Annotated in this window: 109 protein-coding genes, 1 pseudogene and 1 riboswitch; of the genes and pseudogenes, 44 read left to right on the forward strand and 66 right to left on the reverse strand. The window is 73.2% G+C overall.

Annotated elements, in window-relative coordinates:
* Positions 1-57: 57 nt before the first annotated feature.
* The 3 genes from ABT092_RS16070 to ABT092_RS16080 all read right to left on the reverse strand — a co-directional run bounded on the left by ABT092_RS16070 (position 58) and on the right by ABT092_RS16080 (position 2548).
* Positions 58-996 carry an SPFH domain-containing protein gene (locus tag ABT092_RS16070; protein ID WP_351244164.1) on the reverse strand — a complete coding sequence of 313 codons (939 nt, stop codon included), beginning with the start codon at positions 994-996 and terminating at the stop codon, positions 58-60.
* Positions 997-1174: 178 nt separating this feature from the next.
* Positions 1175-1603: an NfeD family protein gene (locus ABT092_RS16075; protein ID WP_351244166.1), complete on the reverse strand. Its 429-nt coding sequence runs from the start codon at positions 1601-1603 to the stop codon at positions 1175-1177.
* A 153-nt stretch (positions 1604-1756) separates the two neighbouring features.
* The gene (locus ABT092_RS16080; RefSeq protein WP_351244168.1) at positions 1757-2548 is read right to left on the reverse strand and encodes an ABC transporter ATP-binding protein; all 792 of its coding nucleotides are present in this window, start codon (positions 2546-2548) and stop codon (positions 1757-1759) included.
* A gap of 118 nt (positions 2549-2666) precedes the next feature.
* Between ABT092_RS16080 and ABT092_RS16085 the strand changes: the two genes are divergently transcribed.
* Positions 2667-3470: an Rv1486c family protein gene (locus ABT092_RS16085; protein WP_351244170.1), complete on the forward strand. Its 804-nt coding sequence runs from the start codon at positions 2667-2669 to the stop codon at positions 3468-3470.
* A 58-nt stretch (positions 3471-3528) separates the two neighbouring features.
* Here the strand turns inward: ABT092_RS16085 and ABT092_RS16090 are convergent, their stop codons facing one another.
* The 4 genes from ABT092_RS16090 to ABT092_RS16105 all read right to left on the reverse strand — a co-directional run bounded on the left by ABT092_RS16090 (position 3529) and on the right by ABT092_RS16105 (position 6249).
* Positions 3529-3768, reverse strand: coding sequence for a chaplin family protein (locus tag ABT092_RS16090; RefSeq protein ID WP_351244172.1), 240 nt, complete (start codon positions 3766-3768; stop codon positions 3529-3531).
* Positions 3769-3996: 228 nt separating this feature from the next.
* Positions 3997-4239, reverse strand: coding sequence for a chaplin family protein (locus ABT092_RS16095; protein WP_351244174.1), 243 nt, complete (start codon positions 4237-4239; stop codon positions 3997-3999).
* Between the two features lie 227 nt (positions 4240-4466).
* Positions 4467-5111, reverse strand: a complete 645-nt coding sequence (locus ABT092_RS16100; RefSeq protein WP_351244176.1) for a response regulator — start codon at positions 5109-5111, stop codon at positions 4467-4469.
* Positions 5104-6249, reverse strand: coding sequence for a GAF domain-containing sensor histidine kinase (locus tag ABT092_RS16105; RefSeq protein ID WP_351244178.1), 1146 nt, complete (start codon positions 6247-6249; stop codon positions 5104-5106). The genes ABT092_RS16100 and ABT092_RS16105 overlap by 8 nt, the downstream gene beginning before the upstream one ends.
* A gap of 259 nt (positions 6250-6508) precedes the next feature.
* On the opposite strand from ABT092_RS16105, the gene ABT092_RS16110 reads away from it, so the two are divergent.
* Together ABT092_RS16110 and ABT092_RS16115 are read left to right on the forward strand one after the other, a co-directional pair.
* On the forward strand, positions 6509-7213 hold the full coding sequence (locus ABT092_RS16110; protein WP_351244180.1) for an SDR family NAD(P)-dependent oxidoreductase: 705 nt from the start codon (positions 6509-6511) through the stop codon (positions 7211-7213).
* A 489-nt stretch (positions 7214-7702) separates the two neighbouring features.
* Positions 7703-8473 (forward strand): transglycosylase SLT domain-containing protein, encoded by a 771-nt coding sequence (locus ABT092_RS16115; protein ID WP_351244182.1) that lies wholly within the window; start codon positions 7703-7705, stop codon positions 8471-8473.
* Positions 8474-8576: 103 nt separating this feature from the next.
* On the opposite strand, the gene ABT092_RS16120 is transcribed toward ABT092_RS16115, so the two are convergent.
* Positions 8577-11039: an ABC transporter ATP-binding protein/permease gene (locus tag ABT092_RS16120; RefSeq protein ID WP_351244184.1), complete on the reverse strand. Its 2463-nt coding sequence runs from the start codon at positions 11037-11039 to the stop codon at positions 8577-8579.
* Between the two features lie 347 nt (positions 11040-11386).
* Between ABT092_RS16120 and serB the strand changes: the two genes are divergently transcribed.
* Positions 11387-12595, forward strand: a complete 1209-nt coding sequence (gene serB, locus ABT092_RS16125) for a phosphoserine phosphatase SerB (RefSeq protein ID WP_351244186.1) — start codon at positions 11387-11389, stop codon at positions 12593-12595.
* Between the two features lie 55 nt (positions 12596-12650).
* On the opposite strand, the gene ABT092_RS16130 is transcribed toward serB, so the two are convergent.
* The 4 genes from ABT092_RS16130 to ABT092_RS16145 form a co-directional block, all read right to left on the reverse strand.
* Entirely contained in the window at positions 12651-13175 is a 525-nt protein-coding gene (locus tag ABT092_RS16130; protein WP_351244188.1) for a SixA phosphatase family protein, read from the reverse strand.
* A gap of 93 nt (positions 13176-13268) precedes the next feature.
* A complete protein-coding gene (locus ABT092_RS16135) occupies positions 13269-13487 on the reverse strand; it encodes a hypothetical protein (protein ID WP_351244190.1) in 219 nt (72 codons plus the stop codon).
* A gap of 154 nt (positions 13488-13641) precedes the next feature.
* Entirely contained in the window at positions 13642-13758 is a 117-nt protein-coding gene (locus tag ABT092_RS16140; RefSeq protein WP_351244192.1) for an SGM_5486 family transporter-associated protein, read from the reverse strand.
* 43 nt (positions 13759-13801) lie between these two features.
* Positions 13802-15109: a CynX/NimT family MFS transporter gene (locus tag ABT092_RS16145; protein ID WP_351244194.1), complete on the reverse strand. Its 1308-nt coding sequence runs from the start codon at positions 15107-15109 to the stop codon at positions 13802-13804.
* 141 nt (positions 15110-15250) lie between these two features.
* On the opposite strand from ABT092_RS16145, the gene ABT092_RS16150 reads away from it, so the two are divergent.
* Positions 15251-15967, forward strand: a complete 717-nt coding sequence (locus tag ABT092_RS16150) for a FadR/GntR family transcriptional regulator (protein WP_351244196.1) — start codon at positions 15251-15253, stop codon at positions 15965-15967.
* Positions 15968-15977: 10 nt separating this feature from the next.
* On the opposite strand, the gene ABT092_RS16155 is transcribed toward ABT092_RS16150, so the two are convergent.
* From ABT092_RS16155 to fabG, 3 genes are all read right to left on the reverse strand, one after another.
* Entirely contained in the window at positions 15978-16346 is a 369-nt protein-coding gene (locus tag ABT092_RS16155; protein ID WP_351244198.1) for a hypothetical protein, read from the reverse strand.
* Between the two features lie 184 nt (positions 16347-16530).
* The gene (gene fabI / locus ABT092_RS16160) at positions 16531-17298 is read right to left on the reverse strand and encodes an enoyl-ACP reductase FabI (protein WP_351244200.1); all 768 of its coding nucleotides are present in this window, start codon (positions 17296-17298) and stop codon (positions 16531-16533) included.
* Between the two features lie 5 nt (positions 17299-17303).
* The gene (gene fabG, locus ABT092_RS16165) at positions 17304-18020 is read right to left on the reverse strand and encodes a 3-oxoacyl-[acyl-carrier-protein] reductase (protein WP_351244202.1); all 717 of its coding nucleotides are present in this window, start codon (positions 18018-18020) and stop codon (positions 17304-17306) included.
* A 342-nt stretch (positions 18021-18362) separates the two neighbouring features.
* Between fabG and ABT092_RS16170 the strand changes: the two genes are divergently transcribed.
* The 3 genes from ABT092_RS16170 to tyrS all read left to right on the forward strand — a co-directional run bounded on the left by ABT092_RS16170 (position 18363) and on the right by tyrS (position 22673).
* A complete protein-coding gene (locus ABT092_RS16170) occupies positions 18363-19886 on the forward strand; it encodes a TldD/PmbA family protein (RefSeq protein WP_351244204.1) in 1524 nt (507 codons plus the stop codon).
* Positions 19883-21277, forward strand: coding sequence for a metallopeptidase TldD-related protein (locus ABT092_RS16175; protein WP_351244206.1), 1395 nt, complete (start codon positions 19883-19885; stop codon positions 21275-21277). Before ABT092_RS16170 ends, ABT092_RS16175 begins: the two co-directional genes overlap by 4 nt.
* A 106-nt stretch (positions 21278-21383) precedes the next feature.
* Complete coding sequence (gene tyrS, locus ABT092_RS16180; protein WP_351244208.1) at positions 21384-22673, forward strand: tyrosine--tRNA ligase; 1290 nt, start codon at positions 21384-21386, stop codon at positions 22671-22673.
* A gap of 81 nt (positions 22674-22754) precedes the next feature.
* On the opposite strand, the gene ABT092_RS16185 is transcribed toward tyrS, so the two are convergent.
* Positions 22755-23036, reverse strand: a complete 282-nt coding sequence (locus ABT092_RS16185) for a GlsB/YeaQ/YmgE family stress response membrane protein (protein ID WP_351244210.1) — start codon at positions 23034-23036, stop codon at positions 22755-22757.
* A 219-nt stretch (positions 23037-23255) separates the two neighbouring features.
* Between ABT092_RS16185 and ABT092_RS16190 the strand changes: the two genes are divergently transcribed.
* Positions 23256-23642: a DUF3099 domain-containing protein gene (locus ABT092_RS16190; RefSeq protein WP_351244212.1), complete on the forward strand. Its 387-nt coding sequence runs from the start codon at positions 23256-23258 to the stop codon at positions 23640-23642.
* 312 nt (positions 23643-23954) lie between these two features.
* Positions 23955-24197, forward strand: a complete 243-nt coding sequence (locus ABT092_RS16195) for a hypothetical protein (protein ID WP_351244368.1) — start codon at positions 23955-23957, stop codon at positions 24195-24197.
* Between the two features lie 22 nt (positions 24198-24219).
* On the opposite strand, the gene moaA is transcribed toward ABT092_RS16195, so the two are convergent.
* The 3 genes from moaA to ABT092_RS16210 all read right to left on the reverse strand — a co-directional run bounded on the left by moaA (position 24220) and on the right by ABT092_RS16210 (position 27425).
* The gene (gene moaA, locus ABT092_RS16200; protein ID WP_351244214.1) at positions 24220-25221 is read right to left on the reverse strand and encodes a GTP 3',8-cyclase MoaA; all 1002 of its coding nucleotides are present in this window, start codon (positions 25219-25221) and stop codon (positions 24220-24222) included.
* 192 nt (positions 25222-25413) lie between these two features.
* Complete coding sequence (locus tag ABT092_RS16205; RefSeq protein ID WP_351244216.1) at positions 25414-27054, reverse strand: monocarboxylic acid transporter; 1641 nt, start codon at positions 27052-27054, stop codon at positions 25414-25416.
* Positions 27051-27425, reverse strand: a complete 375-nt coding sequence (locus ABT092_RS16210; protein ID WP_351244217.1) for a DUF485 domain-containing protein — start codon at positions 27423-27425, stop codon at positions 27051-27053. Before ABT092_RS16210 ends, ABT092_RS16205 begins: the two co-directional genes overlap by 4 nt.
* A 576-nt stretch (positions 27426-28001) precedes the next feature.
* Here ABT092_RS16210 and ABT092_RS16215 point away from each other — a divergent pair.
* The 3 genes from ABT092_RS16215 (at position 28002) to ABT092_RS16225 (ending at position 32544) form a co-directional block, all read left to right on the forward strand.
* Positions 28002-29567: a S8 family serine peptidase gene (locus ABT092_RS16215; protein ID WP_351244219.1), complete on the forward strand. Its 1566-nt coding sequence runs from the start codon at positions 28002-28004 to the stop codon at positions 29565-29567.
* A gap of 185 nt (positions 29568-29752) precedes the next feature.
* Positions 29753-31291 (forward strand): S8 family serine peptidase, encoded by a 1539-nt coding sequence (locus ABT092_RS16220; protein ID WP_351244221.1) that lies wholly within the window; start codon positions 29753-29755, stop codon positions 31289-31291.
* Positions 31292-31494: 203 nt separating this feature from the next.
* Entirely contained in the window at positions 31495-32544 is a 1050-nt protein-coding gene (locus tag ABT092_RS16225; protein WP_351244370.1) for a CopD family protein, read from the forward strand.
* On the opposite strand, the gene ABT092_RS16230 is transcribed toward ABT092_RS16225, so the two are convergent.
* The 3 genes from ABT092_RS16230 to ABT092_RS16240 all read right to left on the reverse strand — a co-directional run bounded on the left by ABT092_RS16230 (position 32498) and on the right by ABT092_RS16240 (position 34559).
* Entirely contained in the window at positions 32498-33238 is a 741-nt protein-coding gene (locus ABT092_RS16230; protein ID WP_351244223.1) for a lysoplasmalogenase, read from the reverse strand. The two genes, ABT092_RS16225 and ABT092_RS16230, sit on opposite strands and share 47 nt — an antisense overlap.
* Before the next feature lie 180 nt (positions 33239-33418).
* On the reverse strand, positions 33419-34150 hold the full coding sequence (locus ABT092_RS16235; protein ID WP_351244225.1) for a VIT1/CCC1 transporter family protein: 732 nt from the start codon (positions 34148-34150) through the stop codon (positions 33419-33421).
* An 82-nt stretch (positions 34151-34232) separates the two neighbouring features.
* Complete coding sequence (locus ABT092_RS16240) at positions 34233-34559, reverse strand: antibiotic biosynthesis monooxygenase family protein (RefSeq protein WP_351244227.1); 327 nt, start codon at positions 34557-34559, stop codon at positions 34233-34235.
* 129 nt (positions 34560-34688) lie between these two features.
* On the opposite strand from ABT092_RS16240, the pseudogene ABT092_RS16245 reads away from it, so the two are divergent.
* The 7 genes and pseudogenes from ABT092_RS16245 to ABT092_RS16275 all read left to right on the forward strand — a co-directional run.
* Positions 34689-35171 (forward strand): annotated as a pseudogene (locus tag ABT092_RS16245) (XRE family transcriptional regulator); the annotation flags it as partial.
* Between the two features lie 85 nt (positions 35172-35256).
* On the forward strand, positions 35257-36066 hold the full coding sequence (locus ABT092_RS16250) for a helix-turn-helix domain-containing protein (protein WP_351244229.1): 810 nt from the start codon (positions 35257-35259) through the stop codon (positions 36064-36066).
* Positions 36063-36251 (forward strand): DUF397 domain-containing protein, encoded by a 189-nt coding sequence (locus tag ABT092_RS16255; protein ID WP_351244231.1) that lies wholly within the window; start codon positions 36063-36065, stop codon positions 36249-36251. Before ABT092_RS16250 ends, ABT092_RS16255 begins: the two co-directional genes overlap by 4 nt.
* A 145-nt stretch (positions 36252-36396) precedes the next feature.
* On the forward strand, positions 36397-36585 hold the full coding sequence (locus ABT092_RS16260; protein ID WP_351244233.1) for a DUF397 domain-containing protein: 189 nt from the start codon (positions 36397-36399) through the stop codon (positions 36583-36585).
* 179 nt (positions 36586-36764) lie between these two features.
* Complete coding sequence (locus ABT092_RS16265; RefSeq protein ID WP_351244235.1) at positions 36765-37772, forward strand: DEDDh family exonuclease; 1008 nt, start codon at positions 36765-36767, stop codon at positions 37770-37772.
* Positions 37773-37931: 159 nt separating this feature from the next.
* Positions 37932-38732, forward strand: coding sequence for an SURF1 family cytochrome oxidase biogenesis protein (locus ABT092_RS16270; protein ID WP_351244237.1), 801 nt, complete (start codon positions 37932-37934; stop codon positions 38730-38732).
* A 49-nt stretch (positions 38733-38781) separates the two neighbouring features.
* A complete protein-coding gene (locus ABT092_RS16275; RefSeq protein WP_351244239.1) occupies positions 38782-39537 on the forward strand; it encodes an SDR family oxidoreductase in 756 nt (251 codons plus the stop codon).
* Between the two features lie 35 nt (positions 39538-39572).
* Here ABT092_RS16275 and amaP read toward each other — a convergent pair whose 3' ends face one another.
* The 8 genes from amaP to abc-f all read right to left on the reverse strand — a co-directional run bounded on the left by amaP (position 39573) and on the right by abc-f (position 45213).
* Positions 39573-40151, reverse strand: a complete 579-nt coding sequence (gene amaP, locus ABT092_RS16280) for an alkaline shock response membrane anchor protein AmaP (protein WP_351244241.1) — start codon at positions 40149-40151, stop codon at positions 39573-39575.
* 5 nt (positions 40152-40156) lie between these two features.
* The gene (locus tag ABT092_RS16285) at positions 40157-40780 is read right to left on the reverse strand and encodes a DUF6286 domain-containing protein (RefSeq protein WP_351244243.1); all 624 of its coding nucleotides are present in this window, start codon (positions 40778-40780) and stop codon (positions 40157-40159) included.
* Positions 40777-41172, reverse strand: coding sequence for a hypothetical protein (locus tag ABT092_RS16290; protein WP_351244245.1), 396 nt, complete (start codon positions 41170-41172; stop codon positions 40777-40779). The genes ABT092_RS16285 and ABT092_RS16290 overlap by 4 nt, the downstream gene beginning before the upstream one ends.
* Positions 41173-41175: 3 nt before the next feature.
* Positions 41176-41361, reverse strand: coding sequence for a hypothetical protein (locus ABT092_RS16295; RefSeq protein WP_351244247.1), 186 nt, complete (start codon positions 41359-41361; stop codon positions 41176-41178).
* 82 nt (positions 41362-41443) lie between these two features.
* Complete coding sequence (locus ABT092_RS16300; RefSeq protein WP_351244249.1) at positions 41444-41896, reverse strand: Asp23/Gls24 family envelope stress response protein; 453 nt, start codon at positions 41894-41896, stop codon at positions 41444-41446.
* Positions 41897-42016: 120 nt separating this feature from the next.
* Positions 42017-42796, reverse strand: coding sequence for an enoyl-CoA hydratase/isomerase family protein (locus ABT092_RS16305; RefSeq protein WP_351244251.1), 780 nt, complete (start codon positions 42794-42796; stop codon positions 42017-42019).
* A gap of 180 nt (positions 42797-42976) precedes the next feature.
* Entirely contained in the window at positions 42977-43201 is a 225-nt protein-coding gene (locus ABT092_RS16310) for a helix-turn-helix domain-containing protein (protein WP_351244253.1), read from the reverse strand.
* Positions 43202-43614: 413 nt separating this feature from the next.
* Complete coding sequence (abc-f, locus tag ABT092_RS16315) at positions 43615-45213, reverse strand: ribosomal protection-like ABC-F family protein (protein WP_351244255.1); 1599 nt, start codon at positions 45211-45213, stop codon at positions 43615-43617.
* A 254-nt stretch (positions 45214-45467) separates the two neighbouring features.
* Here abc-f and ABT092_RS16320 point away from each other — a divergent pair, with 254 nt between their 5' ends.
* Positions 45468-45881, forward strand: a complete 414-nt coding sequence (locus ABT092_RS16320) for a VOC family protein (RefSeq protein WP_351244257.1) — start codon at positions 45468-45470, stop codon at positions 45879-45881.
* Between the two features lie 3 nt (positions 45882-45884).
* On the opposite strand, the gene ABT092_RS16325 is transcribed toward ABT092_RS16320, so the two are convergent.
* Together ABT092_RS16325 and ABT092_RS16330 are read right to left on the reverse strand one after the other, a co-directional pair.
* Positions 45885-47318, reverse strand: a complete 1434-nt coding sequence (locus ABT092_RS16325) for a hypothetical protein (protein WP_351244259.1) — start codon at positions 47316-47318, stop codon at positions 45885-45887.
* 194 nt (positions 47319-47512) lie between these two features.
* Positions 47513-48649 (reverse strand): alpha/beta hydrolase family protein, encoded by a 1137-nt coding sequence (locus ABT092_RS16330; protein ID WP_351244261.1) that lies wholly within the window; start codon positions 48647-48649, stop codon positions 47513-47515.
* 411 nt (positions 48650-49060) lie between these two features.
* Here ABT092_RS16330 and ABT092_RS16335 point away from each other — a divergent pair, with 411 nt between their 5' ends.
* The 7 genes from ABT092_RS16335 to ABT092_RS16365 all read left to right on the forward strand — a co-directional run bounded on the left by ABT092_RS16335 (position 49061) and on the right by ABT092_RS16365 (position 57718).
* On the forward strand, positions 49061-50317 hold the full coding sequence (locus ABT092_RS16335) for an inorganic phosphate transporter (RefSeq protein ID WP_351244263.1): 1257 nt from the start codon (positions 49061-49063) through the stop codon (positions 50315-50317).
* A gap of 10 nt (positions 50318-50327) precedes the next feature.
* A complete protein-coding gene (locus tag ABT092_RS16340) occupies positions 50328-50564 on the forward strand; it encodes a hypothetical protein (protein WP_351244265.1) in 237 nt (78 codons plus the stop codon).
* A 170-nt stretch (positions 50565-50734) separates the two neighbouring features.
* Positions 50735-50860, forward strand: a riboswitch (cobalamin riboswitch).
* A 144-nt stretch (positions 50861-51004) separates the two neighbouring features.
* Positions 51005-51964, forward strand: a complete 960-nt coding sequence (locus ABT092_RS16345; RefSeq protein ID WP_351244267.1) for a cobalamin biosynthesis protein — start codon at positions 51005-51007, stop codon at positions 51962-51964.
* Positions 51965-51969: 5 nt separating this feature from the next.
* The gene (locus tag ABT092_RS16350) at positions 51970-53511 is read left to right on the forward strand and encodes a cobyric acid synthase (RefSeq protein WP_351244372.1); all 1542 of its coding nucleotides are present in this window, start codon (positions 51970-51972) and stop codon (positions 53509-53511) included.
* Positions 53512-53599: 88 nt separating this feature from the next.
* Complete coding sequence (locus ABT092_RS16355; RefSeq protein WP_351244269.1) at positions 53600-55681, forward strand: putative cobaltochelatase; 2082 nt, start codon at positions 53600-53602, stop codon at positions 55679-55681.
* Positions 55681-56316 carry a cob(I)yrinic acid a,c-diamide adenosyltransferase gene (gene cobO / locus ABT092_RS16360; RefSeq protein ID WP_351244271.1) on the forward strand — a complete coding sequence of 212 codons (636 nt, stop codon included), beginning with the start codon at positions 55681-55683 and terminating at the stop codon, positions 56314-56316. Before ABT092_RS16355 ends, cobO begins: the two co-directional genes overlap by 1 nt.
* A 7-nt stretch (positions 56317-56323) precedes the next feature.
* A complete protein-coding gene (locus tag ABT092_RS16365; RefSeq protein ID WP_351244273.1) occupies positions 56324-57718 on the forward strand; it encodes a cobyrinic acid a,c-diamide synthase CobB in 1395 nt (464 codons plus the stop codon).
* 23 nt (positions 57719-57741) lie between these two features.
* On the opposite strand, the gene ABT092_RS16370 is transcribed toward ABT092_RS16365, so the two are convergent.
* Positions 57742-58470, reverse strand: a complete 729-nt coding sequence (locus tag ABT092_RS16370) for a ZIP family metal transporter (RefSeq protein ID WP_351244275.1) — start codon at positions 58468-58470, stop codon at positions 57742-57744.
* 88 nt (positions 58471-58558) lie between these two features.
* Between ABT092_RS16370 and cobC the strand changes: the two genes are divergently transcribed.
* Positions 58559-60076, forward strand: coding sequence for an Rv2231c family histidinol phosphate aminotransferase CobC (gene cobC, locus ABT092_RS16375; RefSeq protein ID WP_351244277.1), 1518 nt, complete (start codon positions 58559-58561; stop codon positions 60074-60076).
* 60 nt (positions 60077-60136) lie between these two features.
* Here cobC and ABT092_RS16380 read toward each other — a convergent pair whose 3' ends face one another.
* Together ABT092_RS16380 and ABT092_RS16385 are read right to left on the reverse strand one after the other, a co-directional pair.
* Positions 60137-61096, reverse strand: a complete 960-nt coding sequence (locus ABT092_RS16380) for an SCO1860 family LAETG-anchored protein (RefSeq protein WP_351244279.1) — start codon at positions 61094-61096, stop codon at positions 60137-60139.
* A 329-nt stretch (positions 61097-61425) separates the two neighbouring features.
* Positions 61426-62517: an amidohydrolase family protein gene (locus ABT092_RS16385; protein ID WP_351244281.1), complete on the reverse strand. Its 1092-nt coding sequence runs from the start codon at positions 62515-62517 to the stop codon at positions 61426-61428.
* 102 nt (positions 62518-62619) lie between these two features.
* On the opposite strand from ABT092_RS16385, the gene ABT092_RS16390 reads away from it, so the two are divergent.
* The 5 genes from ABT092_RS16390 (at position 62620) to thpD (ending at position 67326) form a co-directional block, all read left to right on the forward strand.
* Positions 62620-63666: a pyridoxal-phosphate-dependent aminotransferase family protein gene (locus tag ABT092_RS16390; RefSeq protein WP_351244283.1), complete on the forward strand. Its 1047-nt coding sequence runs from the start codon at positions 62620-62622 to the stop codon at positions 63664-63666.
* A 429-nt stretch (positions 63667-64095) separates the two neighbouring features.
* Positions 64096-64650 carry a diaminobutyrate acetyltransferase gene (gene ectA, locus ABT092_RS16395; protein ID WP_351244285.1) on the forward strand — a complete coding sequence of 185 codons (555 nt, stop codon included), beginning with the start codon at positions 64096-64098 and terminating at the stop codon, positions 64648-64650.
* A gap of 50 nt (positions 64651-64700) precedes the next feature.
* Entirely contained in the window at positions 64701-65972 is a 1272-nt protein-coding gene (ectB, locus tag ABT092_RS16400; protein WP_351244287.1) for a diaminobutyrate--2-oxoglutarate transaminase, read from the forward strand.
* 53 nt (positions 65973-66025) lie between these two features.
* Positions 66026-66424, forward strand: coding sequence for an ectoine synthase (locus ABT092_RS16405; protein WP_351244289.1), 399 nt, complete (start codon positions 66026-66028; stop codon positions 66422-66424).
* 2 nt (positions 66425-66426) lie between these two features.
* The gene (gene thpD, locus ABT092_RS16410) at positions 66427-67326 is read left to right on the forward strand and encodes an ectoine hydroxylase (protein WP_351244291.1); all 900 of its coding nucleotides are present in this window, start codon (positions 66427-66429) and stop codon (positions 67324-67326) included.
* Between the two features lie 52 nt (positions 67327-67378).
* Here thpD and ABT092_RS16415 read toward each other — a convergent pair whose 3' ends face one another.
* Together ABT092_RS16415 and ABT092_RS16420 are read right to left on the reverse strand one after the other, a co-directional pair.
* Positions 67379-68425, reverse strand: a complete 1047-nt coding sequence (locus ABT092_RS16415) for an aminotransferase class V-fold PLP-dependent enzyme (protein ID WP_351244293.1) — start codon at positions 68423-68425, stop codon at positions 67379-67381.
* Positions 68426-68476: 51 nt separating this feature from the next.
* The gene (locus ABT092_RS16420; RefSeq protein ID WP_351244295.1) at positions 68477-69013 is read right to left on the reverse strand and encodes a GNAT family N-acetyltransferase; all 537 of its coding nucleotides are present in this window, start codon (positions 69011-69013) and stop codon (positions 68477-68479) included.
* Positions 69014-69186: 173 nt separating this feature from the next.
* Here ABT092_RS16420 and ABT092_RS16425 point away from each other — a divergent pair, with 173 nt between their 5' ends.
* Positions 69187-70386, forward strand: coding sequence for a TerD family protein (locus ABT092_RS16425; RefSeq protein WP_351244374.1), 1200 nt, complete (start codon positions 69187-69189; stop codon positions 70384-70386).
* 51 nt (positions 70387-70437) lie between these two features.
* Here the strand turns inward: ABT092_RS16425 and ABT092_RS16430 are convergent, their stop codons facing one another.
* The gene (locus ABT092_RS16430; protein WP_351244297.1) at positions 70438-71964 is read right to left on the reverse strand and encodes a hypothetical protein; all 1527 of its coding nucleotides are present in this window, start codon (positions 71962-71964) and stop codon (positions 70438-70440) included.
* A gap of 277 nt (positions 71965-72241) precedes the next feature.
* Between ABT092_RS16430 and ABT092_RS16435 the strand changes: the two genes are divergently transcribed.
* Positions 72242-74089 carry a DUF8508 domain-containing protein gene (locus tag ABT092_RS16435; protein WP_502968449.1) on the forward strand — a complete coding sequence of 616 codons (1848 nt, stop codon included), beginning with the start codon at positions 72242-72244 and terminating at the stop codon, positions 74087-74089.
* Between the two features lie 30 nt (positions 74090-74119).
* Here ABT092_RS16435 and ABT092_RS16440 read toward each other — a convergent pair whose 3' ends face one another.
* From ABT092_RS16440 to ABT092_RS16500, 13 genes are all read right to left on the reverse strand, one after another.
* On the reverse strand, positions 74120-75298 hold the full coding sequence (locus ABT092_RS16440) for a hypothetical protein (protein ID WP_351244299.1): 1179 nt from the start codon (positions 75296-75298) through the stop codon (positions 74120-74122).
* The gene (locus ABT092_RS16445) at positions 75295-75915 is read right to left on the reverse strand and encodes a SigE family RNA polymerase sigma factor (protein WP_351244301.1); all 621 of its coding nucleotides are present in this window, start codon (positions 75913-75915) and stop codon (positions 75295-75297) included. The genes ABT092_RS16440 and ABT092_RS16445 overlap by 4 nt, the downstream gene beginning before the upstream one ends.
* A gap of 181 nt (positions 75916-76096) precedes the next feature.
* Positions 76097-77086 (reverse strand): 2,3,4,5-tetrahydropyridine-2,6-dicarboxylate N-succinyltransferase, encoded by a 990-nt coding sequence (dapD, locus tag ABT092_RS16450; protein WP_351244303.1) that lies wholly within the window; start codon positions 77084-77086, stop codon positions 76097-76099.
* A 77-nt stretch (positions 77087-77163) separates the two neighbouring features.
* On the reverse strand, positions 77164-77703 hold the full coding sequence (locus ABT092_RS16455) for a TetR/AcrR family transcriptional regulator (protein WP_351244305.1): 540 nt from the start codon (positions 77701-77703) through the stop codon (positions 77164-77166).
* Positions 77703-78023, reverse strand: coding sequence for a DMT family transporter (locus ABT092_RS16460; protein ID WP_351244307.1), 321 nt, complete (start codon positions 78021-78023; stop codon positions 77703-77705). The genes ABT092_RS16455 and ABT092_RS16460 overlap by 1 nt, the downstream gene beginning before the upstream one ends.
* A gap of 128 nt (positions 78024-78151) precedes the next feature.
* On the reverse strand, positions 78152-78487 hold the full coding sequence (locus ABT092_RS16465) for a metal-sulfur cluster assembly factor (protein ID WP_351244309.1): 336 nt from the start codon (positions 78485-78487) through the stop codon (positions 78152-78154).
* On the reverse strand, positions 78484-78942 hold the full coding sequence (sufU, locus tag ABT092_RS16470; RefSeq protein WP_351244311.1) for a Fe-S cluster assembly sulfur transfer protein SufU: 459 nt from the start codon (positions 78940-78942) through the stop codon (positions 78484-78486). Before sufU ends, ABT092_RS16465 begins: the two co-directional genes overlap by 4 nt.
* 10 nt (positions 78943-78952) lie before the next feature.
* Complete coding sequence (locus ABT092_RS16475; protein ID WP_351244313.1) at positions 78953-80221, reverse strand: cysteine desulfurase; 1269 nt, start codon at positions 80219-80221, stop codon at positions 78953-78955.
* Positions 80218-80982, reverse strand: a complete 765-nt coding sequence (gene sufC, locus ABT092_RS16480; RefSeq protein ID WP_351244315.1) for a Fe-S cluster assembly ATPase SufC — start codon at positions 80980-80982, stop codon at positions 80218-80220. The genes ABT092_RS16475 and sufC overlap by 4 nt, the downstream gene beginning before the upstream one ends.
* A gap of 7 nt (positions 80983-80989) precedes the next feature.
* Entirely contained in the window at positions 80990-81307 is a 318-nt protein-coding gene (locus ABT092_RS16485) for a non-heme iron oxygenase ferredoxin subunit (RefSeq protein ID WP_351244317.1), read from the reverse strand.
* Positions 81304-82488 carry a Fe-S cluster assembly protein SufD gene (sufD, locus tag ABT092_RS16490; protein ID WP_351244319.1) on the reverse strand — a complete coding sequence of 395 codons (1185 nt, stop codon included), beginning with the start codon at positions 82486-82488 and terminating at the stop codon, positions 81304-81306. The genes ABT092_RS16485 and sufD overlap by 4 nt, the downstream gene beginning before the upstream one ends.
* A gap of 80 nt (positions 82489-82568) precedes the next feature.
* Positions 82569-83990 (reverse strand): Fe-S cluster assembly protein SufB, encoded by a 1422-nt coding sequence (gene sufB / locus ABT092_RS16495; RefSeq protein WP_351244321.1) that lies wholly within the window; start codon positions 83988-83990, stop codon positions 82569-82571.
* Complete coding sequence (locus ABT092_RS16500; protein WP_351244323.1) at positions 83987-84832, reverse strand: helix-turn-helix transcriptional regulator; 846 nt, start codon at positions 84830-84832, stop codon at positions 83987-83989. The genes sufB and ABT092_RS16500 overlap by 4 nt, the downstream gene beginning before the upstream one ends.
* A gap of 193 nt (positions 84833-85025) precedes the next feature.
* On the opposite strand from ABT092_RS16500, the gene ABT092_RS16505 reads away from it, so the two are divergent.
* The 3 genes from ABT092_RS16505 (at position 85026) to ABT092_RS16515 (ending at position 87825) form a co-directional block, all read left to right on the forward strand.
* Positions 85026-85958 (forward strand): ABC transporter ATP-binding protein, encoded by a 933-nt coding sequence (locus ABT092_RS16505; RefSeq protein WP_351244325.1) that lies wholly within the window; start codon positions 85026-85028, stop codon positions 85956-85958.
* Positions 85955-86761: an ABC transporter permease gene (locus ABT092_RS16510; RefSeq protein WP_351244327.1), complete on the forward strand. Its 807-nt coding sequence runs from the start codon at positions 85955-85957 to the stop codon at positions 86759-86761. The genes ABT092_RS16505 and ABT092_RS16510 overlap by 4 nt, the downstream gene beginning before the upstream one ends.
* Before the next feature lie 65 nt (positions 86762-86826).
* A complete protein-coding gene (locus ABT092_RS16515; protein ID WP_351244329.1) occupies positions 86827-87825 on the forward strand; it encodes a COX15/CtaA family protein in 999 nt (332 codons plus the stop codon).
* Between the two features lie 78 nt (positions 87826-87903).
* On the opposite strand, the gene ABT092_RS16520 is transcribed toward ABT092_RS16515, so the two are convergent.
* The 4 genes from ABT092_RS16520 to ABT092_RS16535 all read right to left on the reverse strand — a co-directional run bounded on the left by ABT092_RS16520 (position 87904) and on the right by ABT092_RS16535 (position 91914).
* Complete coding sequence (locus ABT092_RS16520) at positions 87904-89007, reverse strand: amidohydrolase family protein (protein ID WP_351244331.1); 1104 nt, start codon at positions 89005-89007, stop codon at positions 87904-87906.
* The gene (locus ABT092_RS16525; protein ID WP_351244333.1) at positions 89007-90344 is read right to left on the reverse strand and encodes a type I glutamate--ammonia ligase; all 1338 of its coding nucleotides are present in this window, start codon (positions 90342-90344) and stop codon (positions 89007-89009) included. Before ABT092_RS16525 ends, ABT092_RS16520 begins: the two co-directional genes overlap by 1 nt.
* 145 nt (positions 90345-90489) lie before the next feature.
* Positions 90490-90846: a hypothetical protein gene (locus tag ABT092_RS16530; protein WP_351244335.1), complete on the reverse strand. Its 357-nt coding sequence runs from the start codon at positions 90844-90846 to the stop codon at positions 90490-90492.
* Positions 90847-90951: 105 nt separating this feature from the next.
* Positions 90952-91914 carry a heme o synthase gene (locus ABT092_RS16535; RefSeq protein ID WP_351244337.1) on the reverse strand — a complete coding sequence of 321 codons (963 nt, stop codon included), beginning with the start codon at positions 91912-91914 and terminating at the stop codon, positions 90952-90954.
* Positions 91915-92457: 543 nt separating this feature from the next.
* Here ABT092_RS16535 and tkt point away from each other — a divergent pair.
* From tkt to pgl, 5 genes are read left to right on the forward strand one after another with little or no spacing between them, the layout of a single operon-like run.
* Positions 92458-94545, forward strand: a complete 2088-nt coding sequence (gene tkt, locus ABT092_RS16540) for a transketolase (RefSeq protein WP_351244339.1) — start codon at positions 92458-92460, stop codon at positions 94543-94545.
* Positions 94546-94585: 40 nt separating this feature from the next.
* Positions 94586-95704 carry a transaldolase gene (gene tal, locus ABT092_RS16545; protein ID WP_351244341.1) on the forward strand — a complete coding sequence of 373 codons (1119 nt, stop codon included), beginning with the start codon at positions 94586-94588 and terminating at the stop codon, positions 95702-95704.
* Positions 95705-95709: 5 nt separating this feature from the next.
* Complete coding sequence (gene zwf / locus ABT092_RS16550; protein ID WP_351244343.1) at positions 95710-97242, forward strand: glucose-6-phosphate dehydrogenase; 1533 nt, start codon at positions 95710-95712, stop codon at positions 97240-97242.
* Complete coding sequence (opcA, locus tag ABT092_RS16555) at positions 97239-98300, forward strand: glucose-6-phosphate dehydrogenase assembly protein OpcA (RefSeq protein ID WP_351244345.1); 1062 nt, start codon at positions 97239-97241, stop codon at positions 98298-98300. Before zwf ends, opcA begins: the two co-directional genes overlap by 4 nt.
* Positions 98297-99097 (forward strand): 6-phosphogluconolactonase, encoded by an 801-nt coding sequence (pgl, locus tag ABT092_RS16560; RefSeq protein ID WP_351244347.1) that lies wholly within the window; start codon positions 98297-98299, stop codon positions 99095-99097. Before opcA ends, pgl begins: the two co-directional genes overlap by 4 nt.
* 73 nt (positions 99098-99170) lie before the next feature.
* Here pgl and pgi read toward each other — a convergent pair whose 3' ends face one another.
* The 11 genes from pgi to uvrC all read right to left on the reverse strand — a co-directional run bounded on the left by pgi (position 99171) and on the right by uvrC (position 112083).
* Positions 99171-100823, reverse strand: a complete 1653-nt coding sequence (gene pgi, locus ABT092_RS16565) for a glucose-6-phosphate isomerase (protein WP_351244349.1) — start codon at positions 100821-100823, stop codon at positions 99171-99173.
* 72 nt (positions 100824-100895) lie between these two features.
* Complete coding sequence (locus ABT092_RS16570; protein ID WP_351244351.1) at positions 100896-102152, reverse strand: MFS transporter; 1257 nt, start codon at positions 102150-102152, stop codon at positions 100896-100898.
* A gap of 138 nt (positions 102153-102290) precedes the next feature.
* Positions 102291-102626, reverse strand: coding sequence for an RNA polymerase-binding protein RbpA (locus ABT092_RS16575; RefSeq protein ID WP_173263245.1), 336 nt, complete (start codon positions 102624-102626; stop codon positions 102291-102293).
* Positions 102627-102830: 204 nt separating this feature from the next.
* Positions 102831-103067, reverse strand: a complete 237-nt coding sequence (secG, locus tag ABT092_RS16580) for a preprotein translocase subunit SecG (protein WP_351244354.1) — start codon at positions 103065-103067, stop codon at positions 102831-102833.
* 181 nt (positions 103068-103248) lie between these two features.
* Positions 103249-104031, reverse strand: a complete 783-nt coding sequence (gene tpiA, locus ABT092_RS16585) for a triose-phosphate isomerase (protein ID WP_351244356.1) — start codon at positions 104029-104031, stop codon at positions 103249-103251.
* A gap of 6 nt (positions 104032-104037) precedes the next feature.
* Positions 104038-105249 (reverse strand): phosphoglycerate kinase, encoded by a 1212-nt coding sequence (locus tag ABT092_RS16590; protein WP_351244358.1) that lies wholly within the window; start codon positions 105247-105249, stop codon positions 104038-104040.
* Between the two features lie 169 nt (positions 105250-105418).
* A complete protein-coding gene (gap, locus tag ABT092_RS16595; RefSeq protein WP_351244360.1) occupies positions 105419-106429 on the reverse strand; it encodes a type I glyceraldehyde-3-phosphate dehydrogenase in 1011 nt (336 codons plus the stop codon).
* 446 nt (positions 106430-106875) lie between these two features.
* Positions 106876-107865, reverse strand: coding sequence for a DNA-binding protein WhiA (gene whiA / locus ABT092_RS16600; RefSeq protein WP_351244362.1), 990 nt, complete (start codon positions 107863-107865; stop codon positions 106876-106878).
* Positions 107856-108908, reverse strand: coding sequence for a gluconeogenesis factor YvcK family protein (locus ABT092_RS16605; protein ID WP_351244364.1), 1053 nt, complete (start codon positions 108906-108908; stop codon positions 107856-107858). The genes whiA and ABT092_RS16605 overlap by 10 nt, the downstream gene beginning before the upstream one ends.
* Complete coding sequence (gene rapZ, locus ABT092_RS16610; RefSeq protein ID WP_351244378.1) at positions 108905-109798, reverse strand: RNase adapter RapZ; 894 nt, start codon at positions 109796-109798, stop codon at positions 108905-108907. The genes ABT092_RS16605 and rapZ overlap by 4 nt, the downstream gene beginning before the upstream one ends.
* A gap of 140 nt (positions 109799-109938) precedes the next feature.
* Positions 109939-112083: an excinuclease ABC subunit UvrC gene (uvrC, locus tag ABT092_RS16615; protein ID WP_351244366.1), complete on the reverse strand. Its 2145-nt coding sequence runs from the start codon at positions 112081-112083 to the stop codon at positions 109939-109941.
* Positions 112084-112229 lie beyond the last annotated feature (146 nt).

Raw genomic sequence — 112229 nt, forward strand, 5'->3', positions numbered from 1 at the left:
GGCCCGGCACCCCCAGGGTGCCGGGCCACACACACGTCCGGGTGCGCTTGCCGCCGGTCAGTCGAGGGGCGGGTTCTCGCGCCGTTCGGGAGAGGGGATCTTGGGCATGGCGGGGGCGGGGGCTCCGCCCAGGTTGCCGAAGGCCCCGGAGAGACCCTTCAACGCGTCGCCGATCTCGCTGGGCACGATCCAGAGCTTGTTGGCGTCGCCCTCGGCGATCTTCGGGAGCATCTGGAGGTACTGGTAGGAGAGGAGCTTCTGGTCCGGGTCGCCCGCGTGGATGGACTCGAAGACGGTGCGGATCGCCTGGGCCTCGCCCTCCGCGCGCAGGGCCGCGGCCTTGGCTTCGCCCTCCGCGCGCAGGATCGCGGACTGCTTCTCGCCCTCCGCGGTCAGGATCTGCGACTGGCGGATGCCCTCGGCGGTGAGGATGGCGGCGCGCTTGTCGCGGTCGGCGCGCATCTGCTTCTCCATCGAGTCCTGGATGGAGGTGGGCGGCTCGATGGCCTTGAGCTCGACGCGGTTGACGCGGATGCCCCACTTGCCGGTGGCCTCGTCGAGGACGCCGCGCAGTGCGGTGTTGATGTCCTCGCGGGAGGTGAGGGTGCGCTCCAGGTCCATGCCGCCGATGATGTTGCGCAGCGTGGTGACGGTGAGCTGCTCGATGGCCTGGATGTAGCTGGCGACCTCGTAGGTGGCGGCCCGGGCGTCGGTGACCTGGTAGTAGATCACGGTGTCGATGTTGACGACGAGGTTGTCCTGGGTGATCACCGGCTGCGGCGGGAACGGCACGACCTGTTCGCGCAGGTCGACGCGGTTGCGGATGGAGTCGATGAACGGGACGACGATGTTGAGGCCCGCGTTGAGGGTGCGGGTGTAACGGCCGAAGCGCTCGACGATGGCCGCGCTGGCCTGTGGAATGACCTGGACGGTCTTGATCAGGGCGATGAAGACCAGCACCACCAGAATGATCAGGACGATGACGATCGGTCCCATCGTGGTTCCCCGTACCCTTCTTGCCTCGGTGTCCGGACGATCGGCGGATCGTCGGCCTACGTGAAGATCTTGAGTCTGTCAGAACGTCGGCTGGTCCGGGGGGTGTTCCGGCCACCCGTGAGCGGTGCCCGGCCCGGCGGCGTACCGGGCTCGGGGTCGGCGCGCGGGCATCGGGCGCTCAGATCACCACGGCGGTGGCGCCGTCGATCTCCACCACGTCGACCTGTTCGCCCGCCTCGTAGGAGCGGCCCGGGTCGAGCGCGCGGGCGGACCAGACCTCCCCGGCGAGCTTGATGCGGCCCCCCTCTCCGTCGACCCGCTCGGTCACGGTCGCCTGACGGCCCTTCAGCGCGTCGACGCCCGTGGCCGTCGAGGGGAGCTGCGCGCGGTGCCGGGCCGCGATGGGCCGCACCACGGCGAGGAGGGCCACCGACACCACGACGAAGACGAGGACCTGGAGGACGACGCCTCCGCCGAGCGCCGCCGTCACCGCACCCGCGAGCGCACCGACGGCGAACATGCCGAACTCCGGCATCGCCGTCATCACGAGCGGAATCCCCAGCGCCACCGCGCCGATCAGCCACCACACCCATGCATCGATGTCCACACCGTCATGGTAGGACCGCGACGGGTGTTGCGGCAGGTCCCCTAACCGGGCAGATCGGGCAATTGCCGGTGACGGTGCGGGAGTTCGACGGGCCGGGCGCCCCGACCGGGTGGCGGAAGGGGCGGGGGTGACGGACGGGGCCGGTGGGACTGGTCAGCTCAGCGGAAGGCCGTGGGCGGTCCAGCGGTCTCCCCGCTGCTCGACGACGAGGGGGAGGCCGAAGCAGTGCGACAGGTTGCGGGAGGAGAGCTCCAGCTCGATCGGGCCGGCGGCCATCACCCGGCCCTGGCGGATCATCAGCACGTGGGTGAAGCCGGGGGCGATCTCCTCGACGTGGTGGGTGACCATGATCATCGACGGGGCGATGGGGTCGCGGGCCAGTCGGCCGAGCCGGCGCACCAGGTCTTCCCGGCCGCCGAGGTCGAGACCGGCCGCGGGCTCGTCCAGCAGGAGGAGTTCGGGGTCGGTCATCAGGGCGCGGGCGATCATGGTCCGCTTGCGCTCGCCCTCGGAGAGGGTGCCGAACCGGCGGTCGAGGTAGTCGCTCATGCCGAGCCGGTCGAGGAAGGCGCGGGCACGCTGCTCGTCGACGTCCTCGTAGTCCTCGTGCCAGCCGGCGGTCATGCCGTAGGCGGCGGTGAGCACGGTCTGGAGGACCGTCTGACGCTTGGGGAGCTTCTCCGCCATGGCGATGCCGGCGACGCCGATGCGGGGGCGGAGGTCGAAGACGTCGACCTTGCCGAGCCGGTCGCCGAGGATGGTGGCGGTGCCCTTGCTCGGGAAGAGGTAGCTCGAGGCGACGTTCAGGAGGGTGGTCTTGCCGGCGCCGTTGGGGCCCAGGATGACCCAGCGCTCCCCTTCCTTGACGGACCAGGAGACCTGGTCAACCAGTGCCCGGCCCTCGCGGACCACGGATACGTCCACCAGTTCCAGTACATCGCTCATGACCGCGTTGTCTCCCGTGTAGTTCGGCTGTCGCTTGCGTCGGTGAACGCAGCCCCGGATAAAACCTACGCCACCCGTCGGGCACGCCGTGCTCGTGGTCGGTCCTTATCGTGGTCGCATGCTTGCGGAACCACGCTCTGGACGGTTGGCAGCCTGGGGAAACGCCCTTTTGGCTGGTTTTGTCGCACCTGATGATGCGGTGCAGGCGGTGGTCGGGGAGGACTCCGTGCACCGGGTGGAGGGGATTCCCGGGGAGCCCGGGCCGATCGGGCTGACCCTGGCGCTCGGCCGGCTGCGGGCGCTCGGGGTGACCGGACTGCGGGTGGCCCTGCCGGTGCCGGGACACCCGTTGGGGCTCAGCGGGCCGGCGGAGTTCAACACCGCCGCGTTGGCGGCCGGCGAGGCGGTGCTCTGCCGGGGGGCCGCGCTGGGTCTCGTGCCGGAGGTCGTCGAGGCGGGGCCGCGCGGAGACGTGCACGTGGAGGTGGTGTGGCGGTGCGCGCCGGTCCGGGAGGCGCCGCCCGCGGACGTGCCCTCGCTGTCGGAGGCCGAGCGGGAGTTGGCGGAGGCCCTGCGGGAGGCGACGGCCCTGCTCTCCCGGCTGGACCTGGCGGGCTCGGGGCCCGTGGCGCAGGCGGCGGCGGATGCCTACCGGGTGCGGGCGGAGGGGGGCCGCGAGCTGTTGGCCCCCGGCTACCCCCCGCGCGCGGTGCGGGTGTTGGAGCTGGCGCAGCGGGTGGGGCTGCTGGTGTCGGTGGCGGACGAGTACGCGTCCGAGCACCGGACCGGGGGCGCGGTCAGCGCCGCGGAGTTGGCCGCACGGTCCGGGGCGTTGCGGCCGGTGGAGCGAACGGCGCGGCGGGCGCAGGTGGCGGCGTACAACGCGTACGTGGAGGCCGGGGAGGGGAACGGGAACCGCTGAGGGCGGGCACGGCGGTGCCCCGGACCGGGGGTCCGGGGCACCGCCGTGCGGACGTCGGTCAGCCGTTGACGCCGGTGTTGCCGAACGCCGGGTTCAGCAGCCCGATGACGTTGATGGTGTTGCCGACCACGTTCACCGGAACGTGGACCGGGACCTGGACGACGTTGCCGGACAGCACGCCCGGGGAGCCGATGGCGGCACCCTCGGCGCCCGCGCTGGCGACGGCGGCACCGGCCGAGGCGCCGGCGGCGACACCGGCGGCGGCGACGACGAGGGCGGCCTTCTTCGCGATCTTCATGGGATGTTCCTCCTGGGTGAGCGTGGCGACCCGGCCGCGGGTCGCACGCTGAGAACGTGCGCCCCCGAGGGACGACACGGGAGCGGCTCCCGATCGGCCCGATCGGAGCAATGGGCACATGGTCGGATCGTCGGACCGCTGCGGGCCCAACGTGCTGCGACCGCTCGGCGGGGGCGTGGAACCGCCGCGCCCCCGCCGGTCGGGGGACGGCGTGGCCCCCGCGGGTGCTCAGTGGTTGATGCCGGTGTTGCCGAAGGCCGGGTTCAGCAGCCCGATGACGTTCACGGTGTTGCCGACCACGTTCACCGGAACGTCCACCGGGACCTGGACGACGTTGCCGGAGGCGACGCCCGGGGAGAACGCCGCCGCGCCCTCGGCGTGCGCGCCGGTGGCGGAGGCCAGGCCGCCGCCGGCGACCACCAGTCCGCCGGCCGCCATCGTCACGGCCGCGACGCGCTTCAGGTTCATCACGTTTCGTTCCTCCTCGATCCGCCGCGGCCGTGCGCCGCGGCGGTATCCGGGTGAACCGGCGCGGAGACCCCGGGGATACGCCGTTCGAGTGACGTCCACCCGACCGTATGAATCTCATCCCGGAGGGGAACCGGCATCGAGCGCCTTGACGGGCGCGCGCCGGAGCACGCCCCCCGGACGAGTGAGGAGGAGGGGAGCTGGTCAGCGGGGCCGCACGGGCGGCCCGGTCAGCCGGTCGCCTCGTGGCGCACGGCCCACAGGGCGGCTTGGGTGCGGTCGGCGAGGTCGAGCTTCATGAGGATGTTCGAGACGTGGGTCTTGACCGTCTTCTCGGAGAGGACGAGGGCCCGGGCGATCTCCCGGTTGGACCGACCGTCCGCGATCAGGGCGAGCACCTCCCGCTCCCGTTCGGTCAGGGAGCCCGCGCGGCCCTGGCCCTGACCGCCGCCGTCCTGGCTGAGCAGCGCGTCGGCGACCTCGGGCTGGAGGAGGACGTGTCCGGCGTGGACCGAGCGGATGGCCCCGGCGAGGGCTTCCGGGTCGACGTCCTTGTACACGTAGCCGGCGGCCCCTGCCTTGAGGGCGGGGACCACCGTGCGCTGTTCGGTGAAGCTGGTGACGATCAGCACCCGGGCCGGATTGCCCAGTTCGCGCAGCCGGCGCAGGGCCGCCACCCCGTCCATGCCCGGCATCTTGACGTCCATCAGGACGACGTCGGGGCCCAGTTCCTCGGCCCGGGCGACCCCTTCGGCGCCGTCGGCCGCCTCCCCGACGACCTCGATGTCCCCCTGGACCTCCAGGAAGGTGCGCAGCCCGCGGCGGACCACCTGGTGGTCGTCCACGAGGAGCACGCGGATGTTCTTGTCAGCCACCGGGGACCTCCATCTGGATCGTGGTGCCCTGGCCGGGCTCCGATGTCACGGTCAGCGTGCCGCCGACGCCGTCCGCGCGGTCCCGCATGGACACCAGCCCCAGGTGGCGCCCGGCGTGCCGGACCGCCTCGGGGTCGAAGCCCGCGCCATGGTCGGTGACGCGCAGGACGGCGCCCCGGCCGTGGGGTTCGAGGAGGACGTCCACCCGCTCGGCCCCCGAGTGGCGCAGGGCGTTGTGCAGGGCCTCCTGGGCGACCCGGAGCACGGCCTCCTCCTGGGTGGCGGGCAGTGCGCAGGCGAGGTAGCCCCGGTAGGTGACGCGGGCGGAGTGCACCCGGTCCAGGACCTGGACGTGGGTGCGCAGGGTGGCCACCAGGCCGTCCTCGTCGAGGGCGGCGGGGCGCAGCTCGACCACGGCGGCGCGCAGTTCGTCGGCGGCCTCCGCCGCGAGTGCGGCCACCTGGTTCAGCGCGTCCTTGGCCCGGGCCGTGTCGCGGTCGACCAGGGCGGTGGCGGCCTGGGCGGTCAGGCGCAGCGAGAACAGCTTCTGGCTGACGGCGTCGTGCAGCTCGTGGGCGAGCCGGGAACGTTCCTCGGCGATGGTCAGCTCCCGGCTGCGTTCGTAGAGGCGGGCGTTGGTCAGGGCGATCGCCGCGTGCTGGGCGAGGATCGCGAGGAGGTCCTCGTCCTCCTCGGTGAAGCCGCAGCCGCCGTCCGGGGCCGGGTGGTTCTTGTTGGCGAGGAAGAGCGCGCCGATGATCTCGTCGCCGTCCCGGATCGGCATGCCGAGGAAGTCGGACATCTCGGGGTGGGCGGCGGGCCAGCCCTCGAAGCGGGGGTCCATCCGGACGTCGGCGAGGCGCTCGGTGCCGGCGTCCTTGAGCATGGCCGCGAGGATGCCGTGCTGGCGGGGCAGGGGGCCGATGGCGCGCCACTGCTCGTCGCTGATGCCGTCGACCACGAACTGGGCGAACCCTCCGTGGTCGTCGGGCACGCCGAGGGCCGCGTACTGGGCGTCGAGCAGTTCCCGGGCGGAGACCACGATCGTCTTGAGGACGTCGCGCACCTCCAGGTGCCTGCTCATGGCCAGCAGCGCGGAACTGACCGCGGAGAGGCCGGAGCCTGGGCCTTGACTCATGTGTTCACCGTACCGGCGGGGGTGGCGGCTCGGATCGGACGGCGGACGTCGTGGGGGTAGGGCGCGGGGCCTAGGTCCAAGGGGGCGCGGGAATCCGGGCCGACGTCCGAGGCGGGGGGCGGGGGCGGGCTCCTACCGTGGAACCGCGGACCGGCGCCCCGGTGACCAGGTGCCCGGGCGTCGGGCCGCGCGGGCGGGGCGGAAGAGACGGCAGGGCGCGGCGGGACAACGCGGCGCCGGAACGAGGGGAGCCGGACGCATGCCGGTGGCGATCGTCACGGGGGCTTCTAAGGGGTTGGGGCGGGCCCTGGCACTGGCGCTGGCGCGCCGGGGCTGGGACCTGGTGCTGGACGCCCGGACGGCCGGGGTGCTGGAGCGGACCGCTCAGGACGTGCGCACCCACGGCACCCGGGTGGTGGCGCTGCCCGGCGACGTGACGGACCCGGCGCACCGCGGGGAGCTGGTGGCGGCGGCCCGCGGGCTCGGCGGCTTGGACCTGTTGGTGAGCAATGCGAGCGTGCTCGGGGCGGAGCCGCTGGTGCGGTTGGAGGCGCAGCCCTTGGCGGGGCTGCGGCACGCGCTGGAGGTGAACGTGGTGGCGGCCCTGGGCCTGGTGCAGGAGGCGCTGCCGCTGTTGCGGCTGGCCCCGGCGGGTTCGGTGATCGTGCTGAGTTCCGAGGCGGCGGCCGAGGCGTACGAGACGTGGGGCGGGTACGGGGCGTCCAAGGCGGCGCTGGACCAGGTGGCGGCGGTGCTGGCGGTGGAGGAGCCGGGGCTGCGGGTGTGGGCGGTGGACCCGGGCGACATGCGGACGGACCTGTACCGGGCGGCGGAGCCGACGGCGGACGAGTCGGGGCGTCCGTTGCCGGAGCGGGTGGTGCCGGCGTTCCTGCGGTTGCTGGACCGGCGGGCGCCCAGCGGGCGCTACGACGCCCCGTCCTTGGTGGACCCCCTGACCCGTTGAGGGTGCCGCTTCGCCGGGCACCGGGCCGGCCCCGGGTTGCGGGATCGTGCCGGCCGGTGCACCGCGCGCGCGTCGGTGTATACGAGGGGCCGGGCCGGTGCGGGTGCCGGGTGGGAGCGCTTGAGGCGACCGCAGGGCGCACCACGGGACCCCTTTGACTCACCGTGAGCGTTGCTTCAGCAACATTCGGTGAGATTCGCGGGTGGGCGGTGTGAGCCCCGGCATAGGACGCACATCACGTACGACGCTCCTTAGTGGGCTCTTCGTCCGCTTACGGGCGGGGTGGATGACGGATTCGAGCGATTCGCCCACCCCCCTGATCCACTAGCCGGCTTCGTAGGTCACATGATTGCCAGCGAATTTTGCGAGAGCTAAGAATGGCTGCCGTCGCTCAGCGCCGCGGGAGTTTGCCCGCGGCGTTCGTGTCGGAAACACCAGTCCCTGCCGGGCCATGGGCGACTCCCGCTACACGGAGAGGTCCCCACAGCCATGTCGAAGAACAGCTCTGCCTCCGGAAGCCGTCGTACGACGTTGACCCGGGCCCACAAGTTCTCCATCGCCGGTGTCGCGACCCTCGGTGCGGCGGCGCTCGCGCTGTCGCTGGTTCCCGCGGACGCCTCCGACTCCCCCGTGACCGAGGCCGCCCCCGCGGCCTTCCAGAGCAAGAAGATCGAGGACGTCCGGGCGGACGTCACCGACCAGAAGGCCGCGGCCGACCAGAAGGCCCGGGCCGCCGCCGAGCGCATCGAGGCCCAGCGGGCCGCCGAGGCGAAGCAGGCAGCCGGCGCCAAGGAGAGCGCCGAGCGGGCGCAGCGCGCCGCCGAGGCCAAGAAGGCGGTGGAGGCCGCGAAGGCGAAGCAGGCCGCCGAGTCCGCCGCCGAGCGCTCCCGCCAGCAGCCGAGCTCCGCCAGCCGTGCGTCCGCCCGGACCGTGGTGTACGCCAACAACCTGGACGGGTGGATCCGCGAGTCGCTCGACGTCATGAAGGAGAACGGCATTCCGGGCAGCTACAACGGTCTGTACCGCAACATCATGCGGGAATCGAGCGGCAACCCCCGGGCGATCAACCTGTGGGACATCAACGCCCGCAACGGCATCCCCTCCAAGGGCCTGCTCCAGGTGATCCCGCCGACCTTCAGCGCGTACCACGTCACGGGCACGCCGTTCGACATCTACCACCCGGTCTCGAACATCACGGCCGCCGCCAACTACGCGGCCGACCGGTACGGCTCGATCGACAACGTCTTCGGCGCCTACTGACCCCCGATGCTCCGCGGGCCGTCGTGCCCGGGCGACGACGAGGGCGGCACCCGCACTGGTGCCGCCCTCGTCGTCGTTGCGTGCCCCGGTGCGGGGCTCCGGTTCACTTGCTGCGCATGACCTCGGGTTCGTGGCGCCGCAGGAAGCGGGAGACCAGGAACCCGCACAGGGCGCCGAGCGCGAGCAGGGCGCCCATGTCGAGCAGCCAGGTGCCCGCGTCGTGGTCCCACAGCGGGTCGGCGTTGCCGGGGTCGTCGGTGCTGGGGTTGACCCGGTTGAAGTCGAGGGTCGCGCCGGCCGCGGCGACCGCCCAGCGCGAGGGCATCAGGTAGGACAGCTCGTTGACGCCGACGCTGCCGTTCAGGGTGAACAGACAGCCGGTGAAGACGACCTGGATGATCGCGAACATCACCAGCAGCGGCATGGTCTTCTCGGCGGTCTTGACCAGCGCGGAGATGATCAGGCCGAACATCATCGAGGTGAAGCCGAGCGCCATGATCGGCAGGCAGAGCTCCAGCAGGGTCAGCCCGCCGAGGACGACGCCCTCCTCGGGGACGTCCCGCATGGTGAAGCCGATGCCGCCGACGATCGCGCCCTGGAGGACGGTGATCATGCCCAGCACGATGACCTTGGACATCAGGTACGCGGAGCGGGAGAGGCCGGTGGCGCGTTCCCGTTCGTAGATGACCCGTTCCTTGATCAGCTCGCGCACGGAGTTGGCGGCGCCCGCGAAGCAGGCGCCCACGGCGAGGATCAGCAGGACCGTGGCCGCGGTGCCGTTGGGCACCGGGCGGCCGTCCGGTGCCGGCGGATTGGGCAACAGCCCCTGGTCGGAGTTGATCAGCAGGCTGACGACGCCGAGGACCGCCGGGAGCACCAGCATCAGGGCCATGAAGCCCTTGTCGGAGGCGATCACCGACAGGTAGCGGCGGACCAGGGTCAGCAGCTGGGAGCCCCAGCTCTGCGGCTTGGGCTGGCGCACCGACTGCGGGGACGGCACCTGCACCGACTGCGGGGCGACCGCATCGATGTCGGCCGCGTACATCTGGTAGTGCTGCGAGCCCTTCCAGCGGCCGGCCCAGTCGTAGTCGCGGTAGTTCTCGAAGGCGGAGAAGACGTCGGCCCAGGTCTCGTAGCCGAAGAAGTTCAGGGCCTCCTCGGGCGGCCCGAAGTAGGCGACGGCCCCGCCGGGGGCCATCACCAGCAGCTTGTCGCAGAGCGCCAGCTCGGCCACCGAGTGGGTGACCACCAGGACCGTGCGACCGTCGTCGGCGAGGCCGCGCAGCAACTGCATGACGTCGCGGTCCATGCCCGGGTCGAGGCCCGAGGTGGGCTCGTCCAGGAAGATCAGCGAGGGCTTGGTCAACAGCTCCAGGGCGACCGAGACCCGCTTGCGCTGGCCGCCGGAGAGGGAGGTGACCTTCTTGTCCTTGTGGATGTCGAGCTTCAGCTCGCGCAGCACCTCGCCGATGCGCTGCTCGCGCTCCTGCTCGCTGGTGTCGGCGGGGAAGCGCAGCTTGGCCGCGTAGCGCAGCGCCTTCCGGACGGTCAGCTCCTTGTGCAGGATGTCGTCCTGCGGGACCAGGCCGATGCGCTGGCGCAGCTCGGCGAACTGCTTGTAGAGGTTCCGGTTGTCGTACAGCACGTCGCCGCGGTCGGCGGGGCGGTAGCCGGTGAGGGCCTTGAGCAGGGTCGACTTGCCGGAGCCGGAGGGGCCGATCACCGCGACCAGGGACTTCTCGGGGACGCCGAAGGAGACGTCCTTGAGGATCTGCTTGCCGCCGTCGACGGTGACGGTCAGATGGCGGGCCGAGAAGGACACCTCACCGGTGTCGACGAACTCCTCCAGCCGGTCGCCGACCAGCCGGAACGTCGAGTGACCGACACCGATGATGTCCGTGGGGCCGAGGAGGGCGCTGCCGCCCTTGGCTATCGGCATGCCGTTGACGTAGGTGCCGTTGTGGGAGCCGAGGTCCCGGATCTCGAACCGGCCGTCGGGCGTGGCGTGGAACTCCGCGTGGTGGCGGGAGACCTGGAGGTCGGAGACGACCAGTTCGTTCTCCAGCGCACGGCCGATGCGCATGACCCGGCCCAGGGCGAACTGGTGGAACGTGGTGGGGCTGCGGTCCCCGTACGCCTGGGGCGACTCGGCGCGGCCCGGCCCCGACTGCTGCGGCCCGCCCGCCGCGGGCTGCTGCCAGCCCTGCTCCGGGTGGGCCTGGGGCTGCGGGGCCGCCTGCTGGCCGGCCCAGCCCTGGTGCGGGGAGGCCGCGGCGGCGTCCCGCAGGTCGACCCGGGGGCCGTCCGTCGCGTTGCCGAGGTGCACGGTCGAGCCGGGTCCGAGCTCCATCTGGTGGACGCGGTGCCCCTGCACGAAGGTGCCGTTGGTGCTGCCGTGGTCCTCGACCACCCAGGTCCGCCCGCTCCAGCTGATCGTGGCGTGGCGCCAGGAGACCCTGGCGTCGTCGAGCACGATGTCCCCCTGCGGATCGCGTCCGAGGGTCCACGGTCTGGACGGATCGAGCGTCCAGGTCCGTCCGTTCACTTCCAGTACGAGTTCCGGCACTCCATGCCCCACTGCTGTGTCCCCCGATGGTTCCCCCGGCTTGGGGAGTCTAGGGATGTCGAACAATGTGGGGAACTATTCCAGGCCGGGCCCCGGAATCGAAAGTCGGGCCGCGCGAAGGGCTCCGACAGGCCCTCCGGACAAGGCCGTTGACCGACCGGAACCGGACGGTTCGGGTGTCTCGTCCTCGCTTCTGCCGGATGCTCCCCCGGCCTCGGGCGGCGGGGGTCGACGAGGATGGCGGCGGGGAGGTGCCGACGGGGCGCGCAGACGGGCGCACACCGGATTTGTCCGCCACCCGGACCGCTCGCGCGCCCGTCCTGTGCGCCGGATACCGTGGAAGGACCATGAGCGCTTCGCAGACCTCAGACGATCCCACTCTTCTGGTCAAGATCTTCGGCAAGGACCGCCCCGGTCTCACCGCCGGACTGTTCGACACCCTCGCCGCCTACTCCGTCGACGTGGTCGACATCGAGCAGGTCGTCACCCGTGGCCGCATCACCCTGTGCGCGCTGGTCACCGAACCCTCGCACGGGCGCGGGGGCGACCTGCGGGCCACCGTCCACGGTTGGGCGGAGTCCATGAAGATGCAGGCCGAGATCATCTCCGGTCGCGGCGACAACCGGCCGCGCGGCCTGGGCCGCTCCCACGTGACCGTTCTCGGGCATCCGCTCTCCGCCCGGTCCACCGCCGGGATAGCGGCCCGGATCACCGCCACCGGCGGCAACATCGACCGCATCTTCCGACTCGCCAAGTATCCCGTGACGGCCGTGGAGTTCGCGGTGTCCGGGGTCGCGACGGAGGTGCTGCGCACCGAGTTGGCGACGGCGTCCGCGGCGCTCGACATCGACATCGCCGTGGTGGCGGCGGGCCTGCACCGGCGGGCGCAGCGCCTCGTGGTGATGGACGTCGACTCGACGCTCATCCAGGACGAGGTCATCGAACTGTTCGCCGCGCACGCCGGCTGCGAGGACCGGGTCGCCGAGGTGACCGCCGCCGCGATGCGCGGGGAACTGGACTTCGAGCAGTCGCTGCACGCCCGGGTGGCGCTGCTCGCCGGGCTGGACGCGTCGGTGGTGGAGAAGGTCCGGACCGAGGTGCGGCTGACGCCCGGTGCCCGGACCCTGATCCGCACCTTGAAGCGGCTGGGCTACCAGGTGGGGGTGGTCTCGGGCGGGTTCACCCAGGTCACCGACGATCTGAAGGAACGGCTCGGGCTGGACTTCGCGCAGGCCAACACCCTGGAGATCGTGGACGGCAAGCTGACCGGCCGGGTCACCGGGGAGATCGTGGACCGCGCGGGCAAGGCCCGGCTGCTGCGCCGGTTCGCGGCGGAGGCGGGGGTGCCGCTGTCCCAGACGGTGGCGATCGGCGACGGCGCGAACGACCTGGACATGTTGAACGCGGCGGGGCTCGGGGTGGCCTTCAACGCGAAGCCCGTGGTGCGGGAGGCCGCGCACACGGCGGTCAACGTGCCCTTCCTCGACACCGTCCTCTACCTCCTGGGGATCTCCCGCGAGGAAGTGGAGGCCGCGGACGAGGGGACCGGCTCCTGAGCCCTCCGGTCACGTGTTCCGCCGGGTCCGCGCGGACCCGGCGGAACGGATGCGGTCAGGGGCTCTCGCCGGGCGCCCAGTAGTCGGTCAGGGTGGCCGCACCGGGTTCCAGGGCCTTCCAGGAGCCGGTGAAGGCGAGGACGGCGAAGGCCGCGGTCACGAAGCCCCGGCGGGCCAGGCGCTCGGCGGCGTCGCCCTCGGCGGCACCGGCCAGGACCTCGGTCACCCCTTGGGCGCCCGGGTTGTGGCCGATCACGATGACGTCGCGCGCCTCGTCCGGTAGCTCGTTGAAGACGGCGATCAGCTCGCCGGGGGTCGCCTCGTAGACGCGCTCCTCGTACACCGTCTTCGGGCGGTGCGGAAGCTCCTGGACGGCGAGCTTCCAGGTCTCCCGGGTGCGGGTCGCGGTGGAGCAGAGGGCCAGGTCCAGTTCGATGCCCGAGTCGGCGAGCCTGCGGCCGGCGACGGGGGCGTCCTTGCGGCCGCGCTCCGCCAGCGGGCGTTCGTGGTCGTTGAGGTCGGGCCAGTCGGCCTTGGCGTGCCGGAATACGACGATCCTGCGGGGTTCTGCGACGCTCATGCCGTCAAGCTTCGCATGAAACCCGGTACGTGGCGCAGGGAGTTGACGGCCGCTGTGCGCTGTTCGCGCGAGGGGGCGGGCGGGCCCGTGCGCTCAACGCGTCAGGAGGTGGCGGGCCCGCTCCAGGAGGGGGCCGAGCGAGGGCTCGGCGGTGGCCGCGTGGGCCTCGGCCGGGTTCAGCAGCAACGTCAGCAGCAGCGCGAAGGCCAGCACCGGCAGGGCCACGGCCCACCAGGGCAACCGGAGTCCGGTGCGGCCGGCGCCTTCGGAGGACGCCGTACGGGACTGCCGGGGGTGCGGGCGGGCCGACATGACGCCTCCACGAGCTTCGGTACCGGTGGCCGCAGGGTGTCGCGGCACGGTTCGACGCTACGGGGAGCGGAGTCGCCAACCCATCGGGAAGGCCACCCACTTGACCCTGAAGCGGACCCCCTAGGGGACGGGGGGCCAGCCCCACCCTCCGGGTTCAGGGGGAGGCGATGGTGGCGATCACGCCGATGACGACGGTGATGCCGAGCATCGCGCCGAAGACGAGGAGCAGCTTGCGCTGACCGTTGGGGGGGTTGGGTTCCAGGACGGGCATGGGGCCAGTCTCGCACTGCTGCCCGCCGGCGCGCGCGGTGGGGTCACCCGCGCGCCGCCCACTCGGCTTCCACGGTGCGGTTGCGGCCGGCGAGGACGCCCGCCGCCACCTGCGGGACGAGCAGTGCGGCCATCAGGGCGATGGGCAGGCCCCAGCCGCCGCTGTGCTGGTAGAGCACGCCGACCAGGATCGGGCCCGGTATGGACAGCAGGTATCCAGTGCTCTGGGCGAAGGCGGACAGCTTGACCACCCCGGCGGCGGTGCCGGCGCGCATGCCGACCATGGTGAGGGCCAGCGGGAACGCGCAGTTGGCGACGCCCAGCAGCAGCGCCCAGGCCCAGGCGCCGGCGGCCGGGGCGAGGTAGAGGCCGGCGTACCCGGCCAGTCCGCTCAGCCCCAGGACCAGCACGATCGGGCCCTGCCGGGGCAGCCGGGTGGCGACCCGCGGGATGACGAAGGCGAGCGGCACTCCCATGACCATGGTGACGGCGAGCAGCAGTCCTGCGGTGTCGGCGGGGACCCCGGCGTCCCGGAAGATCTGCGGCATCCACCCCATGGTGATGTAGGCGGCGGTGGACTGGAGCCCGAAGAAGGCGGCGAGCGCCCAGGCGGTGCGGCTGCGGGTGATGCGCAGCGCCTCGCCCGTCGCGGCGTCCCGGGCCGCGGGGGGAGCGGTCGGGGCGGAGGACGCGGTGCGGCTGCGGGCGACGACGAGCAGCCACGGCACCACGGCGAGGGCCGCGAGCGCCGCCCACACCGCGAGCCCGCTGCGCCAGTTCCCGCCGAGGGCGTCGGTCAGCGGGACGGTGACGGCCGCCGCGGTGGACGTGCCGACGGCGAGGGCCATGGAGTACAGCCCGGTCATGGTGCCGACCCGGTCGGGGAACCAGCGCTTGACGATCACCGGCATCAGGACGTTGCTGACGGCGATGCCCATCAGGGCGAGGGCGCTGCCCACCAGGAGGCCGACCGTGCCGCCGACGAAGGGGCGGACCGCCAGCCCGACGGCGACCGCGGCCATGCCGGCGCAGACCACGGCGGCGGGGCCGTGGCGGCGGGCCAGGCGGGGCGCCGTGATGCCGAAGACGGCGAAGCAGAGGGTGGGCACGGAGGTGAGGAGTCCGGCGACGGTGCCGCTCATGCCGAGCCCGGTGCGGACCTCTTCGAGGAGGGCGCCGAGGCTGGTGATCGCCGGGCGGAGGTTGACGGCGGTGAGGACGAGGGCGACACCGACGAGTACCAGCCCCGCGGAGCGCGTCCGGGGGGCGGGCGGAACCTCGACGGCCAATGGACCGTCCTCGTGGGTGCCCCGGCCGACGGGGGTGACGGTGGGCATGTCCTCGCTACGCATGCCCCCCATCATAGAATCATGGGATGATTGATCGGGACCTGGTGCCCCGCTCACCCGCTCCACCACCGCGGTGGACCGCCCGCCGCGGCTCTTCCCCGTCCGTGCGCCTCCCCCGTCCCCCACCCGAAAGGGCCCCAGCCCATGCCGCTCGCCCACCCCCGACGATCGGCCCTGTCCGAGCAGGTGATCGCGGCGCTCCGGGCCCAGATCACCTCCGGCGAATGGCCGGTCGGCTCCCGCATCCCCACCGAACCCAAGCTGGTCGAGCACCTGGGGGTGGCCCGCAACACGGTGCGCGAGGCGGTCCGCGCCCTCGCCCACAACGGACTGCTGGACATCCGCCAGGGGTCGGGCACCTACGTGCTGGCCACCAGCGAACTGGCCGGGGTGATGCAGCGCAGGTTCGCCGCGGCCGATCCCGGGCACGTCGCCGAGGTGCGGGCCACCCTGGAGTCCAGCGCGGCCCGGATGGCCGCCGAACGGCACACCACACGCGACCTCCAGCAGCTCGACGCCCTGTTGCTGCGCCGCGAGACGGCCTGGGCCTCGGGCGATGCGGAGGCGTTCGTCACCGCCGACGCGAGCTTCCACCTCGCGGTGGTGTCCGCGTCCCACAACGACGTCCTCACCGCGATGTACGCGGATCTCGGCCAGGTGCTGCGGGACTGGCTGCGCTGGGACGTGGGCGGGACCCTGGTGCCGGAGCAGTACATGGACCACGGCCGGCTGGTCGAGGCGATCCGGGCGGGGGACCCCGAGACGGCCGCCTCGGAGGCGGCCGCCTACGCCTCGCTGTGCCGCCGGGAGCGCCTGCGGGAGGCCGCCGACGCGGGGGCGGGCGGGCGCGCCGCGCCGTGACCGCGCCGGATCAGACCCGGTGCTGGGTGACCCAGACCGCGTCGATCCCGCTCCAGCAGCGCGCCGCGAGCCGTACCGTCCCGGCCGGGCGCACCTCCACCGCCGCACCGTCGACGTCGAGGTCCCACCAGTGGGCGCACTCCACGTGCAGGGCGACCCGGTAGAGCGCCGGGTAGGGGTTGTGGCAGTGGGCGACGGCCTGCGGGCCGTCGACCGCGGTGCGGCACTCGGGGCCGTCGCGGCCGAAGTCGCCCTCCGCGCGGACGGGCCGCTCGGCGTCCGGACCGGACCGGGCGTCCTCGGGGCCGGCGACGGCGGGCAGCGAGGTCAGGAAGACCAACAGCGCGAGCAACGGGACGAAACCGTGGGACCACCGCACCAGGCAACCTCCTCGGCCGTACCGTGACGGACCGAGGGGCCCGTCACGGCTGCACCACAAGGGGGAACTCCTGGTCCAGCGTCCCCCGTTCGGCCGGGGCGGCGCCCGATCTGTTGACCCGAACGGGCGATGCCCCGCCTCCCGGGAGGGGGAGGCGGGGCATCGGCCGGCGGCGGGGCGGGGCTCAGGCCCCGATGGCGTGCAGTCCGCCGTCGACGTGGACGATCTCGCCGGTGGTCTTCGGGAACCAGTCGGACAGCAGGGCCACCACGCCCTTGCCCGCCGGCTCCGGGTCCTTGACGTCCCAGCTCAGCGGCGAACGGCTGTCCCAGACCGTGGCCAGCTCCTCGAAGCCGGGGATGGACTTGGCGGCCATGGAGCCGATCGGTCCGGCGGAGATCAGGTTGCAGCGGATGTTCCGCTCGCCCAGGTCACGGGCCAGGTAGCGGTTGACGGACTCCAGCGCCGCCTTGGCGGGGCCCATCCAGTCGTACTGCGGCCAGGCGTACTGGGCGTCGAAGGTGAGGCCGACGACCGAGCCGCCGTTCTGCATCTGCGGCAGGCAGGCCGTGGTCAGCGACTTCAGCGAGAACGCCGACACGTGCATGGCGGTGGCGACCGACTCGAACGGGGTGTTGAGGAAGTTGCCGCCCAGGGCGTCCTGCGGGGCGAAGCCGATGGAGTGGACGATCCCGTCGAGGCCGCCGAGTTCCGCTGCGACCACGTCGGCGAGGCGTCCGAGGTGCTCGTCGTTGCTGACGTCCAGTTCCACCACCTTGGTGGGCTTGGGCAGTTTCTTGGCGACCCGCTCGGTGAGCGTCGGGCGCGGGAAGGCGGTGAGGATGATCTCCGCGCCCTGCTCCTGGGCGAGCTTCGCGGTGTGGAACGCGATGGAGGACTCCAGCAGCACCCCGGTGATCAGGACGCGCTTGCCGTCGAGGATTCCGCTCATGGTGATCAGTGACCCATTCCCAGTCCGCCGTCAACCGGGATGACGGCTCCAGTGATGTACGAGGCGTCGTCGGAGGCGAGGAAGCGCACCACCGCGGCGACCTCCCCCGGGTCCGCGTAACGGCCGAGCGGCACCTGCGCGACGATGCCGGCGCGCTGCTCCTCGCTGAGGGCCGCCGTCATGTCGGTGTCGACGAAGCCGGGGGCGACGACGTTGAAGGTGATGTTGCGGGAGCCGAGCTCCCGGGCGAGGGACCGCGCGAAGCCCACCAGGCCGGCCTTGGAGGCGGCGTAGTTGGCCTGGCCGGCGGAGCCGAGGAGGCCGACGACGGAGGAGATCAGGACGACCCGGCCCTTGCGGGCGCGCAGCATCCCCCGGTTGGCGCGCTTGACCACCCGGAAGGTGCCGGTGAGGTTGGTGTCGACGACCGAGGTGAAGTCCTCCTCGGTCATCCGCATCAGGAGCTGGTCCTTGGTGATCCCGGCGTTGGCGACGAGGACCTCGACCGTGCCGTGCGCGGCCTCGATCTCCTTGTACGCCTGCTCCACCTGCTCGGCGTCGTTGATGTCGCACCGGACGGGCAGCAGGCCGTGGGCCCGCAGCGCCTCGGCGTCACCCGAGCGGTACGTGATCGCGACCTTGTCGCCCGCGTCGGCGAACGCGCGGGCGATGGCGAGGCCGATGCCCCGGTTGCCTCCGGTGACGAGAACCGAGCGGCTCAACGGATCACCCTTTCGTTAGCGGTCTGTTGACGCGGCGGCGTCCGCCGCGCACCGCGCGGGCGTTCGGTGCCGCCCTGCCCCGAACCTATCGGTACCGTCCGGCACGGGGGGAATCGGCCACCGACAGTGACTCCGGGGCCGCTCTGTCGATTCCCTACAGAACGCCGCGCCCGGGGAACCCGTCAGGATGTGGCCATCGGGACCCGGGTCGGACATGATCGGTACGGGTCGGGCGGCACGACGCCCGTGCGACCGCCGCTCCCGCGCCGGCCCCGGCGGTCGTCGACCGCGCCGGCCGACCGCGCCCGTCCACCGCTCGCCACGCCCGCAGGGAGACCCTCCGTGCCACATTCGATCGACGAAGCCTTCACGGCGTTGCCCTTGCGGGCGCTCGCCGATGCGGCGCTCGCCCGGGCCCGCGCGCTGGGCGCCGAGCACGCGGACTTCCGGCTGGAACGGGTGCGCAGCGCGTCCTGGCGACTGCGGGACGCCAAGCCGGCGGGCACCTCGGACACCACCGACCTGGGGTACGCGGTGCGGGTGGTGCACGGCGGCACCTGGGGCTTCGCCTCCGGCGTGGACCTGACCATGGACGCGGCGGCCCGGGTGGCGTCCCAGGCGGTGGCGATGGCGAAGCTGTCGGCGCAGGTCATCCGGGCCGCCGGGTCCGACGAGCGGGTGGAGCTGGCGGACGAGCCGGTGCACGCCGACCGGACCTGGGTGTCCTCCTACGAGGTCGACCCCTTCGCCGTGGCGGACGGGGAGAAGGCGGGGCTGCTCGCCGAGTGGAGCGCGGCGCTGCTGGGCGCCAAGGGCGTGACCCACGTGGACGCGGCGCTGACCACCGTCCACGAGAACAAGTTCTACGCGGACACCGCGGGCACCGTGACCACCCAGCAGCGGGTCCGGCTGCACCCGGAGTTCACGGCGGTAGCGGTGGACGAGTCCACCGGCGAGTTCGACTCGATGCGCACCCTGGCCCCGCCGGTCGGCCGGGGCTGGGAGTACCTGACGGGGAACCACTGGGACTGGGCCGGCGAACTGGCCGAGCTGCCCGAACTGCTCGCCGAGAAGATGCTGGCGCCGAGCGTGGAGGCGGGGCTGTACGACCTGGTGGTCGACCCGTCGAACCTGTGGCTGACCATCCACGAGTCGATCGGGCACGCCACCGAACTGGACCGGGCGCTGGGCTACGAGGCCGCCTACGCGGGCACCTCCTTCGCCACCTTCGACCGGCTCGGCAAGCTGCGCTACGGCTCGGAGGTCATGAACGTCACCGGGGACCGCACCGCGGAGCACGGCCTGGCCACCGTGGGGTACGACGACGAGGGCGTGGCCGCGCAGTCCTGGGACCTGGTCAAGGACGGCACCCTGGTCGGCTACCAGCTGGACCGGCGGATCGCCCGGCTGACCGGGTTCAAGCGCTCCAACGGCTGCGCCTACGCCGACTCCCCCGGGCACGTGCCGGTGCAGCGGATGGCGAACGTGTCGCTGCGCCCGGACCCGGCGGGCATGTCGACCGAGGACCTGATCGGCGGGGTGGAGCGGGGCATCTACGTGGTCGGTGACCGGTCCTGGTCCATCGACATGCAGCGCTACAACTTCCAGTTCACCGGGCAGCGCTTCTTCCGGATCGAGAACGGCCGGATCACCGGTCAGCTGCGGGACGTGGCCTACCAGGCGACCACCACCGACTTCTGGGGCTCGATGACGGCGGTCGGCGGCCCCCAGACGTACGTCCTGGGTGGCGCCTTCAACTGCGGCAAGGCCCAGCCGGGCCAGGTCGCGGCGGTCTCCCACGGCTGCCCCAGCGCCCTGTTCCGGGGCGTCAACATCCTCAACACCACGCAGGAGGCCGGGCGATGAGTCCACGGGTGAGCACGCCGCACGAGCTGGTCGAGCGGGCGCTGGAGCTGTCGCGGGCGGACGACTGCGTCGTCATCGCGGACGAGCACTCGACGGCCAACCTGCGGTGGGCCGGCAACGCGCTGACCACCAACGGGGTCACCCGGGGGCGCACCCTCACCGTGGTGGCCACGGTGGACGGCGCCCGGGGGACCGCGTCCGGGATGGTCTCGCGCTCCGCGGTCACCGCCGGGGACCTGGAGCCCCTGGTGCGGGCCGCCGAGGAGGCGGCCCGGGCGGCCGGCCCGGCGGAGGACGCCCAGCCGCTGGTGACCGGGGTACCCCACTCCCCCGACTTCACCGACGCCCCGGCCGAGACCTCCTCGGCGGTGTTCGCGCAGTTCGCGCCGGCGCTCGGCGAGGCGTTCGCCCGGGCCCGGGCCGGCGGCCGGGAGCTGTACGGTTTCGCCAACCACGAGCTGGTGTCCAGCTATCTGGGCACCTCGGGCGGGCTGCGGCTGCGCCACGACCAGCCCAAGGGCACGCTGGAGCTGAACGCCAAGTCGCCCGACCGCACCCGGTCCGCCTGGGCGGGCCGGGCGACCCGGGACTTCACCGACGTGGACCCGGGCGAGCTGGACGCCGAGCTGGCGCGCCGGCTGGGCTGGGCGCGGCGCCGGATCGCGCTGCCGGCGGGCCGGTACGAGACGCTGTTGCCGCCGACCGCGGTCGCGGACCTGTTGATCTACCAGTACTGGTCGGCGGCGGGTCGGGACGCGGCGGAGGGGCGCACGGTGTTCTCGACGCCGGGCGGGGGCACCCGGGTCGGCGAGAAGCTGGCCGGGCTGCCGCTGACGCTGCGCAGCGATCCGCACGAGCCGGGGCTGGAGACCGCCCCGTTCGTGCTGGCGCACGCCTCGGGCGGGGAGTCCTCGGTGTTCGACAACGGGCTGCCGCTGACGGCCACCGAGTGGATCGCCGAGGGGGCGCTGTCCCGGCTGGTCACCACCCGGCACAGCGCCGAGCTGACCGGGTTGCCGGTGTCGCCGGCGATCGGGAACCTGATCCTGGACGGCGGCGAGGACCGCTCGCTGGACGAGATGGTCGCGGCGACGGAGCGCGGGCTGCTGCTGACCTGCCTGTGGTACATCCGCGAGGTGGACCCGGCGACGCTGCTGCTGACCGGGCTGACCCGGGACGGGGTGTACCTGGTGGAGGGCGGCGAGGTGGTCGGGGAGGTGAACAACTTCCGGTTCAACGAGTCGCCGGTGGACCTGCTGGGCCGGGCCGTGGAGGCGGGGCGGACGGAAAAGACCTTGCCCCGCGAGTGGAGCGATTGGTTCACTCGTGCCGCGATGCCCGCATTGCGCGTTCCCGACTTCAACATGAGTTCGGTGAGCCAGGGGGTCTGACGGGGAGGACCTAGACTTGGCCGGGAACCGCGCCGTGTGGGCGCACCCCGGGCACCGGCCCCCTCGACGGATTCCGGTGCCGGCGAGACTGAGGAGACACGGAACCGTGACGGACATCGTCGACGAACTGAAGTGGCGCGGGCTGCTGGCCCTGTCCACTGACGAGGACGCCTTGCGCAAAGCGTTCGCGGACGGTCCCGTCACGTTCTATTGCGGTTTCGACCCGACCGCGCCCAGTCTGCACCTGGGCAACCTCGTGCAGATCCTGACCATGCGCCGCATCCAGCAGGCGGGCAACCGTCCGCTGGGCCTGGTCGGCGGGGCCACCGGGCTGATCGGCGACCCGAAGCCCAACTCGGAGCGCACCCTGAACGCGCCGGAGGTCGTCGCCGCCTGGGTGGAACGGCTGCGCGGGCAGATCCAGCCGCTGCTGGACTTCGAGGGCCCGAACGCCGCCGTCATGGTCAACAACCTGGACTGGACCCAGGGCATGTCGGCCATCGAGTTCCTGCGCGACGTGGGCAAGCACTTCCGGGTCAACAAGATGATCGCGAAGGAGGCCGTCTCCCGGCGGCTCAACTCCGACGCGGGCATCAGCTACACCGAGTTCAGCTACCAGATCCTCCAGGGCATGGACTACCTGGAGCTGTACCGGCGCTACGGCTGCACCCTCCAGACCGGTGGCAGCGACCAGTGGGGCAACCTGACCTCCGGCACCGACCTGATCCACCGGGTCGAGCCGGGCGCCGAGGTGCACGCGCTGGGCACCCCGCTGATCACCAAGGCGGACGGCACCAAGTTCGGCAAGACCGAGTCCGGCACGGTGTGGCTGGACCCGGAGATGACCACGCCGTACGCCTTCTACCAGTTCTGGTTGAACGCGGACGACCGGGACGTGTCGAAGTTCCTCCGGATCTTCAGCTTCCGGTCCCGTGAGGAGATCGAGGAGCTGGAGCGGGCCACGGAGGAGCGTCCGCAGGCCCGGGCCGCGCAGCGGGCGCTGGCCGAGGAGCTGACGACGCTGGTGCACGGTGCGGACCAGTGCGCCGCGGTGACGGCCGCCTCCCGGGCGCTGTTCGGGCAGGGCGAGCTGGCGGACCTGGACCCGGCCACGCTGGCGGCGGCGCTCTCCGAGGTGCCGCACGCCCGGGTCGAGGCCCTGGGTCCGGTGGTCGACCTGTTCGCCGCGGTGGGCCTGGTGGCCAGCAAGTCGGCCGCGCGGCGCACCGTGAAGGAGGGCGGCGCCTACGTGAACAACGTCAAGGTGACCGGCGAGGACGCGGTGGCCGAGGCCGCCGAACTGCTGCACGGCCGCTGGCTGGTGCTGCGGCGCGGCAAGCGGAACCTGGCGGCGATCGAGCTGGCCGCTCCCGGCGACGGGACCGCCACCGGCTGAGCTCGCTGCGAGCGCGGGAACGGGTTCGGGGAGGGGCCGGTGCCGAGGCACCGGCCCCTCCCCGTTCTCCCGCGCGGGGCTTCAGGCGCGTTGCTTCTTCTTGTTGCCCCACAGCGCCAGGTACGCCATGTCGCCGAGTCCGACGACGACGATCGCCGCGATGAGCTGGAGGGTGTGCCTCCCCCAGTCGAAGCCCTTGGTCTCCGCGATGCCGAACGCCGCGGCCAGGGAGTTGCCGATGATCGCTCCGATCATGCCGAAGATCGTCGTCAGCCACAGCGGGCTGTGCTGCTTGCCCGGGAGGATCGCCTTGGCGATGAGTCCCAACACGAAACCGACGATGATCGCCCACAACCAGCTCATGGGTGCCTCCTGATTCGGCTCGACGCGTGGTTCGTCGTGCGTGCCCCCAGTGTCCGGCCGATGGCCCTACGGCGCACGTCGGACGGGCCGGTCGGCATCCGGCCGACCCGACCGGGGGCACCGCCCCTCCCCGGTCTCGTCCGCAACGGGACCGGGGCGTACGGTGAAAGCGGTTCGGGCCGGCGTGGGCCCGACGGACTGGGGCGGTGGTGGAATCCGATGCGGAAGCAGGGCGACGGCGAGGTCTTCCGGATCACGGGGGCCCGGCAGGGGCTCACCGAGGACGTCCAGCGCAGACAGCGGCGGTACGTGATCTCGATGTCCGTCCGCACGGTGTCGTTCGTCCTCGGCGCGGCCCTGTGGGACGTGCAGCGATATGTGGCCATCGTGGCGCTCGTCCTCGGCATGGTGCTGCCGTACATCGCCGTGGTGATCGCCAACGCGGGCCGGGAGAACGCTCCTTCCCTCCCGTCGATCTTCGTCGCGCCGCCCGTGCGGCCGGTCCTGTCGGGACCTGCGGCGGAACCCGGTGCACAATCCCCGGGGCGGACCTCCGGGGAGGGCGGCGGGGGCGGCGCGGGCCCCACCGGGGGCGGTTCGGGCTGAGCGGAGCCATTGCGCCAAGCTCAAGAAGTGCTCAAATCAATCATGCGAATCCTGTGCCGGCTCCCGGGTGACGCGTGACATACTGCGTACGCGCTCCGCATCCCCCGTCGGAGCGACTGACCGACGCCGGGCAGCTCCCCCCGTGGCTGCCCGGCGTCGTGGTGTCCGGGCCCGTGCGGCCCGGCCGCGCCACGAGGGGCTCGCGGCGCTTAGTGTGGTGGGGTGAACGCGCTTTCCCCGCACCCCGATGCGCCCTTGCCCGCCGAGCCCCCGAACCCGCCCGGCTCCGAGGGCCGCTTGGGCCTCCCGGGGTTGTTCGGCACCGCTCCCGAGGCGGTGCCCGGCCCTCCGGTCTGCTCGGCCAAGGGCTGCCGGGCCGCCGCCGTGTGGGTGCTCGCCTGGAACAACCCCAAGCTCCACACGCCCGAGCGGCGCAAGACCTGGCTCGCCTGCGAGGAGCACCGGGAGCACCTCTCCCAGTTCCTGGGGGTCCGCGGCTTCCTCAAGGACGTGGTGCCGCTCGCCGACTGGAGCGAGCCGTCCGCGGAGGGCTGAGCCCGGTCCCTTCCGGGGCGCGTCAGCCGCCGATGGCGGACATGGGGCGGTCGGGCTGGCGGAACGACGGGGCGTCGAGACCGGAGCCCGGCGCCTTGCCCCGCATGGCGCGGCGCCAGAGCCGGACGATCTCCTCCTCCGTGCGCTGCGGGCCGTGACCGGCCCGCAGGGCGGCCCTCAGGTCCGTCTCCTCGCGGGCGAACAGACAGGTGCGGACCTGCCCGTCGGCGGTCAGCCGGGTGCGGTCGCAGGCCGCGCAGAACGGGCGGGTGACCGAGCCGATCACACCGACCCGCTGCGGGCCGCCGTTCACCAGCCAGCGCTCGGCCGGTGCCGAGCCCCGGTCCCCGTCCCCCGCCGGTTCCAGGGTGAAGCGGGTGCGCAGGGAGGCCAGGACGTCGCTCGCGGTGATCATCCCGTCCCGGCGCCAGCCGTGCTGCGCGTCGAGGGGCATCTGCTCGATGAACCGCAGCTCGTAGTCGTGGTCGAGGGCCCAGGCCAGCAGGTCGGGGGCCTCGTCGTCGTTGAGGCCGGGCATCAGGACGGCGTTGACCTTGACGGGGGTCAGTCCGGCGGTGCGGGCCGCAGCGAGGCCGGCGAGGACGTCGGGGAGCCGGTTGCGGCGGGTGAGCGCCTTGAAGACCTCGGGGCGCAGGGTGTCCAGGGAGACGTTGACCCGGTCGAGGCCGGCGGCGCGCAGCGCGGGTGCGGTGCGGGCCAGGCCGATGCCGTTGGCGGTGAGCGAGATCCGGGGCCGGGGCGCCAGTTGCGCGACCCGCGCCACGATCCCGACCAGGCCGGGCCGCAGCAGGGGCTCGCCCCCGGTGAAGCGGACGTCGGTGATCCCGAGCCGGGTGACCGCGATGCGCACCAGCTCCACGATCTCGTCGTCGGTGAGGACCTCGGACTTCGCCAGCCAGGCCAGGCCCTCTTCCGGCATGCAGTACGTGCAGCGGAGGTTGCACCGGTCCGTGAGGGAAACCCGCAGGTCGGTGGCGGTGCGGCCGTGGGTGTCGCTGAGCATGTCGGCCCCCTGCCCGGTGGTGTCTCGGTGTGTCGGCGCGTCGTCCCGGGCGGTCGGCCACGGATCGTTCCGTGCGCTCGGGTGCACCGGGGCCACTGGCACGAGCCTACGCGAGGGCGCCGACACCGGCGGTGAGGACGGTCGGAGCCCGCCCCGAGGGGCGGGCTCCGGTGGCGGGCGGGGCGGGCCCGGTCAGTGGGCGCCGGTGCCGGTGAGCGAGCGGACCTCCAGTTCGGCGTACTTGCCGCGGTCGGCGGTCTCCTTGGACAGCACGGTGCCGAGCCAGCCGAGGAGGAAGCCGAGCGGGATGGAGACGATGCCCGGGTTCTCCAGCGGGAACCAGTGGAAGTCGACGTCCGGGAACATCGAGGTGGCCTTGCCGGAGACCACCGGGGAGAAGAGCACCAGGACGACCGCCGAGGTCAGACCGCCGTAGATGGACCACAGGGCGCCACGGGTGGTGAACCGCTTCCAGAACAGGCTGTAGAGGATGGTGGGCAGGTTCGCGGAGGCGGCGACGGCGAAGGCGAGCGCCACCAGCCCGGCGACGTTGAGGTCGCGGGCGAGGGCGCCGAGTCCGATGGAGACGACGCCGATGGCGACGGTGGCCAGCCGGGCGGCCCGCACCTCCTGTTGCTCGGTGGCCCGCCCCTTCTTGATGACGTTCGCGTAGATGTCGTGGGCGAACGAGGAGGAGGAGGCGAGGGTGAGCCCGGCGACCACGGCCAGGATGGTGGCGAAGGCGACGGCGGAGATGGTGGCCAGCAGGACGGCGCCCCAGGTGGAGTCCACGCCGCCGATGTGCAGGGCGAGCAGGGGGGCGGCGGTGTTGCCGGCCTTGTTGGAGGCGGTGATCTCCTCGGGCGCGATGAGGGCCGCGGCGCCGAAGCCGAGGGCGATGGTCATCAGGTAGAACGCGCCGATGATGCCGATGGCCCAGTTGACCGACTTCCGGGCGGCCTTGGCGGTGGGCACGGTGTAGAAGCGGATGAGGATGTGCGGCAGTCCGGCGGTGCCCAGGACCAGGGCGATGCCCAGCGAGATGAAGTCGATCTTCGAGGTGGCGGTGGCGCCGTACTTGAGGCCGGGCTCCAGGAAGGCAGCGCCCTTGCCGCTGTTCTCGGCGGCCTTGCCGAGCAGGTCGGAGACGTTGAACTGGAACTTGAGCAGCACCAGGAAGGTGATCAGCAGGGTGCCGCCGATGAGCAGGACCGCCTTGACCATCTGGACCCAGGTGGTGCCCTTCATCCCGCCGATGGTGACGTAGAGGATCATCAGCACCCCGACGAGGGCGACGATCAGGACCTTCCCGCTGTCGCTGGTGATGCCGAGCAGCAGGGAGACCAGGACGCCGGCCCCGGCCATCTGGGCGAGCAGGTAGAAGATGGACACGACGATGGTGGAGGTGCCGGCGGCGGTGCGCACCGGGCGTTGGCGCATCCGATAGGCGAGGACGTCGCCCATGGTGTAGCGGCCCGAGTTGCGCAAGGGTTCGGCGACCAGCAGCAGCGCCACCAGCCAGGCGACGAGGAAGCCGATGGAGTAGAGGAAGCCGTCGTAGCCGAAGAGGGCGATGGCGCCGGCGATGCCCAGGAAGGAGGCGGCCGACATGTAGTCGCCGGAGACGGCGAGGCCGTTCTGGAAGCCGGTGAACTGCCGCCCGCCCGCGTAGAAGTCGGCGGCGTCCTTGGTCTGGCGTCCGGCCCACACGGTGATGAACAGGGTGGCGACGACGAACGCGGCGAACAGGGAGATGATCAGCGGCCGGTGCTCGCTGGCCTCGGAGGAGGCGGCGAGGACGGTCGGGGCGAGGTGTGCGGTCGCGGGGCTCATGCGCGGTGCTCCATCCGGTCCTTGATGGCCTCGGCCCGGGGGTCGAGGTGGGTGGCGGCGTGCCGGGAGTACCACCAGGCGATGAGGAAGGTCGTCAGGAACTGCGCGAGGCCCAGGACGAGGGCGACGTTGACGTTGCCGAAGAGCCGGGTGCCCATGAACGCGCCCGCGTAGTTGGAGAGCAGGACGTACAGCAGGTACCAGGCGATGAAGGCGACGGTCAGGGGGAAGGCGAACGAGCGGTAGGAGCGGCGCAGTTCGGCGAACTCCGCACTCTCCTGGACCGCGAGGAACTCCTCGGTGGAGGGGAGGTCGGCACGGGGGTCGGGAGCGTCGTCGGAGTGCGGTGGGGGTGGTGCGTCGGTGGCCACAGAGTCTCCTCGCGGTGCGGATGCGATGGACGGGGGGTGTGAACCCGGTGTGGTGCGCGATGCGGTGGTGCGGGGTGCCGTCGGATCGCCCGGGGCGGCGGGTGCCGCGACCGGGGACGACGGCACCGGTGCCGCTGACGGTGTGCGGGGTTCCGGCGCGGGCGCCGGGTGGGGGACGGAGGCATCAGTCATGTCGGTGTCCGACCTCACGGTGATGTGGATCACGCGAGCCCGATGGATGCTAGGCCCCTCGGGCGTGATCCGACAGGGGGCTGTCTGGCGGGTGCCGCATGCCCAACGTCGTGGCGGGGGCCGAGGAAGCGGTGCGCGGACGATCGCTTCGGGACCGAACGGGTGTGCGGCCGGCGGTCCCTGACGGGTCGGCGGCCGGGTCGGCGCCCGGGGTCACCCGCAACTGGACGCGCATAGAACGGCTCGTTCGGCATTTCTTCGGGAAATCATTGAAGGGCGGGGACGGCGGGGGATAACTTCACCCTGAGTTCTACGTCATGTACCTGCCCGATCCGATGACCCGCGGTCGGGTTGCCCCCCGTTTCCGGATGATGTGGAGATCCCATGGTTCCGCTGCGCTCCAGACGACGGTCCGCCCTGACGGTGCCGGTCGGTCTGGCGCTCGTCGCCTCGCTCGGCTTCCTGCCGGGCACCGCGACCGCCGTGCCGGACGGCTCGGCCGAGGCCCCCACGGCCTCGACGACCGCGGCCGGCTCGAAGCTGGCGTACGTGGTCAACACCCGGGCCGACCGCAAGACGGTCGCCGCCGTGCGCCGGGCGGTCGAGAAGGCCGGCGGCGAGGTCGTCATCGCGTACGAGAAGATCGGCGTGATCGTCGCCCACTCGGCCGACCCGGACTTCGCGAGGACGATGCGCGCGGTGCGCGGCGTCGCCTCCGCCGGCGCGACCCGCACCGCACCGCTGAGCCCGGCCGGCACCACCCAGGAAGGCCCCCCGCAGTACCTGTCCGAGGCCGCGACCAACGCCGCCACCCGACCGTCCGCCCTGACCGCGGGCCGGGAGGGCGCGGCGCCGGACAGCGAGCCGCTGGAAGCCGAGCAGTGGGACCTGCGGGCCATCGGCGCGGACAAGGCCGCGAAGATCAACCCCGGTAGTTCCAAGGTGACCGTCGCCGTCATCGACACCGGCGTCGACGACACCCACCCGGACCTGGCGCCCAACTTCTCCGCCGCGCAGTCCGCGAACTGCGCGGGCGGCAAGCCCGACACCTCGGCGGGCGCCTGGCGCCCCGACACCCCGCAGGACTACCACGGCACGCACGTGGCCGGGGAGATCGCCGCCGCCCGCAACGGCATCGGCGTCGCCGGGGTGGCGCCCGGGGTGAAGGTCTCCGGCATCAAGGTGACCGACCCGGCCAACGGGCTGTTCTACCCGGAGAGCGTCGTGTGCGCCTTCGTGTTCGCCGCCGACCGCGGGGTCGAGATCACCAACAACAGCTACTACGTGGACCCGTGGCTGTACAACTGCACGGCCGACCCCGACCAGCGTGCCGTGGTCCACGCCGTCAACCGGGCCCAGCTGTACGCCCAGCGCAAGGGCGTCCTGCACCTGGCCTCGGCGGGCAACTCCAACCACGACCTCGCCGCCGACGAGATCCTGGACGACTCCAGCCCCAACGACACGGTCCCGGTCCCGCGGACCGTCGACCCGAGCAAGTGCTTCGACCTGCCGACCCAGCTCCCGGGCGTGGTCACGGTCAGCGCGACCGGCTCCAAGGGCTTCAAGTCGTACTACTCCTCGTACGGCAAGGACGTGGTGGACGTCGCGGCCCCCGGTGGCGACCGCCTCTACCAGATCCCGGACACCCCCTCGAAGAACGGGCGCATCCTCTCCACCATGCCCGGTGGCGAGTACGCCTGGCTCCAGGGCACCTCGATGGCCGCTCCGCACGCCGCCGGGGTCGCCGCGCTGTTGAAGTCCCGGCACCCGTGGGCCTCCCCCGCCGTGCTCCAGACCCTGCTCAAGGCGCAGGCGGACAACCCGGGTTGCCCGACCGGCCCGTTCGACCCCGACGGTGACGGGGTCGCCAACGCGGTCTGCGAGGGCGACCGGCGCACCAACGGCTTCTACGGCCACGGGGTGGTCGACGCGCTCGACGCCGTCGACTGACCCGACCCGCGCACCACCGACCGGAGGGTGCGGGGACGGTCCCCCGTCCCCGCACCCTCCGGCCCCCGGCCGAACCGCTCCCGAGGCCCGCCCTCCGTCGTCGAGCCCGTGCCCGTGCGCACGCCTCGACCACACCCCCACCCCGGCGCGCCGTGCGCGCGCCGACCGAACGAACTGGAGTTCCCATGGCCCCCCGCCTCCCGCGCACCCGTCGCGCCGTGGCCGTCCCGCTGGGCATGGCCCTCGCCTCCACCCTGGCCTTCCTGCCGCAGGCCACCCCGGCCGCCGCGGCCGACACGGAGATCACGCCGTCCGCCCTGACCGCGGCGGCCGAGGGCACCAACCTCAGCTACGTCGTCAACCTGCGCCACCACAAGGCCACCGACTCCGTCGAGCGGGCCATCACCCGGGCCGGCGGCACCGTCGTCGCCACCTACCGGAAGATAGGCGTGATCGTCGCCCACTCCGCCGATCCGGAGTTCGCGAAGGTGCTCCGCACCGTGCGCGGCGTGGAGTCGGCGGGAGCCACCCGCACCGCGCCGCTGCCCGCCCAGGCCACCGAGGTCGTCGGAGCGCCCCGGGCGCTCTCCGCCGAGGAGGTCGCGGCGGCCACCAGGGCGGCGAACGCCACCCAGGACCCGCTCCAGCCGCTCCAGTGGAGCCTGCCGGCGATCAAGGCGGACAAGGCCCACGAGCGCACCCTCGGCAGCAAGGACGTGACGGTCGCCGTCCTCGACACCGGCGTCGACGACACCCACCCCGACCTCGCCCCGAACTTCGACCGGCGGGCCTCCGCCAACTGCGTGTCCGGCAAGGCCGACACCACCGAGGGCTCCTGGCGTCCCGGACCGGGCGAGAGCGCCCACGGCACCCACGTCGCCGGGGAGATAGCCGCGGCCAAGGACGGCGCCGGCATGACCGGGGTGGCACCGGGCGTGAAGGTCTCCGGCATCAAGGTCTCCACCCCGGCCGGCTTCTTCTACGCCGAGGCCGTGGTCTGCGGCTTCATGTGGGCCGCCGAGAACGACGTGGACATCACCAACAACAGCTACTACACCGACCCGTGGTACTTCAACTGCGACGACGACCCGGACCAGCGGGCCCTGGTCGAGGCGGTGTCCCGGGCCGCGCGGTACGCCGAGCGCAAGGGCGCCGTGAACGTCGCCGCCGCGGGCAACGAGAACTTCGACCTCGCCGCCGACGAGTTGACCGACCCGTCGAGCCCCAACGACACCACCCCGGGCACCCGGGTGGTCGACCCCTCCGAGTGCCTCGACATCCCCACCCAGCTCCCCGGGGTGGTGACCACCGCGTCGATCGGCGCCAAGGGCATCAAGTCGTCCTTCTCCAACTACGGCAAGGGCGTCGTCGACATCGCCGCGCCCGGCGGCGACTCCACCGCCTTCCAGCGCCCCGAGGCGCCCGCCACCAGCGGCCTGATCCTCGGCACCCTGCCCGGTGGCCGCTGGGGCTACATGGCCGGCACCTCCATGGCCTCCCCGCACGCCGCCGGGGTCGCCGCGCTCATCAAGTCCACCCACCCGCGGGCCACCCCGGCCCAGGTGAAGGCGCTGCTGTACCGCGGTGCGGTCGCCACGCCGTGCACCGACCCGTACGACATCAACGGCGACGGCAAGATCGACGCCGTCTGCGAGGGCGGCAAGAACCGCAACGGCTTCTACGGCGCCGGTGTGGTGGACGCCCTGAACGCCGTCCGCAAGTAGGGCACCGCCCGTCCGTCCGCGCCCGTCGACCCGAGGGCACGGACGGACGGCCCCTGGGATGCGGGTCCATGAGCGATGACGCGCACTCCGCCGACCCGGCGGTCTGGCGCGGCGAACCGGGCTGACTTGCCCCTGTCCGCACCCGGTGGTGAAGATTCGGTGTGGACTCCCTCCCTCCGATATCCGGGGCGGCGGACGACGCGGTGGCCGCCGGGCCGGAGCCGCTCGCCGCCGCCCGACCGCCGTGGCGCGGCCCCCTCGTCCGTACGGCCGTCGTCCTGGTCCTGCTGCTGCTCGCCGGGCTGATCCCGCTGCTCGGACCGGACTGGGCGTTGGAGGGCACCGGCGAGGACCCGGCGCCGGGCACCGCGGGGATCGGCCTGTTGCGCACGGTCCTGTTCGCGGCGCTCGCCGTCCAGTTCGGCGAGGTCTTCGGCGAACTGCTCGCCCGCCGGGTGCCCGCGCCCCCCGCGGTGGGCCCGCCGCGCCCGTGGTCGGGGTACGCGGCGCTCGCCGGGACGGTGGCCGCCCTGGGCCTGGCCTCGGTGGTGGCCACCGGGAACCTGATGCCCACCAGCCCCGCCGACATGGACATCGGCGGCCTGTACCAGACCAGGGACGGGGCGCTGGCCCTGGTCGAGGTGAACGCCTTCATCGCCGCCGGGCTCCTGCACCGGGCCCGCCGGCTGACCGTCCGGGTGCTGCCGCTGGCCGCGGTGGTGGTCGCCGAGGCGCTGCGCGCCCACCCGGTGACCGAGCAGCAGCCGCTGGTGGGCACGGGCCTGACGCTGGTGCACCTGACGTGCGCCTCGCTGTGGGTGGGCGGTCTGGTGTACGCGGTGCGGGTGGGATGGCAGTGGCGGGCCACCGCCCCCGCGGCGGGGGCGGCGCTGCTGGCGGAGTACGCACGGGTGGCGGCCGGCTGCCTGGTCGGGGTGACGGCGACGGGTCTGGTCAGCACCCTCCGTCGGATGCCGCCGGACACCCTGCTCGACCAGTTGCGGACCACGGCCTACGGGCGGGTGCTGTTCGCCAAGGTGCTGTTGATGGTGGTGGTGGCGGTGCTGGCCCTGGTGGCGCGGCAGCGGCTGCGCCGGGTGGCGCGACGTCGGCGGCGGGCCCGCCCCGGTGATCCGCTGGCCGCGTTCGCCCCGGCCCGGGCGGAGGTCGCCGTGCTGGGCCTGGTGGTGGCGGTGTCGGCCCTGCTCACCGCGGTGCCGGTGCCGATCCGGTGGGGTTCCCTGTGGTGGTGAGCGACGGCTCGGGCAGCCCTCGGGCGTGGGCGGCGAGCACCCCGGCGGCCAACAGGAACTGGGCGGCCAGGTAGGTGAGCATGACCCAGGCGTCCGGGCGCGGGAGTTGCGGCCAGTCGGCGATGCCGGTGGCGATGAGCGTGTCGGAGAGGAGGAACAGCGCCCCGCCGAGCCCGGCGAGCGGGCCGAGGGAGGCCGCCCGGAACGCCACGACGGTGAGCAGCACGCTGTAGAGCGCCACCGGCACCCGCAGCCCGGCGGGCAGGTCCGGCCACAGCAGGGCGACGACGACCACCAGGGCGGTGGCGTACCCGAGACCGAGGGCGGTGCGCCGGGCCCGGGCGCCCGGGTCCGGGACGGCGGCGGGCCGGGCGTGGCGGGCGAAGAGGGCCAGGTAGCAGAGGTGGCCCACGGCGAAGGAGCCCATGCCGGCGAGGAACGCGAGGTCGTCGTCGACGAGGAGCAGCACGTCACCGCCCCACCCGCAGAGCAGGGCCGCGGTGAGCAGCCGGGGCCCGCCGCACAGCGCGGCGCAGGCCGCGAGCAGGAGCAGCAGCACGGGTTTGACGGTGGTGTGCCCGGCGGACGAGCCCGCGAGCAGGAGCGCCACATCGGCGGTGGCGGCCACCGCGTAGGCGAGGAGCAGGGCCCGGACCGCAGTGGAGCGGTGGGGCGATGCGGGGTGCGGGATCACGCGGGGCCCCCGGCGGACGTGCGCGGCACGCGCGCGGGAACGGACCGCACCGCGGCGGCGAACGACGACATGGGTGCACCGTACGGCGCGCCCCTCGATCACCACCAGACGGAGTTACCGACAAGTATGTCCCTGGTGGCGGACCCGGTTCCTGTGCACCTCCACCAAAAGCGGACGGACTCACACCCCCGCCGCGCCCAGCAGCGAGCCGACCCCGTAAGTGATCCCCATCGCGAGCGCTCCCCCGCCGACGTTGCGCAGCACCGCCCGACCGGGGGCCGCGGCACCCAGCCGGGCACTGGCCCAGCCGGTGAGGACCAGGGCGGCCAGCACCGACAGCACGGTCACCCCGAGTCGCCAGTCGGCGGGCGGCAGCACGATGGCCAGCAGCGGCAGCAGGGCGCCGACCGTGAAGGCGAGGAAGCTCGCCCAGGCCGCGTGCCAGGGGTTGGTCAGCTGGTCGGGGTCGATGCCGAGCTCCACCCGGGCGTGCGCCCGCAACGGGTCCCGGGCGGTGAGCTGCTCGGCCGCCTCCCGGGCCACCTCGACGCTCAGCCCGCGGGCGGTCAGCATCTCGGTCAGCTCGGCCAGTTCCGCCTCCGGCTCTTCCGCCAGCTCCCGACGCTCCTGGGCCAGGGCCGCCTTCTCGGAGTCCCGCTGGGTGGAGACCGAGACGTACTCGCCCGCCGCCATCGACAGCGATCCGGCGAGCAGCCCGGCGAGCCCGGCCGTGAACAGCGCGGCCCGGTCATCGGTGGCGCCGGCGACGCCGACCACCAGTCCCGCCGTCGAGACCACTCCGTCATTGGCGCCCAGCACGGCGGCCCGCAGCCAGTTGAGCCGGCCGCCGAGCGCACCGCCGTGGGCCTCCTGGTGCCGCGCACCGGCGGGCTGGGGTGTCGGTTCGCTCACCGAGTGAGCGTCCCACCCCGGGGTGCGCGGGACGCGGAGCCCGACCCGGCGAGCCGCCCGGACTCCGCGCCCGCCCGCCGGCTCAGCCCTGCTGGGGCCCGGCCTGCTGGACGACCTCGAAGGACCACACCGTGGAGGCGGAAGCGGCGGGCTTGGGCCGCTCCCCCTCGGTGGCGCCGCCCCGGTGGGCCGACCGCATCGGCCCGTCCATCCACTTCTGGAAGTCCTCCTCGCTGCGCCAGCGGGTGTAGACGAGGTACTGGTCGGTGCCCTCGACCGGCCTCAGCAGCTCGAACCACTCGAAGCCGTCGGAGTTCTCCACGGCGCCGGCCCGGGCCGCGAACCGCTGCTCCAGCACCTCGCGCTGCTCGTCCGGGACGGTGAGGACGTTGATCTTCACGATGCTCATGCGCCCATCCTGCCGTGCGGGGCGCTGGGCGGGCGGGTCGGGGTCATGCGGGGTGCCCGTTTCCCCTCGCCCGCCGCGGAAGCGGTCTAGCTTTGGCGTGATGACCAAGACCGCCGTGGTGCCGGGCCCCTGGGGTTCGCTCCGCGGTGCCCGACGGCGCAAGTCCGCACGGACGGGAAAGGGGAATGGGACGTGGAGACCTTTTCGGGGGTGTGGCTCAGCCGCTACGAGTTCTTCTCTTCGGGTCGGGACGACTCGTACGAGGGCCGGCACTACGTGGTGGTCGTCCAGCACGGGAACCGGCTGACCGTTCGGAGCCTGCCTGGGGCCAGCAGCAATCCGGACAGCCCGCTCACGCTGGACCTGACCGTCGACCGCAACGTGGTCACGGGTACGTGGGTCGAACAGACGGCAGCGGACGGCTACTACAACGGGGCCCGCTACCACGGCGCCATGCAGCTCCTGGTGGAGCCGACGGGGCGGCGCATGGCCGGGAAGTGGGTCGGCTTCGGCAAGGACTTCGACGTGAACACCGGGCCGTGGGAGCTGCGGTGGATGGACCGGTCCACCAACAAGGCGACCCTGGAGCGGTACAGCCGACCGCCGGAGTAGGACGAGACCGCCACGCGAACGGCGTATCGACTCCGTCACCGGGTGTAATATCTTCGCCCCTGAACCCGACATGAGGGACGGAGTCATGGGTAGGCCCCTCAAAGAGCTGACACCTGACAAGAGCGTGCAGGATCTGATCGGTTGGCGCATCCGGAAGCTCCGGATGGAACGGAAATGGGGCGTCGACGAACTCGCCGCCAAGGTGTTCGTCACCCCGGGACGCATCACCCAGGTCGAGACCGCCAACGACCCGCCCGGCAGGGAGTTGACCAAGCAGATCGCGGAGGTGCTGGGCGCACAGGACCTGGTCGAGCTGTGGCCGTTGATGAAGCTGGACAAGTTCAGGGACTACGCCAAGCTGTTCCTACGGGACCAGGCGGTGGCCCGGACCATCCACGAGTTCTCGCCGGTCGTGCCCGGGCTGCTCCAGGTGGCCGACTACTCCCGGGCGCTCATGGGGTTCTCCTACCCCACGCAGTCCGCGGACTTGGAGGACGCCGTCACACGGCGGATGGAGCGGAAGTCCATCTTCGAGCGGACCGACCCGCCCTGGCTGTGGGTGGTCCTCGCGGAGGGGGCGCTGACCCAGGTGCAGGGCAGCCCCGAGGTGATGGTCCAACAGATCGACTTCCTGCTGGAGATGACCACCCGGCGCTGTGTCAACATCCAGATCCTGCCGCTGGAGAGGGCGTCGGTGCCCGAGTCGATCAGTCTTCTGTCCCTCCCCGGCGGGGAGCACTCCGCGTACACCGAGGGATACAGCATCGGCACCTACTACCGGGAACCCGAGGACGTGGAGCGGCAGCAGACGATTTACGATCGGCTCCAGGCCGACGCCTTGAGCACGGAGGCGTCGATCCAGGCCATCAGGGACATCCGAAGGAAGCATCGATGACGCAGCCCAACTGGCACATCAGCACCTACAGCGGAGACAACAACAACTGCGTCGAGGTCGCCGTGCTCGACGCCGCGCTGCCGGGTGTGGTCCGCGTCCGCGACACCAAGGACCGGAGCATCCCCGAAATCCAGGCATCCACCACGGCATGGCACCACTTCGTCCGACTCGCGCACCAGCGCTAATCAATCGCACCGCCGAAGGACACAATCGCCCCGCGCGCATCGGCGGGGCGATTGCCCATTCCCCCGCACCGCGAATACCCGCATCACCCACCCGGTGGCCCGGAAATGCCGATTCGACCAGGACGAAACCGGGAAGCAGTCGCCCATGACGCAATCCTCCTGGCACATCAGCTCGCACAGCGGAGACAACAACGACTGCGTCGAGGTCGCCGTGCTCGACGCCACGCTGCCGGGTGTGGTCCGCGTCCGCGACACCAAGGACCGGGCCGTTCCGGAGATCCAGGCGTCCACCACGGCATGGCACCACTTCGTCCACCACGTGCAGCAGCACTGAACACCCGCATCGCTCGGTCGCGGGGGCGGTCACCCGTCTCCCGGCGGAGGTCCCACCCGGCGTCAACACCGCTCCGCAGGGCACCGGTTGACGCACGTTCCAAGGCGGACGGCGGATCGGCGCACTCGTTCGGGCGGCGCCGGACACGGTGTCGGCGACGGGCCGTATCCTCTTTGACCATGCTCGACGACCGAACGACCGCAGCGCACCCGCCCACCTGGCCGACCGCCTACCCCGAGGGGTACGCGGTCGTCGACGTCGAGACGACCGGCCTGGCCCGCGAGGACCGGATCGTCTCCGCGGCCGTGTACCGGCTCGACGCCCGGGGTGACGTGCAGGACCACTGGTACACGACGGTGAACCCGCAGCGGGACCCGGGGCCGGTGTGGATCCACGGGCTCACCAGCGCGATGCTGGCCGACGCGCCCCTGTTCGCGGAGATCGCCGAGGAGTTCGCGGCCCGGCTCGACGGGCGGGTGCTGGTGGCGCACAACGCCGTCTTCGACTGGTCGATGATCGCCCGCGAGTACGCGCGCGCCCAGCGCACTCCCCCGGTGCGGCAGCGGCTGTGCACCATCGCACTCTCGAAGGAACTGGGGCTTCCGCTGCCCAACCACAAACTGGAGTCGCTGGCCGCCCACTTCGGCGTGGTGCAGCAGCGGGCCCACCACGCGCTGGACGACGCGCGGGTGCTCGCCGAAGCCTTTCGGCCGAGCCTGCGGGCCGCCGCCTCGGGCGGGGTGCGGCTGCCGCTGCTGGAGTGCCGGCCGCTGACCGAGTGGGTCGGCGGTTCGACGCCGACGATCGGGCGGCAGACCTCCCACCGTGCGGGCGGCTCCTCGGGGTACGGGGCGAGCTGGCGCCCGTCCCGCAAGCGTCCCCCGTGCCCGCACCCCAACCCGGGGCGCTACGAGCCGGGCGGGGCGCTCAAGCAGGGGATGCGGGTGGCGTTCTCCGGGGACACCTCGGTGGAACGGGAGCTGCTGGAGGACCGAGCGGTGGAGGCGGGGCTGCACATCGCGACGAGCCTGTCCCGGTTGACCAGCCTGCTGGTCACCAACGACCCGGACTCGGGCACCTCGAAAACGGCGAAGGCCAAGCAGTTCGGCACGCCCGTGATCGACGAGGCGGCCTTCGGGCAGCTCCTGCGGGACGTCGAACCGGCGGACGGCGCGGCGAGCGGCTGACCGTCCCGCGCCGCCTCCCCCGCCGGTCGGATCGTGGATCGAGCGGAGGAACGGGGAGGTGGCCCGCCCCTCCGCTCGTGACCGCCCGTCCGAGCCCCGCTCCCCCGCCGGCACCCCCCTGGCGACGGCGGGGCCCCGGCCGAGTTGTACGGTCGGGGGGTGTACCGCTTCCTGTTGTCCCGGCAGTGGGTGATCCTCACCCTCCTCGCCCTCGCCCTCATCCCCACGATGATCGAGTTGGGCTTCTGGCAGTTCCACCGGCACGAGAACCGGATCGCCCACAACCAGCGGATCGAGGCGGCGATCACGGCGGCTCCGGTGCCCGTGGCGGAACTGACCTCCCCGGGGCGGACGGTGTCCGACGAGGAGCGGTACCGCCGGGTCACCGCCGAGGGCACCTACGACACCGAGCACCAGTACGTGGTGCGCCGACGCACCAACGCCGACGACCAGATCGGGGTGCACGTGCTGACCCCGTTGGTCCTCGACGACGGCACGGCGCTGCTGGTCAACCGGGGGTGGATCGCCTCGAACGGGCCGCAGACCCGGCTGCCGCGGATTCCGGAGCCCCCGAGCGGCGAGGTCACCGTCACCGGCCGACTGATGCCCGACGAGACCACCGCCAAGAGCGGCATCAAGGACCTCAAGGGCCTGCCCGAGGGCATGGTCATGCTGATCAACGGCGCCGCGCTGGCCGAGGACATCGGCCGGCCGGTGCTCGGCGGCTTCATCGAGCTCTCCGCCCCGGAACCCTCCGGCGGCACCCCCCAGCTGCTTTCCTCCCCCGACCACAGCGGCATCGGCGCGCACATGGCGTACGCCGTGCAGTGGTGGCTGTTCACCGCCGCGGTGCCGGTGGGCTGGGTGATCCTGGTCCGCCGCGAACTGCGGGACCGGGCCGCGGCCCGTGCCCAGGAACAGCAGGCGGCGGAGCAACCGCCGGCGACCGCCGGGGTCTGACCCGGGGGGCCGTCTCTTCGCCCTCGCCGCGGCGGGGCAGGATGGGGCCATGGATCTGGGATTGAAGGACCGCGTCTACGTCGTCACCGGTGCCACCCGGGGGCTCGGCCACGCCACCGCCCGTGCCCTCGTCGACGAGGGGGCCAAGGTGGTGGTCACCGGACGGGACGAGGCCGGGGTCGCGGAGGCCGCCGCCGCGCTCGGCCCGCAGGCCGTGGGGCTGGCCGCGGACAACGCCGACCCCGGCACCGCCGAGCGACTGGTCACCGCCGCCCGGGAGCGCTTCGGCCGCTTCGACGGCGTCCTGATCAGCGTGGGCGGGCCGACCCCCGGGTACGTCGCCGACAACACCGACGAGCAGTGGCGTGCCGCCTTCGAGTCGGTCTTCCTCGGGGCGACGCGGCTGGCCCGTGCCGCCGCCGCCGAACTGGGCGAGGGCGGGGTGATCGGCTTCGTCCTCTCGGCCTCCGTGCACGAGCCGATCCCCGGGCTGACCATCTCCAACGGGCTGCGCCCCGGTCTCGCGGGCTTCGCGAAGTCCCTGGCCGACGAGTTGGGGCCCCGGGGGGTACGGGTGGTGGGCCTGCTGCCGGCACGGATCGACACCGACCGGGTGCGCGAGTTGGACGCGCTGTCGGCCGACCCGGAGGCCACCCGCGCCGGGCACGAGGCGAAGATCCCGCTGCGCCGCTACGGCACGCCCGAGGAGTTCGGCCGGGTCGCCGCGTTCACCCTCTCGCCCGCCGCCTCGTACCTGACGGGGATCATGCTGCCGGTCGACGGCGGCGCCCGACACGGTTTCTGACCGGACCCACCGGCCCTCCGGCTCGGCAGGGCCGGTCAGTTCACGCGCCGGGCTCCGTGCCGTACGGCGCGGAGCCGGACCGCCGCGGGCAGTCGGGCGAGGCCCGCGGCGGACCGGGCGGGGGCGAGCACCTCGTCGGCGAGGTGCCGCACCGCGTCCCGGGGGACGCCGTGCGGCTGGAGGACCAGGCGCAGCCGGGCGCTCGGGGCGGTGCGGCGCCCGGTGAGCTTCGCCTCGGCGTGTTCCACCCCGTCCAGGGCGCCGGCCTCGGCGGCGAGGGCGGTCTCCAGGGCGTGGCCCCGGACCAGGGCCCCCTCCCCGTCGCGGCTGTCGACGAGGAGTTCGGCGAGCCGGCGGCGGCGCAGCACCGACGCCAGCCACCACAGGGCGAGCAGCACCAGCACCGCCAACACCGCGATCACCACGGGCCACCACCAGCCCTCGTTCCGCCACCGGGTGCGCCGGGCGGCGCTCAACAGCACGTCGTGCCGGTCCTCGTACACCCACCAGGAGGGCGGGCGCACGCCGAGCCCCACCAGCAGGACGCTGCCCCCGCCGACGAGGAGGACCAGCCCGAGCAGGGCGAGCAGGACCCGGTTGACGGTCGTGAGCACCGGGCTCACCCCTTCCTGCCGGGTCGCCGCACCCGCAGCCCCAGGGACGGGGGGCGGGCCAGACCCAGGTGGTCGATGCCTTCGGTGAGCACGGAGTCGAGGTCTCCGCGGACCTCGTCGAGGTCGCGGAAGTGGGAGACGGCGCGGGCGTCCACCCGGCGGCGGCGCACCCGCACCCGGACGGACTGCACCCCGGAGACCTCCACGGCCCGGTCCCGCAGGATCATGGCGGCGGCCTTGCGGTCCAGGGCGACCCGGAGGTCCGGGTCGGGGGTGCGCATCGGCAGCAGGCCGCGCCGGCCCGGGGTGAGCGCGAGGACGAGCAGCAGCAGTCCGAGGGCGGCGGCGACCCCGGCGCCGACGAGGACGGCCGGGTCGTCCAGGGGGCGGGTCGCGAGTCCGTCGGCGAGCCGTCGGCGCCAGTCCATCGCCGGGTGGCCGGCGCGCACCGCGGCGACGTCGTAGAGCAGCAGTCCGGCGCCCGCGGCCAGCAGGAGGGCCGCGAGCCCGGCGGGCACCCGGCGGGCGGACCAGAAGCGGCGCGGCACCCGGTGTCCGGTTCCCGGGTCCTCCTCGGCGTCCGGGGCGGGCGGGTCGAGGACGGGGGCGGGCGGACGGGGTTCGTTCATCGCAGGTTCCCCCGGGTGTCGTCCGCCCGCGGGGAGTGGAGCCGTTCCACGAGGACGGTGACCTCGGGGACCTCCATGCCGGCGAGGCCCTGCACCCGTTCGGTGACGCGGTGGCGCACGGCCGCGCAGCGGGCGCCGATGTCGCAGGGGTAGCCGAGTTCCAGGACGACCCTGATCCGGGCGCTGTCCTGGTGGACGGCGACGGTCGCGTGCGGTGGGGCGCCCGGGGCGGCGCCGGGCGGCCCGGGGTCGGTGGCCAGGGCTTCGCGGGCCGCCCGGGCCGCGATCTTGGCGATGACGCGGTCCGCGATCCGGGTGGCGCCCCGTTCGCCGCGCTCGGCGCGTCCCGTGGGGCCGTGGGCTTCGACCGGCTCGGCGACTCGTGCGGGCACCCGTCACCGCCGCCGGTCGTCGCGGGCGCGGAAGAAGTCCCCGGGCTCCAGGTCCCCGTCCAGGAACCGGCCGCCCAGGAAGCCGACGGCGCCGAGGGCCGCCACCAGCAGGAAGGCCCCGAAGCCGCCGAAGTACCCGGCGAAGGCCAGTGCCATTCCGGCGATCATGCCGATCACGGCCATGCTCATCGTGCGCTCCTCTGCGCGAGTGCGGTGCGGTCCGGTGTCCGCCGGGCCCACGGGCCGCCGTGCGGCCCGCCCGGGACGGTGCTCACTGGAGCCGCGACTCGGGCTCCTCGTCCTCCTCGTCGGGGAGCTTGACGTCGCTCACGGCGATGTTGACCTCGACGACCTCCAGTTCGGTCATCCGCTCCACGGCCGCGATGACGTTCTCCCGCACCGCGCGCGCCACGTCCGCGATCGCCACTCCGTAGTCGACCACGATCTCCAGGTCGAGGGCGGTCTGCACCTCGCCGACCTCGGCCTTGACGCCCCGGGTGACGGACTTGGAGCCGCCGGGTACCCGGTCGCGGACCGCGCCGAAGGTCCGTGACAGTCCGCTGCCCATCGCATGGACGCCGACGACGTCCCGGGCGGCGAGCCCGGCGATCTTCTCGACCACGCCGTCGGCGATGGTGGTGCGTCCCCGGCTGGCGGGGTCGCCCCCGCCGCTCCGCTTGGTCGTCGACGCGTCCGGGTTCTTGCGCTCTGTGGTGTCGGTCATCGCGGTTCCCTCTCACCGGGTCGTCCGTCCTGAAAACCACGGTATGCGGGGTTTGCGGAGCGCGCGCTGGGAGCTGCGGCGGCTGGAGCAAGCGGCGGGCGTCCTTCCCGGCCGGGCCGGTCAGTCGTCGAGCCCGGCCAGGTCCCGGAGGCGGCGGGTCTGGGCGGCCCGCTCGGCGGCGCACTGGGCCGCGAGGTCCCGCCCGGTGGCGCCCTGGAGCAGGGCCTTGGTCTCGATGACGGCGTCCCGGGGTGCGGCCAGCAGGGCGGCGGCGAGTTCGGTGGCGGCCTCGTCGAGCTGGTCGTCGGGGACGACGAGGTTGACGAGGCCGATGCGTTCGGCTTCGTCCGCCCGGACCAGACGGCCGGTGACGCAGACCTCCAGGGCGCGGGCGTAGCCGATCAACGCGACCAGGGGGTGGGTGCCGGTGAGGTCGGGGACCAGGCCGAGGCCGGTCTCGCGCATGGCGAACTGGGCGTCCGCTGCGGCCACCCGCAGGTCGCAGGCGAGGGCGAGCTGGAATCCGGCACCGATGGCGTGTCCCCGGACCGCGGCGACGGACACCAGGTCGGGCCGGCGCCACCAGGTGAACGCCTCCTGGTACCCGGCGATGACGGCGTCCACCTCCGCGTCGCCGCCACGGGCGAGGTCGGTGAAGGACGGTTCGCCCGGGAGGCCCTCGGGGGTGAAGGCCCGTCGGTCCAGCCCCACGGAGAAGGACGGCCCCTCACCGCGGAGCACGACCACCCGCACGCTGCCGGGCAGCGTGCGCCCGGCCTCGGCCAGGGCACGCCACAGGGCGGGGCTCTGGGCGTTCCGCCTGGCCGGGTCGGTCAGGGTGACCGTGGCGAGCGGGCCGTCGACGGCGAGCCGTACGCCGTCGTGGTCGAGTACGGACATGGGGGCGCCTCCGAGGGGTGCGGTCCGGGGCCGGGGCGTACCGGTGCACTCGATCGGCCGAAGGGCTCCTCGGTGTGCACGGCGTACGCGGGCGCCCGCAAGTGACTGCACAGTAACCACCCGGTCGACCCACGGGCCGACCGGGTGGCCACACCGGAGCCGGTGGAGCCGCCCGGGACGTCAGTCGAGGGAAGCGGTCTTCTTGCCGCGCGTCGCCCCGCCGCGTCCCCGCAGCGTGACGCCGGATTCGCTGAGCATCCGATGGACGAAGCCATACGAGCGGCCGGTCTCTTCGGCCAGCGCCCGGATGCTCGCACCGGAGTCGTACTTCTTCTTCAGGTCTGCCGCGAGCTTGTCGCGCGCGGCGCCGGTCACCCGGCTGCCCTTCTTCAGAGTCTCGGCCACCCGTGCCTCCTCGTGGGAAGTGCGCTCTGGACTTCTCATGATCACCCCTCCCGGGCTTCCTGGCCACCCATTCGACAAGGTCGATACGGCAACGGGGGGCGCAGCGGAAGCCATCGCCACGAGGGGAATCTTTACCTCCGCCCCCGACCGAACGGGGGGAGGGGGTGACGCCCTCGACGAATCGGCAGGTCAGGGCGGGCGGGCCCGAGCGAGGCGGAACCTTTGATTCCGTCGAGAAAAGTCCCTGTAGGACACACCGCTGCACTAGGAGATCTCACATCTTTGGTGGATCACGGCTAGGCCGAATGATCCACGCGCCGTGGATCACCCCGGCGATCGACCGCTGTCCGGGGCTGCGGACGCCCACCGGTGACCGTGCGGTCACCGGTGGCGGGCGCCGCGCGCCGGGTGCGTCAGGCGAGAGCGATCAGGTCGGCGTAGTCCGCGCCCCACAGGTCCTCGACGCCGTCCGGCAGCAGGATGATCCGCTCGGGCTGGAGCGCCTCGACGGCCCCCTCGTCGTGGGTGACCAGGACGACGGCGCCCTGGTAGGTGCGCAGCGCGCCCAGGATCTCCTCGCGGCTCGCCGGGTCGAGGTTGTTGGTCGGCTCGTCCAGGAGCAGCACGTTCGCCGAGGAGACCACCAGGGTGGCCAGGGCCAGACGGGTCTTCTCGCCGCCGGACAGGACGCCCGCCGGCTTGTCGACGTCGTCGCCGGAGAACAGGAACGAGCCCAGCGTCTTGCGCACCTGGACCAGGTCCAGGTCGGGGGCGGCGGAGCGCATGTTCTCCAGGACCGTGCGGTCCGGGTCCAGGGTCTCGTGCTCCTGGGCGTAGTAGCCGAGCTTCAGGCCGTGGCCCTCGACCACCTGGCCGGTGTCCGGCTTCTCCACCCCGGCGAGCAGCCGCAGCAGGGTGGTCTTGCCCGCGCCGTTCAGTCCCAGGATCACCACCCGGGAGCCCTTGTCGATGGCCAGGTCGACGTCGGTGAAGATCTCCAGCGAGCCGTAGGACTTGGACAGGCCCTCGGCGGTGAGCGGGGTCCGACCGCAGGGCGCCGGGTCGGGGAAGCGCAGCTTGGCCACCTTGTCGGACTGCCGGACGTCTTCGAGGCCGGACAGCAGCCGCTCGGCGCGGCGGGCCATGTTCTGCGCGGCGACCGTCTTGGTGGCCTTGGCCCGCATCTTGTCGGCCTGGGCGTTGAGCGCGGCGGCCTTCTTCTCGGCGTTCTGGCGCTCGCGCTTGCGGCGCTTCTCGTCGGCCTCGCGCTGCTGCTGGTAGAGCTTCCAGCCCATGTTGTAGACGTCGATCACGGACCGGTTGGCGTCCAGGTAGAACACCTTGTTGACGACCGTCTCGACCAGGTCGACGTCGTGCGAGATGACGATGAAGCCGCCGCGGTAGGTCTTCAGGTAGTCGCGGAGCCAGACGATGGAGTCGGCGTCGAGGTGGTTGGTGGGCTCGTCCAGCAGGAGCGTGTCGGCGTCCGAGAAGAGGATGCGGGCCAGCTCGATGCGGCGGCGCTGACCGCCGGAGAGGGTGTGCAGCGGCTGCCCCAGCACCCGATCGGGCAGGTTCAGCGCGGCGGCGATGGTGGCGGCCTCGGCCTCGGCGGCGTACCCGCCCTTGGTCAGGAACTCGGTCTCCTGGCGCTCGTACTGCCGCAGCGCCTTCTCGCGGGTGGCGCCCTGGCCCGTCGCGATCCTCTCCTCGTTCTCGCGCATCTTGCGGATCAGGGTGTCGAGGCCGCGGGCCGACAGGACCCGGTCGCGGGCCAGCATGTCGAGATCGCCGGTGCGGGGGTCCTGGGGCAGGTAGCCGACCTCCCCGGAACGGGCGACGGTACCGGCGGCGGGGATGCCCTCGCCCGCCAGGACCTTGGTGAGGGTCGTCTTGCCGGCGCCGTTGCGGCCGACCAGGCCGACGCGGTCGCCCTTGGCGATGCGGAAGGTGGCGGATTCGATGAGGACGCGGGCACCGGCGCGCAACTCGATGCCGGAAGCGGTGATCACGGACGGACTCCTGGGCGGGATGGACGGCGAGGTGGGCAACGAGGGCGGCGACGCCGTCTAGTGCACGAGGAGAACAGCCATGGGAGGAGTCTAACGGGCGCGCGCAAGCGGATTTCCCGGCGCGACCGCACCGCCGGGCCCGCCCCCGTCGCGCGGCGGGCGGGCCCCCGGGGCCGGTGCCAGACTGGGCGGGGGGCACGCGCTCCGGCTCCGCGAACGGTTCCGGTACGCGCCCGTCGCCGAGGAGGCCGACCATGACGAGGACGAACGGTGGACCGCCCACCCTCTACCCGTCGCTGCTGTACACGGACGCGCACGCCGCGATCGAGCTGCTGACCGGGGCGTTCGGCTTCACCCGGGTCGCCGTCCACGAGACGGAGGACGGCAAGGTGGCGCACGCCGAGCTGGCGTACGGGAACGGCGCGGTGATGCTGGGCTCCCGGGGCCGCGGCGGCCGCTTCGACGAGGCGATGGCGGGTGCGGGGCCCGCCGCGACGTACGTGGTGGTGGCCGATGTCGACGCGCACCACCGCAGGGCGGTGGAGCACGGGGTGGAGGTGCTGGTGCCGCCGACCGACCAGGAGTACGGCTCCCGGGACTACCTGGCCCGGGACCACGAGGGCAACGTGTGGGGCTTCGGCACCTACGTCCCCCCGATCGGGGGGTGAGCGTCAGCCGCCGCCGGTGTGCACCTGGAAGGCGGCCCGGCGCACCGCCTTGGCGAGCGCCGGATCGGGGTGGGCGGCGGCGAGGGCCACCAGGACCTGGACGGTGCGGGGGTGCCCCACGTCCCGGACGTCCTCCAGGAGCGCCGGGACGGTCGGCCGGGGCGCGGACTCCAGGTGGCGCACGAGCAGTTGGGCCTCGCCGTGGTCGGCGACGGCCGCCGCGGTGTCGACCCAGAGCCACACCTCTTCGGCGTGGGTCAGCACGGTGTGCACGTCCTCGGGGTCCACGCCCTCTATCTCGGCGAGCCAGAGCAGGGCGTAGGGCCTCAGCGAGGGCTCGTCCCCGGCCTGTCGGACCTCCGCCTCGGCGGGGGCGCCGACCACCCGCAGGGCGTCGAAGGCGAGCCCGCGCAGCAGCGCGTCCTCGCCGCGGGCCGCCTCGATCAGCTCGCTCACGGCGCTGGACACGGTGCGGGCGGCGAGCCAGGCGCGGTACTCGGCGCGGGCCTCGCTGGGGCGGGAGCGGGCGCAGCCGCGGAGCATCGCCTCCGCGGACTGCTCGATGTTGCCGCCGGCGGGGGACTGGGCCGCCACGCAGATCTGCTCCAGCTTGACCCACACCGCCCAACTGCCGAGCGGGGTCAGGGTGGCCTGCCCGTCGGCGCAGGTCAGCGCCCCCACCGAGGTCAGGGCGTGCAGGGCCCAGTCGAGCAGTTCGGCGACCGTCGGGGAGGCCGTCGGGTCGGCGGCCTCCCCGACCGGCTCGGGGTGCGGGCCGTAGGGGATCTCGCACCGCTCGGTGCGCAGTTCGGTGACGCGCTGTTCCAGCAGGTCGAGGAGTTGGGGCAGGGGCACCGGGCCGGCCGAGAGCTGGAGGAACGACAGCACCTGGGGCATCGCCTCGACCACCTCGGCGACGGAGGAGGCGTCGGCGGCGCCGGGTGCGGGGTGGGCGAGCGACCAGGCGTCGAACAGGGCGACCCAGCCGCGCAGCACCGCGGAGTCGTCCCGGTCCCAGGCGCGCAGCCGCCAGCCGGGGCGGGCGCAGTCGCCGTGCACCTCGACGAGTCCGGACAGTCGGGCGGTGTCCCAGTCGGCCCGGACCCGGTCGGGGGTCAGGCCGAGTGCGGCGGCGGCCCGGGCCGCGGTCGCCGCGGACAGGTTCCCTCCGCCGTCCGGGGTGGCGGCCAGCGCGGTGGCGGCCCCCTCGTCCCGGGGGCGGGGGCTGAGTTCGGTGTCGGCCCAGCGGGCGATCCGGGCGGCCCCGGCGAGGCCGGCGCGGGCGGTGCGGGCCAGTTCCCGGGGGGACGGGGTGCCCTCGGGCGGCCTCGGGGCGGGGCGGCGGGAACGCCGCTCGCCGACCGCCGGGGCGGAGGCGCTCAGGGAGCGCGGACGGACGAGTCGGAGCCTGGAGTCGCGCGGGGTACGGGACGTCACGGGGGCAGTCTTCCGGTTGACGGTCCGAAAACCCAAACGGAATGGGTGGCGAGGAGTGGGCGAACCCTCGTGCGGTGCCGCGCGAGGTGTTCGAGAGGGGGAAGCGGAGCCCTCGGGGAGGAGGGCCGCCCGGGGCGGGCGGGTGACCGCACCCTCACCGAGGGTCACGGTGCGGCGGGGGTGCGTGCGCCGGGTCAGCCGAGCGGGGTCAGGAACCGGCGCAGGGCCTCCTCGTAGCCGGCGGGGTCCGCGTTCCACATGGCGCCGTGCGGGGCGTCGGGGACGGTGTGCAGGGTGACCAGGTCGGGGCGGCTGCGGGCGAAGGCACGGGAGAGCGCCCAGGGGGCGATCTGGTCGTCCGGGCCGTGCACGACCAGGGTGGGGACGCGCAGGTCGCGGACGTCGGCCCGTTCGCGGACCCGGTGCGGACGCAGACCGGTGCGTCCTTCGGCGGCGCGCACGGCCAGCGGGAGCAGGGCGTGGGGCACGCCGCGGGCGAGGGCGAGGGCGCGGACGGTGGCCTCCCAGTCCAGGACCGGGGAGTCCAGGACCAGCCCCACGATGCGGTCGCGCAGCGGGGAGTGGGTGGCGGCGCGCAGCGCCATGGTGGCGCCGGTGGACCAGCCGTGCAGCACGATGCGTTCGGCGCCCCGGCGCACGGCGTGGCGCAGTGCGGCGTCCAGGTCGCGCCACTCGGTCTCCCCGAGGTGGCTGAGGCCGTCCGGGGCGCGGGGGGCGCCGCGGTCGCCGCGGTAGGCGAGGGAGAGCACCGGGAACCGGCTGCGGTGCAGGAAGTCCATGACCACCATCGGGTGCTCGCGGGTGGTGCCGAGGCCGTGCACCGCGATGACGCAGGTGTCCCGGGCGGAGGGCACCCACCAGGCGGGCAGCAGCCCCGTTTCGCCGGGGACCTCGACGTCCTGGTGGTCGAGGCCCAGCGCGGTGCCCGGGTCGCCGGTGTGGACCTGGGGGGTGAGCCGGACCGTGGTCCCCGGGGCGAGGGTGCCGTGGGTGACGCCGTCCAGCCGGCGGACGACGGTGTCGGCGGTGTGCGGGGCGTCGGGGACGACCGGGCCGACGACGGCGTGGACGCGGCGACCGGTGAGGCCGTAGGTGCCGGGGCGCAGGCTGGCCAGGTCCCTGGTCAGGGTGACGCGGTCGGCGGTGACGGCGTGGACGGTGAGGCGCGGGTCGGTGGGGAGCGGCTGACCCGGGCGGGGTTTCAGGGCGGCGTCGCTGGCGAACCGTCCCGCGGCCAGGGCGAGCAGGCCGGTGACGGTCGCGGTGGCGGCGGCTGCGGTGGCGGCTGTCGCGGCTCGGGCGGTGCGCACGGTGTCCAGTGTCGGGGCGGGGGTAGGACACGGCCAGTGGGCGCCGCCGCGTCCCGGGTGGTTCACCCCACCGGACCCATCGGGTGGGGCCCGCCGAACGCCCGGTACGGCCGGTCGAGTGATGTGTCTTACTTAGATCGGACAAAGAGGGTATGTGGGGCGGCGGGCCGATGAAGGGCCGTACAGTCGGATGAGACGCTGAACGGGTCATCGGCGGCGTGTGGGGCCGTTGCACGGAACCACCCGAAGCCCACCGCTCCAGCCCCCTTACCCCCCCGATCGACCGACCTCCCCATGCGGAATAGAGCTCCCTCAGATCGAGTCACCGTGATGCCTGCCCCAGTTCATCTTCCGTTAACTCAGGTTGCTTACGTTCCAACCCCCACTGACGCCCCACGGAAGCCTGGGTAAATGGAAAACATCACGCTCCTCCTCGGAATCGTGATCGTCACCGCTCTCGTGTTTGACTTCACGAACGGTTTCCACGACACGGCCAACGCGATGGCGACGACCATCTCAACTGGCGCTATGAAGCCCAAAGCGGCGGTCGCAATGTCCGCCGTGTTGAACTTGGTCGGAGCCTTCCTCTCGGTCGAAGTCGCCAAGACGATCTCTGGCGGCATGATCGACGAAGGCGGCATCCAACCCGAAGTCATCTTCGCGGCGCTCGTCGGCGCCATCCTCTGGAACCTGCTGACCTGGCTCGTAGGTCTGCCCTCCAGCTCCTCCCACGCCCTGTTCGGCGGTCTGATCGGCGCCGCCGTGATGTCGGCCGGCTGGGACTCGGTGAACGGCTCCACCGTCGTCACCAAGGTCCTCATCCCCGCAGTCGCCGCCCCCGTGGTGGCCGGCATCGCAGCGATGATCGCCACCCGCCTGACGTACAAGCTCGGCAACAACGTCAGCGACAAGGCCAGCTCCAAGGGCTACCGCGCCGGCCAGATCTCCTCGGCCGCCCTGGTCTCCCTGGCGCACGGCACCAACGACGCCCAGAAGACGATGGGCATCATCACCCTCGCCCTGGTCACCGGTGGCGCACTGGCCCCCGGCTCCAACCCGCCCATGTGGGTCATCGTCTCCGCCGGTGTCGCCATCGCGCTCGGCACCTACCTCGGCGGCTGGCGCATCATCCGCACCATGGGCAAGGGCCTGACCGACCTGCAGCCGCAGCAGGGCTTCGCCGCCCAGTCCAGCGCCGCCACGGTCATCCTCGCCTCCTCGCACCTGGGCTTCTCCCTCTCCACCACGCAGTCCTGCTCCGGCGCCGTGATGGGTGCGGGCCTGGGCCGCAAGGGCGGAGTGGTCCGCTGGTCGACCGCCACCCGGATGTTCGTCGCCTGGGGTCTGACGCTGCCGGCCGCCGGTGTCGTCGGCGCCCTCGCCGAACTCCTCACCAAGCAGGGCCCCTGGGGCGTCGCCGCGACCGCGGCACTGCTGGTCGGCGGATCGGGTGCGATCTGGCTGCGCTCCCGCAAGGAGGTCGTCGACCACACCAACGTCAACGACGTGGACGACGAGCCCGCGGGCGTCGTCACCACCGCCATGGCCGCGGTCACCCCGCCGCCGGCCGGCGACACCACCGCCGCCACGGGTGACCTCTCGGTGACCCTCCCGGCGGACCCGAACAGCCCCTCGACGGAGTCCGCACCGCGGACCGCCAAGGTGTAAGGAACCCCCAATGAAAATCGACTGGGCAGCACTCGCCTCCGTCTTCGGAGTCAGCCTCGTGGTCACCGTGGTCCTGGTGGGCCTGTTCACCCTCGGCCTCGTCGGACTCTCCAAGCGGGAGGCCGCACTCGCCGGCAACGGACACGCCAAGGGCGGTTCGGCCGCCGTCGCCACCGCCAGCGCCGTCGCCTGCTTCGCCCTCTGCGTCGCGGCCGTCGCCTTCGGCATAAACCTGATCGTCGCCTAACCCCCCAGGTTGCGATCTCCGGTCCGGTCGGTCACCGCCCCCACAGTGGTGACCACCGGGCCTTCGTCGTGTGTGGGGCTTCACACACTGCCCCGCCGCAGGTCAGCGCGCGGTTGACGGGTGTTCTCGGGGCGTGGTGGACTGCCCGGGCCATTACGGCGGCAGCAGAGAGGAAGCCGGTGCGAATCCGGCGCGGTCCCGCCACTGTCACCGGGGAGCGCTCCCCCGCACCGCACGTCACGGCCGTCACGCGGCTGGAAGACCGGGGGCGGCGCCGATCCGGGAGCCAGGAGACTCTCGCCGTCGTCTCCGTCGACCCGGGGCGCGGACCCCGAGTGAGGACACAGCGATGCCGGGGCACCCGTCTGCCCGTCCCGCGCCCCACGGCACGGGACCCCACGACCGTACGCGGACCCGCCGACGCCCGGCGGGCTGAGCCGATGCGGGCCGGGCGCACCTTCGCCTACGGCGCCACCGCCGGACTGATCGGCGACCTCCTCCTCGGCGACCCCCGCCGCGGACATCCGGTCGCCGCCTTCGGTCGTGCCGCGGGCGCCGTCGAACACCTCCTCTGGCGCGACCACCGCGGCTGGGGCGCACTGCACACCGCGCTCTGCGCCGGGGGCGCCGCGGGCGCCGCCGCGCTGGTGGCGCGCGCCGCCGCCCCCTCGCGCACCGCCTCGGTCGCCCTGACCGCCGCCGCCACCTGGGCCGTGGTCGGCGGGACCAGCCTCGGCCACGAGGCCGCGGCCGTCGGCGCCGCCCTGGCCGCGGGCGACCTCGCCGCGGCCCGACGACGGCTGCCGCACCTGTGCGGACGGGACCCCGAGGCCCTGGACGCGGACGGCATCGCCCGGGCCGTGGTCGAATCCGTCGCCGAGAACACCTCCGACGCCGTGGTCGGCGCCCTGGTGTGGGGGGCGATCGGCGGGGTGCCCGGGCTCGTCGGCTTCCGGGCCGTCAACACCCTCGACGCGATGGTCGGCCACCGCTCGCCCCGCCACCGCCGCTTCGGTTGGGCCTCGGCGCGCCTGGACGACGTGGCGGGCTGGCCCGGCGCCCGGCTCACCGGGGCCCTGGCCGTGGTGGCCGGGGGTGCCCCGGCCGCCGCCGCACGGGCCTGGCGCGCGGACGCCCGACGCCACCCGAGCCCCAACGCGGGCGTGGCGGAGAGCGCGTTCGCGGGCGCGCTCGGCGTCCGCCTCGGCGGCACCCTCTCCTACGGCGGGCGGGTCGAGCACCGGCCGGTGCTGAACGGGGACGGGCGGGCCGTCACGGTGGCGGACATCGACCGGGCGGTGCGGCTGTCGCGCCGGGTGGGTTGGCTGACGCTCGCGGTGTGCGTCGCGGGACGCGGGGCGCTCGCGGCCCGGCGCACGGTCACGGGGAAGGGACGGTAGGGGTGCTGCAGGGCGGACTGCTGGTCGCGGGGACCACCTCCGACGCGGGCAAGAGCGTGGTGACCGCCGGGATCTGCCGGTGGCTGGCCCGCCGGGGCGTCAAGGTGGCCCCGTTCAAGGGGCAGAACATGTCCCTCAACTCGTTCGTCACCCGGGACGGCGCCGAGATCGGCCGGGCCCAGGCCATGCAGGCGCAGGCCGCCCGGGTGGAGCCGAGCGCCCTGATGAACCCGGTGCTCCTCAAGCCCGGCGGGGACCGCACCAGCCAGGTGGTGCTGATGGGGCGCCCGGTCGGGGAGATGAGCGCGCGCGGCTTCTTCGGCGCGCCGGGCGGCCCCGAGGAGGGGCAGCCGGTGCCCGGGGGCCGCGAGGCGCTGCTCGACACCGTCGTGGGGTGCCTGGAGGAGTTGCGGGCCACCCATGACGTGGTGGTGTGCGAGGGCGCGGGCAGCCCGGCCGAGATCAACCTGCGGCGCACCGACATCGTCAACATGGGCGTCGCCCGGGCCGGCCGGCTGCCGGTGCTGGTGGTCGGCGACATCGACCGGGGCGGGGTCTTCGCCTCCTTCTTCGGGACGACGGCGCTGCTGGCCCCCGAGGACCAGGCCCTGGTGGCCGGCTACCTGGTCAACAAGTTCCGCGGCGACGTCTCGCTGCTGGAACCCGGCCTCGACATGCTGCGCACCCTCACCGGCCGTCCCACCTACGGGGTGCTGCCGTTCCAGCACGGGCTCGGCATCGACGAGGAGGACGGGCTAAGGGTGTCGCTGCGGGGCACCGTGCGCGAATCGCCGGCCGGCGAGCCGTACGGCACCGAGGTACTGCGGATCGCGGTGTGCGCGGTGCCGTTGATGTCGAACTTCACCGACGTGGACGCGCTCGCCGCCGAACCCGGGGTCACCGTCCGGTTCGTGGACCGGCCGGAGGAGACCGCCGACGCCGACCTGGTGGTGGTGCCCGGCACCCGCGGCACGGTGGCCGCGCTGCGCTGGCTGGAGCGGCGGGGGCTCGCCGCGGCCCTGCGACGCCGGGCCGCCGAGGGCCGGCCCGTGCTGGGGATCTGCGGCGGCTTCCAACTGCTGGGCGAGGTCGTCGAGGACGAGGTCGAGTCCCGTGCGGGCACCGTCGAGGGCCTCGGGCTGCTGCCCGTACGGGTGCGGTTCGCCGTCGAGAAGACCCTGGCCCGCCCCTCGGGCACGGCCCTGGGCGAGCGGGTCGACGGGTACGAGATCCACCACGGCGTCGCCGACGTGCTCGGCGGCGAACCCTTCCTGGACGGCTGCCGACGGGGCTCGGTGTGGGGCACCCACTGGCACGGCTCGCTGGAGTCGGACGGCTTCCGCCGGGCCTTCCTGCGGCAGGTCGCGGCGCAGGCGGGGCGCGGTTTCGTCCCGGCGCCGGACACCTCCTTCGCCGCCCTGCGCGAGGAACAGCTGGACCGCCTCGCCGATCTGATCGAGCGCCACACGGACACCGACGCCCTGTGCGAGCTGATCGCCGCCGGGCCGCCGCCGGGTCTGCCGTTCGTCCCGCCGGGCGCCCCGTGAGACGCCCGGCCCCGCCCCGACCCGGCCCACCCGCCGGGCGGGGCCGTTCCGCACCGACCGAGACCGCTGAAGACTGGGAGGACCACGGGTGACCACCCCGTATCCATTCACCGCCATCGTCGGCCAGGACGACCTCCGGCTCGCGCTGCTGCTGAACGCCGTGTCGCCCGCGGTCGGCGGCGTCCTGGTGCGCGGCGAGAAGGGCACCGCGAAGAGCACCGCGGTCCGGGCGCTGGCGACGCTGCTGCCCGAGGTGGCGGCCGTCGCCGGCTGCCGCTTCTCCTGCGACCCCGACGCACCCGACCCGGACTGCCCGGACGGCCCGCACGGGGCGGGCCCCCGGGCCGGCCGGCCGGCCCGGATGGTGGAACTGCCGGTCGGCGCCTCCGAGGACCGGCTGGTGGGCGCCCTGGACATCGAGCGGGCCCTCGCCGACGGGGTGAAGGCGTTCGAACCGGGCCTGTTGGCCGAGGCCCACCGCGGCATCCTGTACGTGGACGAGGTGAACCTCCTCCACGACCACCTGGTGGACCTGCTGCTGGACGCGGCGGCGATGGGCGCCTCGTACGTGGAGCGGGAGGGGGTCTCGGTCCGGCACGCGGCCCGGTTCCTGCTGGTCGGCACCATGAACCCGGAGGAGGGCGAGCTGCGTCCGCAGTTGCTCGACCGGTTCGGGCTGACCGTCGAGGTGACGGCGTCCCGGGAGCCCGAGCAGCGGGTGGCGGTCGTCAAGCGGCGCCTCGCCCACGACGACGACCCGGTGGGCTTCGCCGCGGGCTGGGCCGGGGAGGAGTCGGCGCTGCGCGAGCGGATCGCGGCGGCCCGGCTGCTGCTGCCCGCGGTGCGGCTGGGGGACGGCGCGCTGCTGCGGATCGCGGCGGTCTGCGCGGCCTTCGAGGTGGACGGGATGCGCGCGGACATCGTGATGGCCCGGACCGCGACGGCACTGGCCGCCTGGGACGGGCGGACCGAGGTCCGCACCCAGGACGTCCGGCAGGCGGCGCTGTTGGCGCTGCCGCACCGCCGGCGGCGCAACCCGTTCGACGCCCCGGGCCTGGACGAGGAGAAGCTCGACGAGGTGCTGGACGGCTTCGCGGACGAGGAGCCCGAGCCGGACCCGCCGGCCGGACCCGAGGGACCCGAAGACCCCGACCGGGGGCCGGACGAACCGGGCCCGGACGGCCCCGAAGGCGGCCCGGACGGTCCGCAGGGCGGGCCAGGCGCGCCGCCCCCGCCGCGGGAGGCGCCGGAGCAGGCTCCGCCCGCCGAGACGTCCGAGGCACCCGGGGAGCCGGCCGGGCAGCCGGTGGGCGTCGCCCCCGAGCAGCCCGCGGCGGCGGCCGGGGAGCCGTTCCGCACCCGGACCCTGACCGTGCCCGGGCTCGGCGAGGGCGCCGCCGGCCGACGTTCCCGGGCCCGTACCGAGCACGGCCGCACCATCGGGGACCGTCGTCCGCGCGGGGCGCTCACCAAGCTGCACCTGTCGGCGACCGTGCGGGCCGCCGCCCCGCACCAGCACGCCCGCGGCCGGTCCGGCCCGGGGCTGTTGGTGCGCCGGGACGACCTGCGCCAGGCCACCCGGGAGGGTCGGGAGGGCAACCTGGTGCTGTTCGCCGTGGACGCCTCCGGTTCGATGGCCGCACGTCGTCGGATGAGCGCCGTCAAGGGCGCCGTGCTCTCCCTGCTGTTGGACGCCTACCAGCGGCGGGACAAGGTGGGGTTGGTGACCTTCCGCGGCGCGGACGCGGCGCTCGCCCTGCCGCCCACCTCCTCGGTGGACACCGCCGCGACCCGGCTGGCCTCGCTGGCGACCGGCGGCAGGACCCCGCTCGCGGACGGGCTGCTACGCGCCCGCGAGGTGCTGCGGGTGGAGCGGCTCCGGGACCCGGCGCGCCGGGCACTGCTGGTCGTGGTCACCGACGGCCGGGCCACCGGCGGGGTGGAACCGGTGCGGCGGGCCGCCCGGGCGGCCCGGCTGCTGGCCGCCGACCGGGTCGCCTCGGTGGTGGTGGACTGCGAGTCGGGTCCGGTGCGGCTGGGGCTCGCCGGCCGGCTGGCCGCCGACCTCGGCGGGACGCCGGTGACGTTGGAGGAACTGCGGGCCGATGCGCTCGCGGGACTGGTCAAGGACGTACGGGGTGCCGCGGGCACCCGGGGAAGGGCAGCGTAATGCCACAGGGACAACCGTCCGTCGTGCCCCAGGACGGGCTCACCACGCGTCAGCGCCGCAACCGGCCGCTGGTGATGGTGCACACGGGCATCGGCAAGGGCAAGTCGACGGCGGCGTTCGGGATGGCGCTGCGCGCCTGGAACCAGGGTTGGCCAATCGGGGTGTTCCAGTTCGTCAAGTCGGCGAAGTGGAAGGTCGGCGAGGAGAACGCGCTGCGGGTGCTGGGGGCCAGCGGCGAGGGCGGCACCGTCGACTGGCACAAGATGGGCGAGGGCTGGTCCTGGATCCAGCGGGCGCCCTCCGCCGCCGTCGAGGGCGCCGACCCGGCCGACTCCAACGCGGTGAACGCGGCGAAGGCCCGCGAGGGCTGGGAGCAGATCAAGCGCGACCTGGCGGCCGAGACCTACCGGCTGTACGTCCTGGACGAGTTCGCGTACCCGCTGCACTGGGGGTGGATCGACGTGGCCGAGGTGGTCGCGGTGCTGCGGGAGCGGCCCGGCAACCAGCACGTGGTCATCACCGGCCGCAACGCCCCCGCCGAACTGGTCGCCTTCGCCGACCTGGTGACGGACATGTCGAAGGTGAAGCACCCGATGGACGCGGGCCAGAAGGGCCAGCGGGGCATCGAATGGTGAACCGACGATGATCGACGTGCCGCGGCTGGTCGTGGCCGCGCCCGCCTCGGGCAGCGGCAAGACCACCGTGACCACCGGACTGATGGCCGCGTTCGCCGAGCGCGGGCTGCGGGTCTCCCCGCACAAGGTCGGGCCCGACTACATCGACCCCGGCTACCACGCCCTGGCCACCGGCCGCCCGGGGCGCAACCTCGATGCGTACATGTGCGGCCCGGAGCGGGTCGGCCCGCTCTTCGCGCACGGCGCCCGGGGTGCCGACCTCGCGGTGGTGGAGGGGGTGATGGGCCTGTACGACGGGGCCTCCGGGCAGGGCGAACTGGCGTCCACCGCGCAGGTGGCCAAACTCCTGCGGGCGCCGGTGGTGCTGGTGGTGGACGCCTCCTCGCAGTCCCGTTCGGTGGCCGCCCTGGTGCACGGCTTCGCCTCCTTCGACCCACAGGTGCGGATCGGCGGGGTGATCCTCAACAAGGTCGGCTCGGACCGGCACGAGGAGCTGCTGCGGGACGCCCTGGAGGAGGCGGGCACGCCGGTGCTGGGTGCGCTGCGCCGCGCCGAGGGCGTGACCACCCCGTCCCGGCACCTGGGGCTGGTGCCGGTGGCCGAGCGGCACCGGGACGCGACGGCGGCGGTGGCCGCGATGGCCGACACGGTGCGCCGGGGCTGCGACCTGGAGGCGCTGCTCGCGCTGGCCCGCACCGCTCCCCCGCTGTCGGAGGTGCCCTGGGAGCCGAGGCCGCCGGTGGTCCCGGCGGCGGGGCGACCGCCGGTGGTCGCGGTGGCGGGCGGCGCCGCCTTCTCGTTCCTGTACGCGGAGCACCCGGAACTGCTCACCGCGGCGGGGGCCGAGGTGGTCGTCTTCGACCCGTTGCGCGACGAGCGGCTGCCGGAGGGCACCGCGGGGCTGGTGATCGGCGGCGGCTTCCCCGAGATGTACGTGGGCGAGCTGGCCGCGAACGGGGCGCTGCGGGCCGAGGTCGCCGCCCTGGCCGCGGCGGGCGCCCCGATCGCCGCCGAGTGCGCGGGCCTGCTGTACCTGGCCCGCTCGCTGGACGGGCGGCCGATGTGCGCGGTGGTGCCCGGGGAAGCCCGGATGTCGCAACGGCTGACCCTGGGCTACCGGGAGGCGGTGGCCGTGTCGGACAGCGTGCTGGCCGCGGCGGGCACCCGGCTGCGGGGCCACGAGTTCCACCGCACGGTGCTGGAGCCGAGCGCCGGCCCCACGCCGGCGTGGGGGCTGCGCACCCCCCGCGCCCGAGTGGAGGGCTTCGTCCTGGGCGGGGTGCACGCGAGCTACCTGCACACCCACTGGGCCGCTGCGCCCGAGGTCGCCGGACGGTTCGTGGCGCACTGCGCGGCGTGGCGGGAGGCGGCGTCGGCGCGGGAGTCCTCGTGCGCGGGGTGAGCCGCCGCCCGGAGCGCGCCGGCTCAGTGCCCGGCGGCGCCGACCACCAGCCACATCAGTGCGGCGCCGGCGACCGTGCACAGCAGGGTGGAGCGCGCCGGGTGGCGGTGGCTGGCCTCGGGCAGGATCTCGGCCGCGGCGATGTAGAGCAGGACGCCGCCGAAGAACGCGAGGTAGCCGGCGAGGACCGGCGCCGACACGGTGAACAGCAGGGTGGAGGCGGCCCCGACGAGGGGGGCGCAGGCATCGGCGAGGAGCATGGCGAGGGCCTTGCGGCGGTCGTTGCCGTACGCGCTGGTGACGGTGTAGGTGTTGAAGCCGTCCGCGAAGTCGTGGGTGATCACGGCGATCGCGACGCTGATCCCCACCGCGGTGTCGACCTGGAACGACGCCCCGATGGCCACCCCGTCGGCGAGGCTGTGGCCCACCATCGCGGCACCGGCGCCCAGCCCGACCTGCGGCACGTGCTCGGGGTCGTGCGCCCCGTGTTCGGCCTGGCGCAGCGCGAGCAGGCGTTCCACCACGTGGGCGCCGAGGAACCCGCCGACGAACAGCAACAGCGCCAGCGGGACCCCGTGCACCCGCCGTGAGGCGCCCTCCAGCGCCTCGGGCAGCAGGTCGAAGCCGACGACGCCGAGCATCAGGCCGCCCGCGAAGCCCAGCACCAGGTGCCGGCGGTCGACCACGCGTTGCGCCGCCAGGCCGCCGACCAGCGTCATCACGAACGAACCCAGCGCCACGAGCACGACCATGGCGCCTTGCTAGCGGATGCGCGGGCCGGACGCACGCACCCCGTTCCCCGGTCACCCGACCGGCCCGCCCCTTCGAGAGGAACCCGTCATGGTCCCGTCCGCGCCCCCGGCCCCGTCCGTCCCCCCGCTGCGCTCCGGGGGCGGGGACCGGGCGCGCCCCGGGCGGGTGGTGGCCGGGGTGGGGGCGGGCCGCGGGGTGACCGCGGACGAGGTGCTGGACCTGGTGCGGGCCGTGTTGGCGGAGGCCGGGCTGGACCGGGACGCCCTGGGGGCGCTGGCCACCGTGGACCGCCGGGCCGGCGAGCCCGGCCTGGTGGGGGCCGCCCGGCGGCTGGGCGTGCCGCTGCGGGCGTATCCGGCGGCGGAGCTGGCGCGGGTGACGGTGCCGCACCCCTCCCCCGGCACGCTGGCCGCGGTGGGCACGCCCTCGGTGGCGGAGGCCGCCGCGCTGTCGGCGGGCGGCGAACTCCTCGTGCCCAAGCGGAAGTCGGCGCCGTCCGACGGCAGGTCGGTGCGGGTCACCTGTGCGCTGGCCCGGCTCCCGGGCGAAGGGGCGGGGGACGTTGTGCCGGACGGTCACGACCTGCGCCACCACGGCGACGCGGAGGTCCGCGACGGGGGACGGGACCTGGTCGACCTCGCGGTGAACGTGCGCACCGGTACCCCGCCGGCGTGGCTGCGGGAACGGATCGCCGGCTCGTTGACCGGGCTCGCGGCCTATCCGGACGGGCGGGCCGCCCGGGCCGCGGTCGCCGCCCGGCACCGGGTGGCGGTCGACCGGGTGCTGCTCACCGCGGGCGCCGCGGAGGCGTTCGTGCTGCTCGCGCGGGCGCTGTCGCCGCGCCGGGCGGTGGTGGTGCACCCCCAGTTCACCGAGCCGGAGGCCGCGTTGCGGGACGCCGGGCACCGGGTGGAGCGGGTGCTGCTGCGCCCGGAGGACGGGTTCCGGCTGCGGGACGGGGCGGTGCCCGCGGACGCGGACCTGGTGGTGGTCGGGAACCCGACCAACCCGACCTCGGTGCTGCATCCGGCCGAGGCGCTGCTGCGGTTGGCCCGGCCGGGGCGGACGCTGGTCGTCGACGAGGCGTTCATCGATGCGGTGCCCGGGGAGCGGGAGGCCCTCGCGGGGCGGGAGGTGCCCGGGCTGGTGGTGTTGCGGAGCCTCACCAAGACCTGGGGCCTGGCCGGGCTGCGGGTGGGGTACGTGGTCGCGGAGGCGGGGACGGTGCGGGCCTTGGAGCGGGCCCAGCCGCTCTGGCCGGTGTCGACGCCGGCTCTGGTCGCGGTGGAGGCGTGCCTGTCCGAGCGGGCCCTCGCGGAGGCGGCCCGGGTCGCCGGGGAGGTCGCCGCGGACCGGGCGCGGTTGCTGGCGGGGCTGGCCCGGCTCGCCCCGAGGGGGGTGCGGGTGCACGGGGTGGCGCAGGCGCCGTTCGTGCTGGTGCGGGTGGACGACGGGCCGGGGGTGCGGGAGCGGCTGCGGGGGGCCGGGTTCGCGGTGCGACGGGCGGACACCTTCCCGGGGTTGGGGTCCGACTGGCTGCGGGTGGCGGTGCGGGACGCCGAGGTCTGCGCGGCCTTCCTCGCCGCGCTGGAACGCGCCCTGTGACGGGCTGAGCGCGGCCCCCGGACCGGTGTGCGGAACGGTCCGGGGGCCGCGCGGTCCGGGTCAGGGCTGGCGACGGGCCCTGCGGGTCAGGTAGAGCGCGCCCGCGCCGCCGGCCACCAGCAGGGCGGCGCCTCCGGCGAGGTACGGGGTGGTGGAGCTGCCGCCGGTCTCGGCGAGGTTCTCCCCGGGGCCCGTCTGGGGCTTGGTGCCCGGCTCCTCGGGCTTCGCCGGCCCCTCAGGCTTCGCCGGCTGCTCCGGCGCCTCGCTCGGCTCGGGCTTCGCCGGCTGTTCGGCGGGGGCGGCCGGGGTCGCGCAGGTGGCGCCGGCCAGGGTCACCGTTCCGTTCACCTCGGCGACGTTGAGCTTCAGCGGGTTGACCGACACCTTCAGTTCGAGCGCCGTCGCGGCGGCGGTGCGGGAGGTGGTGGACCGCTCGGAGAGGTCGATCCGTACCTCGCCGACCCCGGGGACGGCCACCTCGGTGACCCCGCCGGCGGTCAGGGTGACCTTCTTGCCGAGCACCGTGACGTGGCCGAGGACGTTCGCCTCCGCCACCGGCTGCCGGCCCACCGCGCAGAGCGCGCGGGCGGTGACCTTCTCCACCTCGATCAGGGACAGCAGCGGCAGTCCGGGCAGGTTCACCCGGGCCCGGGCCAGGTGGGTGGACCCTTCGGCGCGGGCTTCCTCGACGGTGGCCCTGGCCTGGGCGACGTCGGCGCGCAGCACGGTGAAGGGCTTGCCGCCCTCCACTCCGTCGAGCGTGGCGGTGAGTGCGGTCTTGTCTGCGCTGGCCGGCGCCTGGACGTCGTTCAGGGAGACCGCGAGCGGGACGTTCACGGTCTTGTTGAGCAGGGAGACGTCGAGCCCGGTCCGCAGCACGACGGCGCTCGCCTTGCCCTCGTCGCCGGTGGCGTGCGCGGTGGACGCGCCCACCAGGGTGGCGGGCGCGGCGGCCAGCACGGTGGCGGCGACGGTCGCGCCGAGGCGGCGCGCGGGCAGGCGGAAGGCATTGCTGTTCAAGGTGGTGGGACCCCCACGAGAGACATTCGGAAAGGCGACGGCGGGATCGCTCGGCAGCCCGCACCGGGAACCGGGCGGGCGGCGACCGTGCCGTACGAGTGAATCCTCACGCACCGAGAGTGAACGGGCGGCAACCTGGCGTGAGTTCACTCCAAAGGGGGGTTTCCGTCCCTGTGTTTGATTGCACCCCCGCGAGCGCCCCCTCCGGGGCCCGGCCGCGCCGGCGGTCCGTCACCGGGAGGGGCGGGCCGCCCCCGGTCCGGGCGACGGTGCACCGCGGCCGGCTGACGGCCCGTCAACCGGCCGCCGGGCGACGGGTGACGATCGGCTCAGCCGACGATCCGCCCGCGGAGTACCACGCGGCGGGGCGCGGCCAACACGCGGACGTCCGACCGGGGATCGTCCCCGTACACGACGAGGTCCGCCGGAGCGCCCTCGGTCAGCCCCGGGCGCCCCAGCCACTCCCGGGCGCCCCAGGTGGTGGCGGAGAGCGCCGCGAGCGGCGGGATGCCGGCCGTGACCAGTTCGGCGACCTCGGCGGCGACCAGACCGTGCGGGAGCGAGCCGCCGGCGTCGGTGCCGACGAAGACGGGCACCCCTGCGTCGTAAGCGGCACGGACCGTGTCGTAGCGGCGGGCGTGCAGCCGGCGCAGATGGGCGGACCAGCGGGGGAACTTGGCCTCGCCGCCCTCCGCGAGCCGGGGGAAGGTGGCGATGTTGACGAGGGTGGGCACGATGGCCACCCCGCGCTCGGCGAACAGCGGGATGGTCTCCTCGGTCAGTCCCGTCGCGTGCTCGATGCAGTCGATGCCCGCCTCCACCAGGTCCCGGAGCGAGTCCTCGGCGAAGCAGTGCGCGGTGACCCGGGCGCCCAGCCGGTGGGCCTCGGCGATCGCCGCGGTCACGGCGTCACGGGGCCAGCAGGCCGCCAGGTCCCCCGCCTCCCGGTCGATCCAGTCCCCGACGAGCTTGACCCAGCCGTCCCCGCGCCGGGCCTCCCGGGCCACGTAGGCGACCAGGTCGGCGGGCTCGATCTCATGGGCGTAGTTGCGGATGTAGCGGCGGGGGCGGGCGATGTGGCGGCCGGCCCGGACGATCCGGGGCAGGTCCTCGCGGTCGTCGATCCAGCGGGTGTCCGAGGGCGAGCCGGCATCCCGCAGCAGCAGGGCACCGGCCTCCCGGTCGGCCAGCGCCTGCCGTTCGGCCGTCTCGGGGGGCACCGGACCGTGGGCGTCCAGGCCGACGTGGCAGTGCGCGTCCACCAGACCGGGCAGGGCCCATCCGGTGACGGTGACCGCCTCCCGGACGGCCCGGGGCCGCTGGTAGGTGACCCGCCCGCCGACCACCCACAACTCGTCGCGGACGTCCTCGGGGCCCGCGAGCACCCGCCCCTTCACGTGCAGCACCGGTTGATCCGTCATACCGGCAGCCTAGGGTCATCCCCCGCGCGCGCCGCGCCCGGTTACGCTCGTGGCCGCCCGGGAACCTTCCGCGGGCGTTCGATGACCCGGAAAGAGCACGCCGTGACGCATCCCCTCCTCGACGACCTGGCTCCCCTGACCGCCGACCGTTTCGCCGCGATCGAGCGGCAGGTGGCGGGGTTGCTGCACACCGCGCAGGACGTCGTGATCACCCAGGGCGAGGCCCTGTTGCCGCTGGAGGGGTGCATCCGCGGCGCAGCGGGCCCGGGCACCACCGCACTGAACGTCATCACCGGCCCCTACGGCCAGACCTTCGGCGACTGGCTGCGGGACTGCGGGGCGAAGGTGGTGGACCTGGCGGTGCCCTACCACGCCGCGGTGGCGCCCGAGCAGGTCGAGGAGGCGCTGGCCGGCCACCCGGAGATCGACTTCGTGTCGCTGGTGCACGCGGAGGCGGCGACGGGGAACACCAACCCGGTCGCGGAGATCGGCGAGGTGGTGCGCCGGCACGGGGCGCTGTTCATGCTGGACGCGGTGGCCTCGGTGGCCGCCGAGCCGCTGCTGACCGACGCCTGGGGCGTGGACCTGTGCGTGATCGGGGCGCAGAAGGCGATGGGCGGGCCGGCCGGGGTGTCGGCCGTGTCGGTGAGCGAGCGGGCCTGGCAACGGATGGCGGCCAACCCGCGGGCGCCGAGGCGTTCCTACCTGTCGCTCCTCGACTGGAAGGAGCGGTGGATCGACGCGGGGCGCCGTGGACTGCCGCACGCCCCCGCGCAGTTGGAGATGCTGGCCCTCCAGGCGTGCGTGGAGCGGATCGAGGCGACGGGGCCGGAGGTGGTGATGGAGCGGCACGCCGCCGCCGCCCGCGCGGTGCGCGCCGGGGCGGTGGCACTGGGTGTCGGCCTGGAGCCGTACGTCCACGAGGCGCGGCACGCGGCGCCGGTGGCGACCACGCTGCGGGTGCCGGAGGCGGTGGACGCCTCCGCCGTGGTGGCCCGGGCACTGGTCCTCGACCCCGGGGTGCCGTTGGTGGCCGGCGGCGGGGCGCTGGCCCAGGAGATGGTCCGGGTCAACCACTACGGTCCGAACGCCTCCCCCGAGGTGGTCGAGCGGTCCCTGGCCGCACTGGGCGGGGCGCTCGCGGGCTGACCGCGCGCCGGGCCGTGCGGGCCCGTCGCACCGGCGGTGCGGGGCCCTCGCGGGCGGCCGCACCGCCCGGATTCCCGGCCGGCGTGCGCCCCGGACGCCTTTCCGACGAACCGGGTTGCCTCGATCCGGAATATGAATGCGGAATTGTTTTCCGAACGACGGACCCCCACTCTCCTGCCCGGCCCTCCCGAGGCTAAACGCCAAGATTTCATCACCGTTCATCGGGTCGATTCTTGAGCGAATTCACCCCCCTCCCCCCTGTGACCCATTCCACATCAAGCCCGCTTTGCCCCGATAAATACCAGGCAAAGCGGGCTTTTTGCTGCCCACTCCCCCGCCGTACGCGCCCGCGTGATAACACATCGCCCCGATCGCCGTAACCCCGCCGAGCCATGCAATCCCAAGAATTGGTCGGTAAATTAAATCCGCATGACCGCTGCACAAGCAGATCAGCGCACCCGTTTCCAGGAAATGCCCGCCGGATTGCGGATCGACCGCCCGGAAGTGGCCGACGGGGCCGCCCTGTGGCGGATCGCCCGGGACACCCGCACGCTCGACCTCAACTCCTCGTACAGCTATCTGCTGTGGTGCCGGGACTTCGCCGACACCTCCGTGGTGGCGCGGGACGAGGCCGGCCGGACGGTCGGCTTCGTCACCGGCTACATCCGCCCCGCCCGCCCCGACACCCTGGTGGTGTGGCAGGTGGCCGTCGACGCGGCGCACCGGGGACGCGGACTCGCCGCCGCCCTCCTCGACGGATTGGTCGCCCGGGTCGGCGCCCACCGCGCCCCGGCCCCGGTCGCCCTGAACCGGGTGGAGGCCACCGTCACCCCCGGCAACACCGCCTCCGAACGGCTGTTCACCTCCTTCGCCGAGCGGCACCGGGTGCCACTCACCCGTGAGGTGCTCTTCGCCGCCGGGGCGTTCCCCGGGGGCGACCACGCTCCGGAGGTCCTCCACCGCATCGGACCGCTCGGCACCTGAGCCCCGCACCGCCCGCCCCGCACCGCACCGCCGACCAGCCAGGAGAACCCGTGACCATCACCCAGCCCGACCTGAGCGTCTTCGAGACCGTGGAGTCGGAGGTGCGCAGCTACTGCCGCGGCTGGCCCACCGTCTTCGACCGCGCCCGGGGCAGCCGCATCCACGACGAGGACGGCCACGCCTACCTCGACTTCTTCGCCGGTGCCGGCTCGCTGAACTACGGCCACAACAACCCGGTGCTGAAACGCGCCCTGATCGACTACCTGGAACGGGACGGGGTCACCCACGGGCTCGACATGTCGACGGTCGCCAAACGGGCCTTCCTGGAGTCCTTCCAGAACCTGGTGCTACGCCCCCGCGACCTCCCGTACAAGGTGATGTTCCCGGGCCCCACCGGCACCAACGCCGTCGAGGCCGCGCTGAAACTGGCCCGCAAGGTCAAGGGCCGCGAGTCGATCGTGTCGTTCACCAACGCCTTCCACGGGATGTCCCTCGGCTCGCTCGCGGTGACCGGCAACGCCTTCAAGCGGGCCGGCGCGGGCATCCCTCTGGTGCACGGCACCCCGATGCCCTTCGACCACTACCTCGACGGCCGGGTACCGGACTTCCTCTGGTTCGAACGGCTGCTGGAGGACCAGGGGTCTGGGCTGAACCACCCGGCCGCGGTGATCGTGGAGACCGTCCAGGGCGAGGGCGGCATCAACGTGGCGCGCCCCGAGTGGCTGCGTTCGCTGGCCGACCTGTGCGCCCGCCGGGACATGCTGCTGATCGTCGACGACATCCAGATGGGGTGCGGACGGACCGGCGCGTTCTTCTCGTTCGAGGAGGCGGGCATCGTCCCGGACGTGGTCACCGTCTCCAAGTCGATCAGCGGCTACGGACTGCCGATGTCGCTCTGCCTGTTCCGCCCGGAGCTGGACGTGTGGGAGCCCGGCGAGCACAACGGCACCTTCCGCGGCAACAACCCCGCGTTCGTGACGGCCACCGCGGCCCTGGAGACCTACTGGTCCGACGGGCCCGCGATGGAGAAGCAGACCCTGGCCCGCGGCCAGCAGGTCGAGGAGGCGCTGGGCGCGCTCACCGGCGAGCACCGCGCCGAGGTCAAGGAGTACCGGGGCCGCGGACTGGTGTGGGGCGTGGAGTTCCACGACAAGGGCCGGGCCGCCCGGGTGGCCCGGCGCGCCTTCGACCTCGGGCTGCTGATCGAGACCTCGGGCCCGGAGGGCGAGGTCGTCAAGCTCCTGCCCGCGCTGACCGTGACCCCCGGGGAATTGGGCGAGGGCCTGCGCACCCTCGCCCGGGCGGTCCGCGAGACCGCCTGAGCCGTTCCCCGAGCACCGTCCCACCCGCACGCACGACAGAGAGGCAGCAGACAGTGATCGTCCGATCGTTCAAGGACCTCGACGGAACGGACCGGCACGTGAGGTCCCGTTCGGGGACCTGGGAGAGCAAGCGCATCGTCCTGGCCAAGGAGGGCGTGGGCTTCTCCCTGCACGAGACGGTCCTGTACGCGGGCACCGAGACGTCCATGTGGTACGCGAACCACGTCGAGGCCGTCGTCTGCGTCGAGGGCGAGGCGGAGCTCGTCGACGAGGAGAGCGGGGAGAAGCACCTGATCACCCCCGGCACGATGTACCTGCTCGACGGCCACGAGCGGCACACCCTGCGCCCGGTGACCGACTTCCGCTGCCTGTGCGTGTTCAACCCGCCGGTGACGGGGCGGGAGGACCACGACGAGAACGGCGTCTATCCGCTGCTGACCGAGGAGGGCTGACCATGACCGCCACCGCCGACCGCCGCGCGGACCTGTACCCGAGCCGGGGCCCCGAGGAGGTGACCGTGACCCGCCGGGACCCGGTGGTCTGGAACCACCTGGACGCCCCCGGGCCCGTCTCCCGCGAGGAGCTGGCCGCCTACGACGAGGACGGCTTCCTCACCGTCGACCGGTTGCTCGCCCCCGACGAGGTCGCCGTCTACCGCGCGGAGCTCGACCGGCTGGTGGGGGACCCGGCCGTCCGCTCCGACCCGCGCTCGATCGTCGAGCCGACCTCGCAGGAGATCCGTTCGGTGTTCGAGGTGCACCGGATCAGCGAGGTCTTCGCGGCCCTGGTCCGCGACGAACGGGTGGTCGGCCGCGCCCGGCAGATCCTCGGTTCCGAGGTGTACGTCCACCAGTCCCGGATCAACGTGAAGCCGGGGTTCGGGGCGTCCGGGTTCTACTGGCACTCCGACTTCGAGACCTGGCACGCCGAGGACGGGCTGCCGAACATGCGGACGGTGTCGGTGTCGATCGCGCTCACCGAGAACCTCGACACCAACGGCGGGCTGATGATCATGCCGGGTTCGCACCGCACCTTCCTCGGCTGCGCCGGGGCCACGCCGAAGGACAACTACAAGCGGTCGCTCCAGATGCAGGACGCGGGCACCCCGTCGCACGCCGCCCTCACCGAGCTCGCCGACCGGCACGGCATCCGGCTCTTCACCGGCGCGGCGGGCTCGGCCACCTGGTTCGACTGCAACTGCATGCACGGTTCCGGGGACAACATCACCCCGTATCCGCGCAGCAACGTCTTCATCGTCTTCAACAGCGTGGAGAACGCGGCCCGGGAGCCCTTCGCCGCCCCGGTCCGACGGCCGGAGTACATCGGGGCCCGGGACTTCAGCCCGGTGCGTTGATGCGGGGCCCGGGGTGCGGCGGCCGGAACCGGAGGGCCGCCGCACCCCGGGGTCACAACAGGTCGAGCAGCCGGTCCACGTCGGCCTCGGTGTTGTAGAGGTGGAAGGCGGCCCGCAGGTTGCCCGCCCGGTCGGACAGCTGGACGCCGGCCCGGCCCAGCTCGCCCTGCCGACCCCCCAGGCCGGGCACCGACACCACCGGGGAACCCGGTGCCGGGATCGGGGCCAGCCCCCGTTCGGCCAGTCCCGCGCGGAACCGCCCGGCCAGGCCCAGGTCGTGCGCCCGGACCGCGTCGGTCCCCAACTCCTCCACCAGGGCCAGGGACTGCCGGGCCCCGGCGTAGGCGAACACGCTGTGGCTCTCGTCGAACCTGCGGGCCGAGCGGGCGAGTTCGGTGACCGGTCCGTAGCAGCTCGCCCAGGGGTCCTCGCCGGACGCCCAGCCGGTGAAGGTGGGCCGTAGCCCGCCGAAGTCCTCCGGCACCACCAGGAAGGCGACCCCGCGCGGGCACAGCAGCCACTTGTACGCCACCGAGGACACGAAGTCGTACGCCCCGGCGTCCACGTCGAGCCAGCCGGCGCCCTGGGAGACGTCCAGGTAGGTGCGCGCGCCGTGCTCGCGGGCGGCCTCCCGCACCGCCGCCAGGTCGGCGATGCGCCCGTCCGCGGACTGCACCGCGCTCAGCGCGACCAGGTCGGTGCTCGGCACGACGGAGTCCGCGATCCGTTCCAGCGGCACCTCCCGGACCTTGAGGTCACCGCGGCTGTGGAAGGCGGCGACGGTGGAGCTGAAGTCCTGTTCGACGGTGAGCACCTCGGCCCCCGGCGGGAGCGAGGCGGCGATCAGTCCGGTGTACACCGAGACCGACCCGCCCGCCGCCACCCGCCGCCCCGGGACCGACATCAGCCGGGCGAAGGCCGCCCGGCTCGCCGCCACGTCCGCGAACATGTCGGCCGGCAGCCCCTCCGCGGCGGCCCGGGCCGCGGAGTGCATCGCGGCCACGGTCCGGGCCGGCAACAGCCCGGTGCTCGCGGTGTTCAGATAGGTCGTACGGGGCGTGAACTCGGTGCGGACCAGGGTCCCGTCGAGAGTGTCCATGCCTCCACTGTGCCCCCGCGGCCCGCGCCCGGTCCACGGCGCCCGCCCGGTTCAGTCCAGCGGCTTGGACATGAACAGGGCGATCTCGCCCTCGGCAGGGGTGCCCAGGTAGAGGCTGGTGTCCAGCCCGCACACCGTGAAGCCCACCCGTCGGTAGGCCCGCACCGCCGGCGCGTTGACGTTGGTGACCTCCAGCCAGAGGGTGCGGGCCCCCACCTCGCGGCCGTAGGACTCCGCCCGCGCCAGCAGCGCACCGCCGATGCCCCGCCCCCGGTACTCCGGATGCACGGTGACCTGCTCGACGTGGGCGCGCCGGTTCCACTCGACGTGCGCGACGGCGACGAAGCCGACCACCCGCTCCCCCTCCACCGCGACCACCGTGTGGTGCGCCCGCGGATCGCGCCGGTCGAGGTCGGCCTCCGGGTCCGCCGGGTACTCCTTGCGCAACGGCGGCTGCACCGCCACGCTGCGGATCTCGAACCCGGACTCCCCCGCGGTGACGTGCAGCACCCGGTCGGTGGTGAAGGAGTCGTCCAGGGCGTCCAGTTGGTCGTGGTCGGCGCTCCCGGCCATCCGCATCTCGATCATCGGACCAGTCTCCCAGAGGTCGGGACGGGTGCGGCGGAGGACCGCGTCCCGTCGGCCGCGACCGCACCGGCCCGCGCGGCCCGGGTGCCGCCGAACGGGTGCGTTCAGCCGGGCGGACGGTTCCCCCGGGGGAACGGCCCGGGGACACCGTTCGTTAGGTCGGCATGACCGCTATGACCCCCGGCTCGAACCTTCCCCTCACCACCGCCAAGGTGGTGGTGGACGTCGCCGCGCCCGTACGGCTCGACGTCTCGGGCCTGCTGCTCACCGCCGACGGCAAGGTGCGCTCCGACGACGACTTCATCTTCTACAACCAGCCCGCGGGCGCGGGCGTGACCTACCGCTCGGGAGGCGGCACGGCGCCCGACGCGATCACCATCGACACGGCGGCCCTGCCCGCCGGCATCGAGAAGGTCGTGGTGACCGCGAGCCCCGATGCGGCGGGGCAGAGCTTCCAGGGCGTGGAGCCCACGGCCACGGTCCGCGACGCGGTCGGCGGGGGGACGATCGCCACCTTCACCCCGCCGCAGTTGGGCACCGAGACCGCGCTGGTGATCGTGGAGGTGTACCAGCGCAACGGCGCCTGGAAGGTGCGCGCGGTGGGCCAGGGCTACGCCAACGGTCTGGCCGGCATCGCCACCGACTTCGGCGTCACCGTCGAGGAGCCGGCCGCGGCGGCTCCCCCGGCGCCCGCGCCCGCCCCGGCGCCGGTGGCCCCCGCGCCGGTCGCGCCCCCGGTGCAGCCCGCGCCGCCGGCCCCGGCCGCGGCGCCCGCCGCACCGACGCTCGGCGCCGGCAAGATCAACCTCGACAAGGGGCGGGTCACCCTCCAGAAGAACCAGACGGTCTCCCTGGTCAAGGGGGGTCGTCCGCTGCTCTCCCAGGTGAAGATGGGGCTGGGCTGGGAGCCCGCGTACCGGGGCAAGGACATCGACCTGGACGCCTCGGTCATCGCCTACGGCCCGCAGCGCAACCACCTGGACAGCTGCTACTTCGGCAAGCTGTCGATCCTGAACGGTTCGATCAAGCACTCGGGCGACAACCTCACGGGGGAGGGCGCGGGCGACGACGAGGTCATCGTGGTCGACCTGGGCCGGCTGCCCCAGGAGGCGTCGGGCCTGGTGTTCACGGTGAACTCCTTCTCCGGTCAGAAGTTCACGGAGGTCGCCAAGGCGTACTGCCGGCTGATCGACGCGGCGAGCGGCGAGGAGCTGGTCCGCTTCGACCTGACCAGCGCACAGCCCCAGACCGGGGTGATGATGTGCAAGCTGATCCGCCAGTACAGCGGCGAGTGGGAGATGACCGCACTCGGCGACTTCGTCAAGTCGCGCACCGTGCGCGGGATGGTGAAGCCGGGCGCCCAGATCCTGTGACCCGAGGGAGCCGCCGGCCCGCGTGTGCGGGCCGGCCCCGGCTCCGGGGGGTCAGGACTGCCGGTGGGACCGGGCCTTGAAGGCCGCCTTCCGCGCCTGCTTGGCGACCGCCTTGTCGGGGTGGAGCCGTCCCATGGCCTCCAGCACCTCGGCCGTCGCGGGGTGCCCGACCTTCCACACCACGTCGAAGAACCCGGTGTGCTGGGCGGCGAGCCCCTCCACCAGGGCCTGCAACTCGTCCGAGTTGCCCTCGGCCGCGAGCTGGGCGGCCACCGTGTCGACGGTGAGCCAGAAGATCATGTCCTCACCGGGCGCCGGCACGTCGGTCGCCCCGTGTTCGGCGAGCCACACCCGGGCCAGCCCGCCGAGCTCCGGATCGTCGAGCACCTCCCTGAGCGCCGGCTCGGCCGGGCCGCCGACCAGGGAGAGCGCCTGCTGGCAGCAGAGCCGGCGCAGCGGTCCGTCCTCGTCCGTGCCACGGGCCGCGGCCAGCAGTTCCCGGGCGGCGGCCAGCGGCTCGCGGTCGGCGAGCCACAGCGTGGTCTCGGTGCGGGCGGCCTCGGAGGGGAAGCGGGCCGTGCGGTCCAGGAGCACGTCGGCGCCCTTGTCGGCGAGGTCTCCCACCACGGGCGCCTCGATGCCGGCCTCCAGGATCCGGGCCCGCACCCCGTACAGTCCGAGCGGGGTGAGCCGGACCATGCCGTACCTGCTCACGTCGAGGTCGTCGGGGTCGCCGGGGGCGGGTTCCTCCGCGACGGTCCCGTCCTCGGCCATCAGGGCCTCGTCGACGGGCTCGTAGTCGACCAGCCCGAGCGGGGCCAGCATCCGGAACTGTCCGTCGAGCCGGAGCATCGCGTCGGACACCTCTTCGAGGACGTCGTCGCTGGGCTCGCCCATGTCGTCGGGGACGAGCATCGACGCGGCCAGCGCCGGCAGCGGCACCCGGCCGTCGAGCGGGCCGTCCTCGCTGGCGGTCAGCAGGTACAGGTTGCCGAGCACGCCCTCCAGGAACGCGGCCTCGGCCTCGGGGTCCCAGTCCAGTTCGGCGAAGTCGACGGTGCCGCCCTCTTCGAGGACGTCGACCAGCCCGTCGAGGTCGGGCACGCTGGCATCGGCGAGGACGGCGTCCAGCGCGGTCAGCCAGAGGCCGAGCACGTCGTGCGGGGCGCCCTCGGTGACCAGGGCCAGGTCCGCCCCGTGGATGACGGTGCCGCCTTCGCCGTCCTGCGCCCGGGGGGCCGCCTCGTCCCCGGAGTCCTCCTCGTCGTCCTCGACGATGTCGAGCAGGCCCGTGTCGACGGCGATCCGCCATGCCTCGCTGGCGTCGGCGAGGGCGTCCTCGACCTCGTCGGGGGACCCGGCGGGCGCGGTGCCGTCCGCCGGCAGGAGGCCGAGTTCGACGGCCGCCGCGGGGAGCAGTTCCGTGGCGAGTTCGCCCCCGGCGCCCACCCGGCTCCCGGGGCCGGCCCACCGGGCCAGGCGGACGGCACGGGAGAACAAGGGGGAGGCGAGCGCGTCCCTGGCGAGTTCCGCCTCCGGGCGCAGTCGCACCGGGGGGAACGGGGAAGGATCGGTCATCGCGGGGGTCTCCTCCAGGCATACGGTCCGGCCGCTCAGCCTAGACGGGTTTCGGGACGGCCCCTCCGGTTCATGTACTCGTCACGCACTGCCGGTCGTCGGGGCCTTGACAACTCCGCTGCCCGCCCAAGAGATTGACGCGCGTAGAAACCGGTCGGTCACCGGTCGGAGCGAAACGTTCCGCTCAGGGCCGAAGCCCCCTGCCCCCGTCCGCTCGTCCCGGCTCCGGCGACCGCCGTCCCCCGCACCGTCCGCTTCACCCTTCGGAGGGACCCCCTTGCCGAGCAGCACCTCGACCCGCCTCGCCGCGCTCACCGTCGCCGCCGTGTGTTCCACGGTGGCGTCCACGGTGCTGACCGTCCCGGCCCGGGCGGCGACCCCCACGACGGACCGGGTCGCCATCCACGACATCCAGGGCACCACCCGCCTCTCCCCGCTCGTCGGCGCCCAGGTCACCGAGGTCCCCGGCACCGTCACCGGGGTCCGCGGCTACGGCTCGTCCAAGGGCTTCTGGTTCCAGAGCACCGCCCCGGACCGGTCCCCGGCGACCAGCGAGGGCCTGTTCGTCTTCACCGGAACGGCCCCCGCGGTCGCCCCCGGGGACGAGGTGCGGGTCTCGGGCACCGTCACCGAGTTCGTCCCCGGCGGCACGGCCGGCGGGAACCAGTCGCTCACCCAGCTCAGCCGCCCCACCGTGACCGTGGTGTCCAGCGGCAACCCGCTGCCCGCGCCGGTCACCCTCGACGGCCGTTCCGTCCCGGACTCCTACGCCCCCGCCGGCGACCCGACCGCCGGGGGTTCGATCAACGGGCTGCCCCTGCGGCCCACCGCCCACGCCCTGGACCGCTACGAGTCCCTGGAGGGCATGAACGTCCGCATCGGCAGCTCCCGCGTGGTCGGGGCCACCGCGTTCAACGAACTGTGGGTGACGGTGAAGCCCGGCGAGAACGCCAACCGGCGCGGCGGCACCGTCTACGGCTCCTACCGGGACCAGAACGCCGGACGCCTCAAGGTCCAGTCCCTGGCCCCGGTCGCCGAGCGGCCCTTCCCCGCGGCGAACGTCGGCGACCTGCTGAAGGGCGGCGCGGAGGGCCCCCTCGACTTCAACCAGTTCGGCGGCTACACGCTGACCGCCCGGACCCCGGTCACGGTCGTGGACCGCGGGCTGGAGCGGGAGCGCACCCGCCCGCAGCACCGGCGCGAACTGGCGGTGGCCACCTACAACGTCGAGAACCTCGACCCGGGCGACCCGCAGGAGAAGTTCGACTCCCTCGCCGAGGCCGTGGTGACCAACCTCGCCTCCCCCGACGTCCTGGCCCTGGAGGAGGTCCAGGACGACAACGGGCGCACCGACGACGGCACGGTCTCCGCCGGGGTGACGCTCGCCCGGTTCACCGAGGCGATCGCCGCCCGCGGCGGCCCGCGTTACGCCTGGCGGTCCGTCGACCCGGCGGACGGCCGGGACGGGGGCGAGCCCGGCGGCAACATCCGCCAGGTCTTCCTCTTCAACCCGCAGCGGGTGTCCTTCACCGACCGGCCCGGCGGCGACGCCACCACCGCCACCGGGGTGGTCCGCCGCGCCGGCAAGGCCGCACTGACCCACTCCCCCGGGCGGGTGGCCCCCGCCTCCGACGCCTGGACGAACAGCCGCAAGCCGCTCGCCGGGGAGTTCGTCTTCCGGGGGCGCACCGTGTTCGTGATCGCCAACCACTTCGCCTCCAAGGGCGGCGACCAGGCGCTGACCTCGCAGTTCCAGCCGCCGGCGCGCTCCTCGGAGAACCAGCGGCACCGGCAGGCCACGGAGCTGAACGCCTTCGTCAAGGAGATCCTGAAGGTCCAGCCCGCCGCGGAGGTGATCGCCCTCGGCGACATCAACGACTTCGCGTTCTCCCGGACCACGGAGCTGTTGGAGGACGGCGGCGCCCTGTGGTCGGCGGTCAGGTCACTGCCGGCCGGGGACCGCTACTCGTACGCGTACCAGGGCAACAGCCAGGTCCTGGACCAGATCCTGGTGAGCCCTTCGGTGCGCCGGGGCGGCTTCTCCTACGACACCGTGCACATCAACGCCGAGTTCGCCGACCAGAACAGCGACCACGACCCGCAGGTGCTGCGGGTGCGCCGCTGACCGGGGTCGCGGCGCACCCGTCGGGGCCGGTCAGCGCGGGGCGAAGACCGGCTCCCACCGCCCCTCGCCCCGCCGCGGACCGGTGCCGCTCAGCGGGGCGGCGGTGCCGCGGGCCACGTCCACCAGCACCAGCCGCCCGGTGGCCCCGGGGTCCGCACAGGACTTCGGGGCGCAGCTCCAGGTGATCACCTGTCCGCGGGCCGGCCAGGCCAGGGGCCGGTCCTCGGGCCGCTGCCCGCCGCCCACCGGGGGTGCCGTCCCGGGCCCGGCCGGGACCGGGTCGCCGGTGTCGAGGGGATGCACCTCGGTGAGCGTCCGCGACCGTGCGGGGGTGCCGTCGAGGTGACGGGCTCCCACTTCGGCGGGCGGCAGTCCGTTCGAGGGGTCGTGGCGGGCGTAGCCGAGGTCGGTGCGGGGCACGTGGACGCGGAGTCCGTCCCGGCTCCAGTCGAAGTCCGCGCGCACCTGGTCACCACCGGCACCGGCGGCGACCTCGTCCACGGTCGGCTCCGCGGTGTGCCACCGTTGGGTGCCGGAGTCGACGTCGATGACGCCGAACCCGGTCCGGCTGAGGTCCGCGGGCCCCCCGGCGGTGCGCAGCACCGCGGGGTCGCGGGCGTAGCGGGTCGCCACCAGTCGTCGTCCGTCCGGCGAGAAGGCGACCGCGGCGACCGGATGGCGCACGGTGAGCCAACGGGTCACCTCACCCGAGCCCAGGTCGACCAGGCCGATCCGGCGGGTCGGCAACCCGTCCGCGAGGACCGCCGCGGTGCGCAGCCCCGGGGCGACGTCGACGTACGACCAGTCGACCGCGCGGTAGGTGCCGCTGGCACGGTCGAGGAGCCGGTAGGCACGGTCCTCGACGATCCGGCCTCCGCCGTCGGTGCGGGTGGTGACGGTGTAGTGGGCGGCGAGCGCCAGGCCACCGACCGCGACCGGTTCGCGGGGCGGGGACTGGTCGGGGCGGGCCAGCAGCGCCGACTCGCCGCGCGCGGACGCCGGCCGGGCGCCCCACGGGTCGCCGGGCAGCCCCTGGGTCGCGGTGAGGCCGAGTCCGGCGACGGCCGCGACGACGGCGGTGGCCGCAGCGGTCCGGACCCGGGCGCGCCGACGACGGGCCGCGAGCACCCGGTCGGCCAGGTCGGCGGGCGCGGGCCGGTGGGCCGGGTCGTCCCGCAACGCGTTCTTGAGCAGGTCTTCGAAGGTCACGGCCTTGCCTCCACGGGTGCGGTGCCGGCGGGGGGCGCGGTCGACCCGCGACGGGTCCCCGGTCGGACGGGACGGACGGTTGCCGGCGACGGGTCGTCCGGGGGGTCCCCGGCCCCGGACAGGACGGCCAGGTCGGGGGCGAGCGCGCGCAGCCGGGCCAACGAGCGGTGCGCGGTGGACCGCACGGTGCCGACCGTGCAGTCGAGCAACCGGGCGACCTCGGCCTCCGGCCGGTCCTCGATGTACCGCAGCACCAGCACGCTGCGTTGCCGGGGGGTGAGCCGGCCGAGGGCCTTGAGCAGGACGATCCGGAGTTCCGCGGTGGCGTGGGCGTCCTCGGTCCCGGGGGCGCCGTCCGGCAGTTCGGGGACCACGGTCTCCCGGCGGGGCCACTTCAGACGCCATCGGTTGACCTGTTGGCGGTACAGGGTGCGGCGCACGTACGCCTCGTGGTCCTCGATGCGGTGCCAGCGGCCCACCGCCCTGAGCAGCGCGCTCTGGAGGAGGTCCTCGGCGGCGTGCCGGTCGCCTCCGCTGAGGAGGACCGCGGTCCTCAACAACGCCGCGGACCGGTGCCCAACGAACGTACGGAACGCCTCTTCTGTTGCAGCGTCCATCTCCGCCTTCCCCTGTGGACGGGACGACGCCGGGCGGTGCCGTCCCCTTGTCGAGGACGGGTGGACGGGCGGGTGGCTATGCCCCGTCGTCCCCGGGGGACGGGCGGCACCCGGGAACGACCGGGCGGTCCGTGCGGACGGGGGACCCCCCTCCGCACGGACCGCCCGTGTGGTGTGCGTGTCAGTTGTGGCTGTGCAGGACCTCGTTGAGTCCGCCCCAGACGGCGTTGTTGGGTCGGGCCTCGACGGCACCGGTCACCGAGTTGCGGCGGAAGAGGATGTTCGAGGCGCCGGAGAGTTCGCGGGCCTTGACGACCTGCCCGTCGGGGAGGGTGATCCGGGTGCCGGCGGTGACGTACAGGCCGGCCTCCACGACGCATTCGTCGCCCAGGGCGATGCCGACGCCGGCCTCGGCGCCGACGAGGCAGCGCTCGCCGATGGAGATGATGACGTTGCCGCCGCCGGAGAGGGTGCCCATGGTGGAGGCGCCGCCGCCGATGTCGGAGCCGTCGCCCACGACGACGCCCGCCGAGATGCGGCCCTCGACCATGGAGGTGCCGAGCGTGCCGGCGTTGAAGTTGACGAAGCCCTCGTGCATCACGGTGGTGCCGGCCGAGAGGTGGGCGCCGAGGCGGACCCGGTCCGCGTCGGCGATCCGCACACCGGTCGGGACCACGTAGTCCGTCATGCGGGGGAACTTGTCGATCGAGGTCACCTGGAGGTGCAGGCCCTCGGCGCGGGCGTTGAGCCGCACCGTTTCGATGGTGTCCACGGCGACCGGGCCGAGCGAGGTCCAGGCGACGTTGGCGAGCAGTCCGAACACGCCGTCGAGGTTCTGGCCGTGCGGGGTGACCAGCCGGTGCGAGAGCAGGTGCAGACGGAGGTAGGCGTCGTGGGCGTCGAGCGGCTTGTCCTCCAGGGAGGCGATGACCGTGCGGACCGCGATGACCTCGACGCCGCGCCGGGCGTCGGCGCCGAGGGCGCGCGCGGCGCCCTCGCCGAGGAGTTCCACCGCACGCTCGGCGCTCAGGCGTTCGGTGCCGGCCGGGCCGGGCTCGGAGGTGAGCTCGGGGGCGGGGAACCAGGTGTCGAGGACGGTCCCGTCGGGGGTGACGGTGGCGAGCCCGGCGGCGGCGGCGCCGGTGGTGCGTGCAGCAGTCGTGTCGGTCATGGGGGAAACCTAACGGGCGGGGCGGCGGTGAGGCGAACCGGTGCCCGGCCAGCGCCCGGTACGGCGGCGGATTCGCGTCAGCCGCGCAGGAGGCGGCGGAGCATCTCCCGGGCGTACGCCTCGTCGTAGGGGACCTCGGTCAGCAGGACCTGCAGGAAGAGGCCGTCCACCAGGGCGCTCACGGCCCGCGCGGTGTCCGGGTCGGTCCGTTCGGCGAGCCGCCCGGTGACGTGCTCGGTCCACTCGGCGGCCACCGGCCGCAGCCCGGGTTTGCGCAGGGCGGCCAGGTACAGCTCGTACTCCCGCTCGACGCCGGTCCGCTCCCGGTGCAGCCACCGTCCCATCAGGGCGGCGATGCCGGCGGCGAGTTCGTCCTCGGAGCCGGTGGCGGAGAGCGCCTGGTCGAAGAGGTCCGCGGTGGACCGGTTGACCTGGCGCAGCGCCGCCACCAACAGCTCGTCCAGGGTGGCGAAGTGGTACGTGGTGGAGCCGAGGGGGACGTCCGCCTCGGCGGCCACGGTGCGGTGGCTGAGCCCCTCGACGCCCCGGGCGCCGATGACGCGGATCGCGGCGTCGACGATCCGTTGCCGCCGGCCGGGGTCGTGGCGGCGGGCCATCAGTGGGCCCCGCCGAGGTTCAGCAGCACGACGCCGGCGATGACGAGGGCGATGCCGCCGATCTTCGCGGCGGTCAGCGTCTCGCCGAGGAAGGCCATGCCGATGGCGGCGATCGCGGCGGTGCCGACGCCGGACCACACGGCGTAGGCGGTGCTGACGGACATGGTCTTGAGGCACTGCGCCAGCAGGGCGAAGGCGACGAGGTAGCCGCCGGCGGTGAGCACGGAGGGCCACAGCCTGGTGAAGCCCTCGCTGTACTTCATCGAGGTGGTGGCGAGGACTTCGAAGGCGATGGCGCCGGCGAGGAAGACGAATCCCATGCGTACGATCGTACACATCGTTGCGTACGCCCGTACGCAACGGCCCGCACCCGGGTCCGGACACGCCCGAGGGGCGCCACCGGATCGCGGTGGCGCCCCTCGGGCCGGGCGTACGGAGCGGCTCGGGCTCAGACGTTGAAGCCCAGCGCCCTCAACTGCTCACGGCCATCGTCCGTGATCTTGTCGGGGCCCCACGGCGGCATCCACACCCAGTTGATGCGCAGCTCGCTGACCAGGCCCTCGGTGGCCGACTTCGCCTGGTCCTCGATGACGTCGGTGAGCGGGCAGGCCGCCGAGGTGAGGGTCATGTCGACCGTGGCGATGTTCGCCTCGTCCACGTGGACGCCGTAGATCAGCCCCAGGTTGACCACGTCGATGCCCAGCTCGGGGTCGACCACGTCCAGCAGCGCCTCGCGGACCTCCTCCTCCGAGGCCGGCTTCATCAGGGTGTCGTTGTCCGTCATGCGGTCTTCGCCTCCTCCGCGAGGGCCTGCGCCGTCGCGTCCTTCCAGGCCATCCAGCTCAGCAGGGCGCACTTCACCCGTGCCGGGTACTTGGAGACCCCGGCGAACGCGACCGCGTCCTCCAGGAGCTCCTCCATCTCGTCGTCCGGTTCCACCCGGCCCTTGGACTGCATCAGTTCGAGGAACACGCCCTGGATCTCTTGGGCCTCGGCGAGTTCCTTCCCCACCAGCAGGTCGTTGAGCACCGACGCGCTGGCCTGGCTGATGGAGCAGCCCTGGCCCTCGTAGGAGATGTCGGCGATCCGCTGCCCGTCGTACTTGACCCGGAGCGTGATCTCGTCGCCGCACGTCGGGTTGGTGTGGTGCACCTCCGCGTCGCCGTCCCGCAGACCACGCCCGTGCGGGTGCTTGTAGTGGTCGAGGATGACGTCCTGGTACATCGAATCGAGCTTCACCGTGTGACCCCTAGCCGAAGAAGTTCCGTACGTGCTCCAAGCCGTCGACCAGTGCGTCGATCTCGGCGGGAGTGGAGTACAGGTAGAACGACGCCCTGGTGGTCGCGGGAATTCCGTACCGCAGGCAGACCGGCCGTGCGCAGTGGTGGCCGACCCGGACCGCGATGCCCTGTTCGTCGAGCACCTGGCCGACGTCGTGCGGGTGGATGTCCCCGAGGGTGAAGGAGATCGCGGCGCCGCGGTCCTCGGCCGTGGTGGGGCCGATGATCCGCAGGTCGGGCACTTCCTGGAGGCGTCGGACGGCGTACTCGGTCAGCGCGTGCTCGTGCTGCGCGATCCGCTCCATGCCGATGCCGCTCAGGTAGTCCACCGCCGCGCCCAGCGCCACGGCCTGGGCGATCGGCGGGGTGCCCGCCTCGAACTTGTGCGGGGCGGGGGCGTAGGTCGAGGAGTGCATGGACACCGTCTCGATCATCTCGCCGCCGCCGAGGAACGGGGGCAGGTCCTCCAGGAGCTCCTGGCGTCCCCACAGCACCCCGATCCCGGTGGGACCGCACATCTTGTGTCCGGTGAAGGCCACGAAGTCGGCCTGGAGCGCCTGGACGTCCATCGGCATGTGCGGAGCCGCCTGGGAGGCGTCGATCAGGACGAGCGCCCCGACCTCCTGGGCGCGGCGCACGATGGCCTCGACCGGGTTGACGGTGCCCAGGATGTTGGAGACCAGCACGAAGGAGACGATCTTCGTCTTCTCGGTGATGACCTCGTTGAGGTTGGACAGGTCGAGGCGGCCGTCGTCGGTGAGGCCGAACCACTTCAGCTTCGCGCCGGTGCGCTGCGAGAGCAGCTGCCAGGGCACGATGTTGGAGTGGTGCTCCATCTCCGTGATGACGATCTCGGTGTGCTGGTCCACCCGGTAGGGCTCGTCGGCCCAGCCCAGCATGTTGGCCACCAGGTTCAGCGACTCCGAGGCGTTCTTGGTGAAGATCACCTCGTCGCGGCTGGGTGCGTTGATGAAGGCGGCGACCTTGTCGCGGGCGCCCTCGTACAGCGCGGTGGCCTCCTCGGCGAGCACGTGGACGCCGCGGTGGACGTTGGCGTTGTGCTGCTCGTAGTACTCGGCGATCACGTCGAGCACCTGCCGCGGCGTCTGCGAGGTCGCCGCGTTGTCCAGGTACACGAGCTTCTTCCCGTCGTGGAGCACGCGGTCCAGGATCGGGAAGTCCTTGCGGAGCGCCTCGGTGTCGAGAAGACCGGAGAGCCCCTGTCGGGCCGTCGTCACGCGGACGCGCCTCCCTTCACGTACGCCTCGTAGCCCTCGTTCTCCAGCTTGTCGGCGAGCTCGGGACCGCCGGACTCGACGATCCGCCCGTTCGCGAAGACGTGGACGTGGTCGGGCTTGATGTAGCGGAGGATGCGGGTGTAGTGGGTGATCAGCAGGGTGCCCACCTCGCCGGTCTCGCGGACGCGGTTGACGCCCTCGGAGACCACGCGCAGCGCGTCCACGTCGAGGCCGGAGTCGGTCTCGTCGAGGATGGCGACCTTCGGCTTGAGCAGTTCGAGCTGGAGGATCTCGTGGCGCTTCTTCTCGCCGCCGGAGAAGCCCTCGTTGACGTTGCGCTCGGCGAAGGCGGGGTCCATGTTGAGGCGCTCCATGGCCTCCTTGACCTCCTTGACCCAGGTCCGCAGCTTGGGGGCCTCACCGCGGATGGCGGTGGCGGAGGTGCGCAGGAAGTTGGAGACGGAGACGCCGGGGACCTCGACCGGGTACTGCATGGCGAGGAAGAGGCCGGCACGGGCCCGCTCGTCGACGGACATCTCCAGGACGTCCTCGCCGTCGAGGGTGACGGTGCCGCCGGTGATCTGGTACTTGGGGTGACCCGCCAGCGAGTAGGCGAGGGTCGACTTGCCGGAGCCGTTGGGGCCCATGATGGCGTGCGTCTCGCCCTGCCTCACGGTGAGGTCGACGCCCTTGAGGATCTCCTTCGTGGCGTTGTCGGCCTCGACGGTGACGTGCAGGTCTCGGATTTCAAGCGTTGCCATGGGTGTCTCAGGACTCCTGGGTGAGGGAGACGAGCACATCGTCCCCTTCGATCTTGACGGGGTATACGGGGACGGGGCGCGTCGCGGGAAGGCCGGAGGGCTTGCCGGTGCGCAGGTCGAAGCTGGAGCCGTGCAGCCAGCACTCGATCTGGCAGTCCTCCACCTCGCCCTCCGAGAGGGAGACGTTCGCGTGCGAGCAGATGTCGTGGATGGCGAACACCTCGCCCTCGGTGCGCACGACCGAGACGGGCGTGCCGTCGAGCTCCACCCGCATGGGGGTGTCGTCCTCTAGCTCGCTCAGCCCGCAGGCACGTACGTACGTCATGCGACGGACGCCTCCAGCTCCTGCTCGATCTTGGCGATCAGCCGCTCCTCGACGTCGGGGAGCCCGATCTGCTGGACCAGCTCGGCGAAGAAGCCGCGCACCACGAGGCGGCGGGCCTCGTGCTGCGGGATGCCGCGGGCCATCAGGTAGAAGAGCTGTTCGTCGTCGAAGCGGCCGGTGGCGGAGGCGTGTCCGGCGCCGACGATCTCACCGGTCTCGATCTCCAGGTTGGGCACCGAGTCGACCCGGGCGCCGTCGGTGAGGACGAGGTTCCGGTTCATCTCGTAGGTGTCGGTGCCCTCGGCGGCGGCCTGGATGAGGACGTCGCCGATCCACACCGCGTGCGCGTCCTGTCCCTGGAGCGCGCCCTTGTAGACGACGTTGGACGTGCAGTGCGGGGTGTTGTGGTCGACCAGCAGGCGGTGCTCCTGGTGCTGCCCCCGGTCGGTGAAGTACAGCCCGAAGAGTTCGGCCGCACCGCCCGGGCCGGTGTAGGAGACCCGGGGGTGGAGGCGGACCAGGTCGCCGCCGAAGGTGACCACCACGGACTTGAAGGAGGCGTCCCGGCCGAGCAGCGCGTTGTGCTGGGCCACGTGGACGGCCGTGGCGTCCCAGTCCTGGACCGAGACCACGGTGAGCTTGGCGCCGTCGCCGAGGACGTACTCCACGTTGGCGGCGAGCACCGCGTCACCGGTGTGGTCGACGACCACCACGGCCTCGGCGAAGGCGCCGAGCTCCACGACCTGGTGCCCGTAGGAGGTGCCGCCCTCGCCGTGCACCGTGATCCGGATCGGCTCGGCAAGGACGCTCTCCCGGGCGACGGTCACCACGGTCGCCGTCTCGAAGCCGGTGTACGCCTGGGCGGCGACCCGGTCCACGGGCGTCCCGGCGCGGCCGAGGCGGGCGTCGTCCCGGCCCACGGTCTCGACGGTGACGCCCGCGGGGGCGTTGATCGCGACCTTGACGCCGGAACCGGTGGCGACGGCGGTGCCGTCGTGCAGCCCGCGCAGCCGGTCCAGCGGGGTGAACCGCCACTCCTCCTCCCGGCCGTGCGGCACGGGGAAGTCCGCCACGTCGAAGGACGGCGGGGCGCTCATGCGGGTGGCGACGGTCGACTCCGCCGCCACGGCGATGGCGCCGGCGGTGGTGGACCCCACCGGGGTGTTCTGGGCCTCAGCCATGGCTGTCTTGGTGCTCGCTTTCTGGTGAAGACGTGACGCGGTGGTGGCCCGGCGCGGGCCCCGTGCGGGCGGGCGGCCGGTCAGCCGACCGCGCCCTCCATCTGGAGCTCGATCAGCCGGTTCAGCTCAAGGGCGTACTCCATGGGCAGCTCCTTGGCGATCGGCTCGACGAAGCCGCGCACGATCATCGCCATCGCCTCGAACTCGGTGAGGCCGCGGCTCATCAGGTAGAAGAGCTGGTCCTCGGAGACCTTGGAGACGGTCGCCTCGTGCCCCATCGACACGTCGTCCTCGCGGACGTCGACGTAGGGGTAGGTGTCCGAGCGGGAGATGGTGTCCACCAGCAGCGCGTCGCAGAGCACGTTGGACTTGGCGCCCGGCGCGCCCTCGCCGATCTCGATGAGGCCGCGGTAGGAGGTGCGTCCGCCGCCCCGGGCCACCGACTTGGAGACGATGTTCGAGGAGGTGTTGGGGGCCATGTGGACCATCTTGGCGCCCGCGTCCTGGTGCTGGCCCTCGCCCGCGAAGGCGATGGACAGGGTCTCGCCCTTGGCGTGCTCGCCCATCAGGTACACGGCCGGGTACTTCATGGTGACCTTGGAGCCGATGTTGCCGTCGACCCACTCCATGGTCGCGCCCTCGTAGGCCACGGCGCGCTTGGTGACCAGGTTGTAGACGTTGTTCGACCAGTTCTGGATGGTCGTGTAACGGCAGCGGGCGCCCTTCTTCACGATGATCTCGACCACCGCGGAGTGCAGCGAGTCGGACTTGTAGATCGGCGCGGTACAGCCCTCGACGTAGTGGACGTAGGCGTCCTCGTCGACGATGATCAGCGTCCGCTCGAACTGGCCCATGTTCTCGGTGTTGATGCGGAAGTACGCCTGGAGCGGGATCTCCACGTGCACGCCCTTGGGGACGTAGATGAAGGACCCGCCGGACCACACGGCCGTGTTGAGCGAGGCGAACTTGTTGTCGCCGACCGGGATGACGGTGCCGAAGTACTCCTTGAAGAGCTCCGGGTGCTCCTTGAGCGCGGTGTCGGTGTCCAGGAAGATGACGCCCTGCTCCTCCAGGTCCTCGCGGATCTGGTGGTAGACGACCTCGGACTCGTACTGCGCGGCGACACCGGCGACCAGCCGCTGCTTCTCCGCCTCGGGGATGCCGAGCCTGTCGTAGGTGTTCTTGATGTCCTCGGGCAGGTCCTCCCAGGACTCCGCCTGCTTCTCCGTGGAGCGCACGAAGTACTTGATGTTGTCGAAGTCGATGCCGGAGAGGTCGGAGCCCCAGTTCGGCATGGGCTTCTTCTCGAACAGGCGCAGGCCCTTGAGGCGGAGCTTGGTCATCCACTCCGGCTCGTCCTTCTTGGCCGAGATGTCCCGGACGACGTCCTCGCTGAGGCCGCGCTTGGCGGCGGCCCCGGCTGCGTCGGAGTCCGCCCAGCCGTATTCGTACGTGCCCAGCCCCTCAAGTTCGGGGTGGGCAGTCTCCGTGGGGAGAGTCATGCGGGGTTCCTCCCGGCCGTGCTTGCTGATGGGTGACGCTCTGTTCGGGGTGGTGTGCGGGGGGCCGTCCGCTCCGGCGGCTCCCTCGGCCCGGTCGGGCCGGGCGCCGCGGGGGCGCCCGACGCGTCCGGCGCGTGGGGGATGTACGTGGTGCAGACGCCGTCGCCGTGGGCGATGGTCGCCAGCCGCTGGACATGGGTCCCGAGGAGACGGGAGAAGACCTCCGTCTCGGCCTCGCACAGCTGTGGGTACTGCTCCGCCACGTGGACGACCGGGCAGTGGTGCTGACACAACTGCTCGCCGCGCTGACGGCCGGGCGCGCTGCGCGCCGTAGCAGCGTACCCGTCCTCGGTGAGGGCCCTCGCCAGGGCCTCGGTGCGCTTCTCGGGCGGTGCGGCCTCGACCGCGGCGCGGTACGCCTCGGCGAGGTTGGCGATCCGGTCCCGCGCGAAGGCGGCGACGGCGGCCTCGCCGACGGCCCCGCCGCCCGCGGTGCGCGCGATCCAGCGCAACGCATCGGTGGCGAGCTTGTCGTACGACTGGTCGAAGGCGTCCCGACCGCAGTCGGTCAGGGCGAACACCTTGGCAGGTCGACCACGGGTACGGGCCCCGTACACTCGCTGCTCGCGCGCCTCGACGACACCGTCGCCGAGGAGCGCGTCCAGATGGCGACGGACGGCGGCCTGGGTGAGGCCGAGCCGGCCCGCGAGGGCGGCCACCGTCGACGGACCGTGGTCCAGGATCGAGCGCGCGACGCGGTTGCGCGTGGAGCGCTCACCGGTCGCGGGGTCCTCCTGGGACGCCCCCTGGGGGGCAGTCCGGGCCTCGCCGACGTTTTTCACAACGCCATTGTTGCGTAATTCCCCGAAGACGGACAAGCAGCCGAGGTCAGCCGGGTCGGTGGCATCCGTCACTAAGGCTTACCTAACCGCCGCCCGTCTGCTATGGGGCGCACGGCTCCGCCGGTCGTGCGCCGGTCACCGCGACCGACCCCCCGGCCCCGGCGCCCCGCGCGCCTCCCTAGACTTGCGCCTCATGCGAAGCGAGCCCGTCCTCCAGGTCCACGGCCTGGTGAAGCGGTACGGAACCAGACCCCCCAAGACCGCCGTCGACGGCCTCGACCTGGTCGCCGGGGCGGGCGTCACCGCCGTGCTCGGGCCCAACGGCGCGGGCAAGACCTCCACCATCGAGGTGTGCGAGGGCTACCGCGCCCCCGACGCCGGCACCGTCCGGGTCCTCGGGCTGGACCCGCAACGCGAGGCCGCGGCGCTGCGGACCCGGATCGGGGTGATGCTCCAGTCCGGCGGCGTCTACTCCGGGGCCCGCGCCGAGGAGATGCTGCGCCACGTCGCCCGGCTGCACGCCCATCCGCTCGACGTCCCCGCGCTGATCGAGCGCCTGGGCCTCGGCGGCTGCGGACGCACCGCCTACCGGCGGCTGTCCGGCGGACAGCAGCAGCGCCTGGCGCTCGCCATGGCCGTCGTCGGCCGCCCCGAGCTGGTCTTCCTGGACGAGCCCACCGCCGGACTGGACCCGCAGGCCCGCCGCGCCACCTGGGACCTGGTCCGCGAGCTGCGCGGGGACGGCGTGAGCGTCGTCCTCACCACGCACCACATGGACGAGGCCGAACAGCTCGCCGACGACGTCGCGATCATCGACGCCGGCAGGGTCATCGCCCAGGGCTCCCCCGAGCAGCTGTGCCGGGGCGGCGCCGAGAACACCCTGCGCTTCGGCGGACGCGCCGGGCTGGACCTGGAGTCCCTGCTCAAGGCCCTCCCCCCGGGCTCCGCGGCCGACGAGCCCACCCCCGGCGGGTACCGGGTGACGGGGACCATCGACCCGCAACTGCTCGCCACCGTCACCTCCTGGTGCGCGCAGCACGGGGTGATGCCGGACCGGATCGCGGTGGAGCGGCACACCCTGGAGGACGTCTTCCTGGAGCTGACCGGTAGGGAGCTGCGCCCATGACCGCCGAGGTCGACCCCGTCGCCGAGCGCCCGCGCACGGGCGGCGGCACCTTCGCGCCCCGCCCCGGGGCGGCCCCGCTGCCGCGGATGATCGCCGCGCAGGCCGCCCTGGAGACCCGGATGCTGCTGCGCAACGGCGAACAGCTGCTGCTGACGGTGATCATCCCGGCACTGCTGCTGGCCCTGTTCAGCTCGGTGGACGTGGTGGACACCGGAGAGGGGCCGGCGGTGGACTTCCTCGCCCCCGGGGTGCTGGCGCTCGCCGTGATGTCCACGGCGTTCACCGGGCAGGCCATCGCCACCGGCTTCGAGCGCCGCTACGGGGTGCTCAAGCGGCTCGCGGTCTCCCCGCTGCCGCGCTGGGGGCTGATGACCGCGAAGTCGCTCTCCGTGCTGGTGGTCGAGGTGCTCCAGGTGGCGCTGCTCACCGTGATCGCTCTCGGTCTGGGTTGGTCGCCGCAGGGCAACCCGCTGACCGTGCTGCTGCTGTTGGTGCTCGGCACCGCCGCCTTCTCCGGGCTCGGGCTGCTGATGGCGGGGACGCTGAAGGCCGAGGCGACGCTCGCCGCGGCGAACCTGGTGTTCCTGCTGTTGCTGGTGGGCGGTGGCGTGGTGGTGCCGCTGGACACCTTCCCGTCGGCCGCGCAGGCCGCGCTGGAGTGGTTGCCCATCGCCGCGCTCGCCGAGGGCCTGCGGGAGGTGCTGCGGGACGGTGCCGCGCTGCCCTGGGACCACCTGGGCGTCCTCACCGGCTGGGCCGTCGTCTCGCTCGCCGCCGCCGGCCGGTTCTTCCGCTGGGAGTGACCGGCCGCCCGGCCGACGCCTGCCCCTCGTGAAGCCGTGCACAAGCGGCCGCCTACCATGTGCATGTGCCAAACAGGACCCGACCCGACAGCGCCGGGGCTGCCCGCAATCCGCTGGCCTACATCGCCGCGCGCTGGTCCCCCGCCCCCCACATCGTCCGGCGGGCCGCGCTGGCCGCCCTCGTGATGATGGTCGTCATCGTCGTCACCGGTGGCGCCGTCCGGCTCACGGGCTCCGGCCTGGGCTGCCCCACCTGGCCGAAGTGCACCGACGACTCGCTGACCGCGACCCGCGAGATGGGGCTGCACGGGGTCATCGAGTTCGGCAACCGCCTGCTGACCTACGTGCTCTGCGCGGCGGTCGGCTGGGCGATCGTCGCCGCCCGCTCGCAGAAGCCCTGGCGGCGCTCGCTGACCCGGCTCGGCTGGGCGCAGTTCTGGCTGGTCATGGGCAATGCGGTGCTGGGCGGCATCGTCGTCCTCGTCGGCCTCAACCCGTACACGGTGGCCGCGCACTTCCTGCTGTCGACCGCGCTGATCGGGGTGGCCACGGTGATGTGGCAGCGCTCCCGCGAGGGCGACGCACCGCCCCGGCCGCTGGTCGGCAGGGCCGTCCAGCAGTTGGTCTGGGTGATGGTGGTGGTCACGGTGCTGCTGATCGCGGTCGGCACGGTGGTGACCGGTGCGGGTCCGCACGCCGGCGACTCCAGCGACGTGCCGCGGATGACCTTCGTCGGCTGGGAGACCGTCAGCAAGGTGCACGCGGTGCTCGCCTGGATCGTGGTGTCGCTGACCTTCGCCCTGTGGTTCGTGCTCAAGGCGGTGGACGCGCCCCGGGGGCCGCTGGACCGGACCCGGGACCTGTTCCTGGTGCTGCTCGCCCAGGGCGTCATCGGCTACGTCCAGTACTTCACCGACCTGCCGGAGGTGCTGGTCGGTCTGCACATGTTCGGCTCGTGCCTGGTGTGGATCGCGACCCTGCGGGTGCTGCTGGCGCTCCGGGAGCGCGCGCCGGAACCGGCGCGGCTGCCCGCCCAGACCGACCCGGCGCTGTCGTCGGTCTGAGCCCGTCCCCCGGCCGGATCCGCGGTGGGGCCACCGGGGGCCCCACCGTCGTCCGTCCGCCCCACCGGGGCCGCCGGGTCAGAGTCCGTAGACCCGGCGGGCGTTGCCCGAGGCGAGCATCAACGCCACCCGGCGGGCGTCCGGGTAGGCCCAGGAGCCGTCGCGCACCCACTCCCCCAACACGTGCTCCACGGCGGTGCGGAACAGCCGCGCCCCCACCACGTACAGCTCGGGCAGCCCGTACCCGTCGGTGGAGAACAGCAGCTTGCCGAAGGGGGTCAGCTCCAGCATCTCCGCGAGGACGGCCCGGGCCCGGGCCCCGGTGTGACCGAGGGTCAGCCCCATGTCCGCGTAGACGTGCGGGTACACCGCGGCCAGGTAGCCGGCGCCCCGGTGGAAGGGGTAGCCGTGCAGCAGCACCAGGTCGCAGCCGCGGCCGGCGGTCGCCCGGACGAAGTCGGTGAGCAGCAGCGGGTCGGCCCGGTCGAGCCGGAGGTCGGGGTCGCCGAAGCCGGTGTGCAGTTGGAGCGGCAGTTCGGTGCCGACCGCGCTCCACAGCAGGTGGCGCAGGAGCACCGGATGGGTGAGGCGTTCCCCGGGGCTCCGCCCGGCGAGCCAGGCGGCGGCCGCCGCCCGCACCTCGTCCGGGGCGGGCGGTTCGGGGGCGAGGGCCAGACCGTGCCGGTAGGCGGCGACGGATTTGAAGGCGACGGCGTGCGGGGCCGCGCCGCGCACCGCCGCGTCGAGGGCGTCGAGGAACGAGGCGGCGTCCGCGGCGGTGTCGGCCACCCGCTCGGCGAGGGCTTCGAGGCGGACGACCTCCAGTGCCCGGCTGCCCGCGGCGCGGGAGAGCTCGCCGGGCGTGGTGAGTTCGCCCGGGAGTCCGGTGTCGACCAGGAAGGTGCCGATGCCGGTGGCGCCCAGCAGTCGGCGGGCGACCTCCTCGGGGCCCAGCTCGCGGCGGCGGTTCAGGTAGCGGCTGGGGGAGGTGTGCGGGTCGAGGCCCAACAGCGGCGGGCACCAGCGGCGGACGGCGAAGCCGACCTGGCTGTCGAAGAAGCTGGTGCCGGGGGCGGCCGGGGCGTGGGACTCGGTGAGGTACGAGGCGAACCCCTCGGCGCCCGGGTCCTCGCGGAGGACGCCGTGGCAGTGGTGGTCCACCAGGGGCGGCAGGTCGAACATCAGTACCGCCAACGGGTCTCGGCGGCGATGCGTTCGGGCTCGCTGCCCGCGAAGTCCTCCGCCTCGGCCCGCCGCACCGCGAGCACCGCCCCGTACAGCACCTCCCCCATGGCCTCGCGCAGTTCCCCGGCGGCGGCGAAGTGCTCGACGGTCTCGTCGAGCGAGGTGGGCAGCCGTGGCACGTCCGGGCGGGCGACGGGGTCCCCGGTGACCGGGTCGGGCAGTTCGGCGCCCTCGGCGATGCCCGCGAGTCCGGCCGTGATGACGGCGCCCACCAGGAGGTAGGGGTTGGCGGCGGCGTCGAAGCACTTGAGTTCGGCGTGGCCCTCCCCCGGCACCAGGCGCAGCGCGGCCTCCCGGTTCTCCACGCCCCAGCAGCGGTGGGCACCGGCCCAGCGGGACGGTTGCAGCCGCAGGTAGCTGGCCGGGGAGGGGGCGCCGAGGGCGAGCAGTGCGGGCAGCCGGTCCAGTACGCCCGCGAGGAACGCCGCCGCCTGGGGGGCGAGCCCGTGGCGGGCGGTGGGGTCGCGGTGCAGGTCGGTGCCCTCGCGGTGCAGACCGAGGTGGAGGTGGCAGCCGTTGCCGACCTCCGCCGCATGGAACGCCGGGGCGAACGAGGCCCGCAGCCCGTGCCGGGCGCTGACCGCGCGGACGGTCTCGCGGACCAGGACGAGGTCGTCGGCGGCGGCGACCGGCCCGTCCGCGGGTGCGGTGGACACCTCGAACTGCCCGGGTGCGTACTCCGGGTGGAACTGGAGCACCCGCAGGCCCTGTTCGGCGAGGGCCTGGAGCAGGTCCCGGCCGTAGTCGGCGAGTTCCACGATGCGGGTCATGCCGTAGGCGGGCCCGGTGGTGGGGCTGCTGCCGTCCGGGCGGCGCAGGATCCATTCGGTCTCGAAGCCCATGGTGAACCGCAGGCCGAGCCGGGCGGCCCGGGCTGCGGCCCGGCGGGCGAAGTCGCGCTGGTCGCCGGCGTAGCGGCGGCCGTCCTGTTCGTGGCGGTCCGCCGGCGACCAGGCCCAGCCGGGCTGGGCGGCCAGCGGGACGATCCGCTCCGGGTCGGGGAAGAGCCGCAGGTCACCGTCGGGGCCGCCGAGGTGGGGGGAGCTGACCATCCGGTCGGCCGAGGTGTAGACGTCGAAACAGGGCGACAGGCCCACGCCCCGTTCGGCGACCTCGGCGAGCCGGGCCAGGGGGAACGTCTTGGCGCGGCAGATCCCGGCGTTGTCCACCGTGGTCAGGGCGATGTTCCGGACGCCCCGGTCGGCGAGTTCGGCCGCTCTGATCCGCCACTCCCCCCGTGCGTCCCGCCCGTCGCTGCCGTCCCTGGCACCCATGACCCGCTCCTTCGTCTCGGCGGATGTGCCGGTTCCCCGGAGCATCCGGTCCGCCCGGTGGTCCGACACCTTCCCTGGGATAACGGGCCGGACGCGCGGGGGGTGTGCCTTCGGGAGCGGACGGACGGCGCACGGTGGTGCGCGGTCAGCGGCGGGCGAAGCCGCCGAGTTGGCTCCCGGCCATCCGGGACCACTCGTAGCGGCCGGTGCGGACCCGGGCCGCGAAGGCGCCGTCGAAGGTCGGGTGCACGGTGATTCCGGCCCGCTCCACGGCCGCCTCCGCCACCTCGGGGGAGGGGGCCACCAGGTCCCCCCAGGCCCCGTCGCTGCCGACGAGGACGATGCGGGCGCCCTTGCGACCCAGGTGGGCGACGTGGCCTTCGGTCCCGCCGTGGGCCTTGCCGAAGGCGCCGATCTCCCGGGCCAGTCGGTTCACCCGGCGCCGTGCCCGGGCCGTCGGTTCGCTGCTGCCCGCGGTCGGGGCGGGCTGTGCGTTCTCCATGACCGGAGCCTACCGACGGGTAGGAAGGCGGGGAACCCCGTGCCGGGACACGACGGAGCGCCGCCGCCACCCCGGGCGGGGGCGGCGGCGCTCGGGTGCCGGAGCTCAGCGCAGGAAGGGGTCCACGGCGACGGCCACGAACAGCAGCGAGACGTAGGTGATGGACCAGTGGAACAGGCGCATCTCCTTCAGCTTCGCGCCGGTGAGGCCGTTCTTCGCCCGGGCGAGCAGCCCGTGCGCCTCCCAGAGCCACCAACCGCCGGTGACCAGTGCGACCGCGGTGTAGAACCAGCCGGTGTAGCCGAGCGGGGTCAGCAGCAGCGACACCCCGACCATCACCCAGCTGTACGCGACGATCTGCCGGGCGACCACCTTATTGGAGGCGAGCACGGGCAGCATCGGGACGCCGACCCGGGCGTAGTCCTCCTTGACCTTCATCGACAGCGGCCAGTAGTGCGGCGGCGTCCAGAAGAAGATGACGAGGAAGAGGATGACGGCGGCCCAGGAGAGCGAGTTGGTGACGGAGGACCAGCCGATCAGCACCGGCAGGCAACCCGCGATGCCGCCCCAGACGATGTTCTGGGCGGTGCGCCGCTTCAGGATCATCGTGTAGACGACCACGTAGAAGAGGAGGGCGCCCAGCGCCAGCCACGCGGAGAGCCAGTTGACGAAGAGGCCGAACCACAGGGTGGAGACCACGGCGAGGGTGATGCCGAAGACCAGCGCCTCGCGGGGCGAGACCATCCCGGTGACCAGGGGCCGGCGGGCGGTCCGCTCCATCAACGCGTCGATGTCCCGGTCGATGTACATGTTCAGCGCGTTGGCGCCGCCCGCGGAGAGGTAACCGCCGATCGTCGTCATCAGCACGAGCGTGAGGCTGGGCACGCCCTGCTGCGCCAGGAACATCACGGGAATCGTGGTGATCAGCAGCAGTTCGATGATCCGCGGCTTGGTCAGCGCCACGAACGCCATGACCCGGGCTCGCAGCGGCCGGTGTCCCCGGCTCGTCCGCAGCATTCCCGCCGGACGGGATTCAACGGCCGTCACGCACACCCCTGACAGAGACATCAAAGCAAGCCTCCGGCTGGGCAGTCCCCGGCAACGGCTCGCGCGTACCACGCCACTGTAGACGTTGGCCTTACCTCGCCCTTCGCGGGGGTCGCTCGTGTTGGAGCGGGCTCCCCGACGCCTTCGCGACCTCGTGGTTCCCCCACCGACGGCGGGCGGGCCGCCGTTCGGGCGACCCCGGGGGCCACGGTTCGGGGGCGCGCCCGCAGGGCGCTCGGGCGTGCCGGAGGGAGGGGCGTCGGACCGGAGGGCGGACCCGGACGGGTGCGGCCAGCGGTGCACGGCGTCCGCTCAGCGGAATGCGGGGGAGGGTCCCGAGAGGCGAACGGAAGCGGGCCCCGGCAGTCTGGTAGTTAAGCGAAAAATCGCACGTGGCGACGGCGGTAGGCTCGGCAGCGACCGGTGGGTGCTCGGACGCACCGGTTTCGGCGACGTGTCGTGCACTGCGGACGTCCCGGCCCGCACCGCCGCGGGCTGCGCCCGATACCCGACAACCCCGTTTTCCGAGCTTTCCGAGGACACCGAGAGGAGCCCTGACCCAGGGTGAGCAGCAAGCCGACCACGACCGACCTCGACTGGACCGAACTGGACCAGCGTGCCGTGGACACCGCCCGTGTCCTTGCCGCCGATGCCGTACAGAAGGTCGGCAACGGCCATCCCGGTACCGCCATGAGCCTGGCGCCGGCCGCGTACACCCTCTTCCAGAAGGTGATGCGGCACGACCCCGCCGACCCGCAGTGGACCGGCCGCGACCGGTTCGTGCTCTCCGCCGGGCACTCGTCGCTGACCCTCTACACCCAGCTGTACCTGGCCGGCTTCGGCCTGGAACTGGACGACCTGAAGGCGTTCCGCACCTGGGGCTCCAAGACCCCGGGCCACCCGGAGTACGGGCACACCGCCGGGGTCGAGACCACCACCGGTCCGCTGGGCCAGGGCGTCGCCAACGCGGTGGGCATGGCGATGGCGGCCCGCTACGAGCGCGGCCTCTTCGACCCGGAGGCGGCCCCCGGCACCTCCCCCTTCGACCACCACGTGTTCGTGATCGCCGGTGACGGCTGCCTCCAGGAGGGCATCTCCGCCGAGGCGTCCTCCCTGGCCGGGCACCAGAAGCTCGGCAACCTGGTGCTGCTGTGGGACGACAACCACATCTCCATCGAGGGCGACACCGAGACCGCGGTCTCCGAGGACACCGCGGGGCGGTACGAGGCGTACGGCTGGCATGTGCAGCGCGTCGAGCCGCAGGCCAACGGCGACCTCGACCCGGCGGCCCTGTACGCGGCGCTGGAGGCGGCCAAGGCAGAGACCGAGCGCCCGTCGTTCATCGCGATGCGCTCGATCATCGCCTGGCCCGCGCCCAACGCCCAGAACACCGAGGCCGCGCACGGCTCGGCGCTCGGCGAGGAGGAGGTCGCGGCCACCAAGCGGGTCCTCGGCTTCGACCCGGAGCAGAGCTTCGAGGTCGCCGACGAGGTCATCGCCCACACCCGGGCCGCGCTGGACCGGGGCCGCGAGGCCCGCGGCGAGTGGGAGAAGGGCTTCGCCGCCTGGCGCACCGCCCACCCGGAGCGCGCCGCCGAGTTCGACCGGATCGCGGCCAACGAACTCCCCGCGGGCTGGGAGGACAAGCTCCCGGTGTTCGAGGCGGGCAAGAGCGTGGCGACCCGGGCCGCGTCCGGCAAGGCGCTCCAGGCGCTCGGCGCGGTGATCCCGGAGCTGTGGGGCGGTTCCGCCGACCTGGCCGGCTCCAACAACACGACCATCGACAAGAACTCGTCGTTCCTCCCCGCGGGCAACCCGCTGCCGGAGGCCCACCCCTACGGGCGGACCATCCACTTCGGCATCCGCGAGCACTCGATGGCCGCGGAGATGAACGGCATCGCCCTGCACGGCAACACCCGCATCTACGGCGGCACCTTCCTGGTGTTCTCCGACTACATGCGCAACGCGGTGCGGCTGTCGGCCCTGATGCACCTGCCGGTGACGTACGTGTGGACGCACGACTCCATCGGCCTCGGCGAGGACGGCCCGACCCACCAGCCGGTCGAGCACCTGGCCGCGCTGCGGGCGATCCCTGGTCTGAGCGTGGTCCGCCCGGCCGACGCCAACGAGACGGCGATCGCCTGGCGCGAGATCCTGCGCCGGCACACCAAGGTGTTCGGCGAGGGCACCCCGCACGGGCTGGCGCTGACCCGGCAGGGCGTGCCCGTGTACGCCCCGAACGAGGACGCGGCCAAGGGCGGCTACGTGCTGTTCGAGGCGGAGGGCGGCGCCCCCGAGGCGGTGCTGATCGCCACCGGTTCCGAGGTCCACCTCGCGGTGGAGGCCCGGGAGCGGCTCCAGGCGTCCGGCGTGCCGACCCGGGTGGTGTCGATGCCGTCCGTGGAGTGGTTCGAGGAGCAGACGCAGGAGTACAAGGACGCGGTGCTGCCGCAGTCGGTGCGGGCGCGGGTCGCCGTCGAGGCGGGCATCGGTCTGACCTGGCACCGCTACGTCGGGGACGCGGGCCGCATCGTGTCGCTGGAGCACTTCGGTGCCTCGGCGGACGGCAAGGTCCTGTTCCGCGAGTTCGGCATCACCGCGGAGGCGGTCGAGGCCGCCGCCCGGGAATCCCTGGCCGCCGTTCAGCGCTGACGCCAGTAGACGCAGAGATCACGTAGGAGTTGCTTTTCCCATGACCGACGCACTCAAGCGCCTCTCCGACGAAGGCGTGGCGATCTGGCTGGACGACCTGTCGCGCAAGCGCATCACGTCCGGCAACCTCGCCGAACTGATCGACCAGCAGCACGTCGTCGGCGTCACCACCAACCCGTCGATCTTCCAGAAGGCCATCTCCGGCGGCGACGGCTACGAGGCTCAGCTCGCCGACCTCGCGGCCCGCAGGCTGACGGTCGACGAGGCCGTCCGCATGATCACCACGGCGGACGTCCGGGACGCCGCGGACGTCCTGCGTCCGCTGTTCGACTCGACCGGCGGCCAGGACGGCCGGGTGTCCATCGAGGTGGACCCGCGGCTGGCGCACGACACCCGGGCGACCGTGGCCGAGGCCAAGCAGTTGGCCTGGCTGGTGGACCGGCCGAACACGCTGATCAAGATTCCGGCGACCAAGGCCGGCCTGCCGGCGATCACCGAGGTCATCGGCCTCGGCATCAGCGTCAACGTCACGCTGATCTTCTCGCTGGAGCGCTACCGCGCCGTGATGGACGCCTACCTGGCCGGTCTGGAGAAGGCGAAGGCCGCCGGCCTGGACCTGTCCGAGATCCGCTCGGTGGCCTCCTTCTTCGTGTCCCGGGTGGACACCGAGATCGACAAGCGGCTGGACGGGCTCGGCACCCCCGAGGCCGCCGCCGCCCGCGGCAAGGCGGGGCTCGCCAACGCCCGGCTCGCCTACCAGGCGTACGAGGAGGTCGTCTCCTCCGACCGCTGGCTGGCGCTGGACAAGGCCGGCGCCCACCCGCAGCGACCGCTGTGGGCCTCGACCGGGGTGAAGGACCCGGCGTACAAGGACACCCTGTACGTCGACGACCTGGTCGCCCCGGGCACCGTGAACACCATGCCGGAGGCCACCCTGGAGGCCACCGCCGACCACGGGGTCATCACCGGCAACACCATCGCCGGGACCTACGAGCAGGCGCGGGCCGACCTCGACGCGGTCGAGGCGCTCGGCATCTCGTACGACGACGTGGTGAACCTGCTGGAGGACGAGGGCGTCGAGAAGTTCGAGGCGGCCTGGAACGACCTGCTGGCATCGACCGAGGCGGAGCTGAAGCGCCTCGCCCCCTCGGAAGGCTGAGACCCTTGACATCCGTCCACGGAGCCAATCCGCTTCGTGACGCCGCGGACCGACGGCTCCCGCGCATCGCGGGGCCGTCGGGCCTGGTCATCTTCGGCGTCACGGGCGACTTGTCCCGTAAGAAGCTGATGCCCGCCGTCTACGACCTCGCCAACCGGGGTCTGTTGCCGCCGGGCTTCTCGCTGGTGGGCTTCGCCCGCCGGGAGTGGCAGAACGAGGACTTCGCACAGGAGGTCCACGACGCCGTCAAGGAGCACGCCCGCACCCCCTTCCGGGAGGAGGTGTGGCACCAGCTGATCCAGGGCATGCGCTTCGTCCAGGGCGACTTCGACGACGACGACGCCTTCGAGCACCTGCGGGCCACGATCACCGACCTGGACCAGGCGCAGGGCACCGGCGGCAACTTCGCCTTCTACCTGTCGGTCCCGCCGAAGTTCTTCCCGCTGGTCGTGAAGCAGCTCAAGAAGCACGGCCTGGCCGACCAGGAGAACGGTTCCTGGCGCCGGGCGGTCATCGAGAAGCCGTTCGGGCACGACCTGGCGTCCGCGCAGGAGCTCAACGCGATCGTCCACGAGGTGTTCGCCCCGGACCAGGTGTTCCGGATCGACCACTACCTGGGCAAGGAAACCGTCCAGAACATCCTGGCGCTCCGCTTCGCCAACACCCTGTTCGAGCCGATCTGGAACCGGTCCTACGTCGACCACGTGCAGATCACCATGGCCGAGGACATCGGCATCGGCGGCCGGGCCGGCTACTACGACGGCATCGGCGCCGCCCGGGACGTCATCCAGAACCACCTGCTGCAACTGCTCGCGCTGACCGCCATGGAGGAGCCCGCCTCCTTCGACGCGGACGCGCTGGCCGCGGAGAAGACCAAGGTCCTCGGGGCCGTGAAGCTCCCCGCCGACCTGGGCGCCGACACGGTCCGTGCCCAGTACGCCGAGGGCTGGCAGGGCGGCGAGAAGGTCATCGGCTACCTCCAGGAGGACGGCATCGACGGCCGGTCGAAGACCGACACCTACGCGGCCGTGAAGCTCCAGATCGACAACCGCCGCTGGGCGGGGGTCCCGTTCTACCTGCGCACCGGCAAGCGGCTGGGCCGCCGGGTCACCGAGATCGCGGTGGTCTTCCAGCGCGCCCCGCACTCCCCCTTCGACCACACCGCGACCGAGGAGCTGGGGCAGAACGCCCTGGTCATCCGGGTCCAGCCGGACGAGGGCGTCACCGTGCGCTTCGGCTCCAAGGTGCCGGGCACCTCGATGGAGGTCCGGGACGTGTCCATGGACTTCGCGTACGGCGAGTCCTTCACGGAGTCCAGCCCGGAGGCGTACGAGCGACTGATCCTGGACGTGCTGCTCGGCGACTCCAACCTCTTCCCCCGCACGGAGGAGGTCGAGCTGTCCTGGAAGATCCTGGACCCGATCGAGCGCTACTGGGACGGCCACGGCAAGCCCGCGCAGTACGCGTCCGGGACGTGGGGCCCATCCGAGGCGGACGAAATGCTCGCACGAGACGGACGGAGCTGGCGCCGGCCATGAACATCGACCTTACGGACACCACGGCCAGCCGGATCAACAAGGCGATGGTCGAGGCCCGCCGCGCCATCGGCTCGCCGGCCGTCGGCATGGTGCTGACCCTGGTCATCGTCACCGACGAGGAGAACGCCTACGACGCGCTGAAGGCGGCCAGCGAGGCCTCGCGCGAACACCCCTCGCGCACCGTGGTGGTCATCCGCCGGGTGTCGCGCTCCCCACGGGGCCGCACCACCTCCCGGCTGGACGCCGAGGTCCGGGTGGGCGGCGAGGCCGGCACCGGGGAGACCGTGGTGCTGCGGCTGTACGGCGAGGTCGTGGACCACGCGCAGTCGGTGGTGCTGCCGCTGCTGCTGCCGGACGCACCGGTCGTGGTGTGGTGGCCGATCAACGCGCCCTCCGACCCGGCGCGCGACCCGCTGGGCGCGCTCGCCCAACGGCGGATCACCGACGCCTACACGGCCGAGCACCCGGTCGGGGAGCTGTCGGCCCGGGCCGACAGCTACGCCCCCGGGGACACCGACCTGTCCTGGACCCGGATCACCCCGTGGCGGTCGATGCTGGCCGCGGCCCTGGACCAGATCGTCTGCACGGTCACGGCCGCCGAGGTCGAGGGCGAGGAGTTCAACCCCAGTGTGGAGCTGCTGGCCATGTGGCTGGCGGAACGGCTGGGAACTCCGGTGACCCGGACCGTGTCGAGCGGCCCCGGGCTGACCGCGGTGCGGCTCCAGACCGACTGCGGCCAGATCGGGCTGGACCGCCCGGACGGCTCGCTGGCCACGCTGTCCATCGCGGGGCAGCCGGACCGTGCGGTCGCGCTCAAGCGGCGGGAGACCGCCGAGCTGATCGCGGAGGAGTTGCGGCGGCTGGACCCGGACGACACCTACGCCTCCGTCCTGCGGTTCGGGGTGGGCCGGTTGGAGGACACCGCGAACGGTGACGCCCCCGCCGGGCGGGAGCCCGCGCAGGAGCCGTCGCAGGAGCAGGGACCGGACGCGGCCGGGGAGGCCAAGCCCCCGGCCAAGGCGGCGAGGAAGCCGGCGGCCCGGAAGGCGCGCACGTGAGCACACCGCAACTGGTGGTCCACCGGGACAAGGAGCTGATGGCGCAGGCCGCCGCCGCCCGGTTGATCACGAAGATCGTGGACGCCCAGGCCGCCCGGGGCTCCGCCTCGGTGGCGCTCACCGGCGGGCGCAACGGCAACGCGGTGCTCGCCGCACTGGGCGCCGCACCGGCCCGGGACGCCGTGGACTGGTCGCGGATCGACCTGTGGTGGGGTGACGAGCGCTTCCTCCCGGAGGGCGACCCCGAGCGGAACGTCACCCAGGCCCGGGCGGCCCTGTTGGACGCGGTGCCGCTGGACCCCGAACGGGTGCACGCGATGCCGGCCTCCGACGGACCGTACGCGGCCGGCGGGCCGGAGGGCGACGGGGCGGACACCGCCGCCGCCGCGTACGCCGCCGAACTGGCCGCCGCCGCGGGCCCCGAGGACCACGGACCCGTGCCCACCTTCGACGTGCTGATGCTGGGCGTCGGCCCGGACACCCACGTGGCCTCGCTCTTCCCGGAGCTGCCGGGGGTGCGGGAGACGGAGCGGACGGTGGTCGGGGTGCACGGAGCACCGAAGCCGCCGCCCACCCGGATCTCGCTGACCCTGCCCGCCATCCGGGCCGCCCGTGAGGTGTGGCTGCTCGCGGCGGGCGAGGACAAGGCGGAGGCCGTGGCCATCGCCCTGTCCGGGGCAGGCGAGGTGCAGGCCCCGGCCGCCGGGGCACGGGGGCGGGCGCGGACCCTCTGGCTGCTGGACGCGGCCGCCGCTTCCGGGCTGCCCCGGGAGCTGTATCCGCCGGCCTCCCCGTAGGGCCCCCTCCCCGTACGGTCCGATCGACGCGCGTGCCGGGCACCCGAAGGTTCGGGTGCCCGGCACCGTCATGTCAACGGCCGCGCAGCTCCCGGTACTTGGCGACCAGGGCCGTGCTGGAGGCGTCGAGGCCGGGGACCTCGGCGCCCTCGGTCAGGGCGGGCTCCACCCGCTGGGCGAGCACCTTGCCCAGTTCCACGCCCCACTGGTCGAACGAGTCGATGTGCCACACCGCGCCCTGCACGAAGACCTTGTGTTCGTACAGGGCGATGAGCTGGCCGAGCACCGAGGGCGTCAGCTCCTTGGCGAGGATCGTGGTCGTCGGGTGGTCGCCGGGGAACGTCTTGTGGGGGACCAGGTGCTCCGGGACCCCTTCGGCGCGCACCTCGTCGGCCGTCTTGCCGAAGGCGAGGGCCTGGGTCTGGGCGAAGAAGTTGGCCATCAGCAGGTCGTGCTGCGCGGCGAGGCCGGGGGCGAGGTCGGCCACCGGCTCGGCGAAGCCGATGAAGTCCGCCGGGATCAGCTTGGTGCCCTGATGGAGCAACTGGTAGTAGGCGTGCTGCCCGTTGGTGCCCGGGGTACCCCACACCACCGGGCCGGTCTGCCAGGCGACGGGTTCGCCGTCACGGTCGACGTACTTGCCGTTGGACTCCATGTCCAACTGCTGGAGGTAGGCGGCGAACTTGGAGAGGTAGTGCGAGTACGGCAGCACCGCGTGCGACTGGGCGTCGTGGAAGTTGCCGTACCAGATGCCGAGCAGCCCGAGCAGCAGCGGCACGTTCTGTTCGGGCGGCGCGTTGCGGAAGTGGCGGTCCACGGTGTGGAAGCCGTCGAGCATCTCCCGGAACCGCTCCGGCCCGATGGCGATCATCAACGACAGCCCGATGGCCGAGTCGTAGGAGTAGCGCCCGCCGACCCAGTCCCAGAACTCGAACATGTTCGCCGGGTCGATGCCGAAGTCGGCGACCTTCTCGGCGTTGGTCGACAGGGCCACGAAGTGCCGTGCCACCGCTTCCTGACCGGCCGACAGCCCGTCCAGCAGCCAGCTGCGGGCGGCGGTGGCGTTGGTGATGGTCTCGATGGTGGTGAAGGTCTTGGAGGCGACGATGAACAGGGTCTCCGCGGCGTCCAGGTCGCGGACCGCCTCGTGCAGGTCGGCGCCGTCCACGTTCGACACGAACCGGACCGTCAACGAGCGGTCCGTGTACGAGCGCAGCACCTCGTAGGCCATGGCGGGACCGAGGTCGGAGCCGCCGATGCCGATGTTGACGACGTTCTTGATCCGGGCCCCGGTGTGGCCGGTCCACTCCCCGGAGCGGACCCGTTCGGCGAAGGCGCCCATCCGGTCGAGGACCCGGTGCACCGCGGGCACCACGTTCCGCCCGTCCGCCTCGATGACGGCGTCGGCGGGCGCACGCAGCGCGGTGTGCAGGACCGCGCGGTCCTCGGTGGTGTTGATCTTCTCCCCGCGGAACATGGCGTCCCGCAGCGCGTACACCCCGGCGGCTTCGGCCAGTTGGCGCAGCAGGCGCAGGGTGTCGTCGGTGACCAGGTGCTTGGAGTAGTCGATGTAGAGGTCACCGACCTGGAGCGCGTAGCGGGTGGCGCGGTCCGGATCGGCGGCGAACAGGTCGCGCAGCCGCAGTGCGTCCTGTTCCTCCCGGTGCTTGACCAGGGCGGTCCACTCGGGCGTCTGGTGGAGCCGAGTACGGCCTTCTGCATTCATCTCGGACTTCGTCCTTCTCTCTGCCGTCGCCTGTTGCCGTGCCTTGCCGCGGGCACTCTCCAACCTAGTTGATCAGGGGCCCGGACGACGGTCGGCCGCAGCGCCGGCCCCGCCCCGGACCCGGGACAGCAGGACGAGGGCGGCCAGGGCGAAGGTCGCCGCGGCTAGGTGGGCCGGCGCCCGCGGGCCCCACCCGGTGGCCGCGACGCCGCCGAGCAGGGCGCCGAGCGCGCCGGCCCCGATGCTCAGGGTGCGGAACGCCGCGCTCACCCGACCGAGCGACCCGGGTGGCGTGCGGAGTTGGGTCACCGTCGTCTGCTGGACGTTCCACACCAGGCCCAGGAAGCCGAACGCCACCAGGGCGGCCACCAGGACGGCGATGCCGGGGGCCGCGCCGGCGACGACCAGGGCGCCGCCCTGTCCGACCGCGCAGCACAGCAGCGTCCGCAAGGCTCCGAGCCGGTCGCCGAGGCGGCGGGCGAGGAATCCGGCGGCGAGGCTGCCGACCGCGTACCCCGTCAGGGCGAGGGCGTACTCCCTCTCCCCCGCGTGCAGCCCGTCGGTAACGAGGACGATCAGGGTGGCGACCAGGGCGCCCACTCCGAGGTTGGTGAGGGCGGTGGCGGTGCACAGCGCCCGTAGCACCCCGTCCCGCCACAGCGAGCGCACTCCCCGGACCACCTCGGCGCGCAGGCCCGCCCCCGGGGCCTCGGACGGGCGGTCGGGCGGGTCGACCGGGCGCAGGGCGGTCAGCAGGGCCGCGGCGAGCAGATAGGTGAGCGCGTCCACGGCGTAGGGGGCGGCAGCGCCCAGGGTCAGCACGAGGGGGACCAGCGGGACGGCGATCAGCCCGCCGGCGATCTGTTGTCCCGTCATCAGCCGGGCGTTGGCGCTGGCCAGCGCATCCGCGGGGACCAGCGCGGGCAACAGGGCGGTGGCGGCGTTGTCGAAGAGCGTCTGGAGGGTGGTGAGGGCGAGGGCCAGCACCACCAGCAGTCCGATCGATGCCCGGTCGAGGGCGACGGCCACCGCGAACGCGCCGACCAGCAGGGCGCGGACCAGATCGACGTGGATCATGGCGCGCCGCTGGTCGAGGCGGTCGGCGAGGGCGCCGCCGAGGAGCCCGAAGACCAGCCACGGCAGGTATCCGCTGGCCGTGACGGTCGCGATCAGCAAGGGTTCGTCGGTGAGGGTCGCCGCGAGCAGGGGCAGCGCGGCGGTGCGCAGGGCGTCGCCGAAGCGGGACAGCACGGCCGCCGCCCACAGCCGTCCGAATCCGCCGCGCCACCGCACGGCCGTGGCGGCGCTCCCCCGCACTCCGCTGGACACGGCCACCGCTCCGGCCCCCCGTCGTCGCCCACCGATCACTGGCGCAACCGTAGGGCCCGCCACTGACAGGGGTGCACGACCTGCGGGAACGCGAGGGGCCGGGCGCCCCGTGGGGTCCCGGCCCGGGTGGGTCCGTCGTCAGATCTCGCCGCGCAGCTTCGCCAGCGCCTCGGCGAGGATCGCCTCGCCGTCGGCGTCGCTCCGCCGTTCCCGCACATAGGCGAGGTGCGTCTTGTACGGCTCGGTCCGCGGGGGGGCCGGGGGGTTGTCCCGGTCCTGCCCCGCGGGGAAACCGCACCGCGGGCAGTCCCAACTGTCGGGGACCTGCGCGTCGCTGGCGAAGCTCGGCTGCGTCTCGTGCCCGTTCGAGCACCAGAAGGAGATGCGCAGCCGTGGCGCGGACTCGCCGCGCTCGGCCTCGCCCATCGGCCCCGCCCCGACCCGGCTTCCTCGGATCGCGTTGCCACTTGCCACGGTCGTAACTCCCTGCGTGATGGTGCCGCGAAGCGAGTCGGCGTAACGCTTCGCTGCGAGCGCCTCAGTCTACGTAAGGCCCAACGCGCGTCCAGGGACGGGAGTTACCCCCTGCCCCGAGACGCAAGCCCCATGATAGGCCGCGCCGGGGGGCGCAGACCCGTCATGGGGCTCGACGTGGCGTGCGGGTGCGACGGACGAGGCTCAGCTGTCGAGCTTCATCATGATCGCGAGGGCGACGATGCAGGCGAACCAGAGCAGGCCGACCACGACGGTGATCCGGTCGAGGTTGCGCTCGGCGACCGAGGAGCCGCCGACCGACGACTGCATGCCGCCGCCGAACATGTCGGACAGACCGCCGCCCTTGCCCTTGTGCATCAGCACCAGCAGCGTGAGCAGCAGGCTGAAGACGATCACGGCGATCGAGAACCCGAAAACCACAGCGAACTCCCTTTCCGGGGTCTTCCCTCGGATCTTGATGGACGGCGCGGGGGCCGCGGACGTCGGACGGGCCGGTGGACGTCCGGCCGCGGGACCCTGCGGTACCCGCGTGCCGAGCACCGTGCCCGTCTTCCGGCCGTCGGCCCCCGCAAGGGTACGACGGATCGTCGCTAGCGCCTACTCACGCCTGCTCGAAGCGGACGATCCTGACGAACTCGTCGGCGTCCAGTGCGGCACCGCCGACGAGGGCGCCGTCCACGTCGGGCTGCGCCATGATCGCGGCGACGTTGCCGGACTTCACGGAGCCGCCGTACTGGATGCGGACCTTCTCGGCGAGTTCCTTGGAGTAGAGCTCGGCGAGCCGACCGCGGATCGCCGAGCACACCTCCTGGGCGTCCTCGGGCGTGGCGACCTCGCCGGTGCCGATGGCCCACACGGGCTCGTAGGCGATGACGATGGTCTCGGCCTGCTCGGCGGGCAGGTCCTTGAGGGCCCCGTCCAGCTGGTTGAGGGTGTGCGGCACCTGCTGGCCCGCCTTGCGCACCTCCAGGCCCTCGCCCACGCACAGGATCGGGGTGATCCCGTGCTTGAAGGCGGCCTTGACCTTGGCGTTGCACAGCTCGTCGGTCTCGCCGTGGTACTCGCGGCGCTCCGAGTGGCCCACCGCCACGTAGGCGCAGTTCAGCTTGGCGAGCATCACCCCGGAGACCTCGCCGGTGTACGCACCGGAGTCGTGCGCCGAGATGTCCTGGGCACCGTACTTGATCTTCAGCTTGTCGCCGTCGACGAGGGTCTGCACGGACCGCAGGTCGGTGAAGGGCACCAGGACGGCGACCTCGACGGCCTCGTAGTCCTTGTCCGCGAGGGCGAAGGCGAGCTTCTGGGTGTGGGCGATGGCCTCAAGGTGGTTGAGGTTCATCTTCCAGTTGCCCGCCATCAGCGGGGTACGGGTCTGGTTCGTCATGAAGGTTCAGTTCTCCAGTGCGGCGAGACCGGGGAGCGTCTTGCCCTCAAGGTATTCGAGGGAGGCGCCGCCGCCGGTCGAGATGTGACCGAATGCCCGCTCGTCGAAGCCCAGGGTGCGCACGGCCGCGGCGGAGTCGCCGCCGCCGACGACCGTGAATCCCGGGGAGTCGATCAGGGCCTGGGCGACCGCGGTGGTGCCCTCGGCGTAGTCGGGGTGCTCGAAGACACCCATGGGGCCGTTCCAGAAGACGGTGGCCGCGTCGGCGAGCTTCGCCGCGTACAGCTCACGGGTCCTCGGACCGATGTCCAGGCCCTGCTGGTCGGCCGGGATGGCGTCCGCGGCGACCGTGGTGGGGTGGGCCGGGGCCTTGGTCTTCAGGTCCGGGAAGCGGGGGGCGACCAGCAGGTCGACCGGGAGCACGAACTCCACACCGCGCTCGGCGGCCCGCTTCAGGTACTCCTGGACGGCCGGGATCTGGTCCTCCTGGAGCAGCGAGGTGCCCACCTCGTGGCCCTGGGCCTTGAGGAAGGTGTACGCCATGCCGCCGCCGATGAGGATGCGGTCGGCCCGCTCCAGCAGGTGGTCGATCACCCCGAGCTTGTCGGAGACCTTGGCGCCGCCGAGCACGACCGCGTAGGGCCGCCGGACGTCCTCGGTGAGCTTCTCCAGGACGCCGACCTCGGTGGCGATCAGATGGCCGGCGTAGTGCGGCAGCCGGGCCGGCAGGTCGAGGACGGAGGCGTGCCCCCGGTGCACGGCGCCGAAGCCGTCGCCCACGTAGACGTCGGCGAGGGCGGCGAGGCGGTCGGCGAACTCCCCGCGTTCGGCGTCGTCCTTGGAGGTCTCCCCCGGGTTGAAGCGCAGGTTCTCCAGGACGGCGACCTGGCCCGGCTGGAGGCCGTCCACGGCCTCGTGGGCGGCGGCCCCCACGGTGTCCTGGGCGAAGGCGACCGTCGCACCGAGCAGTTCACCGAGGCGCTCGGCCGCGGGCAGCAGCGAGAACACCGGGTCGGGGGCGCCCTGGGGGCGGCCCAGGTGCGAGGCGACGACGACCTTGGCGCCCGCTTCGGCCAGCGCCTTCACGGTGGGCAGCACGGCACGGATGCGCCCGTCGTCGGTGATGGTGCCGTCGGCGAGCGGCACGTTGAGGTCCGCGCGCACGAAGACCCGCTTGTTGTCGACGCCTTCGGCGAGGAGTTCGTCGATCGTCTTCATTCAGTCGCTCCTAGTACTCCAACGAGGAGGTCTCGCAGGGCGTTGCGAGGAACTGCGGGGGCGCAGGGTGCTCCCCGCAGGGCTTGTGCATGTGAGAGGGCCCGGGCGAGCGCTCCTTCGCGCTGCCCGAGCCCTCTTGCTCACATGGGGTGCCCGTAGCGGGTACGGATCAGAGCTGCTCGCCGACGAAGACCGTCAGGTCCACGAGGCGGTTGGAGTAGCCCCACTCGTTGTCGTACCAGCCGAGGATCTTCACCGTGTTGCCCTCCTGGACCATGGTCAGGGAGGAGTCGAAGATGCAGGACGCCGGGTCGCTGACGATGTCGGAGGAGACGATCGCGTCCTCGGTGTAGGCCAGGAAGCCCTTGAGGGCGCCGTCCTCGGCCGCCTTCTTGAAGACGGCGTTGACCTCGTCCTTGGTGGTCTCGCGCTGGAGCGTGACCACCAGGTCGGTGGCGGAGCCGGTGGGGACCGGGACGCGCATGGCGATGCCGTCCAGTTTGCCCTTGAGCTGCGGCAGGACCAGGGCGGTGGCCTTGGCGGCGCCGGTCGTCGTCGGGATGATGTTCTCGGCGGCGGCGCGGGCGCGGCGCAGGTCCTTGTGCGGGAAGTCCAGGATGCGCTGGTCGTTGGTGTACGCGTGGACCGTCGTCATCAGGCCCTTGACGATGCCGAAGTTCTCGTCCAGGACCTTCGCCATCGGCGCCACGCAGTTGGTGGTGCAGGAGGCGTTGGAGATGACGTGGTGCTGCGCCGGGTCGTACTGGTCCTGGTTGACGCCCATGACGACGGTGATGTCCTCGTCGGTGGCCGGAGCCGAGATGAGGACCTTCTTGGCGCCGCCGGCCAGGTGCTTCGCGGCGTCGGCCTTCTTGGTGAAGATGCCGGTCGACTCGATGACGATGTCGACGCCCAGCTCGCCCCAGGGGATGTCGGCCGGGTTGCGCTCGGAGAGCACCTTGATGGTGTGGTCACCGACGGTGATCGTGTCGGCGGTGTGCGACACCTCGGCCTTCAGTCGACCCAGGATGGTGTCGTACTTCAGCAGGTGGGCGGTGGTCGCGGTGTCACCCAGGTCGTTGACAGCCACGATCTCGATGTCTGCACCCTGCTCCAGCAGCGCGCGGAAGTAGTTACGACCGATGCGGCCAAAGCCGTTGATGCCTACGCGGATCGTCACGAACCGATCTCCTCGTTGGTGCGCCGGGGTGCGACGCCCGGCGAGTTGTATGGGATGTCCCCGACCACTTCCGACCCTACCTCCCCGGGCCGCCCGGGGTGACACCGAGATGCCATTTAAGGGAGCCCTCGGAGGCGTACCACCGGGTAGTCGGTGCGCCCCGCAGCTCTTCCGATACGGGGCCCTCGCGGATGAGCGCGAAGAGGGGTCGCGCGCTCGGGGCGCACCCTCCCGGCGGGCACCGAGGGCGGTTTTGCGACCACGTTCCGTCACGCCCCCCGCGAGCCTCCCGTGCCGGTCCGGACACCGGGCGCCGTCACCCGGAGTGACCTCGCACGGGAGGGGCGTGCGGTGCGCGCCCGCGCCGTCGGAGCATGCGAGAGGGGCGCGGACCGGTCCGTGTGGACGGCGGTCCGCGCCCCCGGGGCGCGCTGCGGGCGGTTCCGTCAGCCGACCAGGTTGTCGGCCATCTCCTCGGTCAGATTGGACTCCGTCCCCGGGATGCCCAGGTCCGAGGCGCGCTTGTCGGCCATCGCCAGCAGGCGCCGGATGCGGCCGGCGACCGCGTCCTTGGTCAGCGGCGGATCGGCGAGCGCCCCCAGTTCCTCCAGGGACGCCTGCTTGTGCTCCATCCGCAGCCGACCGGCCGCCGCCAGGTGCTCGGGGACCTCCTCGCCCAGGATCTCCAGCGCCCGCTGGACCCGGGCGCCCGCCGCCACCGCCGCCCGTGCCGAGCGGCGCAGGTTGGCGTCGTCGAAGTTGGCGAGCCGGTTGGCGGTGGCCCGCACCTCGCGGCGCATCCGCCGCTCCTCCCAGGCCAGCACCGATTCGTGCGCGCCCAGCCGGGTCAGCAGGGCGCCGATCGCGTCCCCGTCCCGGACGACGACGCGGTCCACTCCGCGCACCTCACGGGCCTTCGCCGCGATCTGGAGCCGGCGGGCCGCCCCGACCAGGGCGAGCGCGGCCTCCGGCCCCGGGCAGGTGACCTCCAAGGAGGAGGAGCGGCCCGGTTCGGTGAGCGAGCCGTGCGCCAGGAAGGCCCCGCGCCAGGCCGCCTCGGCATCGCAGGTGGCCCCCGAGACCACCTGGGGCGGCAACCCCCGGATGGGGCGGCCGCGGCCGTCCACCAGGCCCGTCTGGCGGGCCAGTTGGTCGCCGCCGGCGACCACCCGGACCACGAATCGGGAACCGCGGCGCAACCCCCCGGGGGCCATGACGATCAGTTCGGAACTGTGTCCGAAGATCTCCAGCACGTCCCGCTTCAGCCGCCGGGCGGCCATCGCGGTGTCCAGCTCCGCCTCGATCACGATCCGTCCGCTGACCAGGTGCAGCCCGCCCGCGAACCGCAGGACCGACGAGACCTCCGCCTTCCTACAGCAGGTCCGGGTGACGGGGAGCCGGGAGACCTCGTCCTTCACCGCTGCCGTCATCGCCATGGGCCGATCCTTCCATGCATCCGAAAAATACGGTCGTACGCGGCGGCCAACAGCTCCGGATCGTGCCTCGGGCTGCCGTCGGGCCGGGCCACCGGGGCCAGCTCGACCGCGGCACCGAAGCTCTGTGCGGCCTCGGCCAGTGACTCGCGGTCGGGCACGGCCGCCTCGTCGGCGAGCACCACGTCCAGGGCGAGTTTAGGGGCGTGTCGTCCCAAAACCTCCAAATGACGCTGCGGGGAGAAGCCCTCGGTTTCGCCGGGCTGCGGTGCCAGGTTCAACGCGAGCACCCGGCGCGCCTTGGTCTCGGTGAGGGCGTCCCGCAGTTCGGGCACCAGCAGGTGCGGGATCACCGAGGAGAACCAGGACCCCGGCCCCAGCACCACCCAGTCGGCGTCGAGGACCGCGCCCACCGCCTCCGGCACCGCCGGCGGGTCGTTGGGCACCAGGTGCACCGACTGCACCTCGCCGGGGGTGAGGGCGACGGTGGCCTGTCCGCGCACGGTGTCCACGTCGTCCGGACGCTCCGGATCGTGCCCCTTGACCAGGGCCTCCAGCTCCAGGGGCACCGCGGACATGGGGAGCACCCGGCCGTGCGCCCCCAACAGCTTGCCCACCAGGTCCAGGGCGAGCACGTGGTCGCCGAGCTGCTCCCACAGGGCCACGATCAGCAGGTTGCCGACCGCGTGGCCGTGCATCTCGCCGGCCGAGTGGAAGCGGTGCTGGATGACCCGCGCCCAGGTCTGGCCCCAGTCGTCGTCCCCGCACAGGGCGGCCAACGCCTTGCGCAGGTCACCGGGGGGCAGGACGCCCAACTCGTCCCGGAGCCGTCCGCTGGAGCCGCCGTCGTCGGCGACGGTGACCACGGCGGTGAGGTCGCCGGTGATCCGGCGCAGTGCGGCGAGGGAGGCCGACAGGCCCATGCCCCCGCCGAGCGCCACGACCTTGGGCTGCGCACCGCGACGGCGGGCCCGTACCGGCTTTTCACCCGGACGGAGGGGGGTGGTGCGCCCGGCGCGCCGCAGCCGGATTGCGCGCGCCGTCATTCGCGGCCCATGTCCCGGTGCACGACGACGGTCTCCACGCCCTCCGCGGCCAGTCGCGCGGCGAGCTTCTCCGACATCGCGACGGAGCGGTGCTTGCCGCCGGTGCACCCGACCGCGATGGTCACGTACCGCTTGCCCTCGCGGCGGTAGCCGGCGGCGATCAGGCGCAGCAGTTCGGCGTACCGGTCCAGGAACTCCTTGGCCCCGGGCTGGTTGAAGACGTAGGCGGCGACCTCCTCGTTGAGCCCGCTGAAGGGCCGCAGCTCGGGCACCCAGTGCGGGTTGGGCAGGAACCGCATGTCCACCACGAGGTCGGCGTCGACGGGCAGCCCGTACTTGAAGCCGAACGACATCACCGTGGCCCGCAGCTCCGGCTCCTCCTCGCCGGCGAACTGGGCGTCCATCTTGGCGCGCAGCTCGTGGACGTTGAGGCTGGAGGTGTCGATCACCAGGTCGGCGTCGCCGCGCAGTTCGCGCAGGAGTTCGCGTTCGGCGGCGATGCCGTCGACGATCCGGCCGTCGCCCTGGAGGGGGTGCGGCCTGCGCACCGACTCGAAGCGGCGCACCAGGGCGTCGTCGGAGGACTCCAGGAAGACGATGCGGCGGGTGACGTGCCGGGCCTCCAGGTCGGCGAGGGACTCGCGGAGGTTGTCGAAGAAGCGCCGGCCCCGGACGTCCACGACGACCGCGATCCGGGCGACGTTGCCCTGGGAGCGGGCCCCGAGCTCGACCATGGTGGGGATCAGCGCGGGCGGGAGGTTGTCGACCACGAACCAGCCGAGGTCCTCCAGGCACTTCGCGGCGGTGGAGCGGCCCGCTCCGGACATCCCGGAGATGATCACCAGTTCGGGGATGGCCGTCTCGGGGACGCCGCTGGCGTCGATCACCATGTCGGCACCCGCCTGCGCGCCGTCGCTGCCCGGTTCCGTATGTGCACCCTGTCCGCCCTCGTCCCGTCCGGTGACCGCGTCCCGGGCGCCGGGCCCGGGCGCGGCGCCCGTATCGCGTGTGTCGTGTGCGTCGCCGTTGGTCATGGTTCCTGCCCCCGTCGGTTCTCCGAGGTGTCCGCGGACGCGGGCTCCTCGTCTTCAATGATCTCTCCGGTTGCCGTGTTCACGGCGGGTGCGGCCGGAGCCGCCCGTGCGAAGGCCGCGAGAACGGCCTCGGCGGTCTTGCGGCCCATGCCGGGGACCGCACAGATCTCTTCGATTGTGGCGGACCGGAGCTTCTTGACCGAACCGAAGTGCTTCACCAGGGCGTGCTTGCGGGCCTCCCCGAGGCCGGGCACGTCGTCGAGCGGGCCGGTCCGCAGCCGCTTGGCCCGTTTGGCGCGCTGGTAGGTGATCGCGAACCGGTGCGCCTCGTCACGGACCCGTTGCAGCAGGTACAGGCCCTCGCTGGTCCGGGGCAGGACCACCGGGTCGTCCTCCCCGGGCACCCACACCTCTTCGAGGCGCTTGGCCAGGCCGCACACCGCGATGTCGTCGAGCCCCAGTTCGTCCAGCGCCCGCTGGGCCGCGGCCACCTGGGGCTGGCCGCCGTCGACCACGACGAGTTGCGGCGGGTAGGCGAACCGTCGGGGGCGGCCGTCGCCGTCGGTCGGCCCGGCGGGCTCCTCCGGACGGCCGTCGGCGCGCAGCACCTCGGCCTCCGGCTCCGCGCCGGCGGGCGCCGGGTACCCGGCGCCTTCGACGCCCTCCGCGGGCTCGTCGTTCCCGGCGGGCTCTCCGGTCCACTCCCCGGTGCGCTCCTTCTCGGCGAGGTAGCGCCGGAAGCGTCGGGTGATCACCTCGTGCATCGAGCGCACGTCGTCCTGGCCCCGGCCGTGCCAGAGCCGGGTGTCACCGGCCCGGCCCTTGATCTGGAACCTCCGGTACTCGCTCTTGCGGGCGAGCCCGTCCTCGAAGACCACCATGGAGGCCACGACGTCGTCGCCCTGGAAGTGGGAGACGTCGTAGCACTCGATCCGCAGCGGGGCGCTCTCCAGGTCCAGGGCGGTGGCGATCTCCTCCAGCGCGCGGGAGCGGGTGGTGAGGTCGGAGGCGCGCTTGGTCTTGTGCAGGACCAGGGACTGCTGCGCGTTGCGGGCGACGGTCTCCATCAGGGCCTTCTTGTCACCGCGCCGGGGCACCCGTAGCGAGACCTGGGAGCCGCGCCGGCCGGACAGCCACTCCTGGACGGGGTCGGCCGGCTCCGGCAGCGCGGGGACCAGCACCTCCTTGGGGACGGCGTCCCCGCTCTCCTCCCCGTACAGCTGTTGCAGGGCGTGCTCGACCAGGCCCCCGGTGGTGACGGCCTCGACCTTGTCGGTGACCCAGCCGCGTTGGCCGCGCACCCGGCCGCCGCGCACGTGGAAGATCTGCACGGCCGCCTCCAACTCGTCCTCGGCGAGGGCGATCAGATCGGCGTCGGTGGCGTCCGCGAGGACGACGGCGCTCTTCTCCATGGCCTTGCGGAGCGCCTCGATGTCGTCGCGCAGCCGGGCGGCCCGCTCGTACTCCATGTCCTCCGCCGCCTCCTGCATCCGCTCCTCCAGCCGGCGGAGGTGGGCGCCGGTGCGGCCGGCCATGAAGTCGCAGAACTCCTCGGCGAGTTCACGGTGCTCCTCGGGGGTGACCCGGCCGACGCAGGGGGCCGAGCACTTGCCGATGTAGCCCAGCAGACAGGGCCGGCCGGTGCGCGCGGCGTTCTTGAACACGCCCGCCGAGCAGGTGCGCACGGGGAAGACCCGGAGCAGCAGGTCGACGGTGTCGCGGATGGCCCACGCGTGCCCGTAGGGGCCGAAGTAGCGCACGCCCTTGCGCTTCTGGCCGCGCATCACCTGGACCCGGGGGAAGTCCTCGTTCATCGTCACCGCGAGGTACGGATAGCTCTTGTCGTCGCGGTACTTGACGTTGAAGCGGGGGTCGAACTCCTTGATCCAGGAGTACTCCAACTGGAGCGCCTCGACCTCCGTCGACACCACCGTCCACTCCACCGACGCGGCCGTGGTGACCATCGTGCGGGTGCGCGGGTGCAGGCCCGCGAGGTCCTGGAAGTAGTTCGCCAGCCGCTGGCGCAGGCTCTTCGCCTTGCCGACGTAGATCACCCGGCCGTGCTCGTCCCGGAACTTGTAGACCCCCGGCGAGTCGGGGACCTGTCCCGGCTTGGGGCGGTAGCTGGAGGGGTCGGCCATGTCCACACCCTACTGGCGCGGACCGACAGGCCGGCCGGTCAGGGGGCCGGCGGCGGTGCGGTCCGGGGGCGGCTCCGGGGTGCCGGGCCGCACCCGGTTTCCGTGGGCCCGGCGGGCCGGCCCGGCGCCCCGCGGGGCGAGTGGGC

It is taken from the genome of Streptomyces sp. NPDC002490 (assembly GCF_040296045.1).
In the GTDB taxonomy this organism is placed as follows: Bacteria; Actinomycetota; Actinomycetes; order Streptomycetales; family Streptomycetaceae; genus Streptomyces.

Coding starts and splice junctions, on each gene's coding strand:
- ABT092_RS16070 (WP_351244164.1), bottom strand. CDS start 996: ATGGGACCGATCGTCATCGTCCTGATCATTCTGGTGGTGCTGGTCTTC.
- ABT092_RS16080 (WP_351244168.1), bottom strand. CDS start 2,548: ATGAGCGATGTACTGGAACTGGTGGACGTATCCGTGGTCCGCGAGGGC.
- ABT092_RS16085 (WP_351244170.1), top strand. CDS start 2,667: ATGCTTGCGGAACCACGCTCTGGACGGTTGGCAGCCTGGGGAAACGCC.
- ABT092_RS16090 (WP_351244172.1), bottom strand. CDS start 3,768: ATGAAGATCGCGAAGAAGGCCGCCCTCGTCGTCGCCGCCGCCGGTGTC.
- ABT092_RS16105 (WP_351244178.1), bottom strand. CDS start 6,249: ATGAGTCAAGGCCCAGGCTCCGGCCTCTCCGCGGTCAGTTCCGCGCTG.
- ABT092_RS16110 (WP_351244180.1), top strand. CDS start 6,509: ATGCCGGTGGCGATCGTCACGGGGGCTTCTAAGGGGTTGGGGCGGGCC.
- ABT092_RS16115 (WP_351244182.1), top strand. CDS start 7,703: ATGTCGAAGAACAGCTCTGCCTCCGGAAGCCGTCGTACGACGTTGACC.
- serB (WP_351244186.1), top strand. CDS start 11,387: ATGAGCGCTTCGCAGACCTCAGACGATCCCACTCTTCTGGTCAAGATC.
- ABT092_RS16130 (WP_351244188.1), bottom strand. CDS start 13,175: ATGAGCGTCGCAGAACCCCGCAGGATCGTCGTATTCCGGCACGCCAAG.
- ABT092_RS16135 (WP_351244190.1), bottom strand. CDS start 13,487: ATGTCGGCCCGCCCGCACCCCCGGCAGTCCCGTACGGCGTCCTCCGAA.
- ABT092_RS16140 (WP_351244192.1), bottom strand. CDS start 13,758: ATGCCCGTCCTGGAACCCAACCCCCCCAACGGTCAGCGCAAGCTGCTC.
- ABT092_RS16145 (WP_351244194.1), bottom strand. CDS start 15,109: ATGCGTAGCGAGGACATGCCCACCGTCACCCCCGTCGGCCGGGGCACC.
- ABT092_RS16150 (WP_351244196.1), top strand. CDS start 15,251: ATGCCGCTCGCCCACCCCCGACGATCGGCCCTGTCCGAGCAGGTGATC.
- fabI (WP_351244200.1), bottom strand. CDS start 17,298: ATGAGCGGAATCCTCGACGGCAAGCGCGTCCTGATCACCGGGGTGCTG.
- ABT092_RS16175 (WP_351244206.1), top strand. CDS start 19,883: ATGAGTCCACGGGTGAGCACGCCGCACGAGCTGGTCGAGCGGGCGCTG.
- ABT092_RS16185 (WP_351244210.1), bottom strand. CDS start 23,036: ATGAGCTGGTTGTGGGCGATCATCGTCGGTTTCGTGTTGGGACTCATC.
- ABT092_RS16190 (WP_351244212.1), top strand. CDS start 23,256: ATGCGGAAGCAGGGCGACGGCGAGGTCTTCCGGATCACGGGGGCCCGG.
- moaA (WP_351244214.1), bottom strand. CDS start 25,221: ATGCTCAGCGACACCCACGGCCGCACCGCCACCGACCTGCGGGTTTCC.
- ABT092_RS16205 (WP_351244216.1), bottom strand. CDS start 27,054: ATGAGCCCCGCGACCGCACACCTCGCCCCGACCGTCCTCGCCGCCTCC.
- ABT092_RS16215 (WP_351244219.1), top strand. CDS start 28,002: ATGGTTCCGCTGCGCTCCAGACGACGGTCCGCCCTGACGGTGCCGGTC.
- ABT092_RS16220 (WP_351244221.1), top strand. CDS start 29,753: ATGGCCCCCCGCCTCCCGCGCACCCGTCGCGCCGTGGCCGTCCCGCTG.
- ABT092_RS16240 (WP_351244227.1), bottom strand. CDS start 34,559: ATGAGCATCGTGAAGATCAACGTCCTCACCGTCCCGGACGAGCAGCGC.
- ABT092_RS16250 (WP_351244229.1), top strand. CDS start 35,257: ATGGGTAGGCCCCTCAAAGAGCTGACACCTGACAAGAGCGTGCAGGAT.
- ABT092_RS16255 (WP_351244231.1), top strand. CDS start 36,063: ATGACGCAGCCCAACTGGCACATCAGCACCTACAGCGGAGACAACAAC.
- ABT092_RS16260 (WP_351244233.1), top strand. CDS start 36,397: ATGACGCAATCCTCCTGGCACATCAGCTCGCACAGCGGAGACAACAAC.
- ABT092_RS16265 (WP_351244235.1), top strand. CDS start 36,765: ATGCTCGACGACCGAACGACCGCAGCGCACCCGCCCACCTGGCCGACC.
- ABT092_RS16275 (WP_351244239.1), top strand. CDS start 38,782: ATGGATCTGGGATTGAAGGACCGCGTCTACGTCGTCACCGGTGCCACC.
- ABT092_RS16285 (WP_351244243.1), bottom strand. CDS start 40,780: ATGAACGAACCCCGTCCGCCCGCCCCCGTCCTCGACCCGCCCGCCCCG.
- ABT092_RS16295 (WP_351244247.1), bottom strand. CDS start 41,361: ATGAGCATGGCCGTGATCGGCATGATCGCCGGAATGGCACTGGCCTTC.
- ABT092_RS16300 (WP_351244249.1), bottom strand. CDS start 41,896: ATGACCGACACCACAGAGCGCAAGAACCCGGACGCGTCGACGACCAAG.
- ABT092_RS16305 (WP_351244251.1), bottom strand. CDS start 42,796: ATGTCCGTACTCGACCACGACGGCGTACGGCTCGCCGTCGACGGCCCG.
- ABT092_RS16320 (WP_351244257.1), top strand. CDS start 45,468: ATGACGAGGACGAACGGTGGACCGCCCACCCTCTACCCGTCGCTGCTG.
- ABT092_RS16335 (WP_351244263.1), top strand. CDS start 49,061: ATGGAAAACATCACGCTCCTCCTCGGAATCGTGATCGTCACCGCTCTC.
- ABT092_RS16340 (WP_351244265.1), top strand. CDS start 50,328: ATGAAAATCGACTGGGCAGCACTCGCCTCCGTCTTCGGAGTCAGCCTC.
- ABT092_RS16345 (WP_351244267.1), top strand. CDS start 51,005: ATGCGGGCCGGGCGCACCTTCGCCTACGGCGCCACCGCCGGACTGATC.
- cobO (WP_351244271.1), top strand. CDS start 55,681: ATGCCACAGGGACAACCGTCCGTCGTGCCCCAGGACGGGCTCACCACG.
- ABT092_RS16365 (WP_351244273.1), top strand. CDS start 56,324: ATGATCGACGTGCCGCGGCTGGTCGTGGCCGCGCCCGCCTCGGGCAGC.
- ABT092_RS16370 (WP_351244275.1), bottom strand. CDS start 58,470: ATGGTCGTGCTCGTGGCGCTGGGTTCGTTCGTGATGACGCTGGTCGGC.
- cobC (WP_351244277.1), top strand. CDS start 58,559: ATGGTCCCGTCCGCGCCCCCGGCCCCGTCCGTCCCCCCGCTGCGCTCC.
- ABT092_RS16385 (WP_351244281.1), bottom strand. CDS start 62,517: ATGACGGATCAACCGGTGCTGCACGTGAAGGGGCGGGTGCTCGCGGGC.
- ectA (WP_351244285.1), top strand. CDS start 64,096: ATGACCGCTGCACAAGCAGATCAGCGCACCCGTTTCCAGGAAATGCCC.
- thpD (WP_351244291.1), top strand. CDS start 66,427: ATGACCGCCACCGCCGACCGCCGCGCGGACCTGTACCCGAGCCGGGGC.
- ABT092_RS16415 (WP_351244293.1), bottom strand. CDS start 68,425: ATGGACACTCTCGACGGGACCCTGGTCCGCACCGAGTTCACGCCCCGT.
- ABT092_RS16420 (WP_351244295.1), bottom strand. CDS start 69,013: ATGATCGAGATGCGGATGGCCGGGAGCGCCGACCACGACCAACTGGAC.
- ABT092_RS16425 (WP_351244374.1), top strand. CDS start 69,187: ATGACCCCCGGCTCGAACCTTCCCCTCACCACCGCCAAGGTGGTGGTG.
- ABT092_RS16430 (WP_351244297.1), bottom strand. CDS start 71,964: ATGACCGATCCTTCCCCGTTCCCCCCGGTGCGACTGCGCCCGGAGGCG.
- ABT092_RS16445 (WP_351244301.1), bottom strand. CDS start 75,915: ATGGACGCTGCAACAGAAGAGGCGTTCCGTACGTTCGTTGGGCACCGG.
- dapD (WP_351244303.1), bottom strand. CDS start 77,086: ATGACCGACACGACTGCTGCACGCACCACCGGCGCCGCCGCCGCCGGG.
- ABT092_RS16455 (WP_351244305.1), bottom strand. CDS start 77,703: ATGGCCCGCCGCCACGACCCCGGCCGGCGGCAACGGATCGTCGACGCC.
- ABT092_RS16460 (WP_351244307.1), bottom strand. CDS start 78,023: ATGGGATTCGTCTTCCTCGCCGGCGCCATCGCCTTCGAAGTCCTCGCC.
- ABT092_RS16465 (WP_351244309.1), bottom strand. CDS start 78,487: ATGACGGACAACGACACCCTGATGAAGCCGGCCTCGGAGGAGGAGGTC.
- sufC (WP_351244315.1), bottom strand. CDS start 80,982: ATGGCAACGCTTGAAATCCGAGACCTGCACGTCACCGTCGAGGCCGAC.
- ABT092_RS16485 (WP_351244317.1), bottom strand. CDS start 81,307: ATGACGTACGTACGTGCCTGCGGGCTGAGCGAGCTAGAGGACGACACC.
- sufD (WP_351244319.1), bottom strand. CDS start 82,488: ATGGCTGAGGCCCAGAACACCCCGGTGGGGTCCACCACCGCCGGCGCC.
- sufB (WP_351244321.1), bottom strand. CDS start 83,990: ATGACTCTCCCCACGGAGACTGCCCACCCCGAACTTGAGGGGCTGGGC.
- ABT092_RS16505 (WP_351244325.1), top strand. CDS start 85,026: ATGCGAAGCGAGCCCGTCCTCCAGGTCCACGGCCTGGTGAAGCGGTAC.
- ABT092_RS16510 (WP_351244327.1), top strand. CDS start 85,955: ATGACCGCCGAGGTCGACCCCGTCGCCGAGCGCCCGCGCACGGGCGGC.
- ABT092_RS16520 (WP_351244331.1), bottom strand. CDS start 89,007: ATGTTCGACCTGCCGCCCCTGGTGGACCACCACTGCCACGGCGTCCTC.
- ABT092_RS16525 (WP_351244333.1), bottom strand. CDS start 90,344: ATGGGTGCCAGGGACGGCAGCGACGGGCGGGACGCACGGGGGGAGTGG.
- ABT092_RS16530 (WP_351244335.1), bottom strand. CDS start 90,846: ATGGAGAACGCACAGCCCGCCCCGACCGCGGGCAGCAGCGAACCGACG.
- ABT092_RS16535 (WP_351244337.1), bottom strand. CDS start 91,914: ATGTCTCTGTCAGGGGTGTGCGTGACGGCCGTTGAATCCCGTCCGGCG.
- tal (WP_351244341.1), top strand. CDS start 94,586: ATGACCGACGCACTCAAGCGCCTCTCCGACGAAGGCGTGGCGATCTGG.
- opcA (WP_351244345.1), top strand. CDS start 97,239: ATGAACATCGACCTTACGGACACCACGGCCAGCCGGATCAACAAGGCG.
- pgi (WP_351244349.1), bottom strand. CDS start 100,823: ATGAATGCAGAAGGCCGTACTCGGCTCCACCAGACGCCCGAGTGGACC.
- tpiA (WP_351244356.1), bottom strand. CDS start 104,031: ATGACGAACCAGACCCGTACCCCGCTGATGGCGGGCAACTGGAAGATG.
- ABT092_RS16590 (WP_351244358.1), bottom strand. CDS start 105,249: ATGAAGACGATCGACGAACTCCTCGCCGAAGGCGTCGACAACAAGCGG.
- whiA (WP_351244362.1), bottom strand. CDS start 107,865: ATGGCGATGACGGCAGCGGTGAAGGACGAGGTCTCCCGGCTCCCCGTC.
- ABT092_RS16605 (WP_351244364.1), bottom strand. CDS start 108,908: ATGACGGCGCGCGCAATCCGGCTGCGGCGCGCCGGGCGCACCACCCCC.
- rapZ (WP_351244378.1), bottom strand. CDS start 109,798: ATGGTGATCGACGCCAGCGGCGTCCCCGAGACGGCCATCCCCGAACTG.
- uvrC (WP_351244366.1), bottom strand. CDS start 112,083: ATGGCCGACCCCTCCAGCTACCGCCCCAAGCCGGGACAGGTCCCCGAC.